The organism is Shimia sp. W99 (genome assembly GCF_053851455.3).
Genome location: NZ_JBSQBU020000001.1, coordinates 2,406,720 through 2,516,594, shown reverse-complemented (window position 1 = coordinate 2,516,594; position 109,875 = coordinate 2,406,720). Strand labels below are relative to the sequence as shown.

General features: G+C 61.2%; 118 protein-coding genes and 1 tRNA gene (2 of these 119 running past the window's edge). 60 read left to right on the top strand and 59 right to left on the bottom strand.

What is annotated here, in order from left to right:
• Together smc and ACS3QZ_RS12410 are read left to right on the top strand one after the other, a co-directional pair.
• Positions 1-1,613 carry the end of a chromosome segregation protein SMC gene (gene smc / locus ACS3QZ_RS12415; protein WP_456038106.1) on the top strand. 1,843 nt of this gene lie to the left of the window's left edge, so the window shows 1,613 of its 3,456 coding nt (coding positions 1,844-3,456); its start codon lies off the left edge, out of view; the stop codon is at positions 1,611-1,613.
• Positions 1,614-1,757: 144 nt separating this feature from the next.
• On the top strand, positions 1,758-2,108 hold the full coding sequence (locus ACS3QZ_RS12410) for a hypothetical protein (RefSeq protein ID WP_456038105.1): 351 nt from the start codon (positions 1,758-1,760) through the stop codon (positions 2,106-2,108).
• A gap of 3 nt (positions 2,109-2,111) precedes the next feature.
• Here the strand turns inward: ACS3QZ_RS12410 and ACS3QZ_RS12405 are convergent, their stop codons facing one another.
• From ACS3QZ_RS12405 to cobD, 3 genes are read right to left on the bottom strand one after another with little or no spacing between them, the layout of a single operon-like run.
• Positions 2,112-3,281 carry a lytic murein transglycosylase gene (locus tag ACS3QZ_RS12405; protein ID WP_456038104.1) on the bottom strand — a complete coding sequence of 390 codons (1,170 nt, stop codon included), beginning with the start codon at positions 3,279-3,281 and terminating at the stop codon, positions 2,112-2,114.
• 60 nt (positions 3,282-3,341) lie between these two features.
• On the bottom strand, positions 3,342-4,250 hold the full coding sequence (gene cbiB / locus ACS3QZ_RS12400; protein WP_456038103.1) for an adenosylcobinamide-phosphate synthase CbiB: 909 nt from the start codon (positions 4,248-4,250) through the stop codon (positions 3,342-3,344).
• Positions 4,247-5,209, bottom strand: a complete 963-nt coding sequence (gene cobD / locus ACS3QZ_RS12395) for a threonine-phosphate decarboxylase CobD (RefSeq protein WP_456038102.1) — start codon at positions 5,207-5,209, stop codon at positions 4,247-4,249. Before cobD ends, cbiB begins: the two co-directional genes overlap by 4 nt.
• Positions 5,210-5,378: 169 nt before the next feature.
• Here cobD and ACS3QZ_RS12390 point away from each other — a divergent pair, with 169 nt between their 5' ends.
• The gene (locus ACS3QZ_RS12390) at positions 5,379-5,765 is read left to right on the top strand and encodes a hypothetical protein (RefSeq protein ID WP_456038101.1); all 387 of its coding nucleotides are present in this window, start codon (positions 5,379-5,381) and stop codon (positions 5,763-5,765) included.
• On the opposite strand, the gene ACS3QZ_RS12385 is transcribed toward ACS3QZ_RS12390, so the two are convergent.
• Positions 5,753-6,742 (bottom strand): glutathione S-transferase family protein, encoded by a 990-nt coding sequence (locus tag ACS3QZ_RS12385; protein ID WP_456038100.1) that lies wholly within the window; start codon positions 6,740-6,742, stop codon positions 5,753-5,755. The two genes, ACS3QZ_RS12390 and ACS3QZ_RS12385, sit on opposite strands and share 13 nt — an antisense overlap.
• 170 nt (positions 6,743-6,912) lie before the next feature.
• Between ACS3QZ_RS12385 and ACS3QZ_RS12380 the strand changes: the two genes are divergently transcribed.
• Positions 6,913-7,263, top strand: a complete 351-nt coding sequence (locus ACS3QZ_RS12380) for a hypothetical protein (RefSeq protein WP_093091538.1) — start codon at positions 6,913-6,915, stop codon at positions 7,261-7,263.
• Between the two features lie 133 nt (positions 7,264-7,396).
• Here the strand turns inward: ACS3QZ_RS12380 and ACS3QZ_RS12375 are convergent, their stop codons facing one another.
• Entirely contained in the window at positions 7,397-8,569 is a 1,173-nt protein-coding gene (locus ACS3QZ_RS12375) for a MalY/PatB family protein (protein WP_456038099.1), read from the bottom strand.
• Between the two features lie 100 nt (positions 8,570-8,669).
• Here ACS3QZ_RS12375 and def (ACS3QZ_RS12370) point away from each other — a divergent pair, with 100 nt between their 5' ends.
• The 7 genes from def (ACS3QZ_RS12370) (at position 8,670) to ACS3QZ_RS12340 (ending at position 13,244) form a co-directional block, all read left to right on the top strand.
• Entirely contained in the window at positions 8,670-9,182 is a 513-nt protein-coding gene (def, locus tag ACS3QZ_RS12370) for a peptide deformylase (RefSeq protein ID WP_456038098.1), read from the top strand.
• On the top strand, positions 9,179-9,673 hold the full coding sequence (gene def, locus ACS3QZ_RS12365; protein ID WP_456038097.1) for a peptide deformylase: 495 nt from the start codon (positions 9,179-9,181) through the stop codon (positions 9,671-9,673). Before def (ACS3QZ_RS12370) ends, def (ACS3QZ_RS12365) begins: the two co-directional genes overlap by 4 nt.
• On the top strand, positions 9,670-10,164 hold the full coding sequence (gene def / locus ACS3QZ_RS12360) for a peptide deformylase (protein WP_456038096.1): 495 nt from the start codon (positions 9,670-9,672) through the stop codon (positions 10,162-10,164). Before def (ACS3QZ_RS12365) ends, def (ACS3QZ_RS12360) begins: the two co-directional genes overlap by 4 nt.
• Positions 10,161-11,066, top strand: coding sequence for a methionyl-tRNA formyltransferase (fmt, locus tag ACS3QZ_RS12355; RefSeq protein WP_456038095.1), 906 nt, complete (start codon positions 10,161-10,163; stop codon positions 11,064-11,066). Before def (ACS3QZ_RS12360) ends, fmt begins: the two co-directional genes overlap by 4 nt.
• 9 nt (positions 11,067-11,075) lie before the next feature.
• Positions 11,076-11,312: a hypothetical protein gene (locus ACS3QZ_RS12350; protein WP_093091528.1), complete on the top strand. Its 237-nt coding sequence runs from the start codon at positions 11,076-11,078 to the stop codon at positions 11,310-11,312.
• A 110-nt stretch (positions 11,313-11,422) separates the two neighbouring features.
• A complete protein-coding gene (locus ACS3QZ_RS12345; protein ID WP_456038094.1) occupies positions 11,423-12,448 on the top strand; it encodes a glycosyltransferase family 2 protein in 1,026 nt (341 codons plus the stop codon).
• A gap of 34 nt (positions 12,449-12,482) precedes the next feature.
• Positions 12,483-13,244 carry a class I SAM-dependent methyltransferase gene (locus tag ACS3QZ_RS12340; protein WP_456038092.1) on the top strand — a complete coding sequence of 254 codons (762 nt, stop codon included), beginning with the start codon at positions 12,483-12,485 and terminating at the stop codon, positions 13,242-13,244.
• 3 nt (positions 13,245-13,247) lie between these two features.
• Here ACS3QZ_RS12340 and rnhA read toward each other — a convergent pair whose 3' ends face one another.
• The 4 genes from rnhA to ispH form a co-directional block, all read right to left on the bottom strand.
• Entirely contained in the window at positions 13,248-13,694 is a 447-nt protein-coding gene (gene rnhA, locus ACS3QZ_RS12335) for a ribonuclease HI (RefSeq protein ID WP_456038091.1), read from the bottom strand.
• A complete protein-coding gene (locus ACS3QZ_RS12330) occupies positions 13,687-14,274 on the bottom strand; it encodes a class I SAM-dependent methyltransferase (protein ID WP_456038090.1) in 588 nt (195 codons plus the stop codon). Before ACS3QZ_RS12330 ends, rnhA begins: the two co-directional genes overlap by 8 nt.
• Before the next feature lie 83 nt (positions 14,275-14,357).
• Positions 14,358-14,810, bottom strand: a complete 453-nt coding sequence (locus ACS3QZ_RS12325; RefSeq protein ID WP_456038089.1) for a DUF3429 domain-containing protein — start codon at positions 14,808-14,810, stop codon at positions 14,358-14,360.
• Positions 14,807-15,760, bottom strand: a complete 954-nt coding sequence (gene ispH / locus ACS3QZ_RS12320) for a 4-hydroxy-3-methylbut-2-enyl diphosphate reductase (RefSeq protein ID WP_456038088.1) — start codon at positions 15,758-15,760, stop codon at positions 14,807-14,809. The genes ACS3QZ_RS12325 and ispH overlap by 4 nt, the downstream gene beginning before the upstream one ends.
• Positions 15,761-15,879: 119 nt before the next feature.
• On the opposite strand from ispH, the gene ACS3QZ_RS12315 reads away from it, so the two are divergent.
• Positions 15,880-16,320, top strand: coding sequence for a c-type cytochrome (locus ACS3QZ_RS12315; RefSeq protein WP_456038087.1), 441 nt, complete (start codon positions 15,880-15,882; stop codon positions 16,318-16,320).
• A gap of 56 nt (positions 16,321-16,376) precedes the next feature.
• Here the strand turns inward: ACS3QZ_RS12315 and ACS3QZ_RS12310 are convergent, their stop codons facing one another.
• Entirely contained in the window at positions 16,377-16,952 is a 576-nt protein-coding gene (locus ACS3QZ_RS12310) for a LabA-like NYN domain-containing protein (RefSeq protein WP_093091510.1), read from the bottom strand.
• A 152-nt stretch (positions 16,953-17,104) separates the two neighbouring features.
• Between ACS3QZ_RS12310 and folK the strand changes: the two genes are divergently transcribed.
• From folK to era, 9 genes are all read left to right on the top strand, one after another.
• Positions 17,105-17,665, top strand: coding sequence for a 2-amino-4-hydroxy-6-hydroxymethyldihydropteridine diphosphokinase (gene folK, locus ACS3QZ_RS12305; protein WP_456038086.1), 561 nt, complete (start codon positions 17,105-17,107; stop codon positions 17,663-17,665).
• 75 nt (positions 17,666-17,740) lie between these two features.
• A complete protein-coding gene (gene rpoZ / locus ACS3QZ_RS12300) occupies positions 17,741-18,094 on the top strand; it encodes a DNA-directed RNA polymerase subunit omega (protein WP_093091506.1) in 354 nt (117 codons plus the stop codon).
• A 28-nt stretch (positions 18,095-18,122) separates the two neighbouring features.
• The gene (locus ACS3QZ_RS12295; RefSeq protein ID WP_456038085.1) at positions 18,123-20,258 is read left to right on the top strand and encodes a RelA/SpoT family protein; all 2,136 of its coding nucleotides are present in this window, start codon (positions 18,123-18,125) and stop codon (positions 20,256-20,258) included.
• Between the two features lie 21 nt (positions 20,259-20,279).
• Positions 20,280-20,948: a DUF2062 domain-containing protein gene (locus ACS3QZ_RS12290; protein WP_456038084.1), complete on the top strand. Its 669-nt coding sequence runs from the start codon at positions 20,280-20,282 to the stop codon at positions 20,946-20,948.
• A 75-nt stretch (positions 20,949-21,023) separates the two neighbouring features.
• Positions 21,024-21,773 (top strand): pyridoxine 5'-phosphate synthase, encoded by a 750-nt coding sequence (locus tag ACS3QZ_RS12285; protein ID WP_456038083.1) that lies wholly within the window; start codon positions 21,024-21,026, stop codon positions 21,771-21,773.
• 7 nt (positions 21,774-21,780) lie between these two features.
• A complete protein-coding gene (acpS, locus tag ACS3QZ_RS12280) occupies positions 21,781-22,194 on the top strand; it encodes a holo-ACP synthase (protein WP_456038082.1) in 414 nt (137 codons plus the stop codon).
• A 55-nt stretch (positions 22,195-22,249) separates the two neighbouring features.
• Positions 22,250-23,089 carry a signal peptidase I gene (lepB, locus tag ACS3QZ_RS12275; protein ID WP_093091496.1) on the top strand — a complete coding sequence of 280 codons (840 nt, stop codon included), beginning with the start codon at positions 22,250-22,252 and terminating at the stop codon, positions 23,087-23,089.
• On the top strand, positions 23,086-23,766 hold the full coding sequence (gene rnc, locus ACS3QZ_RS12270; protein WP_456038081.1) for a ribonuclease III: 681 nt from the start codon (positions 23,086-23,088) through the stop codon (positions 23,764-23,766). Before lepB ends, rnc begins: the two co-directional genes overlap by 4 nt.
• A 113-nt stretch (positions 23,767-23,879) precedes the next feature.
• Positions 23,880-24,788 (top strand): GTPase Era, encoded by a 909-nt coding sequence (gene era / locus ACS3QZ_RS12265; protein ID WP_456038080.1) that lies wholly within the window; start codon positions 23,880-23,882, stop codon positions 24,786-24,788.
• Here era and ACS3QZ_RS12260 read toward each other — a convergent pair.
• On the bottom strand, positions 24,769-24,957 hold the full coding sequence (locus tag ACS3QZ_RS12260) for a hypothetical protein (protein ID WP_456038079.1): 189 nt from the start codon (positions 24,955-24,957) through the stop codon (positions 24,769-24,771). The genes era and ACS3QZ_RS12260 overlap by 20 nt on opposite strands.
• A gap of 70 nt (positions 24,958-25,027) precedes the next feature.
• Here ACS3QZ_RS12260 and ACS3QZ_RS12255 point away from each other — a divergent pair, with 70 nt between their 5' ends.
• Both ACS3QZ_RS12255 and recO read left to right on the top strand, forming a co-directional pair.
• On the top strand, positions 25,028-25,357 hold the full coding sequence (locus ACS3QZ_RS12255; RefSeq protein ID WP_456038078.1) for a DUF1491 family protein: 330 nt from the start codon (positions 25,028-25,030) through the stop codon (positions 25,355-25,357).
• Between the two features lie 51 nt (positions 25,358-25,408).
• Positions 25,409-26,137, top strand: a complete 729-nt coding sequence (gene recO, locus ACS3QZ_RS12250) for a DNA repair protein RecO (protein WP_456038077.1) — start codon at positions 25,409-25,411, stop codon at positions 26,135-26,137.
• Here recO and ACS3QZ_RS12245 read toward each other — a convergent pair.
• The 3 genes from ACS3QZ_RS12245 to ACS3QZ_RS12235 form a co-directional block, all read right to left on the bottom strand.
• Positions 26,115-26,513 (bottom strand): META domain-containing protein, encoded by a 399-nt coding sequence (locus ACS3QZ_RS12245; RefSeq protein WP_456038076.1) that lies wholly within the window; start codon positions 26,511-26,513, stop codon positions 26,115-26,117. The two genes, recO and ACS3QZ_RS12245, sit on opposite strands and share 23 nt — an antisense overlap.
• 3 nt (positions 26,514-26,516) lie before the next feature.
• Positions 26,517-27,071 carry a TetR/AcrR family transcriptional regulator gene (locus tag ACS3QZ_RS12240; RefSeq protein ID WP_456038075.1) on the bottom strand — a complete coding sequence of 185 codons (555 nt, stop codon included), beginning with the start codon at positions 27,069-27,071 and terminating at the stop codon, positions 26,517-26,519.
• Between the two features lie 341 nt (positions 27,072-27,412).
• A complete protein-coding gene (locus ACS3QZ_RS12235) occupies positions 27,413-29,101 on the bottom strand; it encodes an acyl-CoA dehydrogenase family protein (RefSeq protein WP_456038074.1) in 1,689 nt (562 codons plus the stop codon).
• A 143-nt stretch (positions 29,102-29,244) separates the two neighbouring features.
• On the opposite strand from ACS3QZ_RS12235, the gene ACS3QZ_RS12230 reads away from it, so the two are divergent.
• Both ACS3QZ_RS12230 and ACS3QZ_RS12225 read left to right on the top strand, forming a co-directional pair.
• Complete coding sequence (locus tag ACS3QZ_RS12230) at positions 29,245-30,012, top strand: sulfite exporter TauE/SafE family protein (protein ID WP_456038073.1); 768 nt, start codon at positions 29,245-29,247, stop codon at positions 30,010-30,012.
• Positions 30,013-30,078: 66 nt separating this feature from the next.
• On the top strand, positions 30,079-31,158 hold the full coding sequence (locus tag ACS3QZ_RS12225) for an AI-2E family transporter (protein WP_456038072.1): 1,080 nt from the start codon (positions 30,079-30,081) through the stop codon (positions 31,156-31,158).
• A gap of 8 nt (positions 31,159-31,166) precedes the next feature.
• Here ACS3QZ_RS12225 and ACS3QZ_RS12220 read toward each other — a convergent pair whose 3' ends face one another.
• The 9 genes from ACS3QZ_RS12220 to ACS3QZ_RS12180 all read right to left on the bottom strand — a co-directional run bounded on the left by ACS3QZ_RS12220 (position 31,167) and on the right by ACS3QZ_RS12180 (position 40,192).
• The gene (locus tag ACS3QZ_RS12220; protein WP_093091478.1) at positions 31,167-31,676 is read right to left on the bottom strand and encodes a DUF2478 domain-containing protein; all 510 of its coding nucleotides are present in this window, start codon (positions 31,674-31,676) and stop codon (positions 31,167-31,169) included.
• Between the two features lie 31 nt (positions 31,677-31,707).
• Positions 31,708-32,154, bottom strand: coding sequence for a potassium channel family protein (locus ACS3QZ_RS12215; RefSeq protein WP_093091476.1), 447 nt, complete (start codon positions 32,152-32,154; stop codon positions 31,708-31,710).
• A gap of 69 nt (positions 32,155-32,223) precedes the next feature.
• Positions 32,224-33,456, bottom strand: a complete 1,233-nt coding sequence (locus tag ACS3QZ_RS12210) for a Tm-1-like ATP-binding domain-containing protein (protein WP_456038071.1) — start codon at positions 33,454-33,456, stop codon at positions 32,224-32,226.
• The gene (locus ACS3QZ_RS12205; protein ID WP_456038070.1) at positions 33,453-34,391 is read right to left on the bottom strand and encodes a phosphotransferase enzyme family protein; all 939 of its coding nucleotides are present in this window, start codon (positions 34,389-34,391) and stop codon (positions 33,453-33,455) included. The genes ACS3QZ_RS12210 and ACS3QZ_RS12205 overlap by 4 nt, the downstream gene beginning before the upstream one ends.
• On the bottom strand, positions 34,388-35,680 hold the full coding sequence (locus ACS3QZ_RS12200; protein ID WP_456038069.1) for an aspartate aminotransferase family protein: 1,293 nt from the start codon (positions 35,678-35,680) through the stop codon (positions 34,388-34,390). Before ACS3QZ_RS12200 ends, ACS3QZ_RS12205 begins: the two co-directional genes overlap by 4 nt.
• A complete protein-coding gene (locus tag ACS3QZ_RS12195) occupies positions 35,677-37,044 on the bottom strand; it encodes an aldehyde dehydrogenase (RefSeq protein WP_456039339.1) in 1,368 nt (455 codons plus the stop codon). Before ACS3QZ_RS12195 ends, ACS3QZ_RS12200 begins: the two co-directional genes overlap by 4 nt.
• Positions 37,026-38,645, bottom strand: a complete 1,620-nt coding sequence (locus ACS3QZ_RS12190; protein ID WP_456038068.1) for a tripartite tricarboxylate transporter permease — start codon at positions 38,643-38,645, stop codon at positions 37,026-37,028. Before ACS3QZ_RS12190 ends, ACS3QZ_RS12195 begins: the two co-directional genes overlap by 19 nt.
• A 9-nt stretch (positions 38,646-38,654) precedes the next feature.
• A complete protein-coding gene (locus ACS3QZ_RS12185) occupies positions 38,655-39,185 on the bottom strand; it encodes a tripartite tricarboxylate transporter TctB family protein (RefSeq protein ID WP_456038067.1) in 531 nt (176 codons plus the stop codon).
• A 65-nt stretch (positions 39,186-39,250) separates the two neighbouring features.
• Entirely contained in the window at positions 39,251-40,192 is a 942-nt protein-coding gene (locus tag ACS3QZ_RS12180; RefSeq protein WP_093091464.1) for a tripartite tricarboxylate transporter substrate-binding protein, read from the bottom strand.
• A gap of 171 nt (positions 40,193-40,363) precedes the next feature.
• Between ACS3QZ_RS12180 and ACS3QZ_RS12175 the strand changes: the two genes are divergently transcribed.
• Together ACS3QZ_RS12175 and ACS3QZ_RS12170 are read left to right on the top strand one after the other, a co-directional pair.
• A complete protein-coding gene (locus ACS3QZ_RS12175) occupies positions 40,364-41,167 on the top strand; it encodes an IclR family transcriptional regulator (RefSeq protein ID WP_456038066.1) in 804 nt (267 codons plus the stop codon).
• Between the two features lie 15 nt (positions 41,168-41,182).
• Complete coding sequence (locus tag ACS3QZ_RS12170; RefSeq protein WP_456038065.1) at positions 41,183-42,541, top strand: aminotransferase class III-fold pyridoxal phosphate-dependent enzyme; 1,359 nt, start codon at positions 41,183-41,185, stop codon at positions 42,539-42,541.
• A gap of 162 nt (positions 42,542-42,703) precedes the next feature.
• On the opposite strand, the gene ACS3QZ_RS12165 is transcribed toward ACS3QZ_RS12170, so the two are convergent.
• The 4 genes from ACS3QZ_RS12165 to ACS3QZ_RS12150 form a co-directional block, all read right to left on the bottom strand.
• Complete coding sequence (locus tag ACS3QZ_RS12165) at positions 42,704-43,540, bottom strand: cytochrome C (RefSeq protein ID WP_456038064.1); 837 nt, start codon at positions 43,538-43,540, stop codon at positions 42,704-42,706.
• 73 nt (positions 43,541-43,613) lie between these two features.
• Positions 43,614-43,928, bottom strand: a complete 315-nt coding sequence (locus ACS3QZ_RS12160; protein ID WP_456038063.1) for a 2Fe-2S iron-sulfur cluster-binding protein — start codon at positions 43,926-43,928, stop codon at positions 43,614-43,616.
• 74 nt (positions 43,929-44,002) lie between these two features.
• Positions 44,003-45,292, bottom strand: coding sequence for a type I glutamate--ammonia ligase (locus tag ACS3QZ_RS12155; RefSeq protein WP_456038062.1), 1,290 nt, complete (start codon positions 45,290-45,292; stop codon positions 44,003-44,005).
• Between the two features lie 11 nt (positions 45,293-45,303).
• The gene (locus ACS3QZ_RS12150) at positions 45,304-46,566 is read right to left on the bottom strand and encodes a cytochrome P450 (RefSeq protein WP_456038061.1); all 1,263 of its coding nucleotides are present in this window, start codon (positions 46,564-46,566) and stop codon (positions 45,304-45,306) included.
• 89 nt (positions 46,567-46,655) lie between these two features.
• Here ACS3QZ_RS12150 and ACS3QZ_RS12145 point away from each other — a divergent pair, with 89 nt between their 5' ends.
• Entirely contained in the window at positions 46,656-47,363 is a 708-nt protein-coding gene (locus ACS3QZ_RS12145) for a type 1 glutamine amidotransferase (RefSeq protein WP_456038060.1), read from the top strand.
• Positions 47,364-47,431: 68 nt separating this feature from the next.
• Here ACS3QZ_RS12145 and ACS3QZ_RS12140 read toward each other — a convergent pair whose 3' ends face one another.
• From ACS3QZ_RS12140 to ACS3QZ_RS12100, 9 genes are all read right to left on the bottom strand, one after another.
• Entirely contained in the window at positions 47,432-48,082 is a 651-nt protein-coding gene (locus tag ACS3QZ_RS12140) for a GntR family transcriptional regulator (protein ID WP_456039338.1), read from the bottom strand.
• A gap of 32 nt (positions 48,083-48,114) precedes the next feature.
• A complete protein-coding gene (locus tag ACS3QZ_RS12135) occupies positions 48,115-48,894 on the bottom strand; it encodes an HpcH/HpaI aldolase family protein (protein WP_456038059.1) in 780 nt (259 codons plus the stop codon).
• A 15-nt stretch (positions 48,895-48,909) separates the two neighbouring features.
• A complete protein-coding gene (hpaH, locus tag ACS3QZ_RS12130; RefSeq protein WP_456038058.1) occupies positions 48,910-49,707 on the bottom strand; it encodes a 2-oxo-hept-4-ene-1,7-dioate hydratase in 798 nt (265 codons plus the stop codon).
• Complete coding sequence (locus ACS3QZ_RS12125) at positions 49,704-50,555, bottom strand: fumarylacetoacetate hydrolase family protein (protein ID WP_456038057.1); 852 nt, start codon at positions 50,553-50,555, stop codon at positions 49,704-49,706. The genes hpaH and ACS3QZ_RS12125 overlap by 4 nt, the downstream gene beginning before the upstream one ends.
• Positions 50,556-50,603: 48 nt before the next feature.
• Positions 50,604-51,584: a 3,4-dihydroxyphenylacetate 2,3-dioxygenase gene (gene hpaD, locus ACS3QZ_RS12120; protein ID WP_456038056.1), complete on the bottom strand. Its 981-nt coding sequence runs from the start codon at positions 51,582-51,584 to the stop codon at positions 50,604-50,606.
• A 12-nt stretch (positions 51,585-51,596) separates the two neighbouring features.
• Complete coding sequence (locus tag ACS3QZ_RS12115; protein WP_456038055.1) at positions 51,597-51,974, bottom strand: 5-carboxymethyl-2-hydroxymuconate Delta-isomerase; 378 nt, start codon at positions 51,972-51,974, stop codon at positions 51,597-51,599.
• A gap of 71 nt (positions 51,975-52,045) precedes the next feature.
• Positions 52,046-53,200 (bottom strand): lytic murein transglycosylase, encoded by a 1,155-nt coding sequence (locus tag ACS3QZ_RS12110; protein WP_456038054.1) that lies wholly within the window; start codon positions 53,198-53,200, stop codon positions 52,046-52,048.
• 190 nt (positions 53,201-53,390) lie between these two features.
• A complete protein-coding gene (locus ACS3QZ_RS12105; RefSeq protein ID WP_456038053.1) occupies positions 53,391-55,307 on the bottom strand; it encodes a Hint domain-containing protein in 1,917 nt (638 codons plus the stop codon).
• 671 nt (positions 55,308-55,978) lie between these two features.
• Positions 55,979-56,053, bottom strand: a tRNA-Thr gene (locus ACS3QZ_RS12100).
• A gap of 88 nt (positions 56,054-56,141) precedes the next feature.
• Here ACS3QZ_RS12100 and ACS3QZ_RS12095 point away from each other — a divergent pair.
• From ACS3QZ_RS12095 to hisD, 4 genes are all read left to right on the top strand, one after another.
• Positions 56,142-56,312, top strand: a complete 171-nt coding sequence (locus ACS3QZ_RS12095) for a hypothetical protein (protein ID WP_165610003.1) — start codon at positions 56,142-56,144, stop codon at positions 56,310-56,312.
• Complete coding sequence (gene murA, locus ACS3QZ_RS12090) at positions 56,312-57,580, top strand: UDP-N-acetylglucosamine 1-carboxyvinyltransferase (RefSeq protein ID WP_456038052.1); 1,269 nt, start codon at positions 56,312-56,314, stop codon at positions 57,578-57,580. The genes ACS3QZ_RS12095 and murA overlap by 1 nt, the downstream gene beginning before the upstream one ends.
• Positions 57,580-58,056 (top strand): DUF2948 family protein, encoded by a 477-nt coding sequence (locus tag ACS3QZ_RS12085; protein WP_456038051.1) that lies wholly within the window; start codon positions 57,580-57,582, stop codon positions 58,054-58,056. Before murA ends, ACS3QZ_RS12085 begins: the two co-directional genes overlap by 1 nt.
• 101 nt (positions 58,057-58,157) lie before the next feature.
• On the top strand, positions 58,158-59,459 hold the full coding sequence (gene hisD, locus ACS3QZ_RS12080; RefSeq protein WP_456038050.1) for a histidinol dehydrogenase: 1,302 nt from the start codon (positions 58,158-58,160) through the stop codon (positions 59,457-59,459).
• A gap of 147 nt (positions 59,460-59,606) precedes the next feature.
• On the opposite strand, the gene ACS3QZ_RS12075 is transcribed toward hisD, so the two are convergent.
• The 3 genes from ACS3QZ_RS12075 to dgcN form a co-directional block, all read right to left on the bottom strand.
• Positions 59,607-60,467 (bottom strand): D-amino-acid transaminase, encoded by an 861-nt coding sequence (locus ACS3QZ_RS12075; protein ID WP_456038049.1) that lies wholly within the window; start codon positions 60,465-60,467, stop codon positions 59,607-59,609.
• Between the two features lie 109 nt (positions 60,468-60,576).
• A complete protein-coding gene (dgcA, locus tag ACS3QZ_RS12070) occupies positions 60,577-61,554 on the bottom strand; it encodes an N-acetyl-D-Glu racemase DgcA (RefSeq protein ID WP_456038048.1) in 978 nt (325 codons plus the stop codon).
• Positions 61,555-61,608: 54 nt separating this feature from the next.
• On the bottom strand, positions 61,609-62,610 hold the full coding sequence (gene dgcN, locus ACS3QZ_RS12065; protein ID WP_456039337.1) for an N-acetyltransferase DgcN: 1,002 nt from the start codon (positions 62,608-62,610) through the stop codon (positions 61,609-61,611).
• 319 nt (positions 62,611-62,929) lie between these two features.
• Between dgcN and ACS3QZ_RS12060 the strand changes: the two genes are divergently transcribed.
• Together ACS3QZ_RS12060 and ACS3QZ_RS12055 are read left to right on the top strand one after the other, a co-directional pair.
• The gene (locus tag ACS3QZ_RS12060; protein ID WP_456038047.1) at positions 62,930-63,889 is read left to right on the top strand and encodes an L-malyl-CoA/beta-methylmalyl-CoA lyase; all 960 of its coding nucleotides are present in this window, start codon (positions 62,930-62,932) and stop codon (positions 63,887-63,889) included.
• Between the two features lie 158 nt (positions 63,890-64,047).
• On the top strand, positions 64,048-67,002 hold the full coding sequence (locus ACS3QZ_RS12055) for an error-prone DNA polymerase (RefSeq protein ID WP_456038046.1): 2,955 nt from the start codon (positions 64,048-64,050) through the stop codon (positions 67,000-67,002).
• Here the strand turns inward: ACS3QZ_RS12055 and ACS3QZ_RS12050 are convergent.
• Positions 66,978-68,084 carry a THUMP domain-containing class I SAM-dependent RNA methyltransferase gene (locus ACS3QZ_RS12050; protein WP_456038045.1) on the bottom strand — a complete coding sequence of 369 codons (1,107 nt, stop codon included), beginning with the start codon at positions 68,082-68,084 and terminating at the stop codon, positions 66,978-66,980. The genes ACS3QZ_RS12055 and ACS3QZ_RS12050 overlap by 25 nt on opposite strands.
• Before the next feature lie 138 nt (positions 68,085-68,222).
• Here ACS3QZ_RS12050 and smpB point away from each other — a divergent pair, with 138 nt between their 5' ends.
• Positions 68,223-68,705 (top strand): SsrA-binding protein SmpB, encoded by a 483-nt coding sequence (gene smpB / locus ACS3QZ_RS12045; protein ID WP_456039336.1) that lies wholly within the window; start codon positions 68,223-68,225, stop codon positions 68,703-68,705.
• Here the strand turns inward: smpB and ACS3QZ_RS12040 are convergent.
• Positions 68,688-69,428 (bottom strand): hypothetical protein, encoded by a 741-nt coding sequence (locus tag ACS3QZ_RS12040; RefSeq protein ID WP_456038044.1) that lies wholly within the window; start codon positions 69,426-69,428, stop codon positions 68,688-68,690. The genes smpB and ACS3QZ_RS12040 overlap by 18 nt on opposite strands.
• A 144-nt stretch (positions 69,429-69,572) precedes the next feature.
• Here ACS3QZ_RS12040 and ACS3QZ_RS12035 point away from each other — a divergent pair, with 144 nt between their 5' ends.
• The 3 genes from ACS3QZ_RS12035 (at position 69,573) to ACS3QZ_RS12025 (ending at position 71,982) form a co-directional block, all read left to right on the top strand.
• The gene (locus ACS3QZ_RS12035) at positions 69,573-69,848 is read left to right on the top strand and encodes a hypothetical protein (protein ID WP_456038043.1); all 276 of its coding nucleotides are present in this window, start codon (positions 69,573-69,575) and stop codon (positions 69,846-69,848) included.
• A 92-nt stretch (positions 69,849-69,940) separates the two neighbouring features.
• Positions 69,941-70,798 (top strand): 3-mercaptopyruvate sulfurtransferase, encoded by an 858-nt coding sequence (gene sseA, locus ACS3QZ_RS12030; RefSeq protein ID WP_456038042.1) that lies wholly within the window; start codon positions 69,941-69,943, stop codon positions 70,796-70,798.
• Complete coding sequence (locus ACS3QZ_RS12025) at positions 70,798-71,982, top strand: amino acid aminotransferase (protein ID WP_456038041.1); 1,185 nt, start codon at positions 70,798-70,800, stop codon at positions 71,980-71,982. Before sseA ends, ACS3QZ_RS12025 begins: the two co-directional genes overlap by 1 nt.
• A 55-nt stretch (positions 71,983-72,037) precedes the next feature.
• Here the strand turns inward: ACS3QZ_RS12025 and ACS3QZ_RS12020 are convergent, their stop codons facing one another.
• Together ACS3QZ_RS12020 and hemP are read right to left on the bottom strand one after the other, a co-directional pair.
• Positions 72,038-73,006 carry a hypothetical protein gene (locus ACS3QZ_RS12020; protein ID WP_456038040.1) on the bottom strand — a complete coding sequence of 323 codons (969 nt, stop codon included), beginning with the start codon at positions 73,004-73,006 and terminating at the stop codon, positions 72,038-72,040.
• Between the two features lie 109 nt (positions 73,007-73,115).
• On the bottom strand, positions 73,116-73,274 hold the full coding sequence (gene hemP / locus ACS3QZ_RS12015) for a hemin uptake protein HemP (protein WP_456038039.1): 159 nt from the start codon (positions 73,272-73,274) through the stop codon (positions 73,116-73,118).
• A gap of 306 nt (positions 73,275-73,580) precedes the next feature.
• Between hemP and ACS3QZ_RS12010 the strand changes: the two genes are divergently transcribed.
• Entirely contained in the window at positions 73,581-73,820 is a 240-nt protein-coding gene (locus tag ACS3QZ_RS12010) for a hypothetical protein (RefSeq protein ID WP_456038038.1), read from the top strand.
• A gap of 91 nt (positions 73,821-73,911) precedes the next feature.
• On the opposite strand, the gene ACS3QZ_RS12005 is transcribed toward ACS3QZ_RS12010, so the two are convergent.
• On the bottom strand, positions 73,912-75,249 hold the full coding sequence (locus tag ACS3QZ_RS12005; protein WP_456038037.1) for an ammonium transporter AmtB: 1,338 nt from the start codon (positions 75,247-75,249) through the stop codon (positions 73,912-73,914).
• Between the two features lie 25 nt (positions 75,250-75,274).
• Positions 75,275-75,613: a P-II family nitrogen regulator gene (locus ACS3QZ_RS12000; RefSeq protein ID WP_093092572.1), complete on the bottom strand. Its 339-nt coding sequence runs from the start codon at positions 75,611-75,613 to the stop codon at positions 75,275-75,277.
• 260 nt (positions 75,614-75,873) lie between these two features.
• On the opposite strand from ACS3QZ_RS12000, the gene ACS3QZ_RS11995 reads away from it, so the two are divergent.
• Positions 75,874-78,048 carry a transglycosylase domain-containing protein gene (locus ACS3QZ_RS11995; RefSeq protein ID WP_456038036.1) on the top strand — a complete coding sequence of 725 codons (2,175 nt, stop codon included), beginning with the start codon at positions 75,874-75,876 and terminating at the stop codon, positions 78,046-78,048.
• Between the two features lie 2 nt (positions 78,049-78,050).
• Here the strand turns inward: ACS3QZ_RS11995 and ACS3QZ_RS11990 are convergent, their stop codons facing one another.
• The 3 genes from ACS3QZ_RS11990 to ACS3QZ_RS11980 all read right to left on the bottom strand — a co-directional run bounded on the left by ACS3QZ_RS11990 (position 78,051) and on the right by ACS3QZ_RS11980 (position 79,915).
• Complete coding sequence (locus tag ACS3QZ_RS11990) at positions 78,051-78,470, bottom strand: ACT domain-containing protein (protein ID WP_093091405.1); 420 nt, start codon at positions 78,468-78,470, stop codon at positions 78,051-78,053.
• A 70-nt stretch (positions 78,471-78,540) separates the two neighbouring features.
• On the bottom strand, positions 78,541-79,146 hold the full coding sequence (locus ACS3QZ_RS11985; protein WP_093091404.1) for an MlaC/ttg2D family ABC transporter substrate-binding protein: 606 nt from the start codon (positions 79,144-79,146) through the stop codon (positions 78,541-78,543).
• Complete coding sequence (locus ACS3QZ_RS11980) at positions 79,136-79,915, bottom strand: MlaA family lipoprotein (RefSeq protein WP_456038035.1); 780 nt, start codon at positions 79,913-79,915, stop codon at positions 79,136-79,138. The genes ACS3QZ_RS11985 and ACS3QZ_RS11980 overlap by 11 nt, the downstream gene beginning before the upstream one ends.
• A gap of 181 nt (positions 79,916-80,096) precedes the next feature.
• Between ACS3QZ_RS11980 and ACS3QZ_RS11975 the strand changes: the two genes are divergently transcribed.
• The 6 genes from ACS3QZ_RS11975 (at position 80,097) to ACS3QZ_RS11950 (ending at position 85,993) form a co-directional block, all read left to right on the top strand.
• Positions 80,097-81,830 carry a type I secretion system permease/ATPase gene (locus ACS3QZ_RS11975; RefSeq protein WP_456038034.1) on the top strand — a complete coding sequence of 578 codons (1,734 nt, stop codon included), beginning with the start codon at positions 80,097-80,099 and terminating at the stop codon, positions 81,828-81,830.
• Positions 81,827-83,128, top strand: coding sequence for an HlyD family type I secretion periplasmic adaptor subunit (locus tag ACS3QZ_RS11970; RefSeq protein ID WP_456038033.1), 1,302 nt, complete (start codon positions 81,827-81,829; stop codon positions 83,126-83,128). The genes ACS3QZ_RS11975 and ACS3QZ_RS11970 overlap by 4 nt, the downstream gene beginning before the upstream one ends.
• A gap of 78 nt (positions 83,129-83,206) precedes the next feature.
• On the top strand, positions 83,207-83,668 hold the full coding sequence (locus ACS3QZ_RS11965; RefSeq protein ID WP_456038032.1) for a RidA family protein: 462 nt from the start codon (positions 83,207-83,209) through the stop codon (positions 83,666-83,668).
• A 2-nt stretch (positions 83,669-83,670) separates the two neighbouring features.
• A complete protein-coding gene (locus ACS3QZ_RS11960) occupies positions 83,671-84,429 on the top strand; it encodes a glycerophosphodiester phosphodiesterase family protein (RefSeq protein ID WP_456039335.1) in 759 nt (252 codons plus the stop codon).
• Positions 84,430-84,518: 89 nt separating this feature from the next.
• Entirely contained in the window at positions 84,519-85,706 is a 1,188-nt protein-coding gene (locus tag ACS3QZ_RS11955) for a GNAT family N-acetyltransferase (RefSeq protein ID WP_456038031.1), read from the top strand.
• Complete coding sequence (locus ACS3QZ_RS11950) at positions 85,703-85,993, top strand: 4a-hydroxytetrahydrobiopterin dehydratase (RefSeq protein ID WP_456038030.1); 291 nt, start codon at positions 85,703-85,705, stop codon at positions 85,991-85,993. The genes ACS3QZ_RS11955 and ACS3QZ_RS11950 overlap by 4 nt, the downstream gene beginning before the upstream one ends.
• A 79-nt stretch (positions 85,994-86,072) precedes the next feature.
• On the opposite strand, the gene ACS3QZ_RS11945 is transcribed toward ACS3QZ_RS11950, so the two are convergent.
• Complete coding sequence (locus ACS3QZ_RS11945; RefSeq protein WP_456038029.1) at positions 86,073-86,561, bottom strand: peroxiredoxin; 489 nt, start codon at positions 86,559-86,561, stop codon at positions 86,073-86,075.
• An 86-nt stretch (positions 86,562-86,647) separates the two neighbouring features.
• On the opposite strand from ACS3QZ_RS11945, the gene ACS3QZ_RS11940 reads away from it, so the two are divergent.
• The 3 genes from ACS3QZ_RS11940 (at position 86,648) to ACS3QZ_RS11930 (ending at position 89,459) form a co-directional block, all read left to right on the top strand.
• Entirely contained in the window at positions 86,648-87,856 is a 1,209-nt protein-coding gene (locus tag ACS3QZ_RS11940) for an NAD(P)/FAD-dependent oxidoreductase (protein ID WP_456038028.1), read from the top strand.
• A 10-nt stretch (positions 87,857-87,866) separates the two neighbouring features.
• Positions 87,867-88,442 carry a 16S rRNA (guanine(966)-N(2))-methyltransferase RsmD gene (rsmD, locus tag ACS3QZ_RS11935; protein ID WP_456038027.1) on the top strand — a complete coding sequence of 192 codons (576 nt, stop codon included), beginning with the start codon at positions 87,867-87,869 and terminating at the stop codon, positions 88,440-88,442.
• 156 nt (positions 88,443-88,598) lie between these two features.
• Complete coding sequence (locus ACS3QZ_RS11930) at positions 88,599-89,459, top strand: DUF2189 domain-containing protein (RefSeq protein WP_456038026.1); 861 nt, start codon at positions 88,599-88,601, stop codon at positions 89,457-89,459.
• A 3-nt stretch (positions 89,460-89,462) separates the two neighbouring features.
• Here the strand turns inward: ACS3QZ_RS11930 and map are convergent, their stop codons facing one another.
• On the bottom strand, positions 89,463-90,269 hold the full coding sequence (map, locus tag ACS3QZ_RS11925; RefSeq protein WP_456038025.1) for a type I methionyl aminopeptidase: 807 nt from the start codon (positions 90,267-90,269) through the stop codon (positions 89,463-89,465).
• Positions 90,270-90,422: 153 nt separating this feature from the next.
• Entirely contained in the window at positions 90,423-91,133 is a 711-nt protein-coding gene (gene sfsA, locus ACS3QZ_RS11920; protein ID WP_456038024.1) for a DNA/RNA nuclease SfsA, read from the bottom strand.
• Positions 91,134-91,182: 49 nt separating this feature from the next.
• Between sfsA and ACS3QZ_RS11915 the strand changes: the two genes are divergently transcribed.
• Genes ACS3QZ_RS11915 through ACS3QZ_RS11900 form a run of 4 tightly spaced genes read left to right on the top strand, consistent with a single transcriptional unit; the run spans position 91,183 to position 94,188 of the window.
• Complete coding sequence (locus tag ACS3QZ_RS11915) at positions 91,183-91,902, top strand: competence/damage-inducible protein A (RefSeq protein ID WP_456038023.1); 720 nt, start codon at positions 91,183-91,185, stop codon at positions 91,900-91,902.
• Positions 91,902-92,630, top strand: coding sequence for a GNAT family N-acetyltransferase (locus ACS3QZ_RS11910; protein WP_456038022.1), 729 nt, complete (start codon positions 91,902-91,904; stop codon positions 92,628-92,630). The genes ACS3QZ_RS11915 and ACS3QZ_RS11910 overlap by 1 nt, the downstream gene beginning before the upstream one ends.
• Before the next feature lie 8 nt (positions 92,631-92,638).
• Positions 92,639-93,214 (top strand): peroxidase-related enzyme, encoded by a 576-nt coding sequence (locus ACS3QZ_RS11905; protein ID WP_456038021.1) that lies wholly within the window; start codon positions 92,639-92,641, stop codon positions 93,212-93,214.
• Positions 93,211-94,188 carry an OmpA family protein gene (locus tag ACS3QZ_RS11900; RefSeq protein ID WP_456038020.1) on the top strand — a complete coding sequence of 326 codons (978 nt, stop codon included), beginning with the start codon at positions 93,211-93,213 and terminating at the stop codon, positions 94,186-94,188. Before ACS3QZ_RS11905 ends, ACS3QZ_RS11900 begins: the two co-directional genes overlap by 4 nt.
• A gap of 69 nt (positions 94,189-94,257) precedes the next feature.
• On the opposite strand, the gene ACS3QZ_RS11895 is transcribed toward ACS3QZ_RS11900, so the two are convergent.
• The 5 genes from ACS3QZ_RS11895 to ACS3QZ_RS11875 all read right to left on the bottom strand — a co-directional run bounded on the left by ACS3QZ_RS11895 (position 94,258) and on the right by ACS3QZ_RS11875 (position 99,312).
• Positions 94,258-95,163, bottom strand: a complete 906-nt coding sequence (locus tag ACS3QZ_RS11895; protein ID WP_456038019.1) for a LysR family transcriptional regulator — start codon at positions 95,161-95,163, stop codon at positions 94,258-94,260.
• 247 nt (positions 95,164-95,410) lie between these two features.
• Positions 95,411-97,438 carry an FAD-dependent oxidoreductase gene (locus ACS3QZ_RS11890; protein WP_456038018.1) on the bottom strand — a complete coding sequence of 676 codons (2,028 nt, stop codon included), beginning with the start codon at positions 97,436-97,438 and terminating at the stop codon, positions 95,411-95,413.
• A gap of 374 nt (positions 97,439-97,812) precedes the next feature.
• Complete coding sequence (locus ACS3QZ_RS11885) at positions 97,813-98,127, bottom strand: hypothetical protein (RefSeq protein WP_456038017.1); 315 nt, start codon at positions 98,125-98,127, stop codon at positions 97,813-97,815.
• Positions 98,128-98,145: 18 nt separating this feature from the next.
• Entirely contained in the window at positions 98,146-98,523 is a 378-nt protein-coding gene (locus tag ACS3QZ_RS11880; RefSeq protein WP_456038016.1) for a hypothetical protein, read from the bottom strand.
• An 18-nt stretch (positions 98,524-98,541) separates the two neighbouring features.
• Positions 98,542-99,312, bottom strand: coding sequence for a DUF6478 family protein (locus ACS3QZ_RS11875; RefSeq protein WP_456038015.1), 771 nt, complete (start codon positions 99,310-99,312; stop codon positions 98,542-98,544).
• A gap of 208 nt (positions 99,313-99,520) precedes the next feature.
• On the opposite strand from ACS3QZ_RS11875, the gene ACS3QZ_RS11870 reads away from it, so the two are divergent.
• The 7 genes from ACS3QZ_RS11870 to ACS3QZ_RS11840 all read left to right on the top strand — a co-directional run bounded on the left by ACS3QZ_RS11870 (position 99,521) and on the right by ACS3QZ_RS11840 (position 106,407).
• Positions 99,521-100,402 carry a CPBP family intramembrane glutamic endopeptidase gene (locus tag ACS3QZ_RS11870; RefSeq protein WP_456038014.1) on the top strand — a complete coding sequence of 294 codons (882 nt, stop codon included), beginning with the start codon at positions 99,521-99,523 and terminating at the stop codon, positions 100,400-100,402.
• Positions 100,403-100,466: 64 nt separating this feature from the next.
• Complete coding sequence (accD, locus tag ACS3QZ_RS11865; protein WP_456038013.1) at positions 100,467-101,426, top strand: acetyl-CoA carboxylase, carboxyltransferase subunit beta; 960 nt, start codon at positions 100,467-100,469, stop codon at positions 101,424-101,426.
• Complete coding sequence (locus tag ACS3QZ_RS11860; protein WP_456038012.1) at positions 101,423-102,697, top strand: bifunctional folylpolyglutamate synthase/dihydrofolate synthase; 1,275 nt, start codon at positions 101,423-101,425, stop codon at positions 102,695-102,697. Before accD ends, ACS3QZ_RS11860 begins: the two co-directional genes overlap by 4 nt.
• A 317-nt stretch (positions 102,698-103,014) precedes the next feature.
• Entirely contained in the window at positions 103,015-104,115 is a 1,101-nt protein-coding gene (locus tag ACS3QZ_RS11855) for an NAD(P)/FAD-dependent oxidoreductase (RefSeq protein ID WP_456038011.1), read from the top strand.
• Positions 104,093-104,407 (top strand): 2Fe-2S iron-sulfur cluster-binding protein, encoded by a 315-nt coding sequence (locus tag ACS3QZ_RS11850; RefSeq protein WP_456038010.1) that lies wholly within the window; start codon positions 104,093-104,095, stop codon positions 104,405-104,407. Before ACS3QZ_RS11855 ends, ACS3QZ_RS11850 begins: the two co-directional genes overlap by 23 nt.
• Complete coding sequence (locus ACS3QZ_RS11845) at positions 104,394-105,800, top strand: FAD/NAD(P)-dependent oxidoreductase (RefSeq protein ID WP_456038009.1); 1,407 nt, start codon at positions 104,394-104,396, stop codon at positions 105,798-105,800. The genes ACS3QZ_RS11850 and ACS3QZ_RS11845 overlap by 14 nt, the downstream gene beginning before the upstream one ends.
• Complete coding sequence (locus ACS3QZ_RS11840) at positions 105,793-106,407, top strand: trimeric intracellular cation channel family protein (protein WP_456038008.1); 615 nt, start codon at positions 105,793-105,795, stop codon at positions 106,405-106,407. Before ACS3QZ_RS11845 ends, ACS3QZ_RS11840 begins: the two co-directional genes overlap by 8 nt.
• Before the next feature lie 35 nt (positions 106,408-106,442).
• On the opposite strand, the gene ACS3QZ_RS11835 is transcribed toward ACS3QZ_RS11840, so the two are convergent.
• The 3 genes from ACS3QZ_RS11835 to ACS3QZ_RS11825 all read right to left on the bottom strand — a co-directional run.
• Positions 106,443-107,246: an arylamine N-acetyltransferase family protein gene (locus ACS3QZ_RS11835; RefSeq protein ID WP_456038007.1), complete on the bottom strand. Its 804-nt coding sequence runs from the start codon at positions 107,244-107,246 to the stop codon at positions 106,443-106,445.
• Positions 107,247-107,250: 4 nt separating this feature from the next.
• Positions 107,251-108,708 carry a glutamine synthetase family protein gene (locus tag ACS3QZ_RS11830; protein WP_456038006.1) on the bottom strand — a complete coding sequence of 486 codons (1,458 nt, stop codon included), beginning with the start codon at positions 108,706-108,708 and terminating at the stop codon, positions 107,251-107,253.
• A gap of 103 nt (positions 108,709-108,811) precedes the next feature.
• A protein-coding gene (locus tag ACS3QZ_RS11825; RefSeq protein WP_456038005.1) for a Rieske 2Fe-2S domain-containing protein crosses the window boundary here: on the bottom strand, positions 108,812-109,875 show its 3' portion. The gene runs 256 nt beyond the window's last position; the window shows 1,064 of its 1,320 coding nt (coding positions 257-1,320); its start codon lies off the right edge, out of view; its stop codon occupies positions 108,812-108,814.

The following is a 109,875-nucleotide window of genomic DNA, read 5'->3' as shown; positions in this document are numbered from 1 at the left end:
GGGATGGGTATCGTGCTTGGGCCGAAGACGCGCCAAGCGCGGCGGCGCTGCGCCTGCAACAGCTCAACCGTCTGGAAGAGTTGAAGCAGTCCATGGCACAGGCCACGGCCCGCGCGGATGGTGCCGTTCAGGCGCATGAGACCCTGCAGATGCGCCTGCGTGATCTGGCCGAGGTCGACAAGGCCGCGCGTCTGGCCCGGCGCGAGGCGGACAAGGCGGTGGCCGATGCCAATCGCGCGCTGAGCCGTGCCGAAGCGGATCGCAACCTTGCCGAGGGGCGGCTTGAATCGCTGGGGCTGGCCGTGACCCGCCACGAAGAAGAGTCGATGTCTGCGCGTGCGCAGGTGCTTGAGGCCGAGCGCGGGCTGGACGATCTGGGGGATCTCGACAAGGCACGTCAGGACGTCGAGGACGTGAAGATGACGGTCGAAGCCGCGCGCATCATGATGATGTCGCGCCGCTCTGCCCATGACGAGGTGCGCCGCGAAGGCGAGGCCCGGCTCAAGCGGTCACAGGAAGTGACCAAGGAAATCAGTGGCTGGCGGCATCGTCTGGAAACCGCCGAGAAACGCATGGGTGAGCTGGCCGAGCGCAAGGAAACGTCGGAAGAGGAACTGGCCGAAGCCGGTAGCGCGCCCGAAGAGATTGCCGCCAAGCGCGAGGAGCTGACAGACGCGATCGAAGAGGCCGAAGCGCGCCGGCGCAGGGCGGCCGACACGCTGGCCGAGGCGGAAACCGCGCTACGGGAAGCGGAGCATGCCGAACGTGACGCCGAGCGCGCGGCCAGCGAAGCGCGTGAGGCGCGCGCCCGCTCTGAAGCGCGCGCAGATGCGGCGCGCGAAACCGTGGCTTATGCCGCTGAGCGGATCATGGAAGAGCAGGAAGTCAGCCCCGCCGCCCTTCTGGAGCGATTGGATGTCGATCCGGACCAGATGCCGGATTCGGCCAGCATCGAGGCGGATGTGAACCGCCTCAAGCGCCAACGCGATAGTCTTGGTGCGGTGAACCTGCGCGCCGAGGAAGACGCCAAGGAAGTGCAGGAAGAGCACGATACGCTGGTCAATGAAAAGGCCGATCTGGAAGAGGCAATCCGCACCCTGCGCAACGGCATTGCTAGTCTGAACCGCGAGGGGCGGGAACGGCTTTTGACGGCGTTTGAGCAGGTGAATTCGAATTTTGGCCTGTTGTTTCGTCACCTGTTTGGCGGCGGTGAGGCAAATCTTGTATTGGTGGAAAGCGACGACCCGCTTGAAGCCGGTCTTGAGATCATGTGTCAGCCACCGGGCAAGAAACTGTCGACCCTGTCGCTGTTGTCGGGGGGGGAGCAGACCCTGACGGCGATGGCGCTGATTTTTGCGGTGTTCCTTGCCAACCCGGCGCCGATCTGTGTGCTCGACGAGGTGGACGCGCCACTGGATGATGCGAACGTCACGCGGTTCTGTGATCTCTTGGATGAAATGTGCCGTCGCACCAACACGCGTTTCCTGATCATCACCCACCACGCGGTGACAATGGCGCGCATGGATCGCCTTTTCGGGGTGACCATGGCCGAGCAGGGTGTGTCACAGCTTGTGTCGGTCGATCTCAAGGCGGCGGAGACGCTGGTCGCCTGAGCGGGGTTGGGGGCGCTGCCCCATCGCGGCAGAGCCGCGATTCCCCGGGGTATTTTTGGAAAAAGAAAGTGCGGGGCGGGTCACTCTTTTGTGAGGCTTGCGTGTGCGTCTGTCGGACTAGTCTGTCCGGCAGGAGGACGTGGCATGGTGAGATGGTTGCTTGTGGCGGCGCTGGGGGCAGGCCCGGTCATGGCGCAGGATTGGAAGATGCGCGATGGCGATGTCCTGTTTGATCAGGCTGGTTTGCATGCGCGGCTTTCCGGTCAGACGCTTGTCTTTTTCGACGACGGGAAATCCGTCTACGAGGCGGATGGCAAATACAACTACACCTATGGCGGTGGCGGCATCTGGTACGGCTATTGGAAGGCCGCGGCGGACAGCATGGTTTGCGTGACCTTTGTCACCGGGGTCGAGCGCTGTGACCGGATCGTCGAGAATGGCGGGCGGCTGGTGGTGCTGACCGAGAAGGGCGAACGGTTCCCGGTCAGACCGTGAGACTTAGAGCTTGTTGAGTAGCGCCGAGGTGGGCCAGGCGTCGGCGGGCAAGCCAAGGCGGATCTGTTCCTTCTGCACGGCGGCGCGGGTCAGCTTGCCGAGGATGCCGTCCACCTTGCCGACGTCATGGCCGCGCGCCTTGAGCTTCTTTTGGAGCTGTTTCATCTGGTTGCCCGAGAGTGCGGGGTCGGGATTGCCCCCATCATAGCGCGGCGCGCCTTCGAGCCGGGTCGCAAAATAGGCGGCGGTGGTCACGTAGACAAAGCTTTTGTTCCACTCGAAATAGACGCGGTAGTTGGGGTAGGCGAGGAAGGCAGGCCCCTTGCGACCCTGCGGCAAGAGCAGCGATGCGGGCAGGTTCGCGAGGGTGCCAGAGCGCGGTTTCACGCCCAGTTTGGCCCAGTCACGGGCGTTCATCTGGTGATCGAGACCGGATTTTGCCCAGTCGAGGTTTTGCGGAACGTCGACTTCCTGAAGCCACGGTTCGTTCTTGCGCCATCCGAGGTGGCTGAGCATCTTGGCGCCAGACATCAGCGCGTCCGGAGCGGAGGTCTTGAGATTGACTTCACCGTCGCCATCGCCATCCACACCGTTCTCGATGATGTCGGCGGGCAGCATCTGGACCATGCCAATTTCACCCGCCCATGCGCCTGTGGTCTTGGTGGGGTTGAAATCGCCGCGTTCATAAAGTTCGAGGGCGGCAAAGACCTGTGGGCGGAAAAGGTCCGGGCGGCGGCAGTCATGCGAAAGCGTCACCAGCGAGTTCAGCGTGTTGAAGTTGCCCTGAAACGCGCCATAGTCGGTCTCGAAGGCCCAGAAGGCCAGAAGTACGCCCCGCGAGACGCCGTATTGGCGTTCGATCTGGCGAAAGACCGCGTCATATTGCTTGGATTTGCGACGCCCGTTATCGATCCGGTTCTGGCTGATCAGGCGCTGCGAGAAATCGAGGAATGGCATCTGGAAGACGCCTTGGGCGCGGTCTGCATTGATGGTTTTCTGGTCAAACCGAGCGCTGGCAAAGAACTTGTCCACCGTGGACTTCGAATGCCCCTTTGAGATGGCCTCTTTCTTGAGGCCGTCGACAAAGCTGTTGAATGACCCGCCGCAGGGCGCCTTGGCTGTGGCCGCACCGGCGCTCAGGACAAGCGCGGCGAGAAGGGGGAGAAATCGCATGGGGCAAACCTCTTAATGAATTTTCAAAGAGGTTAACAGGAAGCAGGCGCAGGGCAACACTCAGATCAAGGCGAGGCCGATCACGATTGCGAGGAATGCGCCCCATGAGCGCCAAAGCGCGGTGCAGGCGGCGTCGATGTCATCGGGATCCAGCGCTTTGCGGCCCAGAGGATTGACGAAAGGAAAATCGCGCATCTCGCCGTCATAGGCGCGCGGCCCGGCGATGGCGGTATCGAGCGCGCGCGCCATGGCGGATTCAGGCCAGCCGGCATTGGGAGAGCGATGCAGGCGGGCGTCGGCCCGGATGGAACCCCATGCAGATAGCCCGTAATGGGTGGCGGCGATCAGGGCCGCCGTCAGCCGGGCGGGTATCCAGTTCAGCAGGTCGTCAAGCCGTGCCGCCGCCCAGCCAAAGGCGGCAAAACGGTCGGTGCGATAGCCGATCATACTGTCAGCCGTGTTGATGATCTTGTAGACAAGCAGTCCGGGCAACCCGGCGACAAGATACCAGAAAGCGGGGGCGATCACGCCGTCGCTGAGGTTTTCTGCCGCGCTTTCGATTGCCGAGCGGGTGACGGCGCTCTGATCCATGTTGGCGGTGTCGCGGCTGACGATCCGGGCAACGGCCCGGCGCCCGTCCCCGAGCGAGATCCGAAGCGCGTCCCCGACGGCGCGCACGTGATCGACAAGCGAGCGTTGCGCCATAAGGATAGCGACAAGGACCAGTTCCGGGAGCCAGCCGAGGAAAGACAGTCCCCGGCCCAAAACCCACATGCCACCCACGAGGGCGAGCACGAGCAGGATGCCGTTCACCCGACGAATTGGGCCTCGATTCAGGTGTGTTTCGGCCCAACCGATCAGGCGCCCCATCAGGACGGCAGGATGGGGCAGGCGGCGCCAGACCCAATCCGGTTCGCCGAAGATCGCGTCGATCAGTAGTGCCAGGGCGAGGAGGGCGGCGGTGCTCACAGCGCGTCCTCCAGTTGCGCCCAGCGATCTGGTGCGGGCAGACCAAGGCGCAGAAATGTCCTTGAGTACGGGAAGATACGGCTCCAGACATGGGCGCGGGCCAGCTTGTTTTGCCACGCGACAGCATCATCAACGTCATAAAGCCGGAACAGCGGTGTTCCCCCGGCCAGTTGCGCCCCGGCTTCGGTCAACAACGTGTCGAGCCGGGATGCATCTTCGGAAAGGCGGGTGCGCGTGGCTTCGGCCCAGCCTGTATCCTGCAAGGCGGCGGTGCCTGTGACGAGGGCAGGGCCGGACACGGCCCACGGCCCGGACAGGTCGTTCAGACGCGCGATCAGCGCCGGGTCGCCGATGGCAAACCCGAGCCGCATACCCGCGAGCCCCCAGAACTTTCCAAAGCTCTTGAGCACGATGCGCCCCGGTTTTGCGGCTTCGGCGATCAGGCTGTCGCGGGGGCAGATATCACAGAAGCTTTCGTCGATAATTGTCAGAGGCGCAGTGAGGTCTGCCGTCGACCAGCGCCGCCCGGTGGGGTTGTTCGGGTGCACCAGAACCCGCGCGTCAGGCGCGGTCGTGCCGATCTGCCAGCCTTGCGCGCGGAACGCGGCGGCATGTTCATTATAGGTCGGAGCCGGGATGTCGACCGTTCCCGATGTAGCCAGTGCCGGAATCCGCGCGATCAGCGCCGAGGCGCCCGGAGCGGCGAGCACCGCCGCGGCCTCGGGCACGTTCCAGTATTTGCGCGCCGCCGCGATCAACGCCGCCTGTGCTGCCCTGTCAGGCAGTTCCATCCAGGCGGACATCGGGATGGGGGGCAAGGGATAGGCCACCGGGTTGATTCCCGTGGAGAGGTCCAGCCAGTCGGCGCGGGCGCCTCCCCACTGTGCCATGGCCGCGTCCAATCCGCCCCCGTGATCGCGGGGGGTGTCGAACGAATTTTTTTGCGTCGGGACAGTCATGATGGCGGGGTTCCTCTCGTCCGGCGTTGAAGCGGAAAACCCGCCCTTTGGCAAGAGATCGCCGACGCAAGGGGCGTTAACAGATCGTTAACCAATCGTTAGGAAAATCGTCGCATCAACGTTTAATCGAAAATTCGTGACGAATTGTCAGAAGTGGCAGGGGGTGTACATGCGCACGCTGATCGTAGAGGGCTGCGCCGATTTGGGGTTCGTATGGCAGCGACACTTGCTGCGGTTGGGGGTCGAGGCTGACCTTGCCACGTCACATGCAGATGCGGTTTCGGCGCTGGAAGACGCCACCTGCGCGGATGCCACCTACGAGGTGATGGTGCTCGACCTGATGCTGGAAGGGGGCGCGGCGTTGGCCCTTTCGGATTATGCCAGCTACCGCCATCCGTTGATGCAGGTGATCTTTGTCACCAACTCGGCGTTTTTCTCCGATGGCTCGATCTTCAACCATTGCGCAAACGCGCGCGCATTTTTGCCCACCGGAACCCCGCCTGAAGACCTTGCCGCGATGGTCGAGCACTATGGTACAACCCGTCAGGTGATTTGAGACGTGCCGCGCCCGTGCGGCGCGTCGTAGTCCAAAATCGGGTTGATCGGGACAATCCGGTTCGGATTGATGCTTTCGTGGCTGTAGTGATAGTGGCGCACGATATGATCAAGCTTCACCGTCTCGGCGATCCCCGGCATCTGGTACAGTGCGCGGGTGTAGGCCCACAGGTTGGGATAATCCACGATGCGGCGGCGGTTGCATTTGAAATGCAGGTGATAGACCGGATCGAACCGGATCAGCGTGGTGAACAGGCGCCAGTCCGCTTCGGTCAGCGTGTCGCCGATCAGGAAGCGGTTTCGCGAGAGGCGGTCTTCGAGCCAGTCCAGCGTGTCGAACAAGGGATAGACCGCGTCCTCGTAAGCGTCCTGCGTTGAGGCGAAGCCGGCGCGATAGACCCCATTGTTGAGCGTGTCATAGATGCGGGTGTTCACAGCCTCGATCTCTTCGCGCAGCGCTTCGGGCCAGAAATCAAGGTCATTTCCGGTAATCCGGTCAAAGGCGCTGTTGAACATGCGGATGATCTCGGCGCTTTCATTTGAAACGATGGTGGCTTCTTCCTTGTCCCAGAGGATCGGGACCGTCGCCCGGCCAGAATATGCCGGGTCTGCGCGGGTATAGAGATCGTGGGCGTGCCCGCTGTTGAACAACACATCCCCCGTGGCACCGGCAAAGTCGTCGTCAAAGCTCCAGCCCTGCTCAAGCATGTCAGGGTGCACGGCAGATACTGAGATATGATCTCTCAACCCCTTTAGGGAGCGGAAAATCAGGGTGCGATGGGCCCAGGGGCACGCGTAGGACACGTATAGATGATAACGCCCGCTGGCAGCCTCGAACCCACCGGATCCGCTTGGCCCCGGAGCGCCGTCAGGTGTGATCCAGTTGCGAAACTGGGCCGCTGCGCGTTCGAACTTGCCGCCACTTGCCTTGGTGTCGATCGCTTCCGTCACCCAGCGTCCGTCCAGAAGGTGTCCCATCCCATGCTCCCGTTTTGCTCGTCTCCTACCTAAGTCGCGGTCGGTGCGGAGAAAACGCAACACTGCGCAAAGGAGTTGCGCGTATTTGCACAAGGTGCGTCAAATCGGGAATTCCTGTCTTGACCGAATCCGAATGTGGTTGAACCCTACGGACAGGAATGGAGCGAACAATGTCGACCTATGTACCGCCGGAAGTGCAGAAAGGGCTGGATGCGGCCCGAAAGAAAGATCTCAAGCGCCGCAACAAGCTGCGGGTCGAGGCTGATGGGCGCAGCTTTCGTGTGCTGCGCTTTCAGGAAGACGGGTTCACACTGGACGTCGAGGACGCACCGCACCTGCGCGGCCTCGTGGACCTGTACGACGGCGGGCGGCATTTCCTGCAATGCCTGATCGTTGCCTCCGAAGAAGAGGCTGGCGAAATGCGGTACGAGTTCAAGCGCGCGACCCAGGCAACCGACAAGCCACCGGTCGATTTTGAGCAACCCGAGTTTGTTCCCGCAGGGCTGATCACCAACGGCTAAGACATCCTGGCGCCCCCGGCTCTTCATTTTGCCAGAAATACTCAAACGCGCGCCAAAGGCGCGCTACGCCCAACGCTTTGCGGCGCAGCTTTGCTGCACCGACAAAGGGGCGGGAGGCCTTGTTCTCAGGCGTTTACTGAAGGTCCGAGAAGGCCGCCGTCAGTCGTTCCGCCGCATCGGTAACCCGCGCGCGGGGGGTCGCGATATTGAACCGCAGGAAGCTGTCGCCGCCCTTGCCAAAGGTCGGCCCGTGGTTGACGGCAATGCGCGCGTCCTGCTCGACACGGCGGGTGAACTCTTCGCGCGACATGCCCGTGCCCGAGAAATCCACCCAGCTCAGATAGGTTGCTTCCAGCGGCATAGACTGCAGCCCCGGGATCGCTGCCACCGCGTCGTCAAGCACTTTGCGGTTGCCATCCAGGTACGCCACAAGGTCATCGACCCATGCCGCGCCTTCGGGGGAATAGGCGGCTTCGGCCATGTAGAGACCAAAGGAGTTGGGCGATTTTCCAAGTGCCGCCATGCGCGCTCCAAACCGTTTGCGCAGCGCCGGATCCTGAATGATCACGTTGCCGGAATGCCCGCCCGCAATGTTGAAGGTCTTGGTGGTCGCGGTCATCATCACCAGACGGTCCCGTATGCTTTCATCCACCAGCGCCATCGCGATATGGGTGTTGCCGGGATAGACGAGGTCGTGGTGAATCTCGTCCGACACAAGGATCAGGTCATGGCGTTTGCAAAAATCAGCCAGGCCTTGCAGTTCCTCGCGGGTCCAGACACGCCCGCCCGGATTGTGCGGCGAACACAGGATCAGCATGGTCTCGTCGCCGGTCATCTGCGCGTCCCAGGCGTCGAAATCCATTTCATAGCGACCCGCGTTCAGGGCCAGTTCACATTCCACGACCTTGCGGTCCGCTGCGCGGATCACCCTGTGAAACGCGTGGTAGACCGGTGTCATCAGCACCACGCCATCGCCAGGTTGGGTAAAGGCGTCTATGCACATGGCGGTGCCGTTGACCAGGCCATGGGTGGTGAAAATCTCGTCCTGCTGCACGGTCCAGCCGTGGCGGGTTTCCATCCACCAGCAGATCGCCGCGTGATAGCCGGTATAGTCGCCGTAATAGCCGAAAATCCCGTGGTCGATCATGCCCTGCAATGCATCGCGCACGCATTGCGGCGGGCGGAAATCCATATCCGCGACCCACATGGAAATCCCGTCCTTGGCCGGCACCCCATAAAGCTCTTCCATCATGTCCCATTTTACGGAATGGGTGCCAAAGCGGTCGATGATTTCGTCAAAGCTCATGATGGGTCCTCTGCTCTTCTTGGGTCCGGGTGAAGCTACCGCTTTCCCCCCCGTTGCAAGCCCCGTTGCACAGCGCGCGCGCATGGCCTAGATGAACCCCATGATTAAGCCGATCCTGATCCACCCCGACCCGCGTTTGAAAAAGGTCTGTGCGCCCGTTGACGATCTCTCGGACGAACTGCGCAGCCTTGCCGATGACATGCTGGCCACGATGTACGACGCGCCCGGTATCGGGCTGGCCGCGCCGCAGGTCGGTGTTCTGGAACGGCTGATCGTGATGGATTGCGTGAAAGAGGGCGATCCCGAGCCGACCGTGATGTTCAATCCCGAAATTCTGGCCAAATCGGACGATCTAAACACCTACGAAGAAGGCTGTCTCTCGATCCCCGAACAGTTTGCCGAAGTCACCCGCCCGGCCTCGGTAAGGGTCGGCTGGATCGATCAGAACGGCAATCCGCAGGAAAAGGATTTCGACGGGCTCTGGGCCACCTGTGTCCAGCACGAGATCGACCATCTCAATGGCAAGTTGTTCATTGATTATCTTGGCCCGATGAAACGCCAGATGATGACCCGGAAATCCCAGAAGCTCAAACGCGAGCTGGCGCGCGGATGAGTGTCCTGCCGCTGGTGATCTGGCCTGACGTGCGCCTGTCGCAGGTCTGCGACCCGGTGGGCGAAGACGATCACGAGGCGCTGGTGCAGGACATGTTCGATACGATGTATGCCGCCAAGGGGCGCGGGTTGGCCGCGCCGCAGGTGGGAGTCATGCGGCGGATCTTCGTCATGGATGCAGGTTGGAAAGAGGGTGAACCGACGCCCGAGGCGTTTCTTGATCCCGTCATCATGGTGCGCGAAAAGCGCGTCGAGGTGACGGAGGAAGGGTGCCTTTCCATTCCCGGCCTCATGGTTCCGGTGGAACGCCCGGTCGCTGTGACGCTGGCGTGGCGGGATGCGCGCGGCGATATGCACATGCGTGACTTTGATGGGTTCGAGGCGCGCTGTATCCAGCACGAGATCGACCATCTTGATGGGCGCGTGACGCTGGATCACCTGACCGAAACCGACAAGGCCGATTTCATCGCGACTTACGAGGCCCAGACATGACCGTTCGCTCCTGCCTGCAATGGCCCGACAAACGCCTGCGCACCCCTGCCGCCGAGGTGGAAGAGATCACCGATCACGTGCGGCAGGTCTGGGACGATCTGATCGACACGATGGAGGCCATGCCCGGTGTAGGCATGGGCGCCAACCAGATCGGTGAAATGCTGCGCCTGATCGTGGTCGATGCCAGCGATACGCGCGGACAGGCCGTGCGCATGGCCAACCCGGAAATTCTGCACGCCTCGATCGAGGATCGCGAACACGACGAAGCCAGCCCGAACTTGCCCGGGGTGTCGGCCAGGATCAAACGCCCGCGCGCAGTGACGGTGCGGTTTCTCAACGAGGACGGCATGATCCAGCGGCGCGATTTCGTCGGGCTTTGGGCCACGTCGGTGCAGCACCAGATCGACCATATCAACGGCAAGATGTATTTTGATCGCCTGAGCAAGGTAAAACGCGACATGCTGATCAAGAAGGCGAGGAAGCTGCGATGAGAGTGGTCTTCATGGGCACGCCGGACTTTTCGGTGCCGGTTCTGGATGCGCTGGTGGAGGCGGGCCACGAGATTGCTGCGGTCTATTGCCAGCCGCCCCGCCCTGCGGGACGCGGCAAGAAAGACCGCCCGACACCCGTGCACGCCCGCGCTGAAGCTCTTGGTCTTGAGGTTCGGCATCCGGTCTCGCTCAAGGGGGCAGCAGAGCAAGCTGGCTTTGCCGCGCTGAATGCCGATGTGGCCGTTGTGGTCGCCTATGGGCTGATCCTGCCCCAGGCCATACTTGATGCCCCCGCGCATGGGTGCCTCAATATTCATGCCAGCCTTTTGCCGCGCTGGCGCGGGGCCGCGCCAATCCATCGGGCAATCATGGCCGGGGATGAAGAAACCGGAATTTGTATCATGCAGATGGAAGCCGGGTTGGATACGGGTCCGGTGCTCATGGTTGACGAGACCGAGATCGGGGAAACCGAAACCACAGACCAATTGCATGACCGGCTCTCGAAGATGGGGGCTAGCCTGATTGTCGCGGCATTGAAGGACTTGCCGGATCTGATTCCGGTGCCCCAGCCCGATGAGGGCGTCACCTACGCCCACAAGATCGACAAATCCGAAGCCAAGATTGACTGGACTGCCCCGGCAGAAGAGGTTGATCGCAAGATCCGTGGCCTGTCCCCGTTCCCCGGCGCCTGGACCGAGATCGACGGGCAGCGGGTCAAACTGCTGGCCTCGCGGCTGGGAGAGGGCGCCGGTGCCCCCGGCACGCTGCTGGATGAGGCGCTGACCGTGGCTTGTGGCAGCGGTGCCGTGCAGTTGTTGCGCTTGCAACGGGCGGGCAAAGGGGCGCAGGATGTGGAAACCTTCCTGCGGGGCTTTCCGCTGGAAAAAGGACTCCAGCTCTAGGAGCCGAATATGTTCTTTACCTTTTTCGGTACCGTGATCATTGCCGGTATCATTGGCTATGCGTCTGAGCGCAGCGGTTTCACACGCAACGGCTATGTCCCCTCGATCATTATCTGCATCGGTGGGGCCTTCCTGTTCTACATGATCTCCCGCATGTTCCACATCGGCTTTGGCAGCCCCGGTCTCAACGCGATCATCTCGTCCATCGGTGCGTTGATCATCGTGCCAACCCATTGGCGCAAATAGAGTCGTCCGGGCCACACTCCGAACAAATAACGAAAAATTGTAGACGTTTCCCGTCGGTCCGCGTTATGATTCCCTTCATAAACGCGGCCGCTTGAACGAGCCGCTTACACATGAGGCATAGAGTAGTGGCTTTCTTCGGATTCGGAGGCGATACAGCCGCGCCGAAAGTGACCGTGGTAACGACCATGAAGGACGAGGGTGCCTATATCCTCGACTGGGTGGCGCATTACCGGGCACTGGGAGCGACGGATATCGTCGTGTTTACCAACGACTGCAGCGATCAGACGGATATGATCCTGCGCAATCTCAACCGAATGGGCGAAGTGCATCACCGGTTCAATCGCGTGATGCGCCGTGGGCCGCACAAGAGCGCCCTGATGTGGGGCGAACACGAGGCCGCCGTGCGCGAGGCCGACTGGATTTTCGTGGCGGACGTGGACGAGTACCTGCAGATCAACGTCGGTGACGGCACGTTCAAGGCGCTGATCGACGCCTTTCCGGGGGTCGATGCAATCTCTCTGGTCTGGCGCATCTTCGGCAACAACGGCGTTGAACAGATCGAGGACACACCCGTCCCGCTGCAATTCACCCGCGCCCAGCCCTTCGAGGGCCGTGAGGGCGAACACCGCTTTTTCAAGACCCTGTTCAAGAATGACCGGACCAAGTTCAACCGCATGGGGGTGCACCGCCCCTTCGTGCAGCAGGACGCCGGGCCGATCAACTGGATCACGCCGGACGGCACCCGGTTCGACGACCGTCAGATCAAGGGCGCGCTGCATGTGAACACCGGCTACGGCTATGACGTGGCACAGCTCAACCACTATGCGCTGCGCTCGATGGACGCCTTCCTGAACAAACAGCGGCGCGGTCGTGCGAACCACCAGAACGGCAAGATTGAATTCAGCTATTGGAACAAGTTCGACCGCAACGACGTCGAGGACCTTGGTCTTGTCCATCGCTTTGACAAGGCGCTTGCGATCAAGGAGCTGCTCCTGCGGGATGAGGCCGTGGCGCGTCAGCACGCCAAGGCGATCGACTGGGCACAGCGCATGGCCATCAAGGCCCGCCGTCAGCCCATGGCCAAGAAATTCCTTGCCAGGCTGGCCGAACGTATCGAACTGGATCAGGCCGCCTGACGGCCTGTCCGCTTTCTTCTTCGAGGATACCTCAATGGCTATTTCCGACACGCTCGCCGTCCGCATCATGGATGTCGTGACCGAGCATTCCCTTGACGGCAATATCGTGATGCTGGGCCGCCAGCGCTGGATCGGGCGCCGCCGCAAACGTTCGGCAGCGCTTTTTGACGAGACCCTTGAGAAGTATTTTCCGGGGCTGACCGAAGAGGATCTCAAGAACAGCGACAACCACTTCTGCGAGACCTTTTTCCAGAAGATCGGCTTTGATCAGGTCGACAGTATGGACGTGTCGGATTTCGAGGACGCTTCGATCGTGCAGGACCTTGCCGGGGAGCTTCCCGAAGAGCTGCACGGGCGCTTTGACGTGGTCTATGACGGGGGTACTTGCGAACATGTGTTCGACCTGCCCACCGCCTATCGCAACATCAACAGGATGCTCAAACCCGGTGGGGTTCTGATCGGCCATTCGCCCTGCAACAACTGGATCAACCACGGCTTTTACCAGATCACGCCCGAGATGGTGTACGGGTTTTGGGAGAAAACGCTGGGTTACGACGTGCTGCAATGCGCGCTCCAGCCGATGTTGCCGATGTTCGCGCGTCGTGTTGTGACCACGTCGAACCCGAACCAGACCGGCGTGCGCCCGCGCCTTCAGGGCAAGTTGCCCGAAGGTCCGGTCATCCTCACCTACGCCGTGCGCAAACCGCTCGAAGGGGCCGGGGACGGGAGCGAAAAGGTCTATCAGACCGACTACCAGAAACGCTGGGACGACAGCGCCGGGATCGCGGCGGAGTAATCCCTAGAGCTTGAAAGGCGCCATGCCCGCGCGGGCCAGCTCGTCCGCGCGCTCGTTCTCGGGGTGGCCGGCATGGCCCTTGACCCATTCCCAGGTCACGTTGTGACGCGCCTGTGCCGCATCAAGCCGTTGCCACAGGTCAACGTTCTTCAACCCGCCCTTCTTCTTCCACCCGTTGCGCTTCCAGCCGTGGATCCACTTTGTGATCCCGTCTTTCACATAGGCGCTGTCGGTGACGATGGTGATCGTGCTCGCCCGCTCCAGCGTTTCCAGCGCCGTGATCGCCGCCATCAGCTCCATGCGGTTGTTGGTGGTTTCCGGTTCACCGCCGGACAATTCCCGCTCTTTGAGCACGGTGTCCCCGTCCATGGCGCGCATCAGCACGCCCCAGCCGCCTGGGCCGGGATTTCCGGAACAGGCTCCATCAGTATAGGCAAAAAGATCAGGCACGGGCAGTCATCAGGATATAGGGGTCAACGCTTCCAGACAGTCCCTTGCCCTCTCCTGTCACGGCTTGCAATAGCGAAAACCCGGCCTTTTCCAGATGTTTGCGCAATTCCGCTTCCGAGTAATAGGCATAGAAGCGACCCAGACTGTCGCGTGCTTCGCCTTCACCCAGTTTCAGGCCCAGAAAAAGGCATCCACGGGGGCGCAGCGCGCGCTTGATCGCGCCGAGGTGGCGCGGGAAATGCGCCTTGGGCGCGTGCAACAGAGAAAAGCTGGCAAAGACCCCGTCATAGGCATCGGTTTCGGTCAGGTCGTCAAACGTGCCAAGGCGGGCGTCGATCCCGTTGGCGCGTGCAAGCTCCACGAATTCTGGTGTTGCATCCAGCGCGCTGACGCTCAGGCCGCGCTGCATGAGTTCCCTTGCCTGCAGGCCCGGACCGCAGCCCAGATCCAACACATGCGCTCCGGGGGAGAGCGCGGCACAGAACATGTTCAGCGCATCCTTTTGATCCTTGGACACCGGCAGGGCGGCGTAGTCACCATGTTTGCGGGCATAGACGCCAAGGGTTTCCTGATCGCTCATGCCCGCTCCAGTGCCAACCGCCCGGCCCGCGCGATCAGAAGGAAATGGGCAGAAATCATGAAATGTCCTTTCGGGCGCAGACTTTAGTACACGATGGTAATCGCAAGGCAGGTCACGACAACCGCCGTGAGCAACAGGCGCAGCCGCATCCACCAAGGCGGGGTCAGACCCCATTGATAAAAAGCGTAATCCAGAAGCAGCAATCCGGCAAAGCCGAACATAAGGTTGGTGGCGGCGCCAATCGGCCCGCCGCCAGTCATGAAAAACGCCCAAAGCGCCGGGATCGTCGACAGGACATAGCCGATGGCGGCGCGCGATCCCTCGACCTTGGTGGCAAAGCCCCAGAGCACGCCTGACATGAAGGCAAGGATCACCGAGCCATAAAAAAGCTGCACATACGGGCCGACAAAACGCGGCCCCAATTCCGAAGCGCCCCAGTCACGCCAGTCGGGCATTAGGATGGTCAACGCCCCCCAAACAAAGGGGATCAGCCCGGCAAGACCAAGAACAAGCGGTGCGGTGGGAATGCGGATCATGCGTCCAGATCCCTGAGCACGCGGGGCACCTTGAAATTCACCCGCTCGACCGCCGTTTCCACCTGCTCCACTGACACGTCGAACCGGTCGCGGAAGGCGTCGATCACCTCGTTGACCAGCACTTCCGGCGCGCTCGCCCCGGCGGTGATACCGACAGACCCCACGCCCTCAAGCGCGCGCCAGTCGATCTCGGTGGCGCGCTGCACAAGCTGCGAATAGGCGCAGCCGTTGTTTGCACCAACTTCGACAAGGCGCCGCGAATTCGATGAGTTGGGCGCCCCCACGACAAGGATCGCGTCCACCTTGGGCGCAATCGCCTTGACCGCTTCCTGCCGGTTGGTGGTGGCGTAACAGATGTCTTCTTTGTGCGGGCCGACAATATTGGGAAAGCGGCTTTGAAGCGCGGCGACGATGCCGATCGTGTCATCTACTGACAGCGTGGTCTGGGTGACAAAGGCCAGCTTGTTCGGGTCGCGCACCGAAATCGTGGCGACGTCTTCTTCGGTTTCTACCAGCACAACTTCGCCCTCGGGGAGCTGGCCCATGGTGCCGATGGTTTCCGGGTGGCCCGCATGGCCGATCATCACGATCTGCAAGCCGTTGTCGGAATGGCGCTCGGCCTCGATATGGACTTTGGACACCAGCGGGCAGGTGGCGTCGACATAGATCATCTCGCGCCGCTCGGCTTCGGCCGGGACCGACTTGGCAACGCCATGGGCGGAAAAGATCACCGGGCGGTCGTCGGGGCAATCGCCCAGTTCCTCGACAAACACGGCCCCCTTGGCGCGCAACCCGTCAACGACGAACTTGTTATGCACGATCTCGTGGCGGACATAGACCGGGGCGCCCCATTTCTGAAGCGCCATTTCCACGATCTTGATGGCGCGATCCACACCGGCGCAGAACCCGCGCGGGGCGGCGAGATGGATGGTCAGGGGGGGCTTGCTCATGGGACGTCCTCGCGGCTGTGCGTGCAAGACCTAGTGTCTCAGCGCGCTCACGTCCAGAGGCTTGACCTTCCAGTGCGGGAAGGGCGTAACCGAAGCAGAAATATGCGAGGAGTTTGACGATGAAACAGGCGGGCACGGCAGCGATTCTGGGAGGCGTCGCGTTGATAGCGACTGTCGGGGCAGGGGTAGCCGAGGGGTTTTTGCCCTATGAGAATACGGGCGCGGTGGCACGCGGTCAGGCTATCTATGACGAGAATTGCGCAAGCTGTCATGGCGCAAACCTGGAAGGGGAAGACAATTGGCGCGACCGTGGCGCAGACGGGTTGATGCCGGCCCCGCCCCATGATGAAAGCGGGCATACATGGCATCACCCGGATCAGGTGCTTTTCGTTATCACCAAGTATGGCACGGCCAAGGTGGTCGGGCAGGGCTATGAAAGCAACATGCCGGGATTCGAGGACGTGCTGAGTGATGAACAAATCCTCGAAGTGCTTGCCTATATCAAAAGCACTTGGCCCGCGCGTGTGATCGACATGCACAACGCGCGCAACGGCGGCTAGACCAGCCCGCCACGAAACCACAAAAGAAAACCGGGGCACGAGGCCCCGGTCCGGTCTTACTTGGCGCTGAACTCAACCTCGCGGTCGCGGTCCGGCATCGGATCACGCGGCGGGCGCCCGATCACTTCGCGAAGCCCTTCCAACTCGATGAAGTTGTCGGCCTGACGACGCAGCTCGTCCGAGATCATTGGCGGCTGGCTGCGAATGGTCGAAACCACCGAAACACGCACACCCTGGCGCTGCAGGCTCTCTACGAGCGGCCGGAAATCCCCATCTCCGGAAAACAGCACGATATGATCCACGCGCGGCGCAAGCTCCATGGCATCTACAGCCAGCTCGATATCCATGTTCCCCTTGACCTTTCGACGGCCTTGGGAGTCTGTGTACTCCTTGGCCGGCTTGGTCACCATGGTGAAGCCGTTATAGTGCAACCAGTCCACCAGAGGGCGGATCGGCGAATACTCGTCATTCTCCAGCAAGGCTGTGTAGTAGAATGCCCGAAGCAATTTGCCACGTCGCATGAATTCCTGCCGTAGCAGTTTGTAGTCGATATCAAAGCCCAGCGATTTCGCTGCGGCATACAGATTCGACCCATCTATGAACAGCGCAAGCCGTTCGTCCTTATAAAACATCAATAATGTCCTTTCTGACTCTGCCGTGCCTTGAAAGTCCCGTGAGTAAAATAGTGCAGGCACAGCAGCAGTTATAAGGTAAAGAAATTTGGCTTGCCTTCAAGCCGTGGATCGCCTTTTTACATGCGTACGTTACAAAAGGTTAACAAAAAGTGAATGAATGCGCGCTCTTAGCTCTTGGCGGCAACCTGCCAACTGATCTCGGCACGCCTGCCGAAACCATCGCCGCAGCGCTCAAACGGTTGAATGCGGGCAAGATTCGCCTTTGTGCGGTCAGCCGATTCTTCCAGACACCGTGTTTTCCCGAGGGCGCCGGCCCTGATTACGTGAACGCGGCAGTATCGGTGCGCACATCGCTTTCGCCCAAGGCTCTGTTGCAGGAGCTTCACGCCATCGAGGCTGATTTCGGACGCGCGCGCGAACAGCGCTGGGGCATGCGCACGCTGGATCTCGATCTGGTTGCGTATGGCGAAAAGGTGCTGCCTGACCCGGTGAGCCAAGCGCATTGGCGCGACCTTTCGATCGAAGACCAGAAGAAGAAGGCCCCCGACGACCTGATTCTCCCGCACCCGCGTCTGCAGGACCGCGCATTCGTGCTCGGGCCGCTTTGTGACATCGCTCCGAACTGGATTCACCCCTTGTTGGGCAAGTCCTTGCGCGAAATCTACGCCCAATTGCCGCAATCGGACCGGGAAGCGCTGGAACCCTTGTGAATCAGTGCTTGTCAAGGGGGTGAAAGCCCCTTACATACACGGCTTCCTATCCGATCCAAGAGAGTGGAGTGCCCCATGGCCCGCGTTACCGTAGAAGATTGCGTCGACAAGGTTCAGAACCGCTTTGAGCTGGTGATGCTCGCGGCCCACCGCGCGCGCGAGATTTCGGCCGGCGCCCCGATCACGCTGGATCGTGACAACGACAAGAACCCGGTCGTGGCCCTGCGCGAGATCGCAGAGGAAACCCAGACCGCGGAAGAGCTGCGCGAGCGCCTGATCGAGGAAAACCAGACCCAGATCGAGGTGGACGAGCCGGAAGACGACAAGATGGCTCTGCTGATGGGTGCCGAAAGCGATGCGCCTGCGGATGACGACATGTCCGAAGAAAAGCTGCTGCGCGCGCTGATGGAAGCACAGGGTCAGGGCTGACCCCCAAGAGAACCACAGGTAGGCACGCATGATCCCGGCAGACGACCTTGTCGATCTCATTCGCGCCTACAACCCCCGCACCAATGAAACGCTGATTCGCGCGGCCTATGACTATGGCCGCGACATGCACGAGGGGCAGTTTCGCCGCTCGGGCGAGCCTTATTTCACGCATCCCATCGAAGTCGCGATGATCCTGGCCGAACAGCATCTGGATGACGCGACGATCATCACCGCCCTTTTGCACGATACGATCGAGGACACCCAGGCGTCTTATGACGAGGTCGCGGGCAAGTTCGGTAACGAGGTCGCAGTGCTCGTGGATGGCGTCACCAAGCTGACCAACCTACAGCTCAGCTCGACCGAGACCAAGCAGGCCGAGAATTTCCGCAAGCTGTTCATGGCCATGTCCAAGGACCTGCGGGTTATCCTCGTCAAGCTGGCCGACCGCCTGCACAACATGCGCACGATCAGGGCGATGCGGGCCGAGAAACAGGTCCAGAAAGCGCGTGAAACCATGGACATCTATGCCCCGCTTGCCGGGCGCATGGGGATGCAGTGGATGCGCGATGAGCTGGAAGACCTTGCCTTCAAGGTTCTCAACCCCGAGGGGCGCGCCTCGATCATGCGGCGGTTCATCACGCTGCAAAAGGAAACTGGCGACGTGATCGAACGGATTACCGCCGACATGAAGAAAGAGCTGTATAACAACGACATCAATGCCGTTGTCGTCGGGCGTGCCAAGAAACCGTATTCGATCTGGCGCAAGATGCAGATGAAGGAACAGGGGTTTTCGCGTCTGTCCGACATCTATGGATTCCGTGTTATTACGGACAACGAAAACGATTGTTACCGGGTGCTTGGGGCGATCCATCAACGCTGGCGTGCCGTGCCGGGAAGGTTCAAGGATTACATCAGCCAACCCAAGTCGAACGGCTATCGTTCCATCCACACCACTGTGTCGGGCCGCGACGGGCGCCGGGTCGAAGTGCAGATACGGACGCACCAGATGCATGACGTGGCCGAATCCGGTGTTGCGGCGCACTGGTCCTACAAGGATGGCGTGCGGGGCGAAAACCCCTTTGCGGTCGACCCAGTGAAATGGATCAGCGGCCTGACCGAACAGTTTGACGCCGAGGAAGACCACGAGGATTTCCTCGAGGCGGTCAAGCTCGAGATGTATTCGGACCAGGTGTTCTGCTTCACGCCCAAGGGCGAGGTGGTGAAGCTGCCGCGCGGGGCGACCCCAATCGACTTTGCCTATGCCATTCACACCCGTATCGGTCATGCCTGTGTCGGCGCCAAGATCGACCACCAGCGGGTGCCGCTCTGGACGCGGATCAAGAACGGCCAATCGGTCGAGATCATCACTGCCGAGGGCCAGACGCCCCAGGCGACTTGGCTGGACATCGCAACCACCGGCAAGGCGCGTACCGCCATCCGCCGCGCCCTGCGCGAGATGGACCGCGAAAGGTTTGTCAGGCTGGGTGCGGAACTGGCCCGCGCCGCGTTCGAGCATGTCGGCAAGAAGTCGACCGACAAGGTGCTCGAGATCGCCGCCAAGAACCTGCGTTTCAAGGAAAAGGACGAGGTCCTTGCCCGGCTAGGCTCGGCCGAGCTGACGGCAGCCGAAGTGGTGCAAGCGGTCTATCCCGACCTGGCTCCAGAACAAAGCGACGAAGTGTCGGGTGAGCGCGCCGTCATCGGCCTGTCCCCGGATCAAAGCTTTCATCGGGCCCCCTGTTGCCAGCCCCTTCCGGGCGAGCGGATCGTGGGTATCACTTTCCGTGGCAAGGGGGTGGTGGTGCACGCCATCGATTGTGATTCTCTTGGCGATTACGAGGACCAGCCCCAGCGCTGGCTGGACCTGCATTGGCATGCGGGGCAGCACAAACCGATCTATACGGTTCAGATCTGGGTCACGATCGGCAATGACGCGGGCGTACTGGGACGTATTTGCACATTGATCGGAGAGCACGGGGCCAATATCTCGGATCTGGAGTTCGTGGACCGCAAGCCGGATTTCTATCGTCTTCTCGTCAGTGTCGATCTGAGCGATGCCAAGCATCTGCACAAATTGATGATGGCGCTCGAGGCGGAGTCGGATGTGGCAGAGATCGAACGCTATCGAAACCCCGAGAAGGCCCGCGCATCGTCCGAGGGCTGATCAGCAAAGGAAACGTCACCTGTGGTTTTCAAGCGCCGCGATAGAAGACCCCTCTACCAGGTGGTGGCGGAATTCTTCTATCCGCGTGGTGGCTGGACCCGGGCGTTCCACTATGTACGGCACCGTCTGCATCGTTTGCCGGGCACACCGGAATTCATCGCGCGCGGTATCTGGTGTGGTGTCTTCACCACCTTCACACCGTTTTACGGGCTGCACTTCGTGGTTGCGGCGATCCTCGCACGTGTGCTGTCGGGGAACCTTCTGGCGGCGCTGCTGGCCACGTTCTTTGGCAATCCGCTGACCTACCTGCCGATCGGGGTAATCTCGCTCAAGACCGGGCATTTCCTCTTGGGGACCGAGTTTCACGAGGGCGCGCATCAATCCCTGGCGGCGAAGTTTGCCAATGCCGGCGGGGATCTGTGGCACAATTTCTGGGCTGTGTTCAACGATGACACCCCCGACTGGACCGGGCTCTCCATCTTCTATGACGAAGTGTTCTTTCCCTACATGATCGGCGGCATCCTTCCGGGCATCATCGCGGGTACGATCGCCTATTACCTTTCGGTTCCCGTGATCCGCGCCTATCAGAAACGGCGTGTGACGCGGCTTCGCAAGAAGATGGAAAAGGCACGCGCCAGGGCCGCCGAGCAGGCAGCCCGTGCCGCGGCTTCTGAAAAGGCCAAGCGGTAAAGAAAGCGGTTTTCTTGCGCGCTTTGGCACCTTAGGGTCCGCATCACTGACCAATCAACAACGAGGGCTGTCACCATGCTGCGTCTTGGGGTGAATATCGATCATGTGGCCACCGTGCGGAACGCGCGGGGCGGGGCCTATCCCGATCCTGTCCGCGCTGCGCGTATGGCGGAAGAGGCCGGGGCCGATGGGATCACAGCGCATCTGCGCGAAGATCGCCGCCACATCCTTGATGCCGACATCGACGCGCTGATGGAGCACCTGACCGTGCCGCTCAATTTCGAGATGGCCGCCACCGACGAGATGCAGCAGATCGCCCTGCGCCACAAACCCCACGCGGTCTGCATCGTGCCCGAAAAGCGCGAGGAGAAGACCACCGAAGGCGGTCTGGAAGTGGCGCGCGAAGAAAACAAGCTGGCCCATTTCATCGCGCCCCTGCGCGAGGCGGGCTGCCGGGTGTCGATCTTCATAGCTGCCGACCGGCCCCAGATCGAGGCCGCCAACCGGATCGGCGCCGAAGTGATCGAACTGCACACCGGTGCCTATTGCGACTATCATGCCGAGGGCCGCTTCGAAGAGCGTGACGCCGAACTGGTCCGGCTGACCGAGATGGCTACCTTTGCCCACTCGCTTGGATTGGAGGTGCACGCGGGCCACGGGCTGACCTTCGATACGGTCAAACCCATCGCGGCCCTGCCCGAGGTGATGGAACTCAATATCGGCCACTTCCTGATTTCCGAGGCGATCTTCTCGGGAATTACCCCCGTGATTCACGAAATGCGCCGCCTGATGGACGAGGCCAGAGCAGATAGCGTCAAGGCATGAGGCGCGCATGATCCTCGGTGTGGGCACAGATCTGGCCAATATCGACCGTGTTGCGAACACGCTTGAACGGTTTGGCGACCGGTTCCGCAACCGGGTTTTCACCGAAGTGGAGCAGGCCAAGGCCGAGCGCCGCCGCGATACCGTGGGCACCTATGCCAAGCGTTGGGCCGCCAAAGAGGCGTGTTCCAAGGCGCTGGGCACCGGCCTGCGCATGGGGATCAGCTGGAAGGACATGTATGTCTCGAACCTTCGCACCGGGCAGCCCGTCATGCACGTCACCGGCTGGGCCAAGACACGTCTCGACGACATGACGCCGCCGGGGCACGAGGCCATTATCCACGTCACCCTGACCGACGATCACCCATGGGCACAGGCCTTTGTTGTGATCGAAGCCCGTCCGATCCAATCGACGCCGGGTTGACACCCAGCGCGCCGCCCCTCATGTAACGCGCCAAAGCGCAACCGGAGAGACAGACATGGCAGACAAGGCCAAGAAGAAAGACGGAGGCATCGTCGAGACGATCAAGACGATCGTCTATGCCCTGCTGATCGCGGGCGTCTTCCGCACTCTGTTCTTTCAGCCCTTCTGGATTCCCTCCGGGTCGATGAAGGACACGTTGCTGATCGGGGATTTCCTGTTCGTCAACAAAATGACCTATGGCTATTCCTACGCCTCCTGCCCATCGATCCGCATCCCCGCCGTGGGCATCAATATCGACGCCAAGAACCTCTGCGGCTGGCTGGATGGCGACAACACCCGCATTCTGGGCGGTGAACCCGAGCGCGGCGATGTCGTGGTTTTCCGCCACCCGGTCACCGGGTTTGACTTCATCAAACGCCTGATCGGCCTGCCCGGCGACAAGGTTCAGATCATCGCCGGCGTGGTGCATATCAACGGTGAAGCGGTGAAGCTTGAAGATGGCGGCCTGTTCGAAGAAACCGCAGGCCCGCAGGGCCCGCAACGCCTGCGCCCGCGCTGTGAAAACGGCCCCGTGGGTGATGGCGGTCTCTGCGTGAAGTCGCGCCAGATCGAGACACTGCCGGGCGGGGTCAGCCACGCGATCCTCAACATCACCAATCAGGGCTCGGACAATACCGGTGTCTACACCGTCCCCGAAGGCCATTATTTCTTCATGGGTGACAACCGAGACAACTCGACCGACAGCCGTGTGCCGCAGGCCGCGCGCGGGGTGGGGTTCGTACCGTATGAAAACCTGATCGGCCGCGCGGATCGCATCATGTTCTCTTCTGCGGGCAAGTCGATGTTTGCCTTCTGGACTTGGCGTTCGGACCGTTTCTTCAAGGGCATCTATTGAAGCTTTCCGCCGACCTCCAGGCGCTCGAAGCGCGGCTTGGCCACACGTTCTCCCGGCCAGACCTCCTCGTGCGCGCGGTGACGCATTCCTCGCGCTCCTCTACAACGCGCGAAGACAACCAACGCCTCGAATTTCTGGGCGACCGGGTGCTTGGCCTCGTGATGGCCGAGGCGCTTCTGGCCCATGACCGCGGCGCTTCCGAGGGCCAGCTTGCCCCGCGCTTCAACGCGCTGGTGCGCAAGGAAGCCTGTGCCGAAGTGGCCGCCGAGATCGACCTTGGCGCGGCGTTGAAACTGGGCCGCTCCGAGATGATGTCAGGTGGGCGACGCAAGCAGGCGCTCCTGGGCGATGCGATGGAGGCCGTGATTGCCGCCGTCTACAAGGATGCCGGGTTCGAGGTCGCGCGCGATCTGGTGCTGCGCCTGTGGGGCAAGCGCATTCAGACGGTCGAGGCTGATGCCCGCGACCCCAAGACCTCCCTTCAGGAATGGGCGCAGGGGCGGGGGTTGAACCCGCCAAGCTACATCATGCTGTCCCGCTCCGGCCCCGATCACGCACCCGTTTTCACCATCGCCGTGCGGCTCGATACCGGACAGGAAGCCCAGGCGCGTGACGGCTCCAAGCGCAAGGCCGAACAGGCCGCTGCCAAGGCGCTGCTGGACAAGCTGACGGGCTGATCCCGGCGTTTCCAACCGTGCCCTATGTCGGTCGGGTACCACCCTGCGCGAGGTACTGGCTCTTTTGCGGCAAATGCTCTAAATGCTCTGAGCTGCTAGTACAGGAACACCCCATGACCACACGTGCCGGATTCGTCGCCCTGATCGGAGAGCCCAACGCCGGGAAATCCACGCTCACCAACCAGATGGTGGGTGCCAAGGTGTCGATTGTGACCCACAAGGTTCAAACCACCCGCGCCCGTATTCGCGGCGTGGCGCTTGAAGGTGACAGCCAGATCGTGTTCGTGGACACGCCCGGCCTGTTCCGTCCGCGCCGCCGGCTGGACCGCGCGATGGTGGCCGCGGCATGGGGCGGGGCTGCCGATGCCGACATCATCGTCCTCATGGTCGAGGCACATCGCGGCATCACGCAGGGCGTTGAAACCATTCTTGAACGGCTCGAAGAGATCGGCACCGGGCGCAAGATCGCGCTGGCCATCAACAAGATTGACCGCGTGAAATCCGAAGCGCTTCTGGCGCTGACCAAGGATCTGAACGAACGCTTTCCCTTTGCGGAAACCTTCATGATCTCCGCCGAGAAAGGCCATGGCTGTGACACGTTGCGCAAATGGCTGGCTGAGGAATTGCCCGAGGGGCCATGGCTTTACCCTGAGGATCAGATCGCCGATCTGCCCATGCGCATGATCGCGGCCGAGATGACCCGCGAAAAGCTGACCCTGCGCCTGCATCAGGAACTGCCCTACCAGCTCACCGTCGAGACCGAGAACTGGGAAGAGCGCAAGGACGGCTCGGCGCGCGTGGATCAGATCATCTATGTCATGCGCGACGGGCACAAGGGCATCGTGCTGGGCAACCGGGGCGAAACCATCAAGGCCGTGTCCAAGGCCGCGCGCGAAGAGCTCTCCGAGTTTCTGGGGCGCAAAGTACACCTATTCCTGCAGGTCAAGGTGCGGCCCAACTGGCTTGATGAAAAGGAACGCTATTCGGAAATGGGTCTGGACTTCAGCGACGGAAACGCATGACCGCCAAAAGGAACCATGTGACCGAAGCAATCGCACAGAGCACCATCGTGACACGGACCGGTGTCTTGAATGCCGGGTCTATGGCGCCGCTAAAGTCCATGACCACCAGCGCCAGCATGGTCAGTCCAAGAAACCGGGTTCCCTTGGGGGTTTGAAATTGCTCGTTCATCGGTCCTGTCGATCCTCTTGGCTCTTGCGGCCCCCTCGGTATCGGACAGTCTTGCCCAAGGATGGTTACCATGAAGTTAACGGCTGAGTTCTGGGTGCAGGCCTATCTCGCGCGGCTGCGCCTGAATGACATCCCGGCCTTTGTCGTGGCGCATGGCGATGACACGGCGGGCGCGGTTCTGGTCAAGCTCAACACGCTTGACGGACAGGCCAAGGTTTTCCAGCGCAGTTTTGACCTGATGACAGGGGAACGAAACTGGATGGTGCTGGCCGAAGGCGACGAGGTCGAGGTTGACGCATCATTGGCCCGGCAACGCAGCTTTGACACCGATGTCTGGGTAATCGAGGTTGAGGACCGCCGAGGCCGCCACCTGCTGGACGAGCCGGGGCTGTCGGATTGATTCACGGCCGGGCCCTGTTAGATTAACCTTCCGACATCAGGGATCCGACACATGGACTGGCGCGACCAAGGCATCGTTCTTTCCACCCGCAAGCACGGCGAAACTTCGGTCATTCTCGACATGTTTACCGCAGAACACGGGCGCCATGCGGGCGTCGTGCGCGGAGGGATCAGCCGCAAGATGACCCCGATCTTGCAACCGGGCGGGCAGCTTGACGTGGCTTGGCGCGCCCGCCTCGAGGATCATATCGGCGCTTACACTGTTGAACCCCTGCGCTCGCGCGCCGCCGTGCTCTCGGATCGCATGGCGCTTGCCGGGCTGAATGCGGTCACGGCGTTGCTGACCTTCTGCCTGCCCGAACGCGAACCCCATCCCCGGCTTTACGCGCGCACCGAACCGCTCATGGATCTCTTGGGACAGAACGAGATCTGGCCGCTGGCCTACCTGCGCTGGGAGCTGGCCTTGCTCGAAGAGCTGGGCTTTGGGCTGGACCTCTCCACCTGCGCCGTGACCGGGGCCACCGAAGGGCTGGTCTATGTTTCTCCGAAATCCGGGCGCGCGGTTTCCGCCCAAGGGGCCGGTGAGTGGGCGGATCGCCTTCTGCCTTTGCCAGATTGCCTGCGCGGCGCAGGCGCAGCGCCGGACACGCAAGTCATCCTGGCCCTGAAAACGACTGGTTACTTCCTCAAGGAGAAGCTGGCGCCCGAATTGGGCCACAAACCTCTGCCAGAGGCACGCGACAGGTTTGTCGATCTCTTCAGCCGCCGGTCACAGCCGTGAAAAGCATCTCGCGCTTGGCGTCATTGCTCAGGATCAGCCGCGTTCCCGACACTTCGGACAAGCTCATCTCCTGAAGGGTCGCGAAAAAGCTCTGCTCATCAGTAAGCTTGTCGCAATAGATCTCTGTCGCCACAAACCGTTCCAGTGCGAACCACGGGTAGGGCGCGCTCTGGCGGGCCGCAAATTCGTTGCATGGCCCCGTCCCGGCCACCTGGCCATCCGTCGCAAACGAAAGCGTCGCGACATAGGACACGGGCATGCCGTCAATGCTGCTCAACTGCCAGACATGATCCGCGCCCCCATAGGCGGCAACGGTTTCATTGCGCACACAGGCAACAGCAAGCAAAAGTGCAGAAAACGTCAGAAACAGGCGCATGGCCTATTCGTAAAGCGCGAGGATCAGATCGACCAGAGTTCCAAGCGGAGCGTCATTCACTTCTCCGTCACGACGGCTCAGTTCCGCCATGCCAAGGTTGGCGGCATAGAGAATGCGCGACAGCTCGGGATTTGACAGGCCATTTTCGCTCAGCGCGGCAGTCAGCTGGGTCAGGCGCAGAGCGTCCACCCGCGCCACGGCTTCGGCCACAAAGTCATTGTCATGCGCCCAGGCCCGGATCGCAGGCTCAAGCCGCATGCCATTTGCCGAATCGCCATTGCCGATCGTCGCAATCTGGCTCAGGTGGCGCAGTTTTTGCGCGGCGGTCGAGTCTTCGGCCAAAGCGGCCTCGATATCGAGCAGCGCCTGACGTTCCCACTGTTCCAGCATGGCAGCGTGGAAAGCCGGTACATCCTTGAAATGCCAGTAAAACGACCCCTTGGTCGTCTTCAGTCGACGCGCCAATGACTCTGCCTTGAGCGCGGCCGGACCCTGCTCCAGCAGGGCGTCAAACCCGGCGGCAATCCAAAGGTCGGGAGAAAGGCGCGTTGCAGTCATGCCCCAAGGGTTACGTCGCGCCAAGTTATTTTGCAAGTGCAGCATTGTCGCGCTGCATCGCAGCATTTCATCGGAGCGGCTTTCCTGCATCACCTGCGCGCACCTGCCTGCCGCGCCAATTCCTACAAAGAACTTAAGCGCGTTGCCTTCATCTTGTGATTTACGGCCGAATCCCGGCGGGACACCGACGCAATACCGACGTGATACCGACGTGATACTGCACCGGTAAAACCGCCTACTTTCAGGCATTTACCATATTTCATAACGGGAAAGCGCAATCGCCCCGCGCAACACCAGTCGGCATCGCACGGGGCGGCATCTTCACATCCTGTTAAGCGGGCTTAGCCCAGCAGGCGGCGGGCAATCACCTGTGCCTGTATTTCCGCCGCACCTTCAAAGATATTGAGGATACGCGCGTCACACAGGATCCGGCTGATCTGGTATTCGAGTGCGAATCCGTTGCCGCCATGAATCTGCAGCGCGTTATCCGCACTGGCCCATGCCACGCGGGCACCAAGCAGTTTCGCCATACCCGCTTCAAGGTCACAACGCTGGCCGTGGTCCTTTTCCCAGGCGCTGAAATAGGTCAGCTGACGGGCGACCATGATCTCGACCGCCATCATCGCCAGCTTGCCTGCAACCCGCGGGAAGTGGATCAGCGGCTTGCCGAATTGCTTGCGGTCATTGGCATACTGCATGCCGACCTCAAGCGCGTTCTGTGCCACACCAATGGCGCGGGCGGCGGTCTGGATACGCGCGGCTTCAAAGGTTTTCATCAGTTGCTTAAAGCCCTGACCTTCGACGCCACCCAAAAGGTTTTCACCTTTGACCTTGAACCCGTCAAAGCCCAGCTCGTATTCCTTCATGCCGCGATAGCCCAGAACCTCGATCTCGCCACCGGTCATGCCTTCGGTGGGGAAGGGGGTCTCGTCGGTGCCCGGTGTCTTTTCTGCAAGGAACATTGACAGGCCGCGGTGATCGGTCGTGTTGGGATCGGTGCGCGCCAAAAGGGTCATTACATGGGTCCGTGCCGCGTGGGTGATCCACGTCTTGTTGCCCGTAACCTCCCAGTCACCCTCGGCATTTTTGACCGCGCGGGTGCGCAGACTGCCAAGGTCCGACCCGGTGTTCGGTTCGGTGAACACGGCGGTCGGCAGGATCTCGGCGCTGGCCAGTTTCGGCAGCCACTGCTGTTTCTGTTCCTCGGTGCCGCCCGCTTCGACCAGCTCGGCCGCGATCTCGGAACGGGTGCCCAGCGAGCCCACACCGATATAGCCCCGCGACAGTTCTTCGGAGACCACCACCATCGACGCCTTGGAGAGGCCGAGCCCACCATATTCCTCGGGAATGGTCAGGCCGAACACGCCCATCTCGCCCAGTTCCTCGATGATTTCCATCGGGATCAGTTCGTCGTTCAGGTGCCATTCATGGGCATTGGGAACCACACGTTCGTCCGCGTAGCGGCGGAACTGTTCGCGGATCATTTCCAGCTCTTCGTCCAGACCGGTTGCGCCAAAGGTCGCGTGGCCCGCGTTGTCCTGCATCAGATCGACAAGACGCATACGAGCGGCCTGGCTGTTGCCCTGTTGGCAAAGGGTCATGATTTCGGGCGCCATAAGGCCGCGGGTCTCGTCTTGCGTCAGGCCCAGATCCTGCAGGCGCACGATCTCGTTCTGGCTCATGGGGATGCCGCCACAAATCTGCCAGAGGTATTCGCCAAAGGCGATCTGGTGGATCAGCTGTTCCATTTCCCCGAACTTGCCGTCCGCCTGAAGACGCTCGGCCCAGGCCTGCATCTGTTGCAGCGACTGCACGTAGGTTGCCAGCCATGCAAGACCATGCGCGGCCGACTGATTTTCTTCGATCAGCTTTCCGGAAACTTTACCATTTTCGGATACGGTCTCGCGTACGCGGTCTTTGGCGGTTTCCAGAATCGCTTCCACCGGGGCTACCGCCGCACCGGTCAGGGAAAGCAAATCGGGGAGAATTACGGCATTTGTCATCGTCAGGTCCTGTCCATCATGGGCCATGAATCATGTTCCTCTTTTTCTGCAGTGTGACATATTTCTTTTGCAGGTGCAGCGCAACATAAATACGAATGCTGCGCCGGTTTTGTTCGTTTGTTGCGCGTTAAAGATTTTGCGCCTATGGGGATTACGCCCTATAGCAAACCATGGATGCAATTCTGACCCACCTTGGCCCAATGCTTCTTCTCACGGCCCTGCTGATCGCGGTTTTTGCCGGGATCATCAAGGGGATGGTGGGGTTCGGGATGCCCATGGTTCTGGTGTCTGCCCTGTCAACCTTCCTGACCCCTGACTGGGCCCTTGCCGGGTTGATCCTTCCGACGGTGGTGACAAACGGCATGCAGGCCCTGCGCCAGGGGCCGCGTGCCGCGCTGCACTCGGTCGTGAGGTTCCGCACCTTTCTACTGGTCGGTGCGGTGGCGCTGGTGATCTCGGCCCAGTTCGTGCGGGTGCTGCCGCAAAACGCCTTCCTTCTTCTGATTGGCTTGCCCGTGACTGCGTTTGCCGCGATGCAGTTGTTCGGCGTGACCATCGCGCTGTCCAAACCGTCCCGCCGGGTCGAGGCGGTGATTGCCACGATCGCTGGCGGGATCGGGGGCGTCTCCGGTGTCTGGGGACCACCCACAGTGGCGTATCTGACCGCGCTTGGCACCGAAAAGGCCGAGCAAATCCGCGTGCAGGGCGTGATCTACGGACTGGGGGCGGTACTCTTGTTCTTTGCCCATATTGGTTCCGGCGTGCTGCGCGGTGACACGGCGATGTTCTCGCTGATGCTGGTACCCCCCGCGATCCTCGGAATGTGGCTTGGCGGACGGATCCATGACCGCATCGACCAGGCGACGTTTCGCAAGGCCACGCTTCTGGTGCTCACCATTGCGGGACTGAACCTGATCCGGCGAGCTTTGGTTGGCTAGACCGATCCCCCTTGCCCGCCCTGTGCCACGCGATAGGATGGCGCAACGCCAGAGGAAGGACCGCCTGTGAAACGGATCGATACATCTATGCGTATCTCGGCGGTCAGCCTCGCGGTGATCGCCACGATTGCCATAGGGTGGGTGCTGAAAGAAGCCCAGCCGATCTTGGTGCCCATTGTGCTTGGTGCGCTGGTCGCGTTTCTCATGGATGGCATTTCCAACCTGCTCTCGCGCATCCCGCTCTATTCCCGGGTCATCCCGGCCTGGCTGCGCATGACCATGGCAACGTTCGTGTTGTTTGTCGTGCTGACCGTTGGCGTGGCGTTCTTTGCCCGCAACCTTGAACCGGTCGTGCGCGCCATCCCGCAATACGCAGAGTCCCTTTCCGGCATTCTCTCGGCTTTCGCCGCTCGTTTCGACTATGAGCTTGAGGTGACATGGCAATCGCTTGACCGGTTGGTTTTCGACAATGTCGACCTGCAGGCGCTCATTCGCTACACGGTCAACTCGCTCAGCTATTCCGCCGGCTACTTGGCGCTGGTGTTTCTTTACGCCATCCTGTTCCTGATCGAACGTGAAAGCATTGCCACCAAGCTTCAGGTTGTCGTGCCCGATGCGGAAAGCCGCCAGACGGTCTGGCGCACGATTGACCTGATCACGGATCAGATCGGCACCTATTTCACCACAAAGACGCTGATCAATGCCGTGCTGGGCGTGATCTGCTATGTCATCTTCCTGTTGTTCGGGGTCGAGTTCGCCGCCTTTTTCGCCGTGCTGACAGCGGTGTTCAACTATATTCCCTATGTTGGAAGCTGGATCGCGATGGCCCTGCCCATGCTGTTTGCAATCGGCGATTTCGGATTGGGCCTCAAGGCGGTACTGTTGTTTAGCGCCCTGAGCGTCACGCAATTCGGGGTGGGGTATTTCTGGGAGCCCCGTTTGATGGGGCGTTCCATGAACCTCTCGCCGGTTATCGTGATGGTGTCCCTTGCCGCATGGACGGCGATCTGGGGGCCGATCGGGGCAATCCTTTCGGTGATCCTGACTTCGGGGATCATGACGATCATGTCGTTCTTCCAAACGACGCGGCCATTGGCGGTTTTGTTGACCAATAACGGTCAGGTTCCCAGCGAAGTGGACGATTGAAACGCGCGTCAGGCGGCGTTTACCTTGTCATACCAGGCCAGAAGCGCGTCGATATCCGGGGCGACACAGCTCGCTTCGCCATCCGAAAACTCTTCAAAAACGGGTGCGTTAAGCGGGTTTGTCCCGGCAATGACCGTGGCGCCGCTGGCCGCAGCTTCGGCCAGAAGGTCGCGAAATCCGCGCCCCTCGGCCTCTTGCTTGCCGAATTTATTGAGCAGGAAAACGTCGTAAGACGTTGCCATGGAGCGCTCGACCTCGGCCACCGCTGCGGCCATGGCGTTTGGGTCAAGCCGGCATCCGCGCGCCTCTTTGCCTAGGAACTGCGAAATGCGGATCATCGGTCCGTCCGGCAGGACCTGCACATCCATGTCACATTTCTGATCGGTTTCGCAGCCGCTGTTGATCTGGACAATGCCGCGGGTTCTGAGGCCGCGCGCCTCGAGCCGTTGCGCGAGATCGGCCAGCAACAGATCCAGTTCGCCGCGCCCGTGCGCCATGGTGTAAGCAATTTTTAGCATATGTCGTAGATAACCTTGAGTGCTGCCGTGTTCAATCGCGCTTTAACCCCGTGAGCGAACGCGGCAACAGGCGCCCAAGCAGGGCGACAAGAAAGGCGGTGCTGACACCGAAACACAAAATCCCGGTGACGCCACCAAAGGCTCCGAACACGCGGAAGGCGATAGGCAGGACAATGTCCCCGTATCCCACGGTCGTATATGTCACCAAGGAAAAGTATATGGCGTCAAACCAATAGGTGATCGCCCCCATGCGCATCAGCGTCCCCGCCCAGATCCACACATGGATCGTATGGGACAGCACGATCATGCCGAACGCGAACAGCACGATGATCGACACGCGCAATGAAGGCAGCCGTTCTTCGAGCGCGACGCCCAGACGTTCGAGAAGCCGAATGCTCAGGGACAGCATTCCGACGTGAATGACGGCACAGATCCCCAGCAGGACCGATCCCCAAAACAGTTGGTCGATTTGTCCCACGGCCCGCCCCTCTTGCCTGATCGTTGACACACAGTAGTGGCGCGGGCCGCATGGCTTCAAGCCGTGATTTCAACGTTTCACCGTGCCATCTGCGACCCAGCCATCAAAGATGCGCAGAACCGTCTCACTGAACAGGGCGTCGTTGATGTGCGCGTCGAGCGGTACGTAATCGACCGTTTCGGGCATTGCGGCTTCGATCTCTTCGACAAAGGCGGCAAGGCCTGGCGCGTCATGCAGGTCAGCGCCGGGCCGATCCCATTCGTTGCAGCCGCCCTTGGGCATGATGAAGGTCGTCGGCCCCTTGGCCGTGGCCAGTTTCTCGCAATGCGCCCGCGCCACTGCGCGGCGCTCTTCGTTATCCAGCACCACGGACTTCAAAAGCCGGTTGTGGTCATGCGCAGGCTTTTCGCTCATCTGGTCGGGGAGCGGTTTCCAGCCCACAAGGTCAACCAGATCATAACAGGCAGGGGCCACGATCTGCGGTGTGGCGCTGGCCCCGGCATTTGTCAGCCGGTCGGCCCCGGCAGACAGTCCACCCATCAGGTGGTTGCCCACTTCCTGCGTCGCGAAATCCATGACACAGGCAAAGGCCCCCTCTGCAGCCAGTGACTCAAAGGCCCTCCCGCCCATTCCCGTTGCGTGGAATACGGCGACCTCGAAACCGCGCTCCTCGAGCGCAGGTTTGAGCGTGACCATGTAATGCAAAATGGTTTTCCCGAATGAAGTCATCCCGATCAAGGGTTTGTCCCCTTTGGGTCTTTCCACGGCGCGGGCAGCGCCGAGCACGGCACCCGCCGCCTGCGACAGAGACGATTTGCAAACCGAGTTCAACCCGTAGAGACCTCCGGCCCACAGGATCATCTGTATATCCGCCGCAAGTCGTTCCGGCGGCAGAAGCTGTGAGAAGCTTACCGTCGAGACCACGTATTTCGGGACACCCAGCGGAAGCGCCTGGCACACGTCCAGCGCCAGGTCGGTCCCCATGGTGCCTCCAAGCACGACAACGCCATCCACCTTGCCCTCGCGATAAAGCCGCAGGGCGAGGAGCGACGCGCCTTGTGCCATGATTTGCATGGCGATGTTTTCGTCGCCCGAGTCGATTGCGGCCTGGATCGAGCTTCCGCCCTCTTCGGCGACATCATGTTTCGAATAATCCGTCGGCTGCGAGGGATCGCCCAGCACGCTCACATCCATCGACTGCACGTTGCCGCCCTGACTCCGGATACAGTCGCACATATAGTTCAATTCATCGTCCTTGGTGTCGTAGGTGCCGACAACGAGAATGGTTTTTTCCTGGCTCATGATGGTCTCCCTTCCAGGTAGGTATTGGCCAAGCTTGTGGCCCTAGCGATCATTCGATTCGAGCGGGTCTCGCCGCCGGGTTCATGCAGGCGCGGGATGATCCAGCCCACGTAAGTCAAGGCGCGCAGGAGAAGCATGAGATCAAGCTCCGCCGCCGGGATGGCACGTCGCGCGGCGTATCCGCCACTCAAGGCGGTTCGTATGTCGCAGAAGTCGCTGCGTTCGACGTAACGCAGCAGAAATGTAGCAAGTTCGAAAGAGCGGTATCCGATCGCGCAATCGTCAAAGTCGAGAATGCCAAGACCGTCGTTCCACAGCAGGATGTTCTCGGTCAAAAGGTCCGCATGGATTAGGCCTGCATCGGCTTCCAGCGCATGAAGGTCTAGAGAGGCGCGGGATCGGGTCTTTAGCAGGAGGTTTTTTTGGTCTGGTGAAAGGTGCGGGTGTTCCCAGAAGCGCCCCCAAAGAGGATTTTCCCCTAATAAGGCGTCCGCGGTCCAGTTGGGGCGGACAAAGGCATTGGGACAGTCCCAGTTGTCGGTGAGATCGTGAAGGCGCGCCATTTCTCGCCCCACCATCCGGGCGATTTGTGTGGGGGAACCCTCACTAATCTCCGAGCCCTCTCCGATTGGTGTGCCGTCGAGCCATGTCAACAGGCTGACGTGGATGGTCCCAATTTTCGCCAGGTATGAGCCGTCGTGGGTCGGGATTGGTGCCGGGACATGCAGGCCTTGCTGGGACAGGTACATCATCCAATCGAGTTCCGAGACCAGTTCGGGCGCTGTGCGATAACCCGGGCGGTGCAGGCGTAGTGCGTATTTCGTTGCGCCCTGTCGCACAGCGTAGACATGGTTCTCGCGTTGCGCGAGCAGTGAGACGTCTGCCCCCTGCAACCCCCAGAAAGGCAGGGCCTGTTGCACGACGGGATCGGTCATGGAGCAAGCGGCGTTTCGGTCAGCGCCTCGTCCAGACGCTCCAGCATCAGATCCGCGTTCTCTCGTGAAAACGGAAGCGGCGGGCGGATTTTAAGAGCATTATAGTGGATGCCAAGAAAGTTCAGCAGAACGCCTTTGCGGCGCATCGCGTTAGCAATTTGTTTGGTGAAGGCTGTGGCAGGTACGCGCGACTCTCGGTCGAGGACAAGTTCAGCGCCGAAGAATAATCCCGAACCACGTACATCCCCGATACAGGAGTGGGTTTCCGCCAATTTGCGCAACCCGCCGCGGGCATAGTCGCCGACGGCGCGTGCGTTTTCCATCAGGCCTTCGTCCTGCACGATACGCAAAGTTGCCCGGGCGGCGGCGGCAGAGACGGGGTTGCCGCCAAAGGTGTTGAAATATCGAAAGTTCTTTCGGAATGCCGCCATGATTTCAGGGCTTGTAACGACGCCGCCAACCGGGTGCCCGTTCGCCATGGGTTTGCCCAAGGTGACGACATCAGGCAAGAAGCCTGCCTTCTGGTGCCCCCACAAATCAGTGCCGAGGCGGCCAAACCCGGGTTGGACTTCGTCAGCGATGATGATGCCCCCCGCCTTGCGCACGGCGTCAATCGCAGGCCGTAGAAAGCCCTTTTCCAGCGTTGGGAAACCTTCATTGGCGAAGTAGGGACAAATGATGAGGGCCGACAGTTGATGTCCGCGCTCCTGAAGCTCCGCAATGGCGCGCTCGATTTCTGCTGCAAAAGCTTGCGCATGAGCCTGTCCACCTACGCCGCCCAAGGGGCGATAGCTGTCAGGGGCAGGGACAAAGGCGACATTGTTCCAGCGATCGGGTGGCGGATTGGTGCATGAGAGTTGCGACACCGCCATGGTATTGCCGTGATAGGTATGATCGGTGGCAATCACACCGGTGTTGCCGGTGATGCCCCGCGCCATGCGCAGAGCAATGTCGTTTGCCTCGGATCCTGTGCAGGTCATGATGGCGGTGTTGAGCGGATCGTCGAATGTGTCGGTCAGGTCCTCGACATAGTCCAGAATGCCTTCGTGCAGATAGCGTGTGTGGGTATTGAGGGTGGAGGCCTGTTTGCAGATTGCCTCGACAACTTTCGGATGGCAGTGCCCCACATGGGGGACGTTGTTATAGCAATCGAGGTATTGTCGCCCGTCTGCGTCCCAGACCCAAACGCCTTCGCCGCGCACGATATGAACGGGGTCGTCATAGAATGTACTGACATTGGGGCCGAGCAGTTTCGCGCGGCGGTCAACCAGTGTTTGCGTCGCGGTCATAGCTTGATCCAGGCGGTTTTCAGGTCGAGGTATTTGTCCATCGCATGCAGGGACTTGTCGTGCCCGTTGCCAGATTGCTTCATCCCCCCCAGCGGCACGGTCGCGTCTGTGCCTCCGTAAGTGTTCACGTGCACCACGCCCGACCGGATGCCCGCAACCATGTTGTGCGCGCGGCTGAGATTGCTGGTCCAGACTCCGGCGGCAAGACCATAATCGGTGCCATTGGCAAGAGCGACGGCCTCGGCGTCGGTTTTGAAGGTCTGCACGCTCAGTACCGGGCCAAAGACCTCGTTCTGCGCGATCCGGTCTTGCGGCCCCACATCGGTGACAATGGTGGGTTCCATGTAATAGCCACCGGTTTCCTCAAGGATGCGGTTGCCGCCAAGCGCGATGGTGTTGCCCTCGCTGCGGGCACTGTCGATGAAACCAAGGTTGCCCTCCAACTGTCGCAGGGAATTCACGGCCCCGACATTGGTCGTGAGGTCAAGCGGATCGCCGACCTTGAGTTGACGGGCATGATGCGCGATGCGTTCGACAAAGGTGTCATGAATGCTCTCTTCGACCAGAAGGCGCGACCCGGCGACACAGACCTGCCCCGAGTTTCGGAAAATCCCCCCGGCAGACACCATGGCAGCCTCTTCGAGGTCCGGGGCGTCGGCAAAAACGATATTCGGGGACTTTCCCCCAAGCTCCAGATAGACCCGTTTGAGGTTGGACCGGGCGGAGTATTCCAAAAGGCGGCGCCCAACCGGGCCGGAGCCGGTGAAGACCAGCACATCGACATCCATCGACATGGCGAGGGCTTCACCCGCGACGGCACCAGAGCCGGTCACCACGTTGAGAACGCCGTCAGGCACACCGGCTTCGGCGGCCAGTTCGGCCAGTTTCAGCAGCGAAAGTGAGGCAGTTTCGGCGGGTTTCAGAACCACGGAATTGCCTGCAGCCAAGGCGGGCGCCAGCTTCCACGCGCCGATCATCAGGGGGAAGTTCCAGGGCACGATGGCACCGACCACACCCACGGGTTCCTTGTGGACGAGGCCCAGTGTTCCGGGGGCCGTCGGGGCGATCTCACCGTATATTTTATCAATGGATTCAGCGTAGTAGCGGAATGTGCCCGCGGCCGAGCCGGGTTCTGCCTTGAGCGCCATGTTAAGTTCGGTGCCATTGTCACGCACACCCAGAACCGCCAGTTCCAGCGCATGTTTCTCGATGAGGTCCGCCAATCGGTGCAGAACCTTCTTGCGCGCGGCAGGGGCAATGCGCGACCAGCGACCATCTTCAAAAGCCGTACGGGCGGCGGCAACAGCGCGATCCACGTCGGATGCCGAAGCGCTCGCAAGCGTTGTCAGCGTTTGTCCGTCGATCGGGGATTGTACTTCAAGTGTTTCTCCCGAACCTTCCTGCCACGTTCCCGCAACAAAAAGCTTTTGCGGCGGAAGAGGTGCATGCCGAAGTTCGTCGATGCGTGCTTGGTCGACCATTTGGCCTCCTTGAGGTCTTTGCGGTCCTTCAGGACGCGCATGAAATGCAGAATGAGAACGCCCACGATCATCAGGAACAAAATCATGGCGATGGGGCGATCAATGAAGTCGAACGGAGTTTTGACCCGTGCCATGCCGGCGCGTAGCTTCACCTCCATGATGCCGCCCAGAACCATGCCTAGGATGATCGGGACTGCCGGAAGTGACAGGCGTTTCAGGACAAATCCGAAGATGCCGAATGCCGAGGCAATCAGGCAATCTGTAACCGAGTTGCGCAAGGAATAGACCCCGACAAAGCTGAGCACGAGGATGCAGGCGCCGAGGAAGCGGTTCGGGATTTTTACGACCTTGATCAGGTGGTTGGTGGCAAAGAGCAGGAAGATCAGCACCAGCACGTTGAGCAGCAGAAGTGCAATGTAAAGCGCGACGACAAAGTCCATCTGGTTCTGGAACAGTTGCGGGCCGGGCACCACGTTGTGCACGTAGAATACGCTGAGCATCATTGCCGTGAGCGCTTCGCCCGGAATGCCAAGCGCAAGCAGCGGAACCATGGCGGCGGCCGGTACTGCGTTGTTGGCCGTTTCGGCAGCAATCAGGCCCTCGGAAGAGCCGTGGCCGAAATCCTGCGGGCGTTTTGATGTTTTCTGGGCGTAGGTGTAACTCAGGAACTGTGCCGTGAATTCACCGACGCCGGGGATCATGCCCATGAGGACGCCAAAGGTGCCCGAAACGCCTGCGACACGGGGGTGGCGGGCGAGTTCGCGCAGGCCCTGAAATAGGCCGCCACGCAGTTTTGTGATGCGGGTTTTCTCGTCCTCGCCCTGTAAGAGATAGAAGGCCTGGGACAGGGCGAAAAGGCCGAGCACAACGACGATCAGGTTGACGCCGGATGAAAGGAAGGATTGATCGAAAGTGTAGCGTTTCGAATACTTTACAGCTTCGAGTCCCACAGTATTCAGGAAGATGCCGAAACAGGCCAATGCCGCCGCGATCAGGGATTGGCCGCGATGGGCAATGATCACGAGAATAATGCCGAGAAGGGCCGCAAGGAAGATCTCGCGGCTGCCAAACATGGGGGCGATCTTGGCGAGGATCGGGGCAAACAGGATCAGGCAGACGACAGAAAAAACACCGCCGAAAAAGGATGCGGAATAGGCCAGTGACAGGGCACGGCGGGCTTCGCCGCGCGCTGTCATGGGGTAGCCGTCATAGGTGGTCAGGGCGTTGACGGCCGTGCCGGGGGTGTTGATCAGGATCGCGGGGATCGAGCCGCCATACATCGAGCTGCCATAGATGCCAAGTAGCACGGTCAGACCGACGATCGGGGCCATCGAAAACGTCGCAGGCAGCAGGATCGCAATGGCAACGGCCGGGCCGACACCGGGGATAGCGCCAATCAGAACGCCGCCCACGGATCCCGCAAGCAGGGCAAGCAGAACGTCCCAGCGGGCAAGAATGTCGATGGAGGAAAGAATGAGGTCCATGACGCGCCTTTACAGGTTCAGGATAAAGAAGCTGCGCAGCGCGCTGGGCAGGTATTCATAGATCAGGCCACCGGGGATCTTGACCTGAAGCAAGGATTTGAACAGCACCACGACGAGTGTTCCGAAGATCGCCGCCACCCACAGCATGCGCTTGTCACGATAGCCAAGGCGCCAAGTGATAATGGGCATGAAGATCATCGTTGTTGGCAGGTAGCCGATGATAGGGACCAGCAGAACATAGAGCAGGAACCAGCCAACCCATTCAATCGCAAGGAACCAGATCCGCCATTCGCGGTAGTCCATCCGGTCAAACCGGCGACGCGGCAGCTTCCAGAGATGCAGGCCGCCGAACACCACCATGCCGATCAGACCAACGGCGGGCCAAAAGCGCGGTTGGGCAAAGAACTTGGTGCGTTTGACCCATTTTGTCTGTTCGCCGATCTGGGACAGCAGAAGAAGGGCCACCACAAAGAACACGATGGCAAAGATCAGTTGGCCACGTAGCGGGCCGGGGAAGCGTTTTTCCTCGAGTGAACTCATGTCAGCGGTCCTTTGGATACAAGGAGGGCCGGGGTTTTCTCAAATCCCGGCCCTGAAAAGGTGTTTTATTCCAGAAGTTTGCCGATGTGTGCGACAGTCGCCTTGTCCTTGGCGATGATGTCCGCCGACGCGGCCGCATCGGCCCAGTAAACCAATGCACCGGTTTCCTTCGCTACGGCCTGAGCGCGGTCGCTCATCACGGTTTTCGCCGCGACGGCTGCGATCTTGTCACGGGCGTCCTGGGGGGTGTCCTTGTGCACGAACAGCCCGTTCCAAAGAGCGATGTCGAGCGTACTGTCCAGCTCACCGATGGTCGGGGCATCCGGCACCAGAGAGATACGCTCGCCGGTGATCGAGGTCAGAACCTTGACGCTGTCGAGGCAGGGCAGGATCAGTTGCAGCGTCGTGTTGATCACATCGGCGTCGCCCGAAGCCAGCGTGTTGCAGTCGAGCGCGTCAAAGGCCGCATCCGATCCCCATTCGAAACCGGCATTCACGGCGAATGCCTTGGTTACCTGGGTCGGAGTCAGTACGTCGCCGAAATGGCCAAGCGCCACGTCGTTGGATTTTGCATACTCGGCCAACTCGGCCATGGACGAATAAGGTGCGTCGCCCGCAGTGGCGATCACGAACGGGTAGGTGAGGAAAATACCAATCGGTTCAAAGACTTCGTCGGCGAGTTCGTCAATGCCGATTTCGTGGCCGATCACTGGGACGGCGGGGACGAAGGAACCAATGGTGTAGCCGTCAGCCGGTGCCGTTGCGACGCCAATCGCGCCGGGGAAGGGGCCACCTCCGCCGCCGGGTTTGTTCACCACGGCTGCTGCCACGCCGTATTCGGCCTGGAAGTCTTCGGCAATCATGCGAGTCAGCACGTCTTCGAGATCACCGGGAGGCCACGGCACAACGAAGCTGACGGGTTTTTCGGGGTATTCGGCAAGGGCTGCGCCGCCCATGGCCGTCATGGCGAGTGCAAGGGCGCCGCCAAGTATCTGGGTCGTTTTCATTCTGGTCTCCCTGTTTTCTGATCGCATTTGGGTGCGGTTCATTATTCAAACCAAAGGTTCGAAAATAGATTGACAGGTTAACTATTAATCTGTCAACACTTTTAGAAACCGTGATCACGGGAAAATTTTGAAACCGCCTGACCCAAGGGCAGCTTAAACCGGGGGGACATTATGGGAACAGTATCCAAGGCATTGTCTTTACTCGGATTTTTCTCTCGGGATCGGCAGGAGATCGGGCTTTCCGAGATGTCGAGGCTGACCGGGCTGAACAAGGCGACGGTGTTTCGTCTGCTCACTGAATTGGCAGAAAACGGATTCGTTGAGCAGGTTGGATCGGGGCGTGCCTATCGCTTGGGACCGGTTTTCCTGCGTCTTGCGAGTCTGCGGGAGGCGGCTGTGCCCATGCGCGAGATGGCCCAGCAGGTGCTGGACCGGCTGAGCGCGGCCACCGGTGAAACGACGCATATGTCCATTCTGCAGGGCGACCAGTTGTGCACGCTGGCCTATAGTTACAGCGTTCAGCACGGCACGCGGGTGACGATGGATGACGCGGAGGTCATCACCTTCCATTCGACCAGCTCGGGATTGGCCGTTCTGGCGCATAGCGACACGGCCTTTGTTACACAGGTTCTGGCCCAACCGCTTGAACGACGCACCCCCATGTCCGTGACCGACCCGGAGGTGATTCTCGGGCAGTTGGAAGATGTGCGCCGGTCGGGCATTGCCGAAAACGTCAGCGGTTTTGAAGAGGATGTGCATTCGCATGCCGCCCCCGTGTTTGATGCGCAGCAGCGTTGTTACGGCGCGGTGGCTGTTGCGGCGCCCGTCGCCCGGATGACCGATACGCTTCGTGCCGTGATTCGTGCCGAAGTACCGCGCGCCGCTTTGGAGATGACTCGACTTCTTGGCGGGTTCCCACCGGCCTCCTTCAAAACAAAATTCGAAACGATGCCCGGGCATGCGCCCGCGGCCTGAAACAGAGGTTAAACCATGAAAGACAGCAATTTTCTTAAGGAAAAGAACGCCCGGTCGCTTTGGCATCCGATGGCGCATCCGGCCGACAGTCTGAACAACCCGCCCACCATCGTGACCGGCGCCGAAGGTGTGCGCATCCGGGATGTTGATGGGCATGAGGTGGTCGATGGGGTCGGCGGCCTCTGGAACGTGAACCTCGGGTTTTCGTGCCAGCCGGTGAAGGATGCAATTGCGCGCCAGCTGGACGTGTTGCCCTATTATTCGACCTTCCGGGGTACGACCAATGACGTGATCATTGAGCTGAGCGAGGTCCTGCGCGAGTTCTATGAACCGGACGGCCTGACAAGGGCTTTCTATACTTCGGGCGGGTCGGATTCGGTGGAAACCGCGCTGCGTCTGGCGCGGCAGTATCACAAGGTGCGGGGCGAGGCGGGGCGGACCAAGTTCCTGTCGCTGAAGAAAGGCTATCACGGGACGCATATGGGCGGCGCGAGCGTCAACGGGAACGCGAATTTCCGCACCCAGTACGAGCCGCTTTTGCCCGGGTGTTACCAACTTCCCGCACCCTACACCTATCGCAATCCGTTCAACGAAACCGATCCCGAAAAGCTGTCGGCCCTTTGTTTGCAGGCGCTTGAGGATGAAATCGCATTCCAGGGCGCAGGCACAATCGCCGCAATGATCATGGAGCCGATCCTTGGGGCTGGGGGCGTAATCGTGCCGCATGAAAGCTTTATGCCGGGTGTGCGCGAGATCTGTACCAAGCATGGCATCCTGTTGATTGCGGACGAGGTGATCACGGCGTTTGGGCGCAGTGGCAGCTGGACCGGATCGCGGCATTGGGGGGTGCAGCCCGACCTGATGAGCACAGCCAAGGCTATCACAAACGGGTATTTCCCGTTTGGTGCGGTGATGATTGCCGAGCACGTCGCAGAGGTGTTCGAGAAGGACACCAGCGGTGCGGCGGCGATCGGGCATGGGTATACATACTCGGGTCATCCGGTGGGGGCGGCGGCGGCGTTGGCTTGTGTGGCCGAGACGCTGCGGCTCAACGTCAAGGACAACGCGGCGGCGCGTGGCGCGGAGCTTTATGCGGGGTTGCAGGCCCTTCAGGGCAAGTACGAGACGATTGGCGACGTGCGTGGCGGAGAGGGCCTGATGACGGCGATGGAGCTTGTCAGCGATCGCGAAAGCAAGGCGCCGATCGACAAGCAAACCATTGGTACCGTTCAGGAAGTCGCCTATCAGAACGGTGCCATGGTGCGGGTGTCGGGGCCGAATATCATCCTGTCGCCGCCGCTGGTGCTGACCAGCGAAGATGTGCAGACGATCCTGTCCGCGCTGGATGCAGGGTTTGCGGCCGCCGCGGGGTAAACCTTCGCGAGTCAGGTTCAAGCTATTGGGTTAACGGTGAAAATGGCGATCGGTATCACGTCGGTATAACGTCGGTATTGCGTCGGTACGGCCAGGCAAAACGGCCCGCGTGAAGATATCGCGCGGGCCGTTTACGTATTCTCAGGGGTTTGGAGGTCAGGCTCAGGACGGATCAGGCAAGGGGGGAATCGTGCGCAGATAAAGGATGATGGCGTCGATATCCTCGTCCGATGTGGCGGCGTAGTGGTGATACCCCATCGGGGGTTTCATGCGCGATCCGTCCGGGCGTGTCCCGGTGGTGATCATCGCTTTGAGTTCGGCATCGGAATACCCCGCAAGGCCGTCTTCATGGCTGGTGATGTTGGGTGCAACGGAGACGCCCCAGGGGCCGTGGAATTCGTACCCGCCCGCGCCGAGATGGGTGTCGAACATCGGACCCATCGGACCAAAGGTCGTGTGGCATTCGGTGCAATGCGCCACCGGGCCGGCGAGATAGGCGCCGTATTCCGCGGAAACGCCGCGCGGCGGGGCTGTCACGCTGTCGATGGGCGGGCCATAGGCGGGCGGCAGCGGGATGTTGTAGGTCGAGAACGGCGTCTGGTTATCGCTGGGGGGAACAGTGCGCAGGAAAGCGACGATGGACATCAGGTCGTCATCGCCAAGGCCGCGATAGAGGCCGATCGGCATGGGCGGGCCGATCACGGTGCCGTCCGGGCGAATGCCTTCGCGTATGGCGCGGGCCAGTTCCGCGTCGGACCAGTCGGCAACGCGGCCTCCGGGGGTGATATTGACCGCCCAGGCCTCGAAATGGTCGTTCTTCTCGACCATCATGCCGCCGAATTCGTTGGACATGTCCGGACCGTTGGGCCCTTGCGGCGTGTGGCAGTTGCCGCAGCCCGCGGGGCCACGCACGAGGTATTCCCCGCGTTCGGCGGACACTTCGGCTTGGGCGAGTGTTGCCACGCTCAGAATGAATGCGGCCAGTATCCCGGTTTTCATGGTTAATCGTCCCTCTTCCTGTTCGCTTGCCGGAAGACGGTATCACGAAACCGTGAGTTTCCCTAGCGGCGTGTCAGGGCTGGGGTACGATGAGCACCAGCCCGTCAAGCGCGTCGCTGGCTTCGATCTGGCAGGAGAGGCGCGAGGTGTTGCGCCGTTCGGCCTCGGCCACGTCAAGCATGGCGTCTTCGAAATCATCCGCCGCGCCGGTCCTGGCCACCCATGCGTCATCAACATAAACGTGGCAGGTGGCACAGGACAGGCAGCCGCCGCATTCGCCAATCACGTTGGGGATATTGTTGTCCACGGCGGCCTGCATCATCGAGGTGCCATTGGCGACATCGGCGGATTTCTCGGTGCCGTCGGGGAGTTTCCAGGTGACTTTCATCGGGCATGTCCTTTGGCGTTGCGCCGGAGAATTCATGCCTCCGGCGGGAGTATTTCAGGCAAAATTAAGGAGGGTCAGACGAAGTAGACGTAGAAATCGCGCAGGGCTTCGCCTTCGAGATCCTTGGTCTTTTTGACTTCTTTCTCTTTCATGAAAACATGGTTGTCGACCAGCAGGCGGCCGATAGCGTCGGCCAGAACCGTGTCGGCCTTGAGGTCGGCCACGGCGCCTTTGAGGTCCATGGCGCAACTTTCCTTGGCGTCGTTTTTCTCGAACCCGTCGCCGGTCTCGATGGGCTGCAGCGGGTAATTGTTTTCCACGCCGAGAAGCGACGCCGTCAGAACGGCGGCGACGGCGGTATAAGGGTTGGCGGTGCCATCGGCCATGCGATGCTCAAGCCGGGATTTGGGGCCGCCTTCAGAGCTGATGCGGGTGGTGACGTTGCGGTGGTCACCGCCCCAGTTCTTCCAGAAGCCCGAAAGCGAGCCCGGTTGCAGGCGTTGGTAGCTGTTGGCGGTGGGGGCGATCAGACCGGCGAGCGCCTTGTGATGGTGCAGCAGGCCGGCAAGGCATTGCTTGGAAAGGTCGTTGAGGGTTTCGGGCATGTTGCGTTCGCCCGAAGAGAGCGCGTTGCCGCCCGAGACATCGGAGAAGGAGAAATTGATATGCATGCCCGAGCCGCCCGCTTCGGCAATGGGTTTGGGCATGAAGGTCAGGATGATGCCGTGTTCCAGCGCGATTTCCCTGGCCATCAGGCGGAAGAGCACGATGTCGTCCACCGCCTGTACCGCATTGTCGAAGGTGAGCGTGTATTCGAATTGGGGCGCGTCGAATTCCGCCGTGATCATGTCGAGGCGGAAGCCCAGCTCATCCGCCTTTTCCCAGATCGCATCGTTGAAGCGCATCGGGTCGGTGAGCGGACCGGTGCCATAGACCACCGCGCCCGGCGTATCATAGGGGCGCAGGTTGCCATCCTCATCCGCTTGCATGGCGAAGGCTTCGAGTTCGATGCCAACCTTGGGGGTAAGGCCACGGGCCTCCCATTTGGCAACGGCGCGTTTCAGCGTGCCGCGCGGGCAAAGTTCGAGCGGCGCGCCTTCGTCGTCGTAAAGATCGCCCAGAACGATCTTGGTATGCGGATCCCAGCTGTCGCGGATGTCGTCATGTTTCCAGCGCAGTTCCATGTCGGGCAGGCCCTGCATCATCATCGCGCCGGGGGCATTCAGGAGATCCTTGTCGTAATGCACGCCAAAGGTGGAGCGGCAGAAGCGGGTTTCGCTGTCGGCGAGTTTTGAGGCGGGCAGGTATTTGCCGCGCATGATCGACAGGTGGTCACAGAAAACGGCGCGCAGGCGGTCTCTCATCTTGGATATCCTTATTGCAGCGTGACGCGGACGGGCAGTTCCTTGATGCCGCCGACAAAGTTGGAACGCAGGAATTTGTGTTCGCCATCAGGTTCTATCTTTTTAAGCCGTTTGCATAGCTCCTGGAACAGGACGCGGACTTCGAGGCGCGCGAGCCACATGCCAAGGCAGACATGCGGGCCGGATTGGCCAAAGGACATGTGTTTGTTGGGGGACCGCATGAGGTCAACGCGGAAGGGGTCGTCGAACACGGTGTCGTCGCGGTTGGCCGAGGACCACCAGAAAAGGACCTTGTCGCCCTCTTTCATCTGCTTGCCATGCGCCTCGAAGTCTTGCGTGAGGGTGCGGCGGAAATAGAGGGCGGGGGTGGCCCAGCGGATGATCTCGTCAGGTGCCAGTTCCCAGAGGTCCTCGCCGCCCTGCTGCATTTGTGTGAGCAGCTCGGGCTGGTGGCACATTGCCTGAATACCGGCGGCGATCGAGTAGCGGGTGGTGTCGTTGCCCGCGGCCACGAGCAGGCAGAAGAAGTTGCGGAATTCCTCTTCGGAGATGGTGTTGCCGTCCTTGTCCGGTTGCAGGATCAGGTGCAGCACGCCGTCGGTATCACCGGTGGCGTTCTTGTGGGCCATCAGGTCCTTGGCATAGGCATAAAGTTCGGCGCCCGCCGGAGAGTTGAAGGGCATCATGCGGAATTCATCGGTGGTCATTTGGTCGAGCACGTGATCGGTGAAATCCGGGTCGGTGTTGGCGATCAGGGCGTCACCCTTTTCCACGAGCCAGGGCAGGTCCTTTTCCGGGGTGCCGAGGATGCGGCCCAACATGAGCATCGGAAGCTGGCGGGCGATGTCCTTGGTGGCGTCAAACGAGGTGTTGGAGAGGGCAACGTCGAGGATCTGGTTAGAGAGATCGCGCAGATCCTGTTCGAACCCGGCCACGACGGGTTTGGAAAACGCCTTGGCGACCTTGATCCGGGTTTTCATGTGCTCGGGCGGGTCGGTTTCCTGAAAGGTGCGGCGGGCGAGGTATTCCTCGTAGGTCTGGTCTTCCATACGGATGCCGCGGGCCGAGGAGAACACGGCGAAATTGCGGTTCATCTCGGTAATGTCCTGATGGCGGGTGATCGACCAGAAGCCCTGTCCCTGATCGTAATCGGTCCAGCTGACCGGGTCTTCGCGGCGCAGGCGGGCAAAGGTGTTGTGTGGTGCGCCTTGCGAAAAGGTGTCGTGGCTGGTCAGATCGGCAAAGCCGTCATCCGTTGGGGTCCAGACCGTCATGCAAAGCACCTCCCTTGTTTGCTTGCTTTGTTATGTATATATATGGACTTCATAAATACGCAAAGAAGAATCTTTTGGAGAGGCCAATCATGCATCTCGCGATCCTGATGACCAACACGGATGAGACGGAATTCGCCCAGGCGCGGCCCAAGGATGGTGAAAAATTCACCATTCTGATCAAGGAGCTGCGCCCCGATTGGGACTGTTCCGTGTTCCCGGTGAAGGATGGAGTGTTTCCCGAGGATATCGGGGCGTTTGACGGGGTGATGATCACCGGAAGCCCGGCCTCGGTGCATGACGAGGCGCCGTGGGTGGGGCAATTGTTTGCGTTGATCCGCGAGATTGACCGGCAGGAGATTCCCATGTTTGGCGCCTGTTTCGGGCATCAGGCGATTGCGGTGGCGCTGGGCGGGGCCGTGGATCGGAACTCTGAGGGCTGGGTGCACGGATATGCCGACGTGATGCAAATGCCGCTGCCTTGGGGCGAGGCACCAGCTCGGATCGGGGTTTATGCCAGCCATATCGAGCAGGTCGCGGAATTGCCCGAGGGGATCGAGGCCGTGGCAAGCGGGCCGGGGTGCCCGGTGGGGGGTTACCTCAAGGGGCGGCATATCTATTCGACACAGTATCACCCGGAAATGACGGATGAGTTCATTGCGGATCTGGTGGAATTCACGGCGGATTATGTGGGACCGGAGGTGACGAAAGCGGCACGGGAATCGTTGAAGAACCGCGCGGATCGGGAAGATTGGGCGCGTCAGATCGTCGGGTTTTTCGAGTGGGCTGTTAAGGCATAGGGGGCGCTGCCCCCATCGCCGCAAGCGGCGATTCCCCCGAGATATTTTCGGCAAAAGGAAGAGTTGGCTCAGCTCAGGGCCGCGAGCAGGTCCATGGCCGTGACCTGATCGAATTGCACGTGGCGGGCCATGGCGGTTTCGGCGGCGGCGGCGTCGCGGGCAAAGATGTGGTCCGCGATTTCGCGGTGTTCGCGGGCCGAGGTGGCGATGGCGCCGACGTAAGCATAGCGCGCGCGGTAATAGGCCATGAGCTTGCGCGCGTTGGTCTTGATCATGTCCAGAAGGAACGGGTTGCCCGCGATTTCGGCCACGGTTTTGTGGAAGGCGAGGTTGAGTTGGTAATAGCCGTCCGGGTCGGCATCGCCTTTGGTGGCGGCATGGGTTTCGCAGGCTGTGACGATGCTTTCGAGGTGGGAGTGGCCGTTTTCGGACAGGCGGCGCGCCGCAAGGCCTGCGGCCTGTCCTTCCAGCTTGGCATGCACTTCGAGGATGGCGAGGAATTCTTCGAGCGTGGGTTTGAAGAGCACCGCCCCCTTGCGCGGCAGGCGCAGGATCAGGCCGGAGGTTTCCAGCTGGATCAGCGCTTCACGCACCGGGGTGCGCGAGACGCCGAGACGCTGAGCCAGTGTCTGTTCGTCAAGGCTGTCGCCGGGGTTGAGATCGCCCCGGTCGATATCTTCGAGGATCGCCTGAACGATCATGTTGGTTTGTCCCGCCATGTCGCCTTGATCGGCCATGGGGGCGGGCTTGTCTAGCCCTTGATCATGGCCTTGGTTTGGGCCGAAAGGGCGCGGGCGGCCTTGGCAAGGATCAGCGTGTCGATGCCGACGGCGACAAAGGTCGCACCCTGATCGAGATGTTTTTGCGCGCCTTCGAGTGTCTGGGTCAGGATGCCGGCGGCCTTGCCCGCCGCACGGATGCGGGGGATGGCGTCTGCGATGGCTTCTTGTACTTCCGGTGCGGCGGCGTTGCCGGGATAGCCCATGTCGGCCGAGAGGTCGGCCGGGCCGATGAAAACACCATCGACGCCATCGACGGCGAGAATCCCGTCGAGATTTTCGAGCGCGGCGCGGCTTTCGGCCTGAACCAGCAGGCAGATTTCCTGGTTGGCGTTGGAAACATAATCCGGAATCGCGCCGAATTTAGTGACACGGGCACCTGTGGCTCCCATGCCGCGAATGCCTTCGGGCGGGTAACGGCAGGCCCGAACCATCTCGGCGGCGTGCTCTGCGGTGTCGACCATCGGTACGAGCACGGTCTGGGCACCGGCATCAAGCACCTGTTTGATCATCCATGCTTCGCCAAAGGGCACGCGCACGACGGCGTGGCTGTCGGTGGGGTCGATCACCGCAAGCTGATCGCGGATCGAACGCAGGTCGTTGGGGCTGTGTTCGCCGTCGACCACCAGCCAGTCAAACCCGGTATGGGCCATCAATTCGGCGGCCCCCGCCTCGGCAAAGGTCAGCCAGCAGCCGATCTGGGGGCGGTTCGCGGCGATGGCGGATTTGAATGGGTTTGTTGGGGCGGGCATTGGGAGACCTCTCGCTCAGAAGTGGCAGGACACGGTGCCGAACGCGCCAAAATCGGCGTGGATGGCGGCGCCGGGCGGGCATTCGATGGGGCTGATGAAAGACCCGGACAGGATGACTTGTCCAGCTTCGATCCGTTGTCCATAGGTGTGCATCCGGCGCGCCAGCCAGACGATGCCTTCGACCGGGTCATTGAGGACGCCTGCGCCAAGGCCGGTTTCTTCGACCTCTCCGTTGCGGGTGACAATCGCGCCGACCCAGCGCAGGTCATGCGCGTCGGGGGCGTGGCGTTCGTTGCCCAGAACGATCCCGGCATTGGCGGCATTGTCGGAAACGGTGTCGGTGATGATGCGCGCGCGCCCCGTTGCAGGGTCATTGCGCAGGATGCGGGTGTCGAGGATTTCGAGGCTTGGGGCGACACAATCCGTTGCGCGCAAAACGTCGTCCCGCGTGACATCGGCGCCGCCCAAAGGGGCCTTCATGACAAAGGCGATCTCGGCTTCGACGCGGGGCTGAATAAAGCGCCCCTCGGGGATCGCGGCACCATGTGCGAACATCATATCATCGAACAACACGCCGCTGTCGGGGATGTCGATCCCCAGCGCGCGTTGCATGGTTTTCGACGTCAGGCCAATTTTCCAGCCGATCACCTTTCGCCCGCCGGCGAGCTTCGCCGCCATCAGCGCGGATTGGATCGCATAGGCATCGTCCAGCGTCATGTCCGTATATTGTAGGGACAAAAGGCCGATCTGTTGTCCGGTTTTCTCGGCTTGCAGCAGGTTGGCGGCGGCCTCGGCGTGCTCCTCCGGCGTCATGCCTCGTCCTCCACGCCGTTGCGCAGAGTACCGATGCCATTGACCTCGATCTCAACCACATCCCCGGGTTTCAGATAGCGTGGCGGGTCAAAACGGGCGCCTGCACCGGTGGGCGTGCCGGTGACGATCATGTCGCCGGGCTGCAGGGTCATGAAGGTCGAGATATAGGCGATTTCCTCGCGGATCGGGAACATCATGCGGTTGAGGGTGTCATCCTGGCGGACTTCGCCATTCACGCGGGTGATGATGCGCGCATCGTCCAACTGGGACGCGTCCTTGAACGGCACCAGCCACGGACCAATCGCGCCGGACTTGTCCCAGTTCTTGCCTTGGGTCACGTTGAACTTGGCGTGGCGCACCCAGTCTCGGATCGTGCCTTCGTTGCAAAGCGTCAGCGCGGCGATGTGGTCATAGGCATCTTCTGCCTTGATCCGGCGCCCGGCCTTGCCGATCACCACGACAACTTCGCCCTCGTAATCCAGCGTATGGTTTTCTGGTGGACGCACGAGGTTTTGCTCATGGCCAGTGAAGCCGCTGGAAAAGCGGGGGAAGAGTGACATGTATTTTGGTTGCGCGCTGCCGTCCTTGTACTCGGCGTTGCGGTCCGGGAAGTTGACGCCCACGCAAAGAATGCGCGCTACGTCCGGCATCGGGATGTCGTAGGTGAACTCGGTATGCGTCACCGGGCGCCCCTTTGCGGCGGCTTCCAACTGGTCCAGCGCCCCGGCCTCGATCACGGATTTCAGGGTCGGCCAGCTTGGGAAATCGGGGGATAACGCCGCGAATCCACCTTCGACCACCGCGCCATATAGCTGCTCTCCTCCAGCCGAAACGGTTGCAAATCTCATGTCCAACACCCCTGCTTCATTTTGCCAAAAATACTCAAAATCCGCCGCTCACGGCGCAATGATCGGCTGCGCCGTGAGCGCGGCCTCCTGTGGCTCGGCCCCTTCGAACAGTGATCCTTGTTCGAACCACGAACGCGGCGCGGGGGCGCCCCAGAGTGTCTGGCGCTGGGGGTCCTTGAGGTCCCATTTGATCGGTTCCAGATCGGGATCGACCGTCTGGTAATCCGAACAGTAGATTTCGATCCTGTGCCCGTCGGGGTCGAGCACATAAAGGAAGAAGGCGTTGGAAATCCCGTGCCGACCGGGGCCGCGTTCGATGTTGTCGACCCAGCCGGTGGTGGCCATCAGGTCCAGAAGGTCGATGATCGCCATAGGTGTGGGCACCCAGAAGGCGGTGTGGTGCAGGCGCGGGCCGAAGCCGTTGGTGAAGGCGACATCATGCACGCCGCCTTTGCGGTGCATCCATGCGGCCCAGACCTTGCCGGTTTCGGAATCCTCGGTGTACTCGGTCGTGCGGAATCCCATCTCGTTGTAAAACGCCACCGAGGCGTCGACATCCGCCGAGAACATGTTGAAATGGTCGATGCGCAACGGGCGGACGCCGCGATAGAGCTTGTAATGCTGGTGGATCGGGGCAAGGCGCTCCATTTTCACGTAGAATTCCAAAGGAATGCCCCACGGATCGCGGGTGCGCAGGGTGCGGCCCATATGAGGGCGCTCGACCCATTCGACGGGCAGTCCCTTGTCGGCGAACCATGCGGCGGCTTGGTCGAGGTCGGGCTCGTCGTAGAGTTTGAAGCCCAGAACGCCCACGTCCGAGGCATCCGCCCGAACGAGCACGATGCAATGGTGGCCGCGCTCTTCCAAAGCGCGCAGGTAGATGCGGTCGGCGTCCTCATGCGTGACCTGAAGGCCCAACGTGTCGACATAAAAGGCGCGGGACTTGGCAAGGTCGCGCACGCGGTATTCGACATGGCTCAGGCGGACGATGTTGAAGGGCGGATAGAGGTTCGGGGCAGGAACGGGCATGGGAAACTCCTTTCAGAGAAAGTCGCGGATCGAGCCGGTCTTGGGCGATAGGGCGGGATCAATGTCGCGCATTTCAAGCGACAAGGCGATCGGTTGGCGGGCCATCACCGGCGCGACAAAGGCGCGGGCGGCATCGAAAATGCGGGTCGTTGCATCCCGTTTCACGTCCTCGGGGCGTCCGCCGCGCAAACGGATCGAGATGTCGATATAGCCGTGTGCCGGATTGCCATCGGCAATCGCATAGTGATCCGCACGGAACGCACGCACGCGGATGCCGGGCGTGGGGAATGTGTCGATCTCGGATGCACAGGCGCGGATGGCCTCGCAAAGCCCCGCTATGTCCAGCGCCTCTTCGAGATTGGCCGAGTATTCGATGATGAAATGCGGCATGACCCCCTCCGGTTATAATTCACATGTTAAGTAAATTCCAAGCAGGGAGTCAAGCCGTGATTTTTTGCGCCCTATCCAAGTTTGCGCAACAGGTCGAGCGAAGGTTCTCCGTTTGGAGTGGCGCCGACGCTGGATTGATAGGCGCTGATGGCCTCGCGGGTCTTGGGGCCGATCACCCCGTCCGAGCCGCCCGTGTCAAAGCCGCGTGCGGTCAGCTTTTGCTGCATGGCGATGCGGTCCTTCTTGGTCAGGCCGTACTCATCGGGCGGGAAGCTGCCGCGCAGGGGTCCTGCACCGCCGATCCGATCGGCAAGGTGGCCAACGCCGATCGCATAGGAATCGGAGTTGTTGTAGCGCTTGATCACGTTGAAGTTGCTTGTGACCGAGAATTTGGGGCCGCCATCTTGTGGCTGAATGATGCGGCCAGACGGCGCGCCGGGGCCGGCCTCGCCGCCCCATTTCACGCCGCGGGTCCAGCCGTTCTTTTGCAGATAGGCCGCCGTGGAGGCAAGCGCATCGGTCGGATCTTCGGACCAGATATCGCGCCGCCCGTCGCCAGTGAAATCGACGGCAAACGCCTGATAGGAGGTGGGAATGAACTGTGTATGGCCCATGGCTCCGGCCCAGCTTCCAGTCATGCGGTCGGCGGGGATGTCGCCGGACTGCACGATTTGCAGGGCAGCGATCAGTTGCTTTTCGAAGAATGCCCCGCGCCGCCCGTCATAGGCCAGGGTTGAGGTGGCCGAGATCACAGGCACGTCGCCGCGCCGCTCGCCATAGAAGCTTTCCAGACCCCAGATGGCGCAGATGATTTCCGCATCCACTCCGTAGCTGCTTTCTAGTGTTTTCAGAGTGTTACGGTGGCGTGCGAAGGCCGCGCGTCCCTTGGCGATGCGTTCGTCCGAGGCGGCAATCGAGAGGTAGTCTTCGAGGCTGCGTTTGAACTCGGCCTGGTTCCGGTCGCGCTTGATCACGCCGGGCAGGTAACCCGCGTTGCGAAAGGCCGCGTTCAGGGTGGTTTCGGAGATGCCTTTGGCTGCTGCGCGACCGCGGAACGCTTTGACCCATGCGTCATACCCCGCATTCGGGATGGGCCGCAGATCGGCGGGGAGTCCGCCTATGGAAACGGTGCTGCGTTGCTGGGGTTGGCGCAGGGCCTGATTGGTGCAGGCCGACAACCCGAGGGCGGCCATGCCAATGGTAAAATGACGTCGTGAAATGCTCATGCCTGTTTTCCGCTTTGTTTGGGGGTGCGGTTTTGTGTTTGGGCATGAGAGTGACAGATTTCCGGCGTGCGGCCAAGGTGGCGCGCACGAATTGGGGGAACTTGTCCGGTGACAAATCTGTGCGTCGCCAGAAACGAGAAAGGACGGCCCGAAGGCCGCCCCATCCCATAGCGAAACGTAGTATGTCGGATCAGCCGATCAGCTGGGCCTCGTGACGTTTCAGTGTCAGACGGGCGGCCGGGTAGGCTTCGAGGCCTTCGGGCTGACGCAACTCGGGGAACAGGTCATAAAGTTCCGCGCGTTGATCACTGTCGATGCCGTTGATCGAGTATTCACCGGGCTGGAAGCTTTCGCTCCAAGCGCCATCGGCCAGCACGACCTCGTGATTGTCACACATGAAGTGCACGTAATCCACGCCAACTGTATCGACCTGCTGGACACCGTCCAGATGGGTCAGGTGCTTGGCCGCAATCAGGACCTCGCGCTCGTCAAAGAGCAGCTCGGCCTGCTGGGACACCAGCAGCATGCGGTGGTTGGGCGAGACCATCATGTCACGCTCAGGCTGGTTCGGGCCCAGGGCGCCTTGCTTGATCAGCACCGGGCGCAGTTGCGGGCGCGCCATAAGTTCCTGGCCGGACAGGTGTTTCTTGCCCGCCCAGCGGATTTCCTGAAGGCCATTGTCGCGTGTCACAACCTTGTCGCCCGGCTGAAGCTGTTCGACGGGGATTTCACCCATCGGCGTCAGGATGCGGGTGCCCGGGGTGAAGCAGAGAATAACCGGCGTCTGGAAGATGTTCTCGATTTCAAAGAACTCGGTCACACCCACCACGTTACCCTCATCATCGATGTAGGTGATGGTGCCGGCTTCGCTGTCCAGCGGGTCAAACTCGACCCGGACTTCGCCGCCCGGAACGTAACGGTCTACGAGACCGGCAAGGCTGATCGAGTCGAAGTCGTCGCCGCCTTCGCCACCGTGAATGGTGCTGCCGGGGCCGAACAGGGCAAAGACATCGCGGTCGTCGCCGCCATACATGTCGTCCTGACCCGAGACGCCCGCGATCGTGTCGTTGCCTTCCTGGCCATAGATCACGTCATCGCCCGCACCGCCGATCAGCAGATCGTCGGCATCTTCTGCGACAACATTGGCCGGGTTGGTGAAGTACACGTCCGACATGGTGATTTCAGACGGTTCCGTGCCGAGGTTCAGGTGCACGATTTCGATGCTGTGCACCGGACCGGGAATGTCGACCAGAACGGAGTTGTCAGCATCATCGGATGCACCGTCGCCACCGCCGGATACCGCGGCTTCTTTACCGGGTGCGCCATCAATATCGAGGATATTGAGGTTCGTGGTATCGCTACCGGTCAGGTTGACCTCGATACGGTTGCCCTCGGCGTCGTAGGCGTAGACCTTGACGGCAGAGTCGTTGTCGATGTCGTTGATACGGAACTGAACGTCTTCGACCGGCTCCGAGAAGCTCAGCATGTAGCTGGCGCCCTCGCGCTCTTCGACCTCTGAGGCCAACGCGCTGTTGGGGTTGGTCGGTTCAGTGCCGCTGTCGATGCCCGTCAGGATCTGCGGATCGTCTTCGAAAGTCGTTTCCACGCCATGGTTGGTACCGGTCGTGAACGTGACTTCCACCGAGCCGGTATCTTGCGTGTAAGGCCCGCCAAGCGGGTCTTCGTCGGAAGGCGTGCCAACTTCGTTCCAGTTGAAGCTTTCGCGGGTCGGCCCGGCGGGCGCCGGACGGGTGCCGGGTTCGTAATCGCCATAAATGGTGTCGTCACCGTCACCGCCGAAGATCGTGTCGTTGCCGCCTTCGCCGACGAGCAGGTCGTCGCCGGGCGAGTCGGTGCCGTCGTAAGTGCCAAATTCGTCGCCAAGAATGATGTCGTCATCCGCGCCGCCACGTACCGTGTCGCTGCCCATGCCGCCAAACAGCGTGTCGTCGCCTTCGCCTCCCAATACGGAGTCGTCACCGTCGCCCGCGCTGACAACGTCGCCACCTGCCGTGATGGAATCGCCATCAGAATCGGTCGTGCCAACGTCCAGGATGTCGTCGTTCTCAGTTCCGTCCACGACGCCGGGACCAGTAGGATCAGCCATAATAAACCTCATTTACTATTCCACGCCGCCACACCGGCCGCAGGAAACAGGTGCGTCGGAAAACATCCCGGCGCCGTCCACACGCAGCGGTAAGTAGGCATCGCGAAGATGCTTCAGTTGTCAGTTGGCCGCCCCAAGCCAGAACTCCCGCCCCCCAGTTGGACGTGCACCAAATATGGGCCATCGGGCAGGCGGGGAAAACAAAAACCTGTCAAATTTGGCAAAAAAGCGTCGCACATGCCTCAATTTCAGCGATACGCATACGCCTGTTTTTTAAGGCTTTGTTGAAGCATTGTTTCCTGAATGTGGCGGAAAACTGGCGAAATTAGCAGCGATGGGTGTCTAAAACATGCCACATTTCCGCCTTTTTTCACAGGCTGTGCCGGGAATGGTCTGATCTGCCGGTTGTTTCGTTTCCAGCATGGAACCAATCATCTGGAGGACGGCAACAAAACGGCGTGGTCAGCGGACCAAATCGCGTCTGGCAGGATTGAGCTCAAAGCGGAAACAAAGTCGAATTGGCGCTGGGAATTGGGTCGACTTCGGGAACAAACCTGATTCGAATCAAGTGTTTGGCATCAACTCTGCGCGGTGATTCCCGCGCAAATTGCACTTACGCCGACCTCAATTCGGATTGGGGCGTCGAAAGCTGTCATATTATCGAGGGAGGATGGTGCTGTGAGGGAGGATTGAACTCCCGACCTCACCCTTACCAAGGGTGCGCTCTACCACTGAGCTACCACAGCATCTGTTGTGGCGCGGGATTTAGCGACAAAGTTCCGAGGGCGCAACCCCAATCTGGACCCTTTTTTGCACCTCATGTAAGGAAAGTGCATGGAACGTAAATCACCCACCGCATCCAAGCCGAAAAAGGCACCGAGCCGGGAAGATCGCCTGAAGGCGGCACTCAAGGCAAATATGGGCCGTCGCAAGGCGCAGGCGCGTGCCCGCGCGGAACACAAAGCGGATGGGGACGAGGCAGGCAGCAACGAGGGGCAGAACTGATGGATTCGATTATTGTGCGCGGGAATGGCGAACTGAAGGGCCAGATCCCGATTGCAGGAGCCAAGAACGCCTGTCTGACGTTGATGCCTGCAACCTTGCTGAGCGAGGAACCGCTTACACTTACCAATGCGCCGCGGCTGAGTGACATCAAGACGATGGGGCTTCTGCTTGGGTCGCTGGGCGCCGAGGTGACAAGCCTACAGGACGGCAAGGTGCTCGCCATGTCGAGCCATGACCTCGACAATCATGTCGCGGAATACGACATCGTGCGCAAGATGCGCGCGTCCAACCTCGTGCTTGGGCCGATGCTGGCGCGGCTGGGGCAGGCGGTGGTATCGCTTCCCGGCGGCTGCGCGATTGGTGCGCGCCCGATGGACCTTCATATTCACGGTCTCGAAGCGCTGGGTGCCGAGATTGAACTGAAAGAAGGCTATCTGCATGCCAAGGCACCGCGTGGGTTGAAGGGCGCGGAAATCTCGCTGGCCTTTGCATCGGTCGGGGCAACCGAGAATATCCTGATGGCCGCGACGCTGGCCAAGGGCACGACCGTGATCCGCAACGCGGCACGCGAGCCGGAAATCGTGGACCTTGCCACCTGTCTGCGCGCCATGGGCGCACAGATTGAAGGTGACGGAACGTCCGAGATCGTGGTGCAGGGGGTCGACCGTTTGCACGGGGCGACCCATCCGGTTGTCGCGGACCGGATCGAGCTTGGCACCTATATGTTGGCCCCGGCTTTCTGCGGCGGCGAGGTGGAATGTCTGGGTGGCCGGCTTGACCTGATCGGGGCCTTTGCCGAGAAGCTCGACGCGGCTGGAATTCATGTCGAGGAAACTGAAAAGGGCCTCAAGGTGGCGCGGCGCAATGGCCGGGTCAGCGCGGTGAACGTGACGACCGAGCCATTCCCGGGCTTTCCGACCGACCTGCAGGCCCAGATGATGGCGTTGTTGTGCACGGCGGACGGGACATCGGTTCTGGAAGAGAAGATTTTCGAAAATCGCTTCATGCATGCGCCGGAACTGGTGCGCATGGGCGCGTCGATCGAGGTGCATGGCGGCACGGCGACGGTGCATGGTGTCGAGCGGCTCAAGGGGGCGCCGGTTATGGCGACCGATCTGCGGGCAAGCGTGTCGCTGATCCTTGCCGGGCTGGCAGCAGAAGGCGAAACCATCGTCAGCCGGGTCTACCATCTGGATCGCGGCTATGAGAGGGTCGAGGAAAAGCTCGGCAATGTCGGGGCACATATCGAAAGGGTTCGGGAGACGTAATGCAGGACGCACGGTTTGAAGACGGGCGCGAGGCGCCGCTGAACCTTGGGGCGCTGGACGTCGAGGATCTCAAGGTCCTGTCCACGCTGATGCAGGATGCGGTATTCCCGGCCAGCGAGATGAAGTGGCTGCCAAAGGAACGGCGCTTTGCGCTGTTGGTCAATCGCTTCCGCTGGGAAGACCTTCCGGCGGCCGAGCGGCGCAAGCGCGCCGTCGAGCGCGTGCAATCGCTGTTGGTGGTCGACAACGTGCTTGGTGTGGCGAGCCAGGGCGTCGATCGCAAAGATACGGACATGATCCTTTCGGTGCTGACGGTTTCGTTCGAACCGGGCGAGGACGGGGCCGGGTTTGTTGTCCTGACCCTTGCCGGGGATGGTGGGATCCGCCTGTCTGTCGAGGCATTGGAAGTGACCCTCAAGGATGTGACGCGCCCCTATATGGCGCCGTCGCGCCAAGCCCCGAAACACGAGGTGTAAAACTCGGGCAACTCTTCAAGCCATTTCGCGCTTTCATCGCGGCGACGTGGCGCTTGAGACCCGGGCGTCGGGGCGGTATGAGCGCATCAAAGGAGAGCCCGATGCCCCAGTTCCTGAACGCCAACGCACCTGATTTCGAATCCCGTTTTACGGCCCTTCTGGGGGCCAAGCGCGAAGACAGCCCGGATGTGGATGCTGTTGTGGTCGACATTATCGCCGATGTGCGCGCCCGTGGCGATGCGGCGGTCATCGAGCTGACGGCGAAGTTTGATCGGCTCGAGCTGACGCCGGACACGCTGCGGTTTTCGGATGCGGAGATCGACGCATTTTGCGCCGAAGTGAACGACGAAGATCGCGCAGCGCTGGAGCTGGCGGCAGACCGCATTCGCGCCTATCACGCGCGCCAGATGCCGGAAGATGCGCAGTGGACCGAGGAAACCGGCGCCATGCTGGGATGGCGCTGGACCCCAGTATCCGCCGCAGGGCTGTATGTGCCCGGGGGGCTTGCGTCTTATCCATCTTCGGTGCTGATGAACGCGATTCCAGCCAAGGTCGCCGGGGTCGAACGCCTGGCCATCGTGGTGCCGACGCCGGACGGCGTGGCCAATCCCCTTGTGCTTCTGGCTGCGCGCCTGGCAGGGGTGGACGAGGTATATCGGATCGGTGGCGCGCAGGCGGTTGCCGCCTTGGCTTATGGCACAGACACAATTGCGCCCGTGGACAAGATCACCGGGCCGGGAAATGCCTTCGTGGCGGCAGCCAAACGGCGTGTGTTCGGCAAGGTCGGGATCGACATGATCGCGGGGCCGTCGGAAATCCTCGTGATCGCTGACAAGGATAACAACCCGGACTGGATCGCGCTCGACCTTCTGAGTCAGGCCGAACATGACGAAAGCGCGCAGTCGATCCTGATCACGGATGACGAGCGTTTTGGGCAGGCGGTTGCGGAGGCCGTGGACAAGCGGCTTGAAACGCTGGAGCGGCGGGACATCGCCGGGGTCAGTTGGCGCGACTATGGCGCGGTGATCACCGTACCTGACCTCAAGACTGCCGCCGATTTGTCCAATCGCGTCGCGCCAGAGCACCTCGAACTCTGTGTCGCGGACCCTGATGCGCTGGCTGAGGATATTACCCATGCGGGCGCGATCTTTCTGGGTCAGTACACACCGGAAGCGATCGGGGATTATGTCGGGGGGCCGAACCATGTGCTGCCGACAGCGCGGTCTGCCCGTTTCTCGTCCGGTCTGAGCGTGATGGACTTCATCAAACGCACGACCTTGTCAAAAATGACACCCGAAGCGCTCCGCGCGATTGGGCCGGCCGCTGAGACGCTGGCCATCTCGGAGAGCCTTGAGGCGCATGGGCTGAGCGTGCGCGCGCGTTTGGACGGGCTGAACAAATAAGGGGACGCTGCCCCCCGCCACAGCAAGCTGCGGCGCCCCCCCGGGGTATTTCCGGAAACAGAAAGCGCATTTTCTTTTTCCGAAAATACCCCGGGGGTGAATTGAGCCATGGGCTCAAGAGGGGGCTGACCCCCTCCCACCTTGTCTTCAAACAGCGGCGTTGCGGCTTTCTTCCAGATAGATTTCGCGCAGGCGGCGTGCGATCGGACCGGGCGTTCCGTCGCCAAGCTGAACGCCGTCAATCTCGATGACCGGCATCACGAAAGCGCTGGCCGACGTGGTGAAAGCTTCATCGGCCCCCTGGGCTTCCTCGATGGTAAAGAGGCGCTCTTCGATTTTCATCTGGGCTTCCTGAGCCATTCGCAGCACCGCCTTGCGGGTGATTCCGTGCAGGATGTCATTGGAGAGCGGGCGGGTGACGATGGTGCCGTCCTTGACGAAATAGGCGTTGTTGGATGTCCCTTCGGTGACATAGCCATCCTCAACCAGCCATGCGTCGTCGCACCCGGCCTTCTTGGCCATCATTTTGCCCATGGATGGGTAGAGCAGCTGCACCGTCTTGATGTCGCGGCGGCCCCAGCGGATGTCCTCGATCGAGATAACCTTGGCGCCCTTCTTGGCGGCAGGGCTGTCGGCGAGGCCGGGCTTGTTCTGGGTAAAGAGTACGAGGCTTGGCGGGGTGTCTTCGGAAGGGAAGACAAAATCGCGATCGCCATCCGAGCCGCGCGTGACCTGCAAGTAGATCAGACCTTCGTCGATTCCGTTCAGTTCCACCAGCTTGCGGTGGATTTCGAGCAGATCTTCCTTGGAGCATGGGCTTGCCATTTCGAGCTCGTCCAGCGAACGCTGCAGGCGCACGGCGTGGCCGTCAAAGTCGATCAACTTGCCTTCCAGGACCGATGTCACTTCATAGACCGCGTCTGCAAAGAGAAAGCCGCGATCAAAAATCGAAACCTTGGCTTCGGTTTCGGGCAGGTATTCGCCATTTACGTATACGGTTCTGGTCATGGTGCTTGTCTTCTCTGCTAGGGTTTTGCGCTGCGCCGCCTGTTTTGGCGCAAATGCGGGTTTTGTCAACGCAGGTTGCCCTGGCGCGATGGGTGTGGCCCGGTTCCGATCACCCCCACAAACCGGCCTCGGGTGGATGAACGCCCGCGTCGTCAAACAGCAGCGGTTGGTCGCGGTCCTCGGCCAGCAGAAGCGGCCCGTCCAGATCGGTGATCATCGCGCCTTGGGCCACAAGCGTTGCCGGCGCCATGGCAAGGCTTGAGCCGACCATGCAACCGACCATGACCTTGTAGCCTTCGGCCAGAGCCGCTTCGCGCAGTGCAAGCGCCTCGGTCAGGCCGCCGGTCTTGTCGAGCTTGATATTGACCACATCGTATTTGCCCTTGAGCGCCGGAAGGCTGGCGCGGTCATGACAACTTTCATCGGCGCAGACAGGTACCGGGCGCTCCATGCCGAGAAGCGCGTCATCCTCGCCCGCGGGCAGGGGCTGTTCCACAAGCGCCACGCCCAGACGCACCAGATGCGGCGCGAGATCGGCATAGACCTCGGCGGACCAGCCCTCGTTGGCATCGACGATAATGGTCGATTTCGGGGCGCCCGCGCGGACCGCTTCAAGGCGGGGCATGTCGTCGGGCGTGCCAAGCTTGATCTTCAAAAGCGGACGAAAGGCGTTTTGTGCCGCCTGGTCCCGCATCTTTTCGGGGGTGTCCAGCGACAGGGTGTAAGCGGTGATTTCCGGCCCCGGCTTGGGCAGCCAGGCCAAGTCCCAAACCCGCTTGCCCGCCTTCTTGGCCTCAAGATCCCAAAGCGCGCAGTCCAGCGCGTTGCGGGCGGCCCCGGCTGGTAATGTGTAGAGCCCTTCCCGCGTCACGGGGCCTCTGACGCTTTCGATCTCGGCGGTCACGCTTTCGAGTGTTTCATCGTAACGCGCATAGGGCACGCATTCGCCCCATCCGGTCACGCCATTCTCGGTAATCCGCACAGTCAGCACTTTGGCTTCGGTGCGCGAGCCGCGCGAAATGGTGAAAACTTGCGCCAGTTTGAACACGTCAGCCGTGACTGAAATCTCCACAACCTGCTCCTTCATTTTGCCAAAAATACTTCGGGGGTCCGGGGGCAGCGCCCCCGGCCTTGCCTTCTATCAAACGGCGGCGAGCGCAGCCACCAGCTTGCCTGCGCCAAAGCGGAACGGGTCAGTGGCGGGCAGGTTCATTTCGGCCTCGATTTCGGCGAGATAAGCCTTGGCTTCGTCTTCCCCCATGTGCTGTGTGTTGACCGAAACGCCGATCACCTGGCAGGCAGGGTTGGCCACGCGGGCCAGCGCAAGCGCCATGTCACGCAGCTCGGGCAGCGAGGGCTGCTGGTATTCGGGAAGGCCACGCATGTGCTCGCGGGTGGGTTCGTGGGCAAGCACCAGTGCATCCGGCTGGCCGCCATGGATCAGCGCCATGGTAACGCCGGAATAGGAGACGTGGAACAGGCTGCCCTGACCTTCGATGTGATCCCAGTGGTCGTCGTCATTGTCCGGGGTCAGCCATTCGACGGACCCGGCCATGAAATCGGCGATCACGGCGTCAAGCGGCACACCGTCGCCGGTGATCAGGATGCCTGTCTGGCCCGTCGCGCGGAAGGTCGACTTCATACCGCGCTTGCGCATTTCGTCATCCATGCAAAGTGCGGTGTACATCTTGCCGACCGAGCAGTCGGTACCCACGGCGAGACAGCGCTTGCCGCGGCGCTTCTTGCCATTGGCGATCGGGTAATCGAATTCTGGCACGCGCACGTCGTGCAGCTTGCGGCCCGTGGCTTCGGCCACGGCCACGAGGTCAGGTTCGTCGCGCAGCAGGTTGTGCAGGCCCGAGGCAAGGTCGAAACCCTCTTCAAGCGCCATGACCAGAACTTTTTTCCACTCGGGAGAGATCACGCCGCCGCGGTTGGCCACACCGATCACCAGCGTCTTGGCGCCGGCCTCGCGCGCTTCGACCAGCGTCATGTCGGTGAGGCCGACATCTGCCTTGCAGCCTTCCATGCGGAACTGGCCCACGGCGTTTTCGGGGCGCCAGTCCTTGATACCGATGGCAACTTTTGCGGCGAGTTGGTCCGGGGCGTCGCCCAGGAAAAGCAGGTACGGAGTTTCAATCATCGACATGGCGCAGTTCCCCAATCATGTTTCTTGAATGGCAGTTTTGCCCAGCGGTCGCGAAATTATCTTGTTAAGCTGCGTCGAATGCCTGCGTGACTGGAAGAAAATTCGAAGAATTTCAAATTTTGCGGGAGAATTTCTCTTAACGTGGGGTCATTATCCCGGAATCTGTCAATGGCTCAGCAAGATTGCCCTATTTCTTCTGCGGTGCGGCGTGATCATGCCGCAGGCGCACAGATTCCACTTGCAGCGAGGCGCGCAATTTAATACCGCTACGCCAGACCCTGACGCAATTTCATTACCGAAAGGCCAGACAGACATGAGCTTCCGCATCCAGCCCGCCGCCCCGGCCCGCCCTAACCGCTGCCAGCTGTTTGGCCCGGCTTCCAACACCAAGCTGTTCGCCAAGATGGCCGCTTCTGCGGCGGACGTGATCAACATCGACCTCGAAGACTCGGTTGCGCCGAGCGACAAGGATATCGCCCGCGCCAACGCGATCGAGGCGATCAACACGATTGACTGGGGCAAGAAGACCCTGTCTGTGCGGATCAACGGGCTCGACACGCCCTACTGGTATCGCGACGTTGTCGACCTGCTTGAACAGGCGGGCGACCGTCTGGACCAGATCATGATCCCCAAGGTCGGTTGCGCCGAAGATATCTATGCGGTGGATGCGCTGGTCACGGCGATTGAGCGCGCCAAGGGCCGCGCGAAGCCGATTGCCTTTGAAGTGATCATCGAATCGGCCGCCGGGATTGCCCATGTCGAAGCCATCGCCGCCGCGTCGCCCCGTCTTGAGGCCATGAGCCTTGGCGCGGCAGACTTTGCGGCCTCGATGGGGATGCAGACCACCGGGATCGGCGGCACGCAGGAAAACTATTACATGATCCGCGAAGGCGAGAAACACTGGTCGGACCCGTGGCACTGGGCGCAGGCGGCGATCGTCGCGGCCTGCCGGACCCATGGTGTTCTGCCTGTTGATGGTCCGTTTGGGGATTTCTCGGATGACGAAGGTTTCATCGCGCAGGCCAAACGGTCCGCGACGCTGGGCATGGTCGGCAAATGGGCCATCCACCCCAAGCAGATCGCGCTGGCCAACGAGGTGTTCACCCCCTCCGAGGAAGCCGTGACCGAAGCGCGCGAGATCCTCGCCGCCATGGAACAGGCCAAGGCCAATGGCGAAGGCGCCACCGTTTACAAGGGGCGCCTGGTGGATATCGCCTCGATCAAGCAGGCCGAGGTGATCGTGGCACAGGCCGAGCTGATTGCTGCCGATTGATCAGGACAGACATGCGCAGAGACGGGGCCCTTTCGGCCCCGTTTTTCGTTTGTGCCTCTTCTCAATGGTTCCAAATACCCAATCCCGTCCTTGCAGCACGCGTGACCGGGAATGTGACTCGCAATGAGAACAAAGAGTGAATATTATCTTGAGTCACCATGGTAGCCGAGCTTTGCATCACGTCGAACTTCACCTTCCTGACGGGGGCGTCGCACCCGGAGGAATACATGCGCCGGGCCGCCATGGCGGGGCTGGAGGCGATTGCGATTGCCGATGTGAACAGCGTGGCGGGGATTGTGCGGGCGCATGCGCAGGCGCGCGAGATTTCACGCAAGGTGCGCGAGAGGCTGGCGTTTGACCGGGAGGTGGGGCTGATCGGGCCACCCCGGCCCGACCATGTGCCAAAGCCGGATAGCGCCCCGATCTATGCCACGCCCCGGCTGATTCCGGCCGCACGGCTGGTGTTTGAGGATGCGCCGCCGGTTACAGCGCTTCCTGAAACACGGGTGGGCTGGGCCAGCCTGTGCCGGGTGCTGTCCAAGGGGCGGCTCAGGGCAGAGAAGGGGAGTTGTCGGCTGACCCTTGCCGACCTGCTGGATCACGGTGAGGGGCTGCAGTTGATCCTGCATCCGGGGGCACAGAGCGGTGTCGGGGGGCTGGCGGGGCCGTGCGGCGCGAGCGGGTGGGCGCGGCATCTGCCTCGGTTGACGCGCCGCTTTGCCGGGCGGATGCAGCTTGCGCTGACGCCGGGATATGATGGCGAGGATGCCGCCCGTTTTGCCGTGCGGGCCGAGGAGGCGGCACGGCTCAGCCTGCCGCTGGTCGCGACGGCCGCGCCGATGATGCATCACGGTGGACGGCGGCGGCTGGCGGATGTGCTGAGCGCGGTGCGGCTGGGATGCCGGGTAGCGGAACTGGGGCGCGCCGCGCTGGCCAATGGCGAGCAGCGCCTGCGTCGTGCGGGCGAAATGGCGCAGCTTTTCAAGGGGTATGAAGCGGCCCTGGCGCAGACCGAAACCCTTGCGGCCCGATGCGGTTTTTCGCTTGATGAGTTGCGCTATGAATATCCCAGCGAAGTGGCATCCGGTGAGACCGCGAGCGAGCGTTTGCGGCGGCTGGCCCATGAGGGGCTGCGCTGGCGGTATCCGCACGGGGCGCCCGACAAGGTGCGGGGCATGCTCGAACACGAACTGACCCTGATCGCCAAGCTAAATTACGAGCCCTACTTCCTGACCGTGCGCGACGTCGTGGCCTTTGCCCGGTCGCGCGACATCCTGTGTCAGGGGCGCGGGAGCGCGGCCAATTCGGTGGTGTGTTACTGTCTTGGTGTCACCTCGGTCAGCCCCGAGATCGGCACCATGGTGTTCGAGCGCTTTGTCAGCGAAGCGCGGGATGAGCCGCCCGATATCGACGTGGATTTCGAACATGAGCGGCGCGAAGAGGTGATCCAGTGGATCTATGAGCGCTATGGCCGCCACCGCGCGGGGCTGTGTGCGACGGTGGTGCATTACCGGGGCAAGCGTGCCATTCGCGAGGTGGGCCGTGCCATGGGGCTGAGCGAGGACACGATCACGGCGCTGTCTTCGCAGCTCTGGGGGTTTTTCAGTGCGAGCGGGGTGGAAGATGCACGCATGCGCGAGATCGGCCTTGATCCCAAGGATCCGCAGTTGCAGCGGACCATGGCGCTGGTGCACGAGATCATCGGGTTTCCGCGCCATCTGTCCCAGCATGTCGGGGGATTCATCATCACCGAGGGGCGGTTGGATGAGCTGGTCCCGATTGAAAACGCGACGATGGAAGACCGGACGGTCATCTGCTGGGACAAGGATGATATCGACGCGCTTGGCATCCTGAAGGTTGATGTGCTGAGCCTTGGGATGCTGACCTGTATCCGCAAGGCGTTTGACCTGATGGATCTGCATCTTGGGCAGCGTTTCACGCTTTCGAGCCTGCCGCCCGAGGACCCGGCGGTTTACGACATGCTGTGTGCGGCGGACAGTATCGGCGTGTTTCAGGTGGAAAGCCGGGCACAGATGAATTTCCTGCCCCGGATGCGGCCGCGTAATTTCTATGACCTGGTGATCGAGGTGGCGATCATCCGCCCCGGACCCATTCAGGGCGACATGGTGCACCCCTATATCCGGCGGCGGAATGGCGAGGAGAAGGTGACATTCCCGTCGGATGCGCTGGGCGAGGTGCTGGGCAAGACGCTGGGCGTGCCATTGTTCCAGGAACAGGCGATGCAGATCGCCATTATCGGCGCCGGGTTCACCCCGGAAGAGGCCGACCGCCTGCGCCGCTCGCTGGCGACCTTCAAGAAACACGGATCAGTCAGCGAATTTCACGACCGCTTCATGCGGGGCATGAAAAAGAACGGCTATGACGAAGATTTCGCCGCGCGTTGCTTTTCCCAGATCGAGGGGTTCGGATCCTATGGTTTCCCCGAGAGCCACGCGGCGTCTTTTGCGCTGTTGGTTTATGCCAGCGCGTGGATCAAGTGCCACCATCCGGGGGTGTTTGCCTGTGCCCTGCTGAACTCGCAGCCGATGGGCTTTTATGCCCCGGCCCAGATCGTGCGCGATGCGCGCGAACATGGGGTGGAGGTGCGCCCGGTGGATATCAACGAAAGCTACTGGGACAACGTGATGGAACCGGACGGGCGCGGGGGGCTGGCCTTGCGTCTTGGGTTCCGGCAGGTGCGGCGGCTCAAGGAAGAGGATGCGCGCTGGATCACGGCAGCGCGGGGCAATGGGTACCTGACGGTCGAGGATGTCTGGCGGCGCGCCGGGGTGGCGCCGCATGTGCTGACCCTGCTGGCCGAAGCGGATTGTTTTGCTGGGCTGGGGCTCAAGCGGCGCGAGGCGCTGTGGGAGGCCAAGGCGATCACCGCCGAAAAGCCGCTGCCGCTGTTTGCCGGGGACATGGATGGCGAGGGGATCGTGGAGCCGGCCGCGCTCTTGCCCGAGATGAGCGAGGGCGAACATGTGGTCGAGGATTACGTGGCAATGCGGCTGACCCTGCGCCGCCATCCGGTGGCATTGCTGCGGGATCTGCTGACACCGCCAAGGGGCGTCCCTGTCCCGCAGGATCAGGGCAGCGGATCGGTGCGGTAAAGCTTGACCCGAAGACCCCCATGGGCCACCGGCGGCCCCGGCTCGAGCAGGGGCAATCCGGTCGCCCGCGCCAATCCACCATCGGTGGTCACGATGCCGACGCGCCAGCCGGAAAACCGCTCAAGCAGCGCCCGTCCAAGCCCGGCATAAAGGCCAAACAACTGTTTCTTGTTGCCCACCCGCGCGCCATAGGGCGGATTGACGATCACCAGCCCCGGCGGCCCTTCCGGCGGGGTGATCTCGGAGGCGCTGCCTTGAGTGAACCGGGTCCAGTCGGCGACGCCGGCCCGCTTGGCATTGGCGGTGCTCATCGTCACCGCCCCGGCATCGCGATCCGAGCCATAGAATAGCACCGCGGGGGCGGTTGCGGGGCCTTGCGCGCGCATTGCCTGCCAAGCGGCTGCATCAAACCCGGCGAGGTGCTCGAAGGCGAAGTGGCGTGAGCGGCCCGGCTTCAAACCTGCGGCGATCTCGGCGGCCTCTATCACGAATGTACCCGAGCCGCACATCGGATCCAGCACCGGCTCCTGCCCGTCAAACCCCATCTGGCGCAGGAACAGCGCCGCCATGGTTTCGCGCATCGGCGCCTTTGCGACGGCCTCCTTGTGGCCGCGCTTGTGAAGGCTCTCGCCCGAGGTATCAATGCTGAAGGTGACGTGATTGTCGTCGATCCGGGTCTTGAGCAACACCGGCGCATCCGCCGCGACCGGGATGCCGACCGCCTCGCGCAGAACCTTTTTGATCCGCTCGGCGGCGGCGCCCTGATGATAGATCTTGGACTTCTGCGACGTCACTTCGACCCGCACCGGCACATCGCGGCGCAGCACATCGAGCCATGGAAAATCGGTCGCCCGCTTCTCGAGCGCACCAAGGCTCATGGCAGAAAACCCACCCAATCGGGCGAGCACCCGTACCGCGCCGCGCAACACCAGATTGGCACGCCACACATCCCGCCAGTTGCCGCGAAACCGCACACCACCGGGCATCATCTTGGGCTTGGCAAACCCCGCCGCGCGCACTTCTTCGACAAGGGCTTTTTCAAGCCCGGGAGGTGCTACCAGAAAGATCTCGAACTTCTTCATCGCGCCTCCATAGCCGCAATGGCCACCCATGTCTTTCTTTTTCCAAAAATACCCCGGGGAGTCTCAGCTTGCTGAGACGGGGCAGCGCCCCGAACCCCCATGGACACCACGCGCGCCGCACGCTATCCCATCCCGACCATGGCCAAGAAAAAGAAACAGAGCACGGACCCGAACTACAAGGTGATCGCCGAAAACCGGCGCGCCCGCTACGACTATGCGATCGAGGATGACCTAGAATGCGGGATCATCCTGAGCGGGTCGGAGGTCAAGTCCCTGCGCGAAAAATCTGCCAATATCGCCGAAAGCTATGCCGCGGTGGAAGAGGGCGAGCTGTGGCTGGTCAATTCCTACATCGCGCCCTACGAGCGGGCCATGTTTTCTCATCTTGAACGGCGCAAGCGCAAGCTTCTCGTCAGCCGCAAGGAGCTGACAAACCTGTGGAATGCGACCCAACGCAAGGGCATGACGCTGGTGCCGTTGGTCATGTATTTCAACCATCGGGGGCTGGTGAAGCTGAAGATCGGCATCGCCAAGGGCAAGAAGAACCACGACAAGCGTGCCACCGAGGCCAAGCGCGACTGGGGCCGTCAGAAACAGCGCCTGCTACGCCACGGCGACTGAGGCTACCCCCCACGCGTCGAGCCACAGGGCGTCGATTCGCGCCAGTTCGGTCGCGTCATATTGGTCGCGCTGTTCCCAATACCGTCCGTCAGGAGCTGTATACCCCAGTTTCAATTCGTTCAGAATCGCCGGGGCCGTCACCTTGGGATGTGGCGCTGTGATCGGGGGTAGGCCCGCCAGTTCTGCGGGAGCCGCGCGGGGAAACAGCAGGCGGCTTGGCGCGGTCGAGAGGTTCACGCAAAGGCATCCTTGCTCGGCGGCCATGAACCAGAGGCGCGCGGATTTGGCCTCGAGGCTTTGAAGCGTAAGGTCATCGCGCAGCGGATCGGCGGTGCCAGTTCCATAAAAATGTGTTCTTCCCTTACTTGGATAGACCATGTCACAGCCCATGAACGCGAGGATTCGCGGTTGCAACGCCCCGAGCGCCCAGTACCCGGCCGTGAATGCCATCGTGCCCCCGGCATAGACCATGCCGCCAAAGCGGTTGGTTTGCGGGACATACTCGGTATGGTCAACCATGCGTTGGCCCGGCGCCAGTTCTGAGGGGCGTCGGGCGGGCGGAAAATCTTCAGGGTGAATCAGGTGGGTCCAGTCCGGGCGCACATTCCACGCATTGTTGATAGCGACGATGTCCGAGAACTGGCTCCTGTCCCAGCCGCGGCTATGGGGGGCCTGGGGGCCGCTTCCGAGGATGAGAACGATGTCGTTGTTGCGGGCGGTCATCGGCGCTCCTGTATTGAGTGCGGGGAATGGCGGCAAGGTTTTCCCGCTGCCACAGCTGTGAACGGCCCGTACTGTGTGACCATAACGAGTATACGCGAAAGAACGCGTTACCAGATCACTTGTGGATGACAAAAAGGACATGACATGGAACTCTTGATTTCGCTTCTGGCTGGCGCATTCGGCGGCAATGTGGCTGGCAAGCTGGTTGGCAAGATAGATCAGGGCGTGCTGATCAACTCGATTGCCGGGATCCTCGGAGGCGGGCTTGGCGGCCAGTTGCTGGGCATGATCGGCGCCGGGGGGCTGGCTGGAGGCGGCATGGATATTGCCGGGATCATCGGTCAGATCGCCAGCGGTGGTGTGGGCGGCGGCGTGGTGCTGGCGCTGGTCAGCGTAGTCCGCAACGCGCTGTCCAAATAGGACAATTTGTGCGGCGCTTAACAGGCGTCGCACCCTTGCCTCGCGGCGTCCCCGGTAGTAGGCAGGGGATCGACTCTGACCCGGGGGCAAACATGGCACAGGACGATCCCAAAACGCTTGTTTCCACGCAATGGCTGGCCAAGCACCTCAAGGACCCGGATTTGCGCGTGATCGACGCAAGCTGGCACATGCCAGCCGAGAATCGTGACGCCAAGGCCGAGTATGACGCCGAGCACATTCCCGGCGCCCGTTTCTTTGACATTGACGAGATCAGCGACCTGCGCAGTGACCTGCCGCATATGGTGCCGCCAATCGAGAAGTTCATGAGCCGGATGCGCGCCATGGGGGTCGGGGACGGTCATCAGGTCGTGGTTTATGGCACCAACGGCGCCTTTTCGGCGGCGCGGGTCTGGTGGCTGTTCAAGCTGATGGGGCAGAACGACGTTGCCGTCCTGGACGGCGGGTTCGAAAAGTGGAAGGCCGAGGGGCGCCCGATCGAGGATATGCCGCCGGTGATCCGTGACCGTCACATGACAGTGCGCCGCCAGAATCACCTTGTCAAAGATGTCACGCAGGTTGCCGCCGCCAGCAAGCTTGGCGATTACGAGATCATTGACGCGCGCAGCGGCGAGCGGTTTCGGGGCGAGGCACCCGAGCCGCGCGAAGGTCTGCGCTCGGGCCATATTCCGGGGTCGAAGAACGTCCCCTTTGCCGTGCTTTTGAATGAAGACGGGACGATGAAAGAGCCGGATGCGCTCGAGGCCGCGTTCGAAGCGGCGGGCGTGGACCTGTCAAAGCCAGCAATCACGTCCTGCGGCTCCGGGGTCACTGCCTGTATTCTGGCACTGGCCATGGAGCGGTTCGGCAAGTCCGACTATTCGATTTATGACGGTTCCTGGACCGAGTGGGGGGCGTTCCCCACTTTGCCCATTGCCACGGGAGAAGCATGATGCTCAGCAATCTGAAAGAACAGCCCAAGGACAAGATCCTTGGCCTGATGGCCCTTTACCGCGAAGACCCGCGCCCGACCAAGATCGACCTTGGCGTCGGGGTCTACAAAAACGCCGAGGGCGTGACCCCGGTCATGCGCGCCGTCAAGGCGGCTGAGCGCAAGCTGGTCGAGGAGCAGACCAGCAAATCCTATGTCGGTCTGGCCGGAGACCCGGCCTATTCCGAGGCGATGTGTGATCTTTTGCTGGCGGACAGTGTGGACCGTGCGCGGCTGGCGGCAGTAGCGACCCCGGGTGGCACCGGTGCCGTGCGTCAGGCGTTTGAACTGGTGAAGATGGCCAACCCGGATGCGCGGGTTTTTGTGTCTGACCCGACATGGCCCAACCACGTGAGCATTCTGGGCTATCTGGGTATTCCGGTCGTCAAGTATCGCTATTTCGACACCGAGACCCGGGCGGTGGATTTCGAAGGCATGATGGAAGACCTGGCCGAGGTTACGTCGAATGACGTGGTTCTGCTGCATGGCTGCTGTCACAACCCGACGGGCGCCAACCTGAACCTGACACAGTGGCAATCGGTGATCGACCTGATCAACGACCAGGGTTGTCTGCCGATGATCGACATCGCCTATCAGGGCTTTGGTGACGGTCTCGAAGAAGATGCGGCGGCGACTCGGTTGGTGGCGTCTTCTGTGCCCCAGTTGCTGATCGCGGCGAGCTGCTCGAAGAATTTCGGTATCTATCGCGAACGCACTGGTTTGTTGATTGCGATTGGCGAAAAGGCCGAGAACACGGCGGTAACGCAGGGCAACCTGAACCACCTCAACCGTCAGAACTTTTCCTTCCCGCCCGATCACGGGGCGCGGGTGGTGACGGAAATCCTCACTGATCCGGCGCTCAAGGCTGACTGGATGGCGGAGCTGGAAGAGATGCGTCTTGGCATGCTGGGGCTGCGTCAGCAACTGGCGGATGAATTGCAGAAGCTGTCCGGGTCGGACCGTTTCGGCTTCATCGCGCAGCATCGCGGCATGTTCAGCCAGATCGGCACCACGCCGGACAAGGTGGAAATCCTGCGTGCGGATCACGCGATCTACATGGTAAGTGACAGCCGTCTGAACATCGCCGGTCTGAATGCGCACAGCGTGCCGGTTCTGGCCAAGGCGATCATCGACGCTGGAATCTGATCCGCGCGAACACGCTATACCGATTGGATTGGGCGCCTTGCGAGGCGCCCTTTTTTTATCCGCTGGCGCGCGAGCCGTGTGGCGCACGGGCCTTGTCCGCCTGCTTGCTTTTGCGTGTCCGTCCAGTGGTCTTGCTGCGGGGCACGTATCTGGGGGTCATCGACGAATACCCTAGCAGGGTTCCCTGTCTTTCCCGACTGAGCGGCACATTGAAATAAAGGGCGGCGAAATGGCCATATGTCCCGTCGATCAGCATTGGGAAAGCGTGATCATCGACATAGAGCGTCACGTATCGGGTCTGGGCCATTTGCTCGAGCCGGGCATAGGCGCCATCGTTGACCGGCTGGAAACGGCACCCCTTGCGCCCGAGAATGGTGATGTGTCCGTCGATCACGTCCAGCCCCGATTCGACGACGGCCTGTATCCGGCAGCTGCGACGGTTGTGGGTGATGGCATAGGCCCAGTCAAAGGCCACTCTGATCCCGAAGATCAGGAGGATCATTAGGGCTACGACCCCGAGAAGCACCCCCATTCTCAACATGCCCTCTGAATCAAGGAGTTGGCGGGGCAGGGGCATCAGTGCATTGGACTTGCCGACCTTTTCGGGCTCCGTCCGATCGCCGGACCTGCCATCGGAGGTTTCCAGTTTGCAAACAAGGATGTCCAACTGTTCAACAAGGTCGAGCTGGCGGCGCAGCTGTTTGCGGTCGAACCAGTCCCTGTCGCCCCCGAACCTCTGCGCCTCGCGCAAGAGCACGTCGACCTGCGTGCGGCTGTTTGGCATGCCGACGGAGAAGAGTTTCTTGCTCACGGCGCCCATGTCGACCCGGCCCGATGCGTTCGAGAGCCGGTGAGCCCAGGCCGCCTGATCTGCACCGGAGATGGCGCTGGCGGTCTCCAGTTGCTCCCACAGGTGCATGACCTCATCAGGCAGGCCGCAACGCGCCAGGGCTGATTGCGCGAGGAGGACACTCGCGAGACATGCGCAGATGACAGCCTTGGTATGGCGCAACCAGAACCCCATGAAATTCATTCCCAGCAAAGAATTGCGCTCAGGGTGGCTTCAAATATCTAAGGGAGGGTTAAGTGGCGCGTGTATCCTATGGGGATGGGCGCATGTGTCGCGCCTGCGCTCACTTGGTCAGGATCAGTTTTCCAGCGCGGGTGATGCGCAGCGTATAGAGCTGGTCGCCAAGCTGAATATGGGCGAGGCCATTGTCGCCGGTCAGGCGCGTTGCATCGTGGATCGGGGTCAGGTTGGTGGTCGGGACAAATGGCTGGTGCACCGTCATGCGAGCCTCTTTCGGTGATGGGTCTGGATTGTTGGCTTCCCGGCTGGGTGGCTGTTGCGCTTAAGCTGACAAAAATAGTCGGATATGTCAAGTTGAAGTGTCCGTTTGTCGAAGGGGCTGTTTGACCGGAGGCGTCAATCTTTTGTGAATTCCTGTCACGACTGTGTTTTGGCCCTGAAAAACCAAGGATGTGCTCCCATATGTCGGTCAGCAATATGCGGCTTGATCACAAGGACCCGATCTTCGGGTCGGGAAGGACTCCGGATGCGAAAACAGATGCATCACGTCATTCAAAGAGCTTTGAAGTTGGCTGAGCGCCCAGACGGTGCATTGCGGCTGGCGGCGGTGCCCCGGTCGCGCGAAGATGTCCGTTCGAACGCGCGCGGTGAAAGTTTGATTGGACTTCTCAACTGGCAGATCGTCGCCGCACAAGCGCGGTTGACGCAGTTGACCGACCCGGGCGAGCGCGTGGCGCAGGCCCAGTTGATTGCCGAGTTGCGAAAGCACGTGCACCTGGAAATGCGGCCACAGGGCGCTTGCGCCTGACGGGACGGCCCGTGCGGAAGACGTTTCGCACGAAGAGGCCCGGGCTTTGGGGAGCCCGGGCCTCTTGTTTTTCAGGGGGGGACCGACGGGGTTAGCCGTTGGTGAATTCGGGATAGGCTTCCATCCCGAGCTCGGCCATGTCCAGACCATTGATCTCGGTCTCTTCGTCGACCCGCAGTCCCATGATGGCGTTCAGGATGAACCAGACCACACCCGAGACAACCACGGTGAAGATGCCAACCACGATCACGCCATAGAGCTGGGTGCCGATGGAGGCATCCGAGTTGGTGAAGGCCACGGCAATTGTGCCCCAGATGCCGCAGATCAGGTGAACCGGGATCGCGCCAACCACGTCGTCGATCTTAAGCTTGTCCATCATCGGGATGGCGAAGACCACGATCACACCGCCGATCATGCCGATCAGGGTTGCTGCGCCGAGGGAAGGCGTCAGCGGCTCTGCTGTGATCGACACGAGACCGGCCAGCGCGCCGTTCAAGGTCATGGTAAGGTCAGGCTTTTTAAACATCAGCTGCGAGACGATCATGGCTGCAATGGCGCCACCGGCGGCTGCCGTGTTGGTGTTGGCGAAGATGCGCGACACGTCGGCAACGTCACCCACGGTGCCCATGGCCAGCTGCGAGCCGCCGTTGAAGCCGAACCAGCCGAGCCACAGGATGAACGTGCCCAAAGTGGCGAGGGTCAGGTTCGAACCGGGCATCGGAACGGTCTTGCCATCTTTGTTATACTTGCCGATACGCGGACCCAGGATCAGCGCGCCGGTCAGAGCGGCCCAGCCACCCACCGAGTGCACAACGGTCGAGCCAGCGAAGTCCAGGAAACCAGCCGCATCAAGGAAGCCTCCGCCCCATTTCCACGATGCCTGCAGCGGATAGATGATGCCGGTCAGAATGATCACGAAGATCAGGAAGGGCCAGAGCTTGATACGTTCAGCCAGCGTACCCGAAACGATCGAGGCCGTGGTGGCGCAGAACATCAGCTGGAAGAAGAAATCCGAGCCGGTCGAGGCATAGGAGTAATCGTCGGCATCTGCCGCCGAAACGCCAACCGCTTCGAGTACACCGGGACCCCAGACGCCCGACAGGATGCCGTCAACCGACCAGGTGCCCAGCGGATACATCAGGTTATAGCCGATCAGGTAGTAGAAGATGGCCGCCAGCGAGAACAGGGCAACGTTCTTCATCAGCTGCATGGTCACGTTCTTGGAGCGCACGAGCCCCGCTTCCAGCATGGCAAAGCCTGCTGCCATCCAGAACACGAGGAAGCCGCCCACAAGGAACAGCACCGAATTCAGGATGAAGACCGTGTCGGTCGAGGCGTTCACGCCGGGAACCGGACCTTCTTCGGCCATGCCCATGGCCGGCAGCGCGATTAGCGCGGCGGGCAGGGCGAATTTCGTAAGGGTTTTCATAAGTGTTTTCCTTCCCCTGGGACGCTTAGATTGCGTCTGCGTCGGTTTCGCCGGTGCGCACGCGGATCGCCTGCTGCACGTCGAGCACGAAGATTTTGCCGTCGCCGATCTTGCCGGTCTGGGCGGTTTTGGTGATGGTTTCGATGACCTGGTCGGACATGGATGCCGGAACGACCAGCTCAAGCTTGACCTTGGGCACGAAGTTCACGGCGTATTCTGCGCCGCGATAGATTTCGGTATGGCCGGACTGAGAGCCGAAGCCCTTGATCTCTGTGACCATCATGCCGCGCACGCCGATGTCGGTCAGCGCTTCGCGAACCTCCTCAAGCTTGAACGGTTTGATCGTTGCAATGATGAGTTTCACCTTGTTCCCCTTTTCAGATGGCGAGGCGTCCCCTCGCGAATTTTGCACATGCAGAAAAACCTGTGTGAGGCCGGGAATCGAAGTCTCGGTGCCCGGAAACACCGCATTTTCGGAGCTGATCGCACAAAAAATAGGCCGAAAAGTCCGATTGCCCAAAAATTAGCCGATCAGCGGATGGATTCTGATAACGGGATGGCTCAACAAGTCCGAGGAATGCAGGTATTGTGTGGGCAAAAGAACGTGCCGGGCAGAGCAGCAGTATGAGTGATTCAGGACGTAAGAGACCGCCCCTCGTGGCGGAAAGACGCCATGGGAGCGCGGCCAAAAAGCCGTCCAAGGCGGCGCGCAAGCCGGCCGCCAAGGGCAAGGCTGCGCCGAAAAAAGCCACTGCCAAGCGCAAGCCGACTCGGGCTTCGAAGAAGAAACGCAATCCTGTCGTCGCCTTCTTCCTTGGTATCCTGCGCTGGATCTGGGGGATTGTCTGGGCGTTTACCTGGCGGATCAGCCTGGTCGTGGTGCTGCTTCTGGGGATGGCGGTCGGCTATGTCTACATGACCTTGCCGGATGTTACAGAGCTTTTGGACGGGCGCGCGCGCGGGTCGGTGACGTTGCTGGACCGCGGTGATCAGGTCTTTGCGTGGCGCGGTGACCAGTTTGGCGGCGTGGTGACGGCGGACACGGTGAGCAAACACCTCAAGAACGCCGTGATCGCCACCGAGGATAAGCGGTTCTATCGTCACTTTGGAGTCAGCCCGCGTGGGATCGTCGGTGCGGTGCGGATCAACCTGAGCGAAGGACGTGGGCCTTTGAGCGGGCATGGTGGGTCCACGATCACGCAACAGACCGCCAAGCTGATGTGTCTTGGCGTGGAATACGACGCATCAGAATGGAAGAATGAGGCGGAATATGTCAGCGATTGTCGCCGCGGGTCGCTTTGGCGCAAGGCGAAGGAAGCGATCTACGCGATGGCGATGGAGGCCAAGTACTCCAAGAACGAGATCCTGTCGGTCTATCTGAACCGGGCCTATATGGGGGCGGGTGCCTATGGGGCCGAGGCCGCATCGCAGCGGTATTTTGGTAAACCGTCGGCGAATCTCAACCCGGCAGAAGGTGCAATGATTGCGGGGCTGCTGACCGCGCCGTCATCTTTGGCTCCAACGGCCAATTTGCAGCGGTCGCAGGATCGCGCGGCCACGGTGCTGCGCCTGATGAACGAGCAGGGGTACCTGTCTGACAAGGACACGAAACGCTGGCAGAGCCATCCGGCGGAGCTGTCCGAGGCTGCTGAGGCGCGCGCGGGTGGGTACTTTGCAGACTGGTTGATGAGCGACGGTGTCCCCGAGTTCTTTGGTGCAAATACCACCGAGGACGTGATCCTCAAGACCACGATGGATCCGCGCATCCAGAAGGCTGCGGAAGAAGGTCTGAAATGGGTCTTTGAAAACAAAGTGCGCGAAGGGTCCAAGGCACAGGCGGCGATCGTGGTGATGAGCGCGGATGGCGCGGTGCGGGCCATGGTGGGCGGACGCCGCACCAAGGTGTCGGGCGCGTTCAACCGGGCAACACAGGCCAAGCGTCAGACCGGGTCGGCCTTCAAGCCCTTTGTCTATGCCACGGCGCTGGATCTTGGGCAGCATGCCAATGACATGGTTCTGGATGCGCCCTATTGCATGAATATCCCGGGGTCGGGGCAATGGTGTCCGAAGAACTACACCGGAAAGCACTATGGCGAAGTAACGCTGACCTTTGCATTGAAGAATTCGCTGAATATCCCGGCGGTCAAGGTGTCGGAACAGGCAGGACGCGAGAATGTGCGCACCGTGGCCAGCATGTTCGGTATTGAAAGCGATCTGGCGGCAGGACCGGCGCTTGCGCTGGGAGCATCGGAAAGCAGTCTGCTTGAAATGACGGGGGCCTATGCGGGCATCCTGAATGGGGGGTCGTCCGTGACGCCCTATGGCCTCGTTGAACTGCGCCTTTTGGGCGAGGAGACGCCCCTGATGGGAACCGGTGGCGGGATCGGTGAGCGGGTGATTTCAGACGCGGCAGCGCGGGAGTTGATCTGGATGATGGAAAAGGTTGTCAGCGAAGGCACTGGCGGTCGGGCCCAGATTCCCGGCTGGCAGGTCGCGGGCAAGACCGGCACCACACAGGCGGCGCGCGATGCGTGGTTCATCGGCTTTACCAACGAATACGTGGCAGGTGTCTGGATGGGTTATGATGACAACACGCCTTTGACCGGGGTGACTGGAGGCGGGTTGCCTGCAGAAATCTGGCGGGAAGTCATGGTGCGTGTTCACGAAGGGCTGGAACCGACACCTCTGCCAGCCTTTACCCCTGAACCGCCGAAGCCTCAGCCGAAGAAGAAAAAGAAGAAAAAGGGTCTGGATGACATCCTGAACGGTGTGATCAACGATATTCTTGGCGGCAACTAGGGTCAGCAGCCTTGTTGCGCCCTTGATTGCAACACCTGCAGGGAGGCGAGTGCGCGCTCCAGCAAGGTTTCGGGCACGAAGACATGGTCGTGATTGTAGGCGGCAACCATATTGCAGGGAATACCGACAGCCGCCAGTTCGGTGGCCACGGCAGCGGTGAGGCCGACGCCATCGAGCGCGGAATAGACATTGAGCGTGATGCACCGCATTGGCTGATCGACCGCGAAACCGGCCTCGGCGGCCACTGAGACCGGAATAATCAGGGAGATGCCCTCGGTTTCTCGATAAAGTGCCAATGCGTTTTCGGTGAGGACCGTGGCCAGTTCGGTATCCGTCGTGGTGACAAACACGTATGTCCCGTCCATGGGCTCTGGTGACATGCCGGAGATCATTTCATGGGCGGTATGGGCGCGTTGCGACATGAAACAGCTCCTGTTCGGTCAAACAGGAGCTTTGCAGGCGGTGGGTTCGCAGGCAAGGCGCGATAAGTGCTCAGCCCGCCTTTTGAAGATCCGCGATCAGGGCGTTGATGTCACCGCCACGTTTGTCGAGCATGGCCCCGATTTCCGACTTTTCGGAAAGGCGCAGGCTGATGCCTTCGATGATCATGTCAAAGAACTTGTCCTGGCCGGATTTGTCCGAAACGAGGAAGTTGACCTCGAAGGGCGCCTGGCCGCGCAGCTTGACCGTGGATTTGACCTCGTAGAAGCTCTTGACCTTGCGGCTGCCCTGAACGTCGATCTTACCTCCGACGAACTCGTTGAAGCGCTTCCCGTACTTGCGCGCCATGTAGCCCTGAAACGCCTTGGTATAGGCATTGAGCTGCGCACTGCTCATGCGGCGGGCATCCGCGCCAAGGGCCGAGCGCGCAATGATCGGAACGTCGCCATACTTGACGAAGATACGTTCGAATTCCTTGATCATCGCGTTCAGCGATTTGCCGGAGTTGATCACGCGGTTGATGTCGGCGACGACCTTGTCGATCAGCGCCTTGGCCTGTGCGTCGTTCAGAGCCAGCGCCGCGCCAGGAGCCGCACCGACTAGAGCCGTGGCGGAAAGACAAGTCACAAAAGTGCGGCGGGACAGCTCAGAAATCATCGTATGGATCCTCGTAAGGGTCAAAATCGGGATCTAGATAAGTATCTTCTCCCTCCACTCCAAGCGTATGACGGCGATTCTGCAAATAAAGAATCCGTGCCTGCGCATAGCTGTCGGCGCTTTCATACAGGATCGAATCGATGGTCGTATCGTAGTCATAGCGGTTGCCCATGGCATCCACCACGTAGGCAACGACACCGATATATTGCGTCGGATCCTGGAACAGCACTACGAAGGGGTTCATGATGATATCGGTAACGAGCCCGACCGCGTCGCGTGATGTCGACGGGCCGAAGAAGGGCAATTCGACATATGGCCCCTCGGCGGCGCCCCAGACATGCAGGGTTTCTCCGAAATCCGTATCTTCACGCGCGATGTCGAATTCGGTGGCCGGGTCAAAAAAGCCCGCGATTCCGAAGAACGTGTTGACCACGAACCGCACCGTCGTGAGAGCCGCAGCATCGATATCGCCCTGAAGCGTATGGTTGATCACGTCATTGGGCAGCGAGAGATGGTCCGCGAAATTCGAGAAGCTCTGACGCACAGGTGCGGGAAAGATCGACCCGTAACCATCAGACGCTGGCGAGAACAGGTATTTGTCCACGGCCTTGTTGAACTCGTGCGTCTGCCGGTTGTCTTTTTCGTAGGGATCGTAGATCCCGGAGCGGCTCACCTCGTTATTGGAGGCACAGCCTGAAAGCGCCAATGCGCCGCAGATGAGGATTGGACAGATCAATCGGTTCAGAGCCGGTTTTTGACGAGATGACACGAGGGTATTTCTCTATTACTAACGAATACGTGACACTTAATGCATTCAGAGCAGGACCCCAAACAGGGTCATTGGCTTACCATACTGCTGTGGCAGAATGGAAACAGGTTTTTTACAGGGTGTCGGCCCCTCCCGTGCCAATTTGGAACCGGGGGCTGGACACAGCAACAAGGATTGATTGATGGCAATACCACATTCAGGCAGAGGTTTTGAAGAACTGCGCGCCGCGCGCCGGGAGAGCAGGGGGTTATATTGGGCCGCCGGCATCTTCAGTTTCTTCGTGAATCTCCTGATGCTGACTGGGCCGCTGTTCATGCTGCAAGTCTACGATCGAGTTCTTGGAAGCCGATCGGAGGAAACTCTGTTCGCACTGGCAATTCTGGTTGGTTTTCTGTTTGCAATGATGGGGCTTCTGGATTTCGCCAGGGGCCGGATCATGGCTCGGGTTGGCGCGCGTTTCCAATCCCGACTGGACAAGCGGGTTTTTGATGCGGTCCTGCGCAGATCGGTCTTCGGGCAGTCGGAAAAAGCAGAAACTGGTCTTGCCGATCTCGAATCCGTACAACGACTGATGACCTCTCCTGTCCTGACAACGGTTTTTGACATTCCGTGGACGCCTGTCTTCTTGTTCGGGATTTCTCTGTTCCACCCTTGGCTTGGTATTCTGGCGATCGTAGGGGGCGGCATCTTGATCCTCACCACCGTTGCCAACCAGTTTGCGACACGACGTTCCGTGGCTCGTGCCGGATCGACCTCCCACAGGGCGCAAAAGATGTCCGCGCAGATACAATCGGAAGCCGAGATGGTGCGTGCCATGGGTATGCAGAATGCCACTTTCGAAAGATGGCAAAAAGCGCGCGACGAGTCTCTTAGGGCGACGGTTGCCGCATCCGATGTCGGGGGCGCTTTTCTGGTTTCTACAAAGACATTCCGGCTGTTCCTGCAGTCGGCGATGTTGGGTTTGGGTGCGTATCTGGCACTCAAGGGGGAGGTGACCCCGGGGGCCATGATTGCCGGTTCGATCCTGATGGGGCGGGCGTTGGCTCCGATCGAAATGGCGGTAAACCAATGGACTCTCGTCCAGCGGGCGCGCACCGGTTGGAACAACCTTGGTGTATTGCTGAGCGAAGTTCCACCCGAGGTGCAGCGCACAAAGCTTCCGGTACCAGCTGCAAAACTCGATGTTCACCAGCTCACGGTTCTTCCGCCGGGTGAGCCGCAAGCGTCGCTGCGCATGGTCAGCTTTTCAGTTGCACCCGGACAGGCCGTAGGGGTGATTGGCCCATCCGGAGCCGGGAAGTCGAGCCTTGCACGCGCACTGACCGGCGTTTGGCGCGCCGCTGGCGGCAAGGTGCGCTTGGATGGGGCTGCGTTGGAACATTATGATCCCGCGGACCTGGGGCGTTACATTGGATATTTGCCGCAGCGTGTGGAACTCTTCGACGGGACCGTGGCAGAGAATATTGCGCGATTTGACCCAAATCTGGATCCGAAGAAAGTGGTTGAGGCGGCACAGCGCGCTGATGCCCACGAAATGATCCTGAAACTGCCCAATGGATATGACACGCCAGTTGCAACGCATGGCGGGCGGCTCTCGGGCGGGCAAATGCAGCGGATCGGTTTGGCGCGCGCGATGTATGGAGACCCGATTATCCTCGTTCTGGATGAACCAAACTCAAATCTCGACAACGAAGGATCGTTGGCGCTCAACAGAGCGATCCGCGCCACAAAGGAAGATGGGCGTTCGGTTCTCATCATGGCCCATCGGCCAGCAGCCATAAAAGAATGCGATACATTGTTGGTACTGGAGGGCGGAACGCGGCGTGCATTCGGGCCGCGAGACGAAGTATTGAAGGACGTTTTGCAGAACTATCAACAAATCAAAGATGCTCCAGGAACGGGAGGCGTGCGATGAGTCAGAGGAATTGGAATGCCTGGTCGCCCTTAATTCTCGGCCTTGTCGCACTGGTCATTTTAGTTGGTGGATTTGGCGCGTGGTCCGTTATCGCCGAGATTTCCGGCGCCATTATTGCGAGCGGGCGAGTGGAGGTGGATCGCAACAGGCAGATCGTACAGCACCTTGATGGCGGGATCGTCTCCGAATTGCTGGTGGATGAGGGGGATACTGTAGAGGAGGGCCAGTTGCTTGTACGGCTTGATGACTCTCTGTTGGCTTCGAATCTTTCAGTGACAGAAAGCCAGTTGTTTGAGGTCATGGCGCGGCGCGGTCGTCTGGACGCGGAACGCGACGAAGTCGATGATCTGATTTTTGATCCTGAGCTTTTGGCCCGAGGTGTCGAAGACCCCACAATTCAGGATATGATGGATGGGCAAACCCGGCTTTTTCATGCGCGTCGCACGACCGTCGAACAAGAGCTTGAGCAATTGACCAAACAGGGCGGGCAAATAGAAAACCAAATCGAAGGCATTGACGCGCAAAGGGCAGCTCTTTCCAGGCAGTTGTCATTGATCCAGGACGAATTGGCGGATCAGCAGGTCCTCTTGAACAAGGGACTTGCTCAGGCGGCTCGCGTGCTCGCGCTAAAACGTGAGGAAGCCGGATTGGCTGGCCAAGTTGGTGAACTGGTTGCACGCAGGGCGCAGGCTGAGGGGCGCATCACTGAAATCGAAATCGAGAAGTTGAAACTTGCGTCAGGACGCCGTGAGCAGGCTATTACTCGTCTACGTGATTTGCAGTATCGCGAAGTCGAGTTGTCCGAAAAAAGGCGGTCCTTACAGGAACAACTGGCCCGTTTGGAACTTAGGGCGCCGGTATCCGGTGTGGTTTACGGTCTTCAGGTATTTGCTTTGCGGTCCGTTATCCGGGCTGCCGATCCGATCATGTTCATCGTGCCACAGGACCGCCCATTGGTGGTGGCTGCACGGGTGCCTGCAATTCATGTCGACCAGGTTTTCCCCGGGCAAGAAGTATCTCTGCGGTTTTCCGCTTTTAATCAGCGTACTACGCCCGAGTTGTTCGGAGAAGTTGTGCAGATCTCGGCGGACGCGTTCCAGGATGAACAGACGATGTCGGCATATTACAGGGTCGAGATCATTTTGTCTGAAGGAGAGGTCAGCAAGCTTCCAGCCAATGTCTCCCTGATTCCGGGGATGCCCGTGGATGCGTTCCTGCGCACGCAGGACCGAACACCCCTAGCCTATCTGGTAAAGCCGCTGACAGACTATTTCAGCAGGGCCTTCAGAGAGGGTTGATTCGAAGTATTTTGGGGTTTCCATAATCGTCGTCGCCCTCTAGCGTTCGCGGCGAATTACAGAATTGGGAGAACTGAAATGGGTGCCATCGAAGCGAAACTTGCCGAACTGGGTGTAACATTGCCGGACGCGCCCGCGCCCGCGGCGAACTATGTTCCGTTCGTCCAGGTGGGAGACATCGTTTATGTCTCGGGTCAGATTTCGATGAACGCGGATGGCCTGATCCTGGGCAAGCTGGGTGAGGATATGGATGTCGACGCCGGGGCTGCCGCCGCGCGCACCTGTGCCATTGGCCTGTTGGCCCAGCTCAAGGCCGCCTGCGGCGGGGATATCGAGCGCTTGGTGCGGGTGGTCAAGCTGACCGGGTTCGTCAATTCTACCGCGGATTTCACCGAGCAACCCAAGGTGATCAACGGGGCGTCGGACTTCCTTGTCGAGGCACTGGGTGACAAGGGGCGTCACGCGCGCTCGGCCGTTTCGGCTGCGGCGCTTCCATTGGGCGTTTCGGTCGAGATCGAAGGCATTTTCCAGATCGCATGAGCATGGTGTTGGATCCGGCTTTCCTGCAGGTCCCGCTGGCGCATCGTGCCTTGCATGATGTGTCTGACGGGCGTCCGGAAAACAGCCGCGCGGCGATCCGAGCGGCGATGGCGCATGGCTATGGGATCGAAATCGACCTGCAATTGTCCAAAGACGGGCAGGCCATGGTATTCCATGACTACCAGTTGGAGCGTTTGGCCGAAGCAACGGGTCCGGTGCGGCAACGCACGGCAGCTGAATTGGCCGGGATTGTCCTTCGCGGTGGCGATGAAGGGGTGCCGACATTTGCCGAGGTGTTGGCGCTCGTTGATCGCCGGGTGCCTCTTCTGGTCGAGATCAAGGATCAGGACGGCGCGCTGGGCAGGAATGTCGGTCCGCTAGAGGACGCGGCAGCCAATGCTGCGCGCGGCTACGATGGGCCGCTTGCTTTCATGTCCTTCAACCCCGAAAGCGTGGCGGCGATGGCGCGATTTGCGCCGGAGGTGCCCCGTGGCCTCGTGACCGAAGAATATGATGCCGATGAGTGGCCTTTGGTGCGTGCCGAAGTGCGCGACCGGTTGCGCGACATCCCCGATTACGACCGGGTCGGCGCGTGTTTCATCAGCCACCATGTCAGCGACCTGAAACGCGCGCGGGTGGCCGAGCTCAAGAAGGCAGGCGCGCATGTGCTTTGTTGGACCGTGAAGTCCGCCGAGATCGAGGCCGAGGCCCGCGAGGTCGCGGATAACGTAACCTTCGAAGGTTATCTTGCTGCGAAGTGACCGGGTGCTTTGGCCAATGGGGTGAAAACCGCGTTGGCCTTGATCCTACGCGTATCGGTGCCAGATAGTAATGGCAGGGAGACGTGGGCATGGATGGCGGACAGATCGAGATTGCGTTGCACGGCACATTGTCAGGCGTCGGCACAGAGGAGTGGGATGCCTGCGCCTGCCCCGAGGTTGCAGACGGGGGGCGCCCCCGTGACCCGTTCACGACCTACCGCTTTCTGAATGCGCTGGAGGAGAGCGGTTCGGTCGGGCCGGGGACAGGCTGGCAACCGCAGTACCTGAGCGCCCGCGCGAGTGGACAGGTTATTGCCGTGGCACCGATGTATGCCAAGTCGCACAGCCAGGGCGAATACGTCTTTGATCACAACTGGGCCCATGCCTATGAACGTGCCGGTGGCCGGTATTATCCCAAGTTGCAGATCGCGGTGCCCTTTACCCCTGTCACCGGGCGGCGGCTTCTGGTGCGTCCGGGGCTCGAGGCGATGGGGCAGAGCGCACTTGTGCAGGGGGCGGTGCAGGTGGCAGCGGACAATCAGCTGTCCTCGGTGCACCTGACGTTTTGCGACGAGGCCGAGGCGGAGGCCGGGCAGGCGATGGGGCTGAAGCTGCGGACCGGGCAGCAATACCATTGGGTGAATCGGGCGTATGGGTGCTTTGACGATTTCCTCGGCTCGTTGTCGTCGCGCAAACGGAAGACGCTGCGCAAGGAGCGTGCGCGCGCGCAAGCGTTCGGGGGCGAGATCGTGCATCTCGCGGGAGACGACATCCGCCCTGAGCACTGGGACGCCATGTGGCGTTTCTATCAGGATACCGGGGCGCGCAAGTGGGGGACGCCCTATCTGACGCGGGCCTTTTTCGACTTGGCGCATGCCACCATGCGTGACGATATCCTGTTGATTTTTGCCGTGCGCGAGGGAGTGCCCGTGGCGGGGGCGATGAACCTCATCGGGCGTGATTGCCTGTTCGGGCGCTATTGGGGGTGTATCGAGGATTATCCCTGCCTTCACTTCGAACTATGTTATTATCAGGCGATGGACTGGGCCATTGCGCACGGGCTGGGCCGAGTCGAGGCCGGGGCACAGGGCGAACACAAACTTGCGCGCGGGTATTTGCCGGTCCAGACGCAATCGTTACACTGGATTGGAGATCCAGGCTTTGCGGAGGCGGTGGACCGCTATCTGGTGGCTGAACGGGCGGCGGTCAGTGAAGAGATCGAAGTGATGACGGCGTGGGGACCGTTTCGCAAGGAAACCAGAGAGGACCACGAATGACTGAACGACTGAGCGATGCCGCGCGGGACGCGGTGCTGGGGCCGTTGCTGGCAAGCGGCTGGGAAATGGTGGAGGGGCGCGACGCGATCACGAAGACCTATCGGTTTGACAGTTTCGTCGACGCGTTCGGATGGATGACACGCGCCGCGTTATGGGCCGAGAAATGGAACCACCACCCCGAGTGGCACAATGTTTACAACCGCGTTCAAGTGGTTCTGACCACGCATGACGTGGATGGGGTCTCGTCCCTGGATGCCAAGCTTGCGCGCAAGATGGATACGCTTTGAGCGACTGTTGATCGGTTTTCCAAATTAAAACGGGCTGGAAATCGTCATGATTTCCAGCCCGAATTTTCTGCTGTTTTGATCAGACTGCTTCGAGAAGGGTCTCGCCAGCCGTGCGATCGCAGACACCGCGTTCGGTTTCTTCGTTGAGCGCCTGGATCACGCCGTCATCGACAATGGCGGCAAAGCGGCGGGTGCGGTTCACGAAACCCACCACGGGCGCTGAGAAATCGAGCCCCATGGCCATGGTCAAGTCGCCAGCGGGATCCGCGAGCATGGTGATCCCGGCATCCGAAGCCCCCATGGATTTGTCCCAGGCATCCATGACCCAAGGGTCGTTCACCGACATGCAAATGATCTCGTCCACACCTTTGGCGCGAAATGCTTCGGCGGTGCGCATGAAGCTGGGCAGGTGCGCCGATGTGCAGGTGCCGGTGAACGCACCGGGCAGGCCGAACAGAACCACTTTACGCCCCTTGGTCAGGGTCGCGACATCCACGGGTTCGGGACCGTTTTCGCCAAGTTTCATCAGGTTGCCCGAAGGCAGTTCTGCACCAATTTCAATTGTCATGAAGGATTTCTCTTTCGTTGCGTTTCCCTGTTTCAGCGATATAGGGTCACGCAGAAGTGGCGCAAACGAAAATGGGGGGAAATGACGTGACGCACGTTGTTGTGATCGGAGCAGGGCAGGCAGGTTCTTCATGCGTGGCCAAGCTGCGCAGTCTTGGGTTCGAAGGACAGATCACCCTGATCGGGGAAGAGCATGCGCCGCCCTATCAGCGCCCGCCGCTGAGCAAGAAATACCTTCTGGGAGAGATGGAGGTCGAACGGCTATATCTGCGGCCCGAAAGCTACTACGGCGAAAACGGGATTGACCTGCATCTGGACGAGACCGTGGTGTCGATCGACCGGGCCGACAAGAAGGTGATCACCGCTGGGCGCGCGCTTGACTATGACCACCTTGTTCTGACGACCGGGTCGGTGCCGCGCCGCTTGCCCGCCGCGATTGGTGGTGCTTTGGACGGGGTTTACACCGTGCGGGATCTCAGGGACGTGGACGCCATGGCGCCGGAGTTTGTCGCTGGCAAGCGGGTGCTGATTATCGGTGGCGGTTATATCGGCCTGGAGGCTGCAGCGGTGGCGGCGTCCAAGGGGCTGCAGGTGACGCTGGTCGAGATGGCGGACCGTATTTTGCAACGCGTGGCCGCGCCCCAGACCAGCGATTATTTCCGCACCCTGCACGGCGAACACGGGGTCAATATCCTTGAAGGTGTGGGCCTTGAGCGGTTGACGGGCGAGGGCCGTGTGGATGGTGCGGTGCTGAGCGATGGCACCGAACTGGTGCTGGATTTCGCGATTGTGGGGGTCGGAATCACGCCGGCGACATCGCTGGCCGAGGCAGCGGGGCTTGAGGTCGATAACGGGATCAAGACCGACGCACAAGGGCGCACATCGGACCCTGCGATCTGGGCGGCGGGGGATTGCGCCTCGTTTCCCTATCGCGGCACCCGCATCCGGCTGGAGAGTGTGCCCAACGCGATTGATCAGGCCGAATGCGTGGCCGAGAACATCATGGGGGCGGAAAAAGATTATGTCGCGAAGCCGTGGTTCTGGTCGGATCAGTATGACATCAAGTTGCAGATTGCCGGGCTGAATGCTGGGTATGACAACGTGGTGACGCGCCCCGGTGAGGGGATGTCGGTGTCGTTCTGGTATTACAAGGGGGAGACGCTGCTTGCCGTGGACGCGATGAACGCGCCGCGAGATTACATGGTGGGCAAACGGCTGATCGAAATGGGGAAATCGGCGGACCCGGCAGCGATTGCAGATCCCGAGACCGATATGAAAGCGCTGATGCGCGGTTAGGGAAGCAAGAATGCGCATTATCGCGGGTCAGTTTCGCGGCACGGCGCTTGCCAGTGTCGGCAAGGGAGATGCGGGTGCCCATCTGCGTCCGACAACTGATCGCGTCCGCGAAAGCCTGTTCAACGTGCTGATGGGGGGCAAGTTTGGCGATCCGATCAGCGGTGCGCGGGTGCTGGACCTGTTTGCCGGAACTGGGGCGCTGGGGCTTGAGGCACTGTCGCGCGGCGCGTCCGAGGTCTGTTTCGTCGATGACGGACGCAAGGCGGGATCGTTGATCCGCGAAAATATCCGCCTGACCCGAAGCAAGGCGTCGACAAGGCTCGTGATGCGCGATGCAACGCGGCTTCCGGTGTGGGATGGCGCGGGGTTCGACCTCGTATTTCTGGACCCGCCCTATGGCAAGGGCATGGGCGAACGGGCGTTGGCCACGGCGGTGGCCGGGGGTTGGATCGCCCCGGGGGCGATGATCGTTTGGGAAGAGAATGCGCCGCAACTGGCACCGGAAGGTTTTGCCGTGCTGGATCAGCGCAAATACGGCGACACGCATGTGACCTTCCTTGAGCGTGATGCGAACGAATGCAGATGATCGCACGATTGTGCGCCGGTGAATCAGGGAAATATGCTACACTAGATAGGATGATGCAGGCCGCCTGAGTGTTCGGGCCTGTTGAATTGGGTCTGACCCTCCTGCATTGAGACGCGAGAAATGCGCGGCCTGCCTTGTGTAAACCGGGAGGACGCCATGGTTGAAACTATCGGAAATCCACTGAGTTGGGGCGCGAAGGCCCTGAGTGGTCTCGGTCATGCGGCGCATGACGTGGCCGAAGGCATGTCCAGTGATGCACGGGTCTCACCGCGGGTGCATGCCCTGCATCTGGACGATATCAGGAAGGCGCTGAAACTGGGGCTGGCCGATTTGGGCAGGAGCCGCAGCGACGTGATGATGCTGGTGATGATCTATCCGTTGATCGGGTTGGCGTTGACATTGGTCGCTTTCAATAGCGCCCTGATCCCGCTGGTCTTTCCGATGGCGGCGGGATTTGCCCTCCTGGGGCCTTTGGCGGCCGTTGCTCTTTATGAGATGAGTCGCCAGTACGAGGCGGGCGAAGACGTGACATGGGTTTCGGCGCTGGTATCGCTGCGCAGCCGCGTGTTTGGGCCGATCATGGTGCTCGGCCTATATCTGTTAGGGTTTTACGCGATCTGGATGGTGGTAGCGCTTGAAATTTACGGCGCCATCATGGGGCCGGAGTTGCCCAAGACGCTGACGGGATTGCTGCGTGAGGTTCTGACCACGCCGGCGGGATGGACCTTGATCTGGGTCGGATGTGGTGTCGGGTTCGTGTTTGCCGCGGTTGTCCTGGTCACGACGATTGTCAGTTTCCCGATGCTGGTGGACCATCCTTTCGGATTGCCGGTCGCCGTGGCCACCTCGATCCGGGTGGCGGTCAAGAACCCGCTTGTGACGGCGGCATGGGGCTTTGTCGTCGCTGCCTGCCTCGTGATCGGCTCGGTACCGTTTTTCATCGGCCTTGTGATCGCCTTGCCCGTGCTGGGTCACGCGACATGGCATCTTTACCGAATGGCCGTGAGCTATGACTGAGGCTCAGCCGTAGGTCGGGTGAAACTTTCCGCCCGGCGACAGGGTAAAGATTTCGGCCCCGTCCGCAGTGACGCCGATGGAATGTTCGAACTGCGCCGATAGTGACTTGTCTCGGGTCACGGCCGTCCAGTCATCTGCCAGCACTTTGGTTTCGGGGCGCCCCAGGTTCACCATCGGTTCGATGGTGAAGAACATGCCTTCTTCAAGCACGGCGCCGGTGCCGGGGCGGCCATAATGCAGCACATTGGGCGGGGCGTGAAAGACGCGACCCAGCCCGTGACCGCAGAAGTCACGCACCACGGACATACGGTGGCCCTCGACATAGCTCTGGATGGCATGGCCGATATCGCCGAACGTGTTTCCGGGTTTGACCGCCTCGATCCCTGTCATCAGCGCGTCATGCGTGACCTGGATCAGGCGCTCGGCCTTGCGGTTCAGTTTGCCCGCCACATACATGCGGCTGGTGTCGCCATACCAACCATCGACGATCACGGTGACGTCGATGTTGAGAATATCGCCGTCCTTGAGTTTCTTGTCGCCGGGAATGCCGTGGCAGACGACGTGGTTGACGCTGATGCAGGAGGCGTGTTGATAGCCGCGATAGCCGATCGTTGCCGACTTGGCGCCCGCAGCGTTGACCTTGGATTCGATGACCCGGTCAATCTCGCCCGTGGTCTGACCCGGGACAACAAGCTCGGCCACTTCGTCAAGGATGCGCGCCGCCAGTTCACCGGCAGCATGCATGCCGGCAAAATCAGCCTGTTCATAAATGCGGATCCCGTCGCGGGTTTGGCGGCCTTTGCCGATCATGGGGTCTGCTCCATCAAATGCGCTTTTTTTGTTACTTAAGCGGAAACAAGCGAAAGAACCAGAGGGCGCGCGCATGTCCGTGTGGGGGGCGGGGGCGCTGCCCCCGTCGCAGCGGGCTGCGACTCCCCCGGGGTATTTTTGGAAAAAGAAAGATCAGGGGGTGTCGTGGAATGGCAGGCGCGTGCCGATCTCGATGGCGTCGGGGGTAATCTGACAGCCATAGGCCATGACCTCGACCCCGGCGGCGCGGGCAGCAGCGAAGGCGGCGGCATAGGTTGGGTCGATGTCCCGCGCGAGGGTGACGCTTTGCGCATCCGTGCGCTGAACAAGGTAGAGCATCATGGCGCGGTGGCCTTCGGTGACCATCTGTTGCAGTTCGCCAAGATGTTTCGTACCGCGCGCGGTGACGCTGTCGGGGAATTCGGCGAGGCCCGTCTTGCGCGACAGCGTGACGGATTTTACCTCAACATAAAGATCGGGCAGGTCGTTGCCGGTCAGAAGAAAGTCGATGCGGCTGTTTTCGCCGTATTTCACCTCGCTGCGCACCATCGGGTAGGCGGCGAGTTCCGGGAGTTGATGCCCCATCAGCGCGGTTTTGAGGGCACGATTGGGGACCGAGGTGTCGACACCTGTGAAATGGCCATTCTCATGATCGACCAGCCGCCAGCCGAATTTCAGCTTTTTTTGGGGATCATCATTGGGTTCCAGCCAGATCCGGCTGCCCGGTTCCGCCAGTCCCATCATGGAGCCGGGGTTGGCGCAATGGGCGGTGATCTCGGTGCCGTCCTCGAGCCGGGCATCGGCGAGAAAGCGTTTGTAGCGGCGGATCAGCACGGCGGGCAAAAGAGGGGTTTGAAAGCGCATGGTCTCAGCCCTATACCTGCGGTGACCCTCTGACAAGGAGCGCTGCGCCATGACCAATCCCACCGCTGCCATGCTGGTGATCGGGGACGAAATCCTTTCGGGCCGGACACGGGATGCGAACATGCATTTCCTAGCCGGGGAGCTGACCAAGCACGGGGTTGACCTGCGCGAGGTGCGGATCGTGGCGGATGACCGCGAGATGATCATCGCAGCCGTTCAGGCCCTGGCCGGGGCCTATGACACGGTGTTCACCAGCGGCGGGATCGGGCCGACCCATGACGACATCACCGCTGACTGCATCGCTGCGGCCTTTGGGCGGTCGATTGATGTGCGCAGCGATGCGCGGGCCCTGTTGCAGGCGCATTACGACAACTCGGGGCAGGAACTGAACGAGGCGCGGCTGCGTATGGCCCGTATTCCGGACGGGGCGACCTTGATTGACAACCCGGTGTCGGTGGCGCCGGGGTTCAAGGTAGAAAACGTGCACGTGATGGCCGGGGTCCCGTCGGTGTTCCAGGCAATGGTGGCAAGTGTGCTGCCCACATTGACCGGCGGTGCTCCGCTGTTGTCGCAGTCCTTGCAGATCATGAAGGGCGAGGGCGATATTGCCGGGCCATTGGGCGCGTTGGCGGCGGATTATTCCGATCTGTCCATCGGGTCTTATCCCTTCCAGAAAGACGGGGTGTTCGGGGCGAATATCGTCATTCGGGGCACGGATGGCGCGCGGGTGGACGCGGCGATGACACGACTGGCGGAGATGTTTGGATAATGGCACAACCGGATGCGCAAAAGCTCTACGAGGTGATCGAGGCGACGTGGCCGCCTTTTGCAACCAGCCAATGCGGGCCGTTCACGATCCGCGAAGGGCGTGGTGGCGGCAAGCGGGTGTCGGCGGCGACGGCGGAGGGGCCCGTGACAGCAGCGGACCTGCCAGAGGCGGAGGCCGCGATGCGTGCACTGGGGCAGGTGCCATTGTTCCAGATCCGGGAGGGGGACGCGGCGCTGGACGCGGTGTTGGACGAGGCTGGGTACGAGATCGTCGATCCGGTCACGATGTACGCGGCGCGCTCGGAGGACATCGCCACGGAACGCCCGCCTCGCACGGCAGCGATCCCGGCCTGGGAGCCGCTGAAGATCATGGAGGAGATGTGGGCTTCGGGCGGAATCGGTGAAGGTCGGCTCGCAGTGATGCATCGTGCCAGTGCTCCCAAGACCGGGTTCGTGTCACGCTGGCGGGACCAGCCTGCGGGCGCGTCATTCCTGTCGATGCATGATGGAATTGGAATGGTGCACGCGCTGGAAATCCTGCCGCATCAGCGCCGCGAAGGTGTTGGGCGCTGGTTGATGCGGCGGGCGGCCTATTGGGTGCTCGACAATGGAGGTCACACGCTTGCGGTGATTTGTACGTCGCGTAACAAGGCGGCAAACGGGCTCTATTCTTCCCTCGGAATGAAGGTTGTGGGACACTATCACTATCGTCAGAAAGTCATTGATTGAGGGAGATTATGTTGAGCAAGACTGACCGGCCAACCGCATTGGACATCCAGATGATGGACCCTCTGCCCGAAGAGACGCAGCGCTATTTCGACATCTGCACCGAGAAGCTTGGCATGGTGCCGAACGTGCTCAAGGCCTATGCACTTGATGCCACCAAGCTCAACGCGTTCACGGCGCTTTACAATGACCTGATGCTGGGTGAAAGCGGGTTGAACAAGCTGGAACGCGAGATGATCGCCGTCGTGGTGAGTGCCATCAACAAGTGTTTTTACTGTCTTGTCGCGCATGGTGCGGCGGTGCGGCAGTATTCGGGCGACCCGAAGCTGGGTGAGATGATGGTGATGAACTGGCGGGTGGCTGATCTGGACGCGCGGCAATATGCCATGCTGGCCTTTGCCGAGAAGATGACACTGGCGTCGGCGACCATCGAGGAGGCAGACCGTCAACACCTGCGCGACGTGGGGTTCAACGACCGGGATATCTGGGACATCGCCAATGTGGCCGGGTTCTACAACATGTCCAACCGCGTCGCTTCGGCCACGGGCATGTGGCCCAATGACGAGTATCACGCACAGGCACGATGAAACGGGGACTGGCCATATCGTTGGCGGTGTGGCCAGGGCTGGCGGCGGGGTTCGAGCCCGTGCTGCCAGAAGGGGCGCAGCTATTGGGCGATGTCCGCAGCGCGCAAGGGTTCTATGCGGTGCCGACGGGCCCCTTTGCCAATGACGAGGTGCCCAGCGACCGGTTGCCCGGTGCGGTGATGCGGCGTAGCTGGCGCATTCCGAGCGGGTTTGCCGGAACAGGGGCGATGGCTGCCGACCTTACGGCACAATTGTTAAGCTCGGGTTACGATATCGTGTTTTCCTGCGACGCAGAGCTTTGTGGCGGGTTTGATTTCCGTTTCAACACCGAAGTTCTGCCCCCGCCCGAGATGTTCGTGGACCTGTCGGATTACCAGTTCACCTCGGGGTTTCGCGACGGCGATGCCGGGCCGGAGGGGGTGGGTGTACTCGTCAGTCGCACGGCTCAGGCGGGTATGGTGCAGGTGATCGAGGTCAGCCCTGCACCTTTCGAAACACAGGAAGCGCGCGTCGGGGACGAGCCCTCGACGCCCCGTATCGGCACGACAGGACCGGCGCGTCAGGACACGACGTTACGCCCCGACGTGGTTGACGCGGACAGTATCCCGCTTTGGCTGGAACGGACCGGGCATATCGTTCTATCGGACCTGGAGTTCGAAACCGGGTCCTCCCAGCTTGGGGCGGGGCCGTTCCGGTCGCTGGACTCGCTTGCGGCCTATCTTATTGCGGATACGTCCCGCCGGGTGGCGTTGGTGGGCCATACGGACAGCGAAGGGTCGTTGGCTCAGAATAGCGAGTTGTCGCGCAAGCGTGCCGCGGCAGTTCAGGATCGTCTGATCAAGGCCTACGGCGTGGGTGCCGGGCAATTGGAAGCGCAAGGCGTGGGGTTCTTGTCGCCGATTGCGTCGAACCTGACAGAAGAGGGGCGCAACGCCAATCGTCGGGTGGAAGCGGTTCTTTTGAACACCGAATAAAAAAGACCCGGTCCAAAGCGGTCCGGGTCAGGTTTGCTTTCGCATGAGGGAAAGCTTCGGGGAAGTCATTTACCAGTCGGTCGGGCCTTTCTCGGCAAAGGCATGCACCAGGAAGTCGATGAAGGCGCGGACTTTGGGCTGGGTAAAGCGGCCGGGCGGATAGACCGCGTAGATGCCTTGGGTTTCCAAAGGTAAATCGGGAATCGCGTCCTCGACCAGCCCCTGTTCCATGGCTTCGGCATAGAGGAAGCTCGGCAGGTAGGCGATGCCGAGACCGGCAATGGCCGCGTTCAGAAGCGATTGACCATCATTGACCGAAAGCCAGCCGGCGGTGCGGACCTGACGCTTTTCGCCGGACGGGGCGGTCAGTTTCCAGACCGCGCCGTTGGACTGGCTGGAGTAGTGCAGCAATTTGTGATCGTTCAGGTCGTCGATCTTCTGCGGGCGCCCGTAGCGTTTGAAATAGTCCGGGCTGGCAATCATGCGCTTGGTGGTTTCGGTCAGCTTGCGCGCGCGCAGGGTGCTGTCTTCCAGTTCGCCAATGCGGATGGCCATGTCGAAACCTTCGGAAATCAGTTCCACATAGCGGTTGTTGAGCACCATGTTGACGGTGATGTCCGGGAATTCATTGAGAAATTCGCCCAGGACCGGGGACAGATGATTGACGCCGAAATCGGTGGCCACGGAGATGCGGAGAAGGCCTGAAGGAGCAGATTGCATCGAAGTGACAAGTGCGTCCGCCTCGCCCGCATCGTTCAGAACACGGCGGGCGCGGTCATAATAAGCCAGACCGATTTCGGTCGGGCTGACACGGCGGGTGGTGCGGTTCAATAGGCGCGCGCCAAGGCGCGCCTCGAGGCTTGAGACGTGCTTGGACACGGCTGATTTCGAGATGCCCATTTTCTTGGCGGCATCGGTGAAGCCACCCTGATCCACCACGGTGGCAAAAGCTTCCATTTCGGTCAGGCGATCCATTCGTTCCTACCTCTACATGCATTGTTGAGGATCAGGTATCGCGTCGAAATCGGGCAGGATGAGGGCAGAGGGCAGACAATATCAGGGATTTGTCAGGGATCGTTTGCGGCGTGGAAACAGCGAAACAGTTGTTGAACGAGGCGCTCCCGCCCCTTGAAACGCATCCGGGATACGCCCCAAGGCGTTGGGCAGGGCCGCGCCCCGAGGGGCGCGGCGATTGGGTATTTAGAACCAATGAGAGGGAAGATCAGAGCATTGCGGCGAGCCGGGTGCCCTGGTTGATGGCGCGTTTGGCGTCGAGTTCAGCCGCAACATCGGCCCCGCCGATCACGTGACAGGAAATGCCTTTGGCTTCGAGTGCTTCCGCCAGCGAACGATCAGACAGCTGTCCGGCGCAGATCACCACATTGTCGACCTCGATCACCTTCGGGTTTTCGCGCGCCTCGCCAAAGGAGATGTGCAGGCCTGCATCGTCGATCTTTTCGTAGTTCACACCGCCGAGCATCTCGACATTCTTCATCTTGAGCGCCGCGCGGTGAATCCAGCCGGTGGTCTTTCCCAGCCCTTTGCCAAGAGCCTTGGCCTTGCGCTGCATCAGCGTGACCTGCCGTGCGGGGGCGTGGGGTTGCGGGCCTTGCGGGGCAAGTCCGCCGGGGGTCTGTTCGGGATCCCCGACGCCCCATTCCCTCATCCATTCCGGCAGGTTTTCTGTCAGGCTTTCGCCTTCATGCACGAGGAATTCGGTCACGTCGAACCCGATGCCACCGGCCCCGATCACGGCGACACGCTTGCCCACAGGTTTCTTGTCGCGCAGCACGTCGAGATAGGAGAGCACCTCGGGACGGTCGCTGCCGGGGATGCCGGGATCGCGCGGGATGATGCCCGTGGACACGATCACTTCGTCAAAACCAGCAAGGTCATCGGCTGACACTTCGGTGTTCAGCTTCACGGTAACGCCTTCGGCGGCGACCATGGCTTCGTACCAGTCCACGAGGCCCCAGAACTCTTCCTTGCCGGGGATCTGCTTGGCCACGTTAAGCTGCCCGCCAAGCTTGTCGGCGCGGTCGAACAGGGTCACGTCATGGCCGCGTTGCGAGGCGGTAATGGCCGAGGACAGGCCAGCCGGACCGGCCCCGACGACCGCGATCTTCTTTTTCGTGTCTGCCGGTGCGATGGCCAGTTCGGTCTCATGACAGGCGCGCGGGTTCACGAGGCACGAGGTCAGCTTGCCCGAGAAGGTGTGATCGAGACAGGCCTGGTTACAACCGATACAGGGCGCGATCTGGTCGGCCTTGCCCGTGGCGGCCTTGGCAACAAAATCCGCATCCGCAAGGAAGGGGCGAGCCATCGACACCATGTCGGCGCAGCCCTCGGCCAAGACTTCTTCGGCCACATCGGGCATGTTGATGCGGTTCGAGGTGATGACCGGGATGCGCACCTTGCCCATCAGTTTCTTGGTGACCCAGGCAAAGGCGCGGCGCGGCACCGAGGTGGCGATCGTGGGGATACGGGCCTCGTGCCAGCCGATGCCGGTGTTGATGATCGTGGCGCCTGCTTTTTCAATGGCTTGGGCAAGCTGAACCACCTCTTCATGGGTTGACCCATTGGGGATCAGGTCGATCATCGACAAACGGTAGATGATGATGAAATCGTCGCCCACGGCCTCGCGGCAGCGGCGCACGACCTCGACCGGGAGTCGCATCCGGTTCTCATAAGACCCGCCCCAGCGGTCGGTGCGCTTGTTGGTGTGGGTGACGAGGAACTGGTTCAGAAAATAGCCTTCGGACCCCATGATTTCGACACCATCATAGCCGGCTTCTCGAGCGCGCACGGTTGCGGTGATGAAATCCTGGATCTGTTTCTCGATGCCCTCTTCGTCCAACTCCTTGGGAGGAAAGGGAGAAATCGGCGACTTGATCGGTGAGGCCGAGACACATTCCGGCCCGTAAGCATAGCGCCCCGCGTGCAGGATCTGCATGGCGATCTTGCCCCCGGCCTCGTGTACACGGTCCGTGACCACCTTGTGATTGGCGATGTCCTGATCGTTGAACAGGCCTGCCGCGCCGGGGAAGACGCCGCCTTCTTTCGATGGGGCCATGCCGCCGGTGACGATCAAACCGACGTCGCCACGGGCCCGTTCGGCATAGAATTCGGCGACGCGGTTCCAGTCCTTGGTTTCTTCGAGACCGGTATGCATCGACCCCATCAACACGCGGTTTTTGAGCGTGGTAAAGCCAAGATCGAGCGGTGCAAGCAGGTGCGGATATTGGGTCATGAAAGCCTCCTCAGGGTTTGGGTTACCAAAACGTAAAGCCTTGCGCCTGTCACGCGGGACGCGGCGTCATGGAACAGGGCACCGCACGGTGCCGTTGCGTCCAAAAGCCCGAATCATGGTTAATGGCCTTGTTTTCAAGGTTTGGGGTCATCGGTTTTGCGTCGGTATCACGTCGGTATTGCGTCGGTATCGCTTTGGTTCCCAACCGCCAAGCCCGTTCGTTAAGACTGCGCACGCAGGGATTTGTTAATCCCGACGGGGCTTTCGTGCCTGTTCTTTCTTTTTCCAGAAATACCCCGGGGGAGTCGTCGCTTGCGACGACGGGGGCAGCGCCCCCAAAACAGGCTCAGCTTTGCTGAGCCACCGAACGGCCCTCAGCCGTCCTGTACGACTGCCCCGGCCGCATTGTCCACCACGATCGGCGTTTCAAAATATTCGAACCGGGGACGGCTGCCATAGACCTGTTCGGCCATGTCACACCACGCGGCATCATGGGCGGCAAGCGCGTCGGCCTTGCTTGGCCAGAGATAGATGCCACCCCCAACGCCGCGTTCCCCGTCATAAAGGTATTGCTTGCGGATCAGGCGGTCGTTGGATTGCCAGCGCGCTACGGTGGCCTCGAACAACGCAACCACTTCGGCGCGGTTCTTGTCCTTGGGAAGGTCGAAACGAACAATCTCGGTAATCATGGGCCACTTCCTGAACCGTTACATGGTTTCCACGCAGTGGCGCCGGAAGGCGCGTTTGAGCATGTCCAGCTCGGCGCGCAGAAGGTCGATTTCGGCGCGAATGTCGTCTGCCAGAGCCTCGCCGGCGATGAAGGTGATGGTGTCGAGCCGTGCGCCCGTGGCGCTGTCGCTGATCAGCACGGTCTGCACCCCGTCCTGAAGGCTTTCAGGGGGAAGCGGGATGCGCAGCGCCCAGCCGGTGCTGTCGGTATGGGCGGTGACCGATACGCCCGGCACTGGCTTTTCTTGATAGGTGACGTTGATCATGGGTTCGGGGCCGGTGCCCTCACCATAGCTCAGAACACCTTCCCAGATGCCTTCGAACAGCCGGGTCTTGGTCAGGGTCAGTTGGCTCATGATCGCTGTCCTTTGGTCTTAGAATTCGGCGCGTGGGCGGCGCGAGAAGGTCACGTCCCGCAGAATGACCTGATTCATCTCGGGGCCTTCGAAGATCAGGTCAAGCCACATCTGTTCGACCCGTTTTTCGTTCAGGTTGGAATAGGCCAGATCAAACTCGACGCGAATGTCCTCTTCCCGCAGCGGCAGTTCGCGCACGATCTGTTCCGTATTGGGGCCGTGGCGGATGTTGAGCCGGGCAAAGATTTCCAGCGGTTTTTCCATTTCCACGATCGTATCGACGCGGATCACGTGATTGCGTTTCAGGCCATCCACCGACTCGGGCGGCAGGTCGACGACCAGCGACAGGAACGAGCCGTCAAAGCGGAACACGTCCATGCGCAGGCCGAAGGGTGCAAGATCCTTGTCCCGGTTGTTGCGCAACTGGCGCAGGGTGAGTTCGCTGATCCGGCAATCGTGGAACAACGTCACCTCATCGCCCAGCATTTCCTTGTTTTCCACTGCCGCGCGCCCCTTGACCGCAATCGGTTCGCGCCACAGTTGCGGGCGCCAGGACCAGTCGGTGCCATGTGGTTTGGGAAAGGCGTTCGAGCCGATCATCGGCAGGGCAAGGCGGCTTTCGGCCACCGAAATCAACGCATCAAGATGCTGGCGCAGGCTGCGGGCGCTGCGGCGCTGGGCGCGCAGGGTGGGCAGGTCTGTGCGCTCCGCCTTGCGGGCCATGCGGGCCCATTGGCGTGCGGCGCCCTTCTGGAAGAGCCTCTGGAAGAAACTGCTGCCTTGCACCATGGTGTTCCCGAACCTGCCCTGTTCATGCCGCCCTACGCCCTACTGTTTCGATTGGTGAAACAAAGAGGGGCGGTTGTTTTCATTATTTACCCAAATGGTTGCCATCAAACAAACGCACAAATGCGCGCCGGGCAAGAGCAAGGGGGAAGGCAGCGTGAAAAAAATTGTCGCTGTTTCCTTTGCGCCGGGGCTGGGCTAGGTCAGGGGCATGAGCGCCTATGACCCGCATGAGACCCTGATCGCCCCCGCCCGTCGCAGTGCTGCGCCGGGGTGGCTGGTTCTTGGGATCCTGGTGACCGTGATCGCCTTCATCGCACTGAATGTGGGGTGGTTCGCGGCGATCCGGGCCATGCCGGATGCGGGTACGATCTTTGAGGAAATCGCCAGCGGAACCACCGTGCGGGGCATGGCGCTTTTGCTGGGCAGTTTTTCGTGCCTCGTGGCGGCGCTCTGGGTGGCGCTTCGGCTGGTGCATCGCCGCTCGATGCTGGGTCTTCTGGGGCCGTGGGGGGCGTTCTGGGGGCAGGGGTGGCGGGTCTTCCGGCTTTGCCTCGTTCTTTATGTCGTGGTGTTCCTGCTGCCGATGCCCGAGGAGATCGCACCGACGCGGGCCAAGGATTTCGGCTATTGGCTGACGCTGCTGCCGATCAGTCTCGGGCTGTTGTTGTTGCAATGCGGGGCTGAGGAACTGCTGTTTCGGGGCTATCTGCAGAGCCAGCTGGCGGCGCGGTTCCGTTCCCCCATTGTCTGGATGGGACTGCCGAGTCTCTTGTTCGCGCTGCTGCATTACGAGCCGGGGGTTTATGGCGGGGCGGCCATCTGGATGGTGGTCTGGGCGGGGGTTTTCGGCCTTGCCGCGGCCGATCTGACGGCGCGGTCGGGGACGCTGGGTCCGGCGATTGCCCTGCATATGGTGAACAATTTCACGGCCATGAGCCTCATGTCACTGGAAGGCTACTGGGACGGGCTGGCGCTTTATTCCTTGCCGTTCGGACCGGAAGACACCGAGAAGCTGCTTTGGGCGATGCCGCTGGAGGCTGGTGTGTTGCTGTGCGGGTGGCTGGCGGCGCGGATCGCGGTGCGACGCTGATTGCATTTCCTTCCGTAGCGTCCTATTTCAGGCCTACTGCGAACCCGAGAGGCGAAAAAAGCGCATGAACTGGATCACAAACTACGTCCGTCCCCGGATCAACTCGATCTTTTCCCGCCGCGAAGTCCCGGACAATCTGTGGACCAAGTGCGACGAGTGCGGGACGATGTTGTTTCACCGCGAGCTGAGCGCCAACCTCAATGTCTGTACGCAGTGCGATCATCATATGGGGATCACCCCGCGCGCCCGGTTCGAGGCGTTGTTTGACGGGGGCGTGTTCGTTGAGGTGGACGTGCCCGAGCCGCTGGCCGATCCGCTGCATTTCCGCGATCAGAAGAAATATCCCGACCGGATGAAAGCCGCCCAGAAGAACACCGGCGAAAAGGAAGCGATGCTTGTCGCCGAGGGCGACATCGGGCGCACGCCGATCGTGGCCGCGTGCCAGGATTTCAGCTTCATGGGCGGGTCGATGGGCATGTATGTCGGCAATGCGATCATTGCCGCAGCCGAACGTGCGGTGAAACTCAAGCGCCCGCTGATCCTGTTTTCCGCCGCCGGGGGCGCGCGCATGCAGGAGGGTATCCTGAGCCTGATGCAGATGCCGCGCACGACGGTGGCGGTGCAGATGCTGAAAGAAGCCGGTTTGCCCTATATCGTGGTGCTGACCCATCCGACCACCGGCGGTGTGACCGCGTCTTATGCCATGCTGGGGGATGTTCATATTTCCGAACCCAACGCGCTCATTTGTTTTGCCGGGCCGCGGGTGATCGAACAGACGATCCGTGAAAAGCTGCCCGACGGGTTCCAGCGGGCCGAGTATCTGCTGGACCACGGTATGTTGGACCGGGTGACGAAGCGCACCGAGCTGCGGGACGAGTTGATCACCATCACGCGGATGCTGATGGGGCTGCCGCCTGCCGTGGCCGGGGACTTGCCGGCGCCCGAGGCCGAAGCAGAGGCGGAGACCAAGGACGCGCCCGCGTCCAAGGTAGATGCGGCTTCGGACAAGTCGACCAAGAAATGAGCGCCGTGACATCTGACGTCATCCTTGATCGGATGATGGCGCTGCACCCAAAGATCATTGATCTGACGCTGGACCGGGTCTGGCGTCTTTTGGCGGCGTTGGACAACCCGCAGGACCGTCTGCCGCCGGTGATCCATCTGGCCGGAACCAATGGCAAGGGATCGACGCAAGCCATGATCCGGGCCGGGTTGGAAGGTATGGGCAAATCCGTGCATGCCTATACCAGCCCGCATCTCGCCCGGTTTCACGAGCGTATTCGGCTGGCCGGGGAGCTGATTTCGGAAGAGCACCTGACGGCGGTGCTGGATGAGTGCTACGCGGCCAATGGCGGTGCGGATATCACCTATTTCGAGATCACCACCTGTGCGGCGCTGCTGGCCTTCGCCCGCACGCCTGCGGATTACACGCTTTTGGAAGTCGGGCTTGGCGGGCGACTGGATGCGACCAACGTGATGGACACCCCGGCGCTGACGGTGATCACGCCTGTGTCGATCGATCATGAACAGTTCCTTGGGAACACGCTGGGCAAGATCGCGTTCGAAAAGGCCGGTATTCTCAAGCGGGGCGTGCCCTGTGTGGTCGGCCCGCAAGAGGATGAAGCCCTTGAGGTGATCGAGCGACAGGCGGCAAAGATGGGTGCGCCGTTGATTGCGCATGGGCAGCACTGGCATGTCTATGAAGAGCGCGGGCGGTTGATCTTTCAGGATGAGACCGGGCTTTTGGACCTGCCCATGCCTGCCCTTCCCGGTGCCCACCAGATCCAGAATGCCGGGGCGGCGATTGCCGCCTTGCGTCATCTTGGGGCGGATGAAACAGCCTGTGTGGCGGCGATGGAAAACGTATTCTGGCCCGCGCGCATGCAGCGCCTGAGACAGGGACCGCTGGTCGAAGCTGCGCCGGAGGTCGAATTGTGGCTGGATGGCGGACACAATGCTGCCGCCGGTCAGGCGCTGGGTGCACATCTTGCGAAGCTGCCCAAACGCCCGACCCACCTGATTTGCGGGATGCTGAACACCAAGGACATCTCGGGATACCTGACGCCGCTGGCGGCAGAGGCCGAGAGCCTGACGGCCGTGTCCATTCCGGGCGAGCAGAACACGCTTCCGGCGGAGGCAACCGCGGCGGCCGCGCGCGCTGTCGGGTTGGCGGCACAGGAGGCCGAAACGGTCGAGGCCGCGTTGCGGGAGATCGTGGCGCAGGATGCGCGGGCGCGGGTTTTAATCTGTGGCTCGCTGTACCTTGCCGGGGCGATTTTACGCGAAAACGGCTGAAATACGGTTCGTTCGGCAGGCGGGGTGCGGTTTTCGTGATCGGGGAGCCGATTCGGGGCAATTGATTCGTTTTTCCGAATCACCCCATTGACTGATTCGAATCACCACGCTTATAGTCGAAGCAACCTCGGTTTTCCGCCAATTCAGATCACCAAAATCGGGAAGCCACGGGACCATCGGGACAGGCAGGCAGGTAATCGGGGGGCATCAAGCCCCCCAAATAATTTCACTGACCGCAAAGTGCGGTTGGCAGGCCCCATGACAACCCGGTATTGAACCTGCAGGCGTGCAATTTCACGCGACTCGGGAGATGTTTGATGGACGCGGATTTTGCCATTGTTGGAGGCGGTGTTGTCGGCCTGTCGGTGGCATGGGGCCTTTTGAAACATGGTCAGAGCGTCATTGTCATTGATGGGACCGAGCGCACGCCGCGTGCGAGCCGGGGCAACTTTGGCCTGATCTGGGTGCAGGGCAAGGGAACTCGTCAGCCGCGTTATGCTGCCTGGAGCCAGCAATCCGCCGCCTTGTGGTCCGACTTTGCCGAAGAGTTGGAGGATTCCACGGGCCGGAACGTGGCGCTTGAACAGCGGGGCGGGCTGGATCTGCATTTCAGCGAAGACAGCCTTGCCGAGTGGGCCACAAAATACGAGGCGCTCAAGGCGGCCTTGGGCGGAGATTATCCCTACGAGATACTGGACGCACGAGCGCTCAGGCTTGAGGAGCCGGCGATTGGGCCGCGCGTGGTGGGGGCCTTGTTGCATCATCAGGACGGGCACGCCAACCCGCTGCGACTGTTGCGCGCGCTGGGCGAGGATGTACAGCGCCTTGGCGGGAGGATCGAGGCGGGGCGCGATGTGAGCCAGGTCACGCAGGGGGACGGGTTGTTTCGTATCACCTGCGCCGATGGCCGGGAAATCCGGGCGGAAAAGGTGGTTCTGGCGGCGGGGCTTGGCGCCGCGATGCTGGGGCCGCAGCTGGGGTTCAAGACGCCGGTCAGCCCGGAACGCGGTCAGATCCTGATCACGGAGAAGCTGCCGCCGCTGATCCGGCGCCCGTCGCTGATTGCGCGGCAGGTGAACGAAGGCGGGGTGCAGATCGGTGCCACGAATGAACAGGTTGGTATGGACGACGGGGTCACCGGCAAGGGGCTGGCGCAACTGGCCGCCGAGGCGGTTGCGGCCTACCCGGCGCTGGCGCGCGCGCAGCTGCTGCGCAGTTGGGGGGCCTTGCGTGTGATGACCCCGGACGGGCTGCCGGTTTATCAGGAAAGCGGCGTGATGCCGGGGGCGTTTTTGATAACGTGTCATAGCGGTATCACATTGGCCGCAGCCCATGCGCGGTTGCTTGGTGATTGGTTATTGGGGCGCCCGGACGCGCCCGATCTGGAGGTGTTTGGTGAAGCCAGATTCGCGATTTGAGCTACTGGAGCCGGATGTGCCGCACGCGACGGTGCATTTTGCCGGTCAGAGCTATCGCCTGCCGGAGGGGGCCAATCTTGCCGCGGCGCTGTTGGCAGCGGGGGTGAAGGTGTTCGGACGCACGGCACAGCGCGGCGTGGGGCGCGCGCCCTTTTGCATGATGGGGGCGTGCTTTGACTGTCTGGTCGAGGTGGATGGCGAGTCGCGCCAAGCGTGTCTGATGCAGGTGCGCGAAGGAATGGATATTCGCCGGAGCGGACAGGCACAGGAGGGGCCCTATGAAGCGCGTTGATCTGGCGGTTATCGGGGCCGGACCTGCAGGTATGGCCGCTGCGACCGAAGCAGCGGGCGCCGGGCTTCGGGTTCTTCTTCTCGACGAACAGCGCAGCGCCGGGGGGCAGGTGTTTCGCAATGTCGATGCCGGGTCCGAGGTCCGTGACAAGGTGTTGGGGCAAGACTTCGTCGTGGGGCGCAAGCTGACGACGGGGCTGGCGCATCGCGACATTACGCATGTAACCGGGGCATCGGTGTGGTCCATCGAAGACCGCGTGGTGCGCTTTGTAACCGGTGATGAGGCGCAGGAGGTGCGTGCAGAGCATGTCCTGCTGGCCACGGGGGCGCTTGAAAGGGCGATGCCGGTGCCGGGGTGGACGCTGCCGGGGGTGATGACGGCCGGTGCGGCTCAGATCATGCTCAAGGAGGCCGGGATTGCCACTCGGGACGCGGTATTGGTGGGTTCCGGTCCGCTTTTGTATCTGGTCGCGGTGCAGTTGCTGCGGGCCGGATGCCCACCGCGTGCGCTGGTGGAAACGCAGACGCGGGGGGATATGCGCGGGGCGTTGATCCATTGGCGGGCGGCGCTTCGTGGCTGGCGATATCTGCAGCGCGGCGCGGCGATGCTCAACGAATTGCGAAACGCGGGCATCGCAAGATACGTCGGTGCCCGGGAAGTGACCCTGTTGGGGCGCCGTCGGGTCGAGGCGGTGCATTTCCGCTGTGGCGGGGCGGTGCACGAACTGGCCTCTGACACGGTGCTGCTGCATCACGGGGTTGTTCCCAACGTACAGGCGGCGCGCGCTGTCGGCGTTCCGCACCGCTGGAACAATCGGCAGCACGCCTTTGTGCCGGAGGTGGATCGCTGGGGGCGGACACCGGTCGAAGGTATTTGGATTGCCGGGGATGGCGCGGGAATTGGCGGCGCGCACGTTGCGGAACAGTCGGGCCGGATCGCGGGCTGGGCCATTGCGCAGGCGCTAGGTGGCATAACGCTGGAGGAACGCAACGCGCGGGCACTTCCCATGATATCAAAAAGGGCGATTGAATTGAGTATCCGCTCTTTCCTTGAACGGGCCTATCCACCTTATGAGGCTGCGCTGGTGCCGGAAGACGAGGCGACGGTGTGCCGTTGTGAAGAGGTCAGCGCGCAGGAGATTCGCGCGGCGGTGGCGAGCGGATGTACCGGGCCGGACCAACTCAAAGCCTTCACCCGCGCCGGAATGGGACGGTGTCAGGGGCGTTTCTGCGGATTGACGGTCACGCGGTTGATGGCCGAGGAGCGGGGCGTCGATCCCGATGAGGTGGGGTACTTCAGGATCCGCCCGCCCATAAAACCCGTCTCGCTGGGCGCGCTTGCGGCCTTGCATGACCCGGACGACCCTTTGGAGCAGGTGGGCGGGCATGATTGATCCGCTCGCCCAGGTGGTTTTCCTGCTGACGGTGCTGGCGACCGCGGTCATGGCTGCCTCGGCGGCGATTCAGAGCGTGCGCCATGATCTCGATCTTTTTGGTGCGACGGTGATCGCGGTGGCTGCCGCCGTGGGGGGCGGGACGGTGCGCGACCTTTTGCTGGGGCGGGTGCCGGTGTTCTGGATCACTGACCTGACCTATCTGCTGACGGCCATTCCCGTGGGGATCGTGGCCTTTGCCATCGGGAGCCGGTTGCCGTCGGGCAATGGGCGGCGGTTGCGCCTCTTGATGATGTTCGATGCGGTCGGGTTGGCGCTGTTCACGTTGGTGGGGATCGAGGTGGCGCTTCAGATGGGCACGCATCCTCTGGTCGCGGTGATCATTGGCTGCATCACCGGGACCGTGGGCGGAATGATCCGTGACATCCTGTGCAATGTCACGCCATCGGTTTTGAAGGAAGATCTTTATGCCACGATTTCGCTGCTGGGTGGGGCCGTGTTCGTGATCGCCGCGCCGATGATGGATCAGCGCGTGGCGCTGGTATTGTGTTTTGCGCTGATGCTGGTGGCGCGACTGATCGTGATCGCGCGCAGCCCGAAGGTTTGACGCGCGCGACCCGGGGGATGTGCATGTGCGGGGTACTACCGCGTGACCGGCTGATCCTTGATCCTGTTCCATGCAGCCAACGCCATACCGCTCGGCAGGGTGAGACCGAAACGGTTCGTGAGAAGGGTTTCGAACGCCTCCGGGGTGTTGATCAGCGTTGTTGCGCCCTGTTCGCGAAAGGCGCGGTTGAAAAGGCTGATCCGGCCCGAAGGAAGGTGTCGTGACATCAGGAGATTGTCGCGGAAAGGTGCGCCGTGCCATGTGGCGCAGAGATGGTTGGCGGCCTGAAAATCAATTGGCGCAACCTCGATACGGTCAAAGCTGAACAGGGAAAACCAGCCCTCGGGGCCGTTTTTTTCAAGGACAGTTTCATTGGTCGTGTCGTCGTGGCGCACACGGTAGGTGCCGCTGGGTGTGGGCTGTTCCATGTCGGTGTCGAGCTGGATGGGCGCGATGCTGCCCGCCCCGCCAAAGCCGGTATCGGCAAGGTATTCGCGGCGGTCTATGGCCACGATCCATGCCTGGTGGCTGCGCGCGCCGCCATGCGGGGCGCCGTTGCGGACGCGGGCCAGGAGCGGCTCGGCGGCAAAGCCCCACTCGCGCAGGGCACATCCGAACAACGCGTTCTGTTCAAAGCAATAGCCGCCGCGTCCCTTGTCCAGCAGCTTGGTCTGGATGGCATGCAGGTCAAGGTCGGGAACCTTGCCAAGCAGCGGGTCGAGGTTTTCGAACGGGATGGACCGCAGGTGCGCCGCCTGCAGCGTCGTCAGCCCGTCGAGCGTGTGCGCGACGGGGGCGGAGAGGCCGAGGCGGGCGAGATAGGCGTCGGTGTGCAGCATGGACTCAGAATAGGCTGAAGTATTCGGCCTGCTCCCATTCGGACAAGGCGCCGACGTAGCGGTCCCACTCGGCGCGCTTGATACGGGTGATGTAGTCGACGAAGTCCTGCCCGAGCGTGTCGCGGTAGAGCGTGCCGGTTTCGAAATGAGCGATGGCCTCGGCAAGGCTCTTGGGCAGGGCCGGCGCCGCCGGGTCGTAGGGTTGTTCACACGGCGCGGGGGCGGTGAGGGATCGGGACAGGCCGGAGAGGCCCGCGAGGATCTGGCTGGCCATGACGAAATAGGGGTTGGCCGCGCTTTCGGGAACGCGGTTCTCGATGCGACTGGCCGGGTCGCCCGCCGCCATGAGCGCACGCAGCATGGCGCCGCGATTGTCCTGTCCCCATTGGATGCGGTCGGGGGCAAGCTGGAAGGGTTGGTAGCGTTTGTAGCCGTTCACGGTGGGCGTGGTGAGAAGGCAGCTTTCCTCGGCATGGGCCAGAAGGCCCGCGATCCACGCAGAGGCGTGTGGGGTCAATCTGCCGTCCTCGCCGGGTGTGAAGAGGTTCTTGCCCGTCGTATCGGTAAGGGATTGATGCAGGTGCCAGCCGGACGCGGCGATATTGTCGAGCCGGGGGCGGGTCATGAAGGTAGCGTGCAGGCCGCGTCGCGCGCAGAGCTGTTTCACCATTGTGCGGAACATGACCATCGTGTCGGCATGGGTCATGGGATCTGACGGCTCAAAAGTGACTTCGAACTGCGAGGGGCCCATTTCGACCTCGGTCGAGCGGACGGGCATGTTCATCGCCTGCGCGGTGCGGCGGATGTCATCCATGACCGGTTCCAGCATGTCGTAGAGCGAGTCGGTCAGAAACTGGTAGCCAGGTGCAAGCGGGCGGGTGCGCGGCGGCTGGGCCGGCATGGTGGCGTCGGCATGTTCAGGCGCCGGGTCGAGCCGTTCGAAGACGTGGAATTCGAGTTCGAGCCCGACGGTCAGAGAGAGGTTCTGCGCCCCAAGTTGGTCCAGCGCGCGGCGCAGGACCGTACGGGAGGCAAAGGGGATTTCCGCGCCGGATTTGAAATGCGCGTCACAGAGCAGCCAGGCCGAATGGGGCGCCCATGGCAGGGGGCGGAAGGTAGCCGGAGCGGGAACGAGAAGAATGTCGCCCGCGCCACGCATCGGGTCAACGTCGGTGGCGGCTTCGCCGCTCCAGACCGGGAAGACCGTGCGGCTTGAGGTGTCCTTGAGCAGCAGTGTCGAGGGCGCGGCCATGCCGCTGGCGAGGATTGAAGGAAGGGCGGCGGCGGTGATCGCCTTGCCCCGCAGGATGCCGTGCTGATCCGGGAACAGGACGCGGATGGTTTCGAGATCGGAGGCCGCGACGGTTTCGGCCAGAGCTGTGGCCGTGTCGATCCGCTCGGGCGTCATGAGGCCAAGCCGCGCAAGCGCGCCGTTTGCGATTTTGTCCCTGTGGCTGGTCAAGGGGCGGGTCCTGTTGCGATGAATTTGTTAAGGGATGAAACACCATGGACGCGCGCGCGGCAAGCTTTGCGCGCGCGCCCTTCGCCCTTGCGGGCGGCTTCGTTCAGATCGTGGCGTCCCAGTCGGTACAGGCGGCACGGCGGGCGGCGTCGCCCTGTTCATAGGATTTGCGCCAGTCGCCGTCGCTTGTCAGCGTGTCGTTGGAGATCGGTCCCTTGATCGTGACCGGGTCGACACCGTTGCGCATGGGAAGCGCCTCTTCTTCACCGTCCTGAAGCGCCTTGATCGCGGCGCGCAGTTTTCGCCGATAGGCAATGATGGCGGCGTCGGTCTTGCCGAGATGTTCGCGGGTCCGATCTTGGATCGCGCCCATGCTTTCAACGGCCCATTGGTCATGCACGTTGATATCAAGCCCCATGCCGGTATAGGTCAGAGCCCCCTGTTCCTCGGCATTGTAGCCATAGTTGTTGGTCTTGTTTTTCTTGGGCGCGTAGGAGGGCAGGTCGTGTTCTTCGAGACGCTGGGCGCGCATCAGCTCCTTGTTCACCGGTTTGTCAAAGCTGGTAAACATCGAGTACCAATAGCAGTTCTCGTCATCTACGGGCACGTGCCACTGCGTGATGATCATCTCGCGCGACATCGGGATCGAAATCGCTTCGGGGAAAATCTGGTTGGTGACGCGCACGTGGGTGCGCCCGTCATCGAGGTGGCGCAGGGCAATGATGCGCATGCCGTAATCGGTGTCCTCGACGCTGATCTCGGGGCGGGGGTATTCGCGCAGGAGACGGGTCATGGGGATCTCGGTATCCGCCGCCTTGTCGCGGAATTGCTTGCCATAGCCTTCGTCGGGGTCTTCGTCCTGCAGGAAGCGGTGCAGGAAGGAGGCGTGGGCCGGGTCGATGCCAACCTCAAGCGCCTGAAGCCAATTGCATTCCCAGAGACCCTTGAAGGCAAAGACATGGGTGTCGGGGGCGCGGAAACAGTCGAGATCAGGGAAAGCGGGCGGTTCGCCCGGACCCATATAGGCAAAGATGATGCCGTTCTTTTCAACCACTGGATAGGCGGTCGCCTTGATCTTTTCGTGCATGCGCGAGCCTTCGGGTTCGCCGGGTTGTTCGACGCACTGGCCGGAGCGGTTGAAGTGCCAGCCATGGAAGGGGCAGCGCA

Bases quoted from the DNA above. Each gene is read 5' to 3' on its own strand.
- ACS3QZ_RS12235 (WP_456038074.1), bottom strand. From the start codon at position 29,101: ATGGCCCATGATGGACAGGACCTGACGATGACAAATGCCGTAATTCTC.
- ACS3QZ_RS11890 (WP_456038018.1), bottom strand. From the start codon at position 97,438: ATGACCCAATATCCGCACCTGCTTGCACCGCTCGATCTTGGCTTTACC.
- ACS3QZ_RS12210 (WP_456038071.1), bottom strand. From the start codon at position 33,456: ATGAGCCAGGAAAAAACCATTCTCGTTGTCGGCACCTACGACACCAAG.
- ACS3QZ_RS12295 (WP_456038085.1), top strand. From the start codon at position 18,123: ATGATCCCGGCAGACGACCTTGTCGATCTCATTCGCGCCTACAACCCC.
- ACS3QZ_RS12190 (WP_456038068.1), bottom strand. From the start codon at position 38,645: ATGGACCTCATTCTTTCCTCCATCGACATTCTTGCCCGCTGGGACGTT.
- ACS3QZ_RS12230 (WP_456038073.1), top strand. From the start codon at position 29,245: ATGGATGCAATTCTGACCCACCTTGGCCCAATGCTTCTTCTCACGGCC.
- ACS3QZ_RS12035 (WP_456038043.1), top strand. From the start codon at position 69,573: ATGGAACTCTTGATTTCGCTTCTGGCTGGCGCATTCGGCGGCAATGTG.
- hpaH (WP_456038058.1), bottom strand. From the start codon at position 49,707: ATGACGCCGGAGGAGCACGCCGAGGCCGCCGCCAACCTGCTGCAAGCC.
- ACS3QZ_RS12385 (WP_456038100.1), bottom strand. From the start codon at position 6,742: ATGGGACACCTTCTGGACGGACGCTGGGTGACGGAAGCGATCGACACC.
- ACS3QZ_RS11840 (WP_456038008.1), top strand. From the start codon at position 105,793: ATGATTGATCCGCTCGCCCAGGTGGTTTTCCTGCTGACGGTGCTGGCG.
- rpoZ (WP_093091506.1), top strand. From the start codon at position 17,741: ATGGCCCGCGTTACCGTAGAAGATTGCGTCGACAAGGTTCAGAACCGC.
- ACS3QZ_RS12350 (WP_093091528.1), top strand. From the start codon at position 11,076: ATGTTCTTTACCTTTTTCGGTACCGTGATCATTGCCGGTATCATTGGC.
- smpB (WP_456039336.1), top strand. From the start codon at position 68,223: ATGGCCAAGAAAAAGAAACAGAGCACGGACCCGAACTACAAGGTGATC.
- ACS3QZ_RS11855 (WP_456038011.1), top strand. From the start codon at position 103,015: ATGGACGCGGATTTTGCCATTGTTGGAGGCGGTGTTGTCGGCCTGTCG.
- ACS3QZ_RS12380 (WP_093091538.1), top strand. From the start codon at position 6,913: ATGTCGACCTATGTACCGCCGGAAGTGCAGAAAGGGCTGGATGCGGCC.
- ACS3QZ_RS11910 (WP_456038022.1), top strand. From the start codon at position 91,902: ATGGCACAACCGGATGCGCAAAAGCTCTACGAGGTGATCGAGGCGACG.
- ACS3QZ_RS12115 (WP_456038055.1), bottom strand. From the start codon at position 51,974: ATGCCGCATTTCATCATCGAATACTCGGCCAATCTCGAAGAGGCGCTG.
- ACS3QZ_RS11955 (WP_456038031.1), top strand. From the start codon at position 84,519: ATGGATGGCGGACAGATCGAGATTGCGTTGCACGGCACATTGTCAGGC.
- ACS3QZ_RS12055 (WP_456038046.1), top strand. From the start codon at position 64,048: ATGGTAGCCGAGCTTTGCATCACGTCGAACTTCACCTTCCTGACGGGG.
- ACS3QZ_RS11895 (WP_456038019.1), bottom strand. From the start codon at position 95,163: ATGGATCGCCTGACCGAAATGGAAGCTTTTGCCACCGTGGTGGATCAG.
- ACS3QZ_RS12050 (WP_456038045.1), bottom strand. From the start codon at position 68,084: ATGAAGAAGTTCGAGATCTTTCTGGTAGCACCTCCCGGGCTTGAAAAA.
- sseA (WP_456038042.1), top strand. From the start codon at position 69,941: ATGGCACAGGACGATCCCAAAACGCTTGTTTCCACGCAATGGCTGGCC.
- accD (WP_456038013.1), top strand. From the start codon at position 100,467: ATGAACTGGATCACAAACTACGTCCGTCCCCGGATCAACTCGATCTTT.
- ACS3QZ_RS11835 (WP_456038007.1), bottom strand. From the start codon at position 107,246: ATGCTGCACACCGACGCCTATCTCGCCCGCCTCGGCCTCTCCGCCCCC.
- ispH (WP_456038088.1), bottom strand. From the start codon at position 15,760: ATGAGCAAGCCCCCCCTGACCATCCATCTCGCCGCCCCGCGCGGGTTC.
- ACS3QZ_RS11995 (WP_456038036.1), top strand. From the start codon at position 75,874: ATGAGTGATTCAGGACGTAAGAGACCGCCCCTCGTGGCGGAAAGACGC.
- ACS3QZ_RS12005 (WP_456038037.1), bottom strand. From the start codon at position 75,249: ATGAAAACCCTTACGAAATTCGCCCTGCCCGCCGCGCTAATCGCGCTG.
- ACS3QZ_RS12170 (WP_456038065.1), top strand. From the start codon at position 41,183: ATGAAAGACAGCAATTTTCTTAAGGAAAAGAACGCCCGGTCGCTTTGG.
- def (WP_456038097.1), top strand. From the start codon at position 9,179: ATGAGTGTCCTGCCGCTGGTGATCTGGCCTGACGTGCGCCTGTCGCAG.
- ACS3QZ_RS11870 (WP_456038014.1), top strand. From the start codon at position 99,521: ATGAGCGCCTATGACCCGCATGAGACCCTGATCGCCCCCGCCCGTCGC.
- ACS3QZ_RS12180 (WP_093091464.1), bottom strand. From the start codon at position 40,192: ATGAAAACGACCCAGATACTTGGCGGCGCCCTTGCACTCGCCATGACG.
- era (WP_456038080.1), top strand. From the start codon at position 23,880: ATGACCACACGTGCCGGATTCGTCGCCCTGATCGGAGAGCCCAACGCC.
- ACS3QZ_RS12185 (WP_456038067.1), bottom strand. From the start codon at position 39,185: ATGAGTTCACTCGAGGAAAAACGCTTCCCCGGCCCGCTACGTGGCCAA.
- ACS3QZ_RS12255 (WP_456038078.1), top strand. From the start codon at position 25,028: ATGAAGTTAACGGCTGAGTTCTGGGTGCAGGCCTATCTCGCGCGGCTG.
- ACS3QZ_RS12150 (WP_456038061.1), bottom strand. From the start codon at position 46,566: ATGACGGTCTGGACCCCAACGGATGACGGCTTTGCCGATCTGACCAGC.
- ACS3QZ_RS12315 (WP_456038087.1), top strand. From the start codon at position 15,880: ATGAAACAGGCGGGCACGGCAGCGATTCTGGGAGGCGTCGCGTTGATA.
- ACS3QZ_RS12095 (WP_165610003.1), top strand. From the start codon at position 56,142: ATGGAACGTAAATCACCCACCGCATCCAAGCCGAAAAAGGCACCGAGC.
- ACS3QZ_RS12125 (WP_456038057.1), bottom strand. From the start codon at position 50,555: ATGAGATTTGCAACCGTTTCGGCTGGAGGAGAGCAGCTATATGGCGCG.
- ACS3QZ_RS12330 (WP_456038090.1), bottom strand. From the start codon at position 14,274: ATGAGCGATCAGGAAACCCTTGGCGTCTATGCCCGCAAACATGGTGAC.
- recO (WP_456038077.1), top strand. From the start codon at position 25,409: ATGGACTGGCGCGACCAAGGCATCGTTCTTTCCACCCGCAAGCACGGC.
- murA (WP_456038052.1), top strand. From the start codon at position 56,312: ATGGATTCGATTATTGTGCGCGGGAATGGCGAACTGAAGGGCCAGATC.
- ACS3QZ_RS12140 (WP_456039338.1), bottom strand. From the start codon at position 48,082: ATGGCGGGACAAACCAACATGATCGTTCAGGCGATCCTCGAAGATATC.
- ACS3QZ_RS12020 (WP_456038040.1), bottom strand. From the start codon at position 73,006: ATGGGGTTCTGGTTGCGCCATACCAAGGCTGTCATCTGCGCATGTCTC.
- ACS3QZ_RS11965 (WP_456038032.1), top strand. From the start codon at position 83,207: ATGGGTGCCATCGAAGCGAAACTTGCCGAACTGGGTGTAACATTGCCG.
- ACS3QZ_RS12165 (WP_456038064.1), bottom strand. From the start codon at position 43,540: ATGAAAACCGGGATACTGGCCGCATTCATTCTGAGCGTGGCAACACTC.
- rsmD (WP_456038027.1), top strand. From the start codon at position 87,867: ATGCGCATTATCGCGGGTCAGTTTCGCGGCACGGCGCTTGCCAGTGTC.
- ACS3QZ_RS12220 (WP_093091478.1), bottom strand. From the start codon at position 31,676: ATGCTAAAAATTGCTTACACCATGGCGCACGGGCGCGGCGAACTGGAT.
- ACS3QZ_RS11960 (WP_456039335.1), top strand. From the start codon at position 83,671: ATGGTGTTGGATCCGGCTTTCCTGCAGGTCCCGCTGGCGCATCGTGCC.
- ACS3QZ_RS11880 (WP_456038016.1), bottom strand. From the start codon at position 98,523: ATGAGCCAACTGACCCTGACCAAGACCCGGCTGTTCGAAGGCATCTGG.
- ACS3QZ_RS12325 (WP_456038089.1), bottom strand. From the start codon at position 14,810: ATGATCCGCATTCCCACCGCACCGCTTGTTCTTGGTCTTGCCGGGCTG.
- ACS3QZ_RS12105 (WP_456038053.1), bottom strand. From the start codon at position 55,307: ATGGCTGATCCTACTGGTCCCGGCGTCGTGGACGGAACTGAGAACGAC.
- dgcA (WP_456038048.1), bottom strand. From the start codon at position 61,554: ATGAAGGAGCAGGTTGTGGAGATTTCAGTCACGGCTGACGTGTTCAAA.
- ACS3QZ_RS12345 (WP_456038094.1), top strand. From the start codon at position 11,423: ATGAGGCATAGAGTAGTGGCTTTCTTCGGATTCGGAGGCGATACAGCC.
- def (WP_456038098.1), top strand. From the start codon at position 8,670: ATGATTAAGCCGATCCTGATCCACCCCGACCCGCGTTTGAAAAAGGTC.
- ACS3QZ_RS12145 (WP_456038060.1), top strand. From the start codon at position 46,656: ATGCATCTCGCGATCCTGATGACCAACACGGATGAGACGGAATTCGCC.
- ACS3QZ_RS12200 (WP_456038069.1), bottom strand. From the start codon at position 35,680: ATGACCGCGACGCAAACACTGGTTGACCGCCGCGCGAAACTGCTCGGC.
- ACS3QZ_RS12405 (WP_456038104.1), bottom strand. From the start codon at position 3,281: ATGCGATTTCTCCCCCTTCTCGCCGCGCTTGTCCTGAGCGCCGGTGCG.
- ACS3QZ_RS11970 (WP_456038033.1), top strand. From the start codon at position 81,827: ATGAGTCAGAGGAATTGGAATGCCTGGTCGCCCTTAATTCTCGGCCTT.
- ACS3QZ_RS12025 (WP_456038041.1), top strand. From the start codon at position 70,798: ATGCTCAGCAATCTGAAAGAACAGCCCAAGGACAAGATCCTTGGCCTG.
- ACS3QZ_RS12075 (WP_456038049.1), bottom strand. From the start codon at position 60,467: ATGACCAGAACCGTATACGTAAATGGCGAATACCTGCCCGAAACCGAA.
- lepB (WP_093091496.1), top strand. From the start codon at position 22,250: ATGGCAGACAAGGCCAAGAAGAAAGACGGAGGCATCGTCGAGACGATC.
- ACS3QZ_RS11845 (WP_456038009.1), top strand. From the start codon at position 104,394: ATGAAGCGCGTTGATCTGGCGGTTATCGGGGCCGGACCTGCAGGTATG.
- ACS3QZ_RS12175 (WP_456038066.1), top strand. From the start codon at position 40,364: ATGGGAACAGTATCCAAGGCATTGTCTTTACTCGGATTTTTCTCTCGG.
- ACS3QZ_RS11985 (WP_093091404.1), bottom strand. From the start codon at position 79,146: ATGATTTCTGAGCTGTCCCGCCGCACTTTTGTGACTTGTCTTTCCGCC.
- ACS3QZ_RS12285 (WP_456038083.1), top strand. From the start codon at position 21,024: ATGCTGCGTCTTGGGGTGAATATCGATCATGTGGCCACCGTGCGGAAC.
- ACS3QZ_RS12085 (WP_456038051.1), top strand. From the start codon at position 57,580: ATGCAGGACGCACGGTTTGAAGACGGGCGCGAGGCGCCGCTGAACCTT.
- ACS3QZ_RS12245 (WP_456038076.1), bottom strand. From the start codon at position 26,513: ATGCGCCTGTTTCTGACGTTTTCTGCACTTTTGCTTGCTGTTGCCTGT.
- ACS3QZ_RS12155 (WP_456038062.1), bottom strand. From the start codon at position 45,292: ATGAGAGACCGCCTGCGCGCCGTTTTCTGTGACCACCTGTCGATCATG.
- ACS3QZ_RS12310 (WP_093091510.1), bottom strand. From the start codon at position 16,952: ATGTTTTATAAGGACGAACGGCTTGCGCTGTTCATAGATGGGTCGAAT.
- ACS3QZ_RS12410 (WP_456038105.1), top strand. From the start codon at position 1,758: ATGGTGAGATGGTTGCTTGTGGCGGCGCTGGGGGCAGGCCCGGTCATG.
- ACS3QZ_RS11900 (WP_456038020.1), top strand. From the start codon at position 93,211: ATGAAACGGGGACTGGCCATATCGTTGGCGGTGTGGCCAGGGCTGGCG.
- ACS3QZ_RS11915 (WP_456038023.1), top strand. From the start codon at position 91,183: ATGACCAATCCCACCGCTGCCATGCTGGTGATCGGGGACGAAATCCTT.
- ACS3QZ_RS12340 (WP_456038092.1), top strand. From the start codon at position 12,483: ATGGCTATTTCCGACACGCTCGCCGTCCGCATCATGGATGTCGTGACC.
- ACS3QZ_RS12390 (WP_456038101.1), top strand. From the start codon at position 5,379: ATGCGCACGCTGATCGTAGAGGGCTGCGCCGATTTGGGGTTCGTATGG.
- ACS3QZ_RS11945 (WP_456038029.1), bottom strand. From the start codon at position 86,561: ATGACAATTGAAATTGGTGCAGAACTGCCTTCGGGCAACCTGATGAAA.
- ACS3QZ_RS12205 (WP_456038070.1), bottom strand. From the start codon at position 34,391: ATGACCGATCCCGTCGTGCAACAGGCCCTGCCTTTCTGGGGGTTGCAG.
- ACS3QZ_RS11875 (WP_456038015.1), bottom strand. From the start codon at position 99,312: ATGGTGCAAGGCAGCAGTTTCTTCCAGAGGCTCTTCCAGAAGGGCGCC.
- ACS3QZ_RS12260 (WP_456038079.1), bottom strand. From the start codon at position 24,957: ATGAACGAGCAATTTCAAACCCCCAAGGGAACCCGGTTTCTTGGACTG.
- hpaD (WP_456038056.1), bottom strand. From the start codon at position 51,584: ATGCCCGTTCCTGCCCCGAACCTCTATCCGCCCTTCAACATCGTCCGC.
- ACS3QZ_RS12160 (WP_456038063.1), bottom strand. From the start codon at position 43,928: ATGAAAGTCACCTGGAAACTCCCCGACGGCACCGAGAAATCCGCCGAT.
- ACS3QZ_RS11950 (WP_456038030.1), top strand. From the start codon at position 85,703: ATGACTGAACGACTGAGCGATGCCGCGCGGGACGCGGTGCTGGGGCCG.
- ACS3QZ_RS11885 (WP_456038017.1), bottom strand. From the start codon at position 98,127: ATGATTACCGAGATTGTTCGTTTCGACCTTCCCAAGGACAAGAACCGC.
- hisD (WP_456038050.1), top strand. From the start codon at position 58,158: ATGCCCCAGTTCCTGAACGCCAACGCACCTGATTTCGAATCCCGTTTT.
- ACS3QZ_RS12110 (WP_456038054.1), bottom strand. From the start codon at position 53,200: ATGAGCATTTCACGACGTCATTTTACCATTGGCATGGCCGCCCTCGGG.
- ACS3QZ_RS11975 (WP_456038034.1), top strand. From the start codon at position 80,097: ATGGCAATACCACATTCAGGCAGAGGTTTTGAAGAACTGCGCGCCGCG.
- acpS (WP_456038082.1), top strand. From the start codon at position 21,781: ATGATCCTCGGTGTGGGCACAGATCTGGCCAATATCGACCGTGTTGCG.
- ACS3QZ_RS12060 (WP_456038047.1), top strand. From the start codon at position 62,930: ATGAGCTTCCGCATCCAGCCCGCCGCCCCGGCCCGCCCTAACCGCTGC.
- ACS3QZ_RS11860 (WP_456038012.1), top strand. From the start codon at position 101,423: ATGAGCGCCGTGACATCTGACGTCATCCTTGATCGGATGATGGCGCTG.
- ACS3QZ_RS11990 (WP_093091405.1), bottom strand. From the start codon at position 78,470: ATGTCGCAACGCGCCCATACCGCCCATGAAATGATCTCCGGCATGTCA.
- dgcN (WP_456039337.1), bottom strand. From the start codon at position 62,610: ATGATTGAAACTCCGTACCTGCTTTTCCTGGGCGACGCCCCGGACCAA.
- ACS3QZ_RS11930 (WP_456038026.1), top strand. From the start codon at position 88,599: ATGGTTGAAACTATCGGAAATCCACTGAGTTGGGGCGCGAAGGCCCTG.
- ACS3QZ_RS11905 (WP_456038021.1), top strand. From the start codon at position 92,639: ATGTTGAGCAAGACTGACCGGCCAACCGCATTGGACATCCAGATGATG.
- cobD (WP_456038102.1), bottom strand. From the start codon at position 5,209: ATGACTGTCCCGACGCAAAAAAATTCGTTCGACACCCCCCGCGATCAC.
- ACS3QZ_RS12240 (WP_456038075.1), bottom strand. From the start codon at position 27,071: ATGACTGCAACGCGCCTTTCTCCCGACCTTTGGATTGCCGCCGGGTTT.
- hemP (WP_456038039.1), bottom strand. From the start codon at position 73,274: ATGACGGTGCACCAGCCATTTGTCCCGACCACCAACCTGACCCCGATC.
- sfsA (WP_456038024.1), bottom strand. From the start codon at position 91,133: ATGCGCTTTCAAACCCCTCTTTTGCCCGCCGTGCTGATCCGCCGCTAC.
- def (WP_456038096.1), top strand. From the start codon at position 9,670: ATGACCGTTCGCTCCTGCCTGCAATGGCCCGACAAACGCCTGCGCACC.
- fmt (WP_456038095.1), top strand. From the start codon at position 10,161: ATGAGAGTGGTCTTCATGGGCACGCCGGACTTTTCGGTGCCGGTTCTG.
- ACS3QZ_RS12135 (WP_456038059.1), bottom strand. From the start codon at position 48,894: ATGCCCGCCCCAACAAACCCATTCAAATCCGCCATCGCCGCGAACCGC.
- ACS3QZ_RS12375 (WP_456038099.1), bottom strand. From the start codon at position 8,569: ATGAGCTTTGACGAAATCATCGACCGCTTTGGCACCCATTCCGTAAAA.
- map (WP_456038025.1), bottom strand. From the start codon at position 90,269: ATGATCGGCAAAGGCCGCCAAACCCGCGACGGGATCCGCATTTATGAA.
- ACS3QZ_RS12040 (WP_456038044.1), bottom strand. From the start codon at position 69,428: ATGACCGCCCGCAACAACGACATCGTTCTCATCCTCGGAAGCGGCCCC.